The sequence below is a fragment of the Clostridia bacterium genome (assembly GCA_016887505.1).
In the GTDB taxonomy this organism is placed as follows: domain Bacteria; phylum Bacillota; class TC1; order TC1; family UBA5767; genus UBA5767.
This window is the reverse complement of sequence record CP069393.1, coordinates 576,714-692,056: the sequence shown is the minus strand read 5'-3', so window position 1 is coordinate 692,056 and position 115,343 is coordinate 576,714. Positions and strand designations below refer to the sequence as shown.

Annotated in this window: 114 protein-coding genes, 2 tRNA genes and 1 riboswitch (2 of these 117 cut by a window edge); of the genes, 13 read left to right on the top strand and 103 right to left on the bottom strand. The window is 38.7% G+C overall.

The window, feature by feature from the left end; translation table 11 throughout:
• The 4 genes from JR334_03405 to JR334_03390 all read right to left on the bottom strand — a co-directional run.
• A protein-coding gene (locus JR334_03405) for an ABC transporter ATP-binding protein (protein QRN86282.1) crosses the window boundary here: on the bottom strand, positions 1-427 show its 5' portion. The gene continues 329 nt to the left of window position 1, outside the view; 427 of the gene's 756 nt are visible here — the first part of the coding sequence; it begins with the start codon at positions 425-427; its stop codon lies beyond the left edge, outside the window.
• Between the two features lie 2 nt (positions 428-429).
• Positions 430-1,650 (bottom strand): ABC transporter permease, encoded by a 1,221-nt coding sequence (locus JR334_03400; protein ID QRN86281.1) that lies wholly within the window; start codon positions 1,648-1,650, stop codon positions 430-432.
• Positions 1,651-1,665: 15 nt separating this feature from the next.
• The gene (locus tag JR334_03395) at positions 1,666-2,838 is read right to left on the bottom strand and encodes an efflux RND transporter periplasmic adaptor subunit (protein QRN86280.1); all 1,173 of its coding nucleotides are present in this window, start codon (positions 2,836-2,838) and stop codon (positions 1,666-1,668) included.
• 79 nt (positions 2,839-2,917) lie between these two features.
• The gene (locus JR334_03390; GenBank protein QRN86279.1) at positions 2,918-3,283 is read right to left on the bottom strand and encodes a LysM peptidoglycan-binding domain-containing protein; all 366 of its coding nucleotides are present in this window, start codon (positions 3,281-3,283) and stop codon (positions 2,918-2,920) included.
• A gap of 136 nt (positions 3,284-3,419) precedes the next feature.
• Here JR334_03390 and lexA point away from each other — a divergent pair, with 136 nt between their 5' ends.
• A complete protein-coding gene (gene lexA / locus JR334_03385) occupies positions 3,420-4,055 on the top strand; it encodes a transcriptional repressor LexA (protein QRN86846.1) in 636 nt (211 codons plus the stop codon).
• Positions 4,056-4,163: 108 nt separating this feature from the next.
• Here the strand turns inward: lexA and JR334_03380 are convergent, their stop codons facing one another.
• The 5 genes from JR334_03380 to JR334_03360 are packed head-to-tail and all read right to left on the bottom strand — an operon-like array spanning position 4,164 to position 8,448.
• Positions 4,164-5,402 (bottom strand): methionine gamma-lyase family protein, encoded by a 1,239-nt coding sequence (locus JR334_03380; GenBank protein QRN86845.1) that lies wholly within the window; start codon positions 5,400-5,402, stop codon positions 4,164-4,166.
• A 5-nt stretch (positions 5,403-5,407) separates the two neighbouring features.
• Entirely contained in the window at positions 5,408-6,382 is a 975-nt protein-coding gene (locus tag JR334_03375; GenBank protein QRN86278.1) for a D-alanine--D-alanine ligase, read from the bottom strand.
• Positions 6,379-6,927, bottom strand: a complete 549-nt coding sequence (locus JR334_03370; protein QRN86277.1) for a Fe-S-containing hydro-lyase — start codon at positions 6,925-6,927, stop codon at positions 6,379-6,381. Before JR334_03370 ends, JR334_03375 begins: the two co-directional genes overlap by 4 nt.
• A gap of 16 nt (positions 6,928-6,943) precedes the next feature.
• Entirely contained in the window at positions 6,944-7,591 is a 648-nt protein-coding gene (locus tag JR334_03365; protein ID QRN86276.1) for a PrsW family intramembrane metalloprotease, read from the bottom strand.
• A 14-nt stretch (positions 7,592-7,605) separates the two neighbouring features.
• Positions 7,606-8,448 carry a fumarate hydratase gene (locus JR334_03360; GenBank protein QRN86275.1) on the bottom strand — a complete coding sequence of 281 codons (843 nt, stop codon included), beginning with the start codon at positions 8,446-8,448 and terminating at the stop codon, positions 7,606-7,608.
• Between the two features lie 58 nt (positions 8,449-8,506).
• Here JR334_03360 and JR334_03355 point away from each other — a divergent pair.
• Positions 8,507-8,582 (top strand) — tRNA-Arg (locus JR334_03355).
• Between the two features lie 83 nt (positions 8,583-8,665).
• On the opposite strand, the gene JR334_03350 is transcribed toward JR334_03355, so the two are convergent.
• The 35 genes from JR334_03350 to JR334_03180 form a co-directional block, all read right to left on the bottom strand.
• Positions 8,666-10,735: a bifunctional 4-hydroxy-3-methylbut-2-enyl diphosphate reductase/30S ribosomal protein S1 gene (locus tag JR334_03350; GenBank protein QRN86274.1), complete on the bottom strand. Its 2,070-nt coding sequence runs from the start codon at positions 10,733-10,735 to the stop codon at positions 8,666-8,668.
• Between the two features lie 52 nt (positions 10,736-10,787).
• The gene (locus tag JR334_03345; GenBank protein ID QRN86273.1) at positions 10,788-11,468 is read right to left on the bottom strand and encodes a (d)CMP kinase; all 681 of its coding nucleotides are present in this window, start codon (positions 11,466-11,468) and stop codon (positions 10,788-10,790) included.
• A complete protein-coding gene (locus tag JR334_03340) occupies positions 11,465-12,712 on the bottom strand; it encodes an NAD(P)/FAD-dependent oxidoreductase (protein ID QRN86272.1) in 1,248 nt (415 codons plus the stop codon). The genes JR334_03345 and JR334_03340 overlap by 4 nt, the downstream gene beginning before the upstream one ends.
• Before the next feature lie 53 nt (positions 12,713-12,765).
• Positions 12,766-13,770, bottom strand: a complete 1,005-nt coding sequence (ilvC, locus tag JR334_03335) for a ketol-acid reductoisomerase (GenBank protein QRN86271.1) — start codon at positions 13,768-13,770, stop codon at positions 12,766-12,768.
• A 50-nt stretch (positions 13,771-13,820) separates the two neighbouring features.
• Positions 13,821-14,951, bottom strand: a complete 1,131-nt coding sequence (locus JR334_03330; GenBank protein ID QRN86270.1) for a CapA family protein — start codon at positions 14,949-14,951, stop codon at positions 13,821-13,823.
• A gap of 32 nt (positions 14,952-14,983) precedes the next feature.
• Positions 14,984-15,478: a YajQ family cyclic di-GMP-binding protein gene (locus JR334_03325; GenBank protein ID QRN86269.1), complete on the bottom strand. Its 495-nt coding sequence runs from the start codon at positions 15,476-15,478 to the stop codon at positions 14,984-14,986.
• Entirely contained in the window at positions 15,465-16,223 is a 759-nt protein-coding gene (locus tag JR334_03320) for an rRNA pseudouridine synthase (protein QRN86268.1), read from the bottom strand. Before JR334_03320 ends, JR334_03325 begins: the two co-directional genes overlap by 14 nt.
• The gene (locus JR334_03315; GenBank protein ID QRN86267.1) at positions 16,216-16,974 is read right to left on the bottom strand and encodes a ribonuclease HII; all 759 of its coding nucleotides are present in this window, start codon (positions 16,972-16,974) and stop codon (positions 16,216-16,218) included. Before JR334_03315 ends, JR334_03320 begins: the two co-directional genes overlap by 8 nt.
• A 1-nt stretch (position 16,975) precedes the next feature.
• Positions 16,976-17,833: a ribosome biogenesis GTPase YlqF gene (gene ylqF / locus JR334_03310; GenBank protein QRN86266.1), complete on the bottom strand. Its 858-nt coding sequence runs from the start codon at positions 17,831-17,833 to the stop codon at positions 16,976-16,978.
• 150 nt (positions 17,834-17,983) lie between these two features.
• Entirely contained in the window at positions 17,984-18,541 is a 558-nt protein-coding gene (lepB, locus tag JR334_03305; GenBank protein QRN86265.1) for a signal peptidase I, read from the bottom strand.
• A gap of 93 nt (positions 18,542-18,634) precedes the next feature.
• Positions 18,635-18,976 carry a 50S ribosomal protein L19 gene (gene rplS, locus JR334_03300; GenBank protein ID QRN86264.1) on the bottom strand — a complete coding sequence of 114 codons (342 nt, stop codon included), beginning with the start codon at positions 18,974-18,976 and terminating at the stop codon, positions 18,635-18,637.
• A 14-nt stretch (positions 18,977-18,990) separates the two neighbouring features.
• Positions 18,991-19,686 carry a tRNA (guanosine(37)-N1)-methyltransferase TrmD gene (gene trmD / locus JR334_03295; protein QRN86263.1) on the bottom strand — a complete coding sequence of 232 codons (696 nt, stop codon included), beginning with the start codon at positions 19,684-19,686 and terminating at the stop codon, positions 18,991-18,993.
• A gap of 8 nt (positions 19,687-19,694) precedes the next feature.
• Positions 19,695-20,195: a 16S rRNA processing protein RimM gene (rimM, locus tag JR334_03290; GenBank protein ID QRN86262.1), complete on the bottom strand. Its 501-nt coding sequence runs from the start codon at positions 20,193-20,195 to the stop codon at positions 19,695-19,697.
• 1 nt (position 20,196) lies between these two features.
• Complete coding sequence (locus tag JR334_03285) at positions 20,197-20,430, bottom strand: KH domain-containing protein (protein QRN86261.1); 234 nt, start codon at positions 20,428-20,430, stop codon at positions 20,197-20,199.
• A 17-nt stretch (positions 20,431-20,447) separates the two neighbouring features.
• Complete coding sequence (gene rpsP, locus JR334_03280; protein QRN86260.1) at positions 20,448-20,705, bottom strand: 30S ribosomal protein S16; 258 nt, start codon at positions 20,703-20,705, stop codon at positions 20,448-20,450.
• 26 nt (positions 20,706-20,731) lie between these two features.
• The gene (gene ffh / locus JR334_03275; GenBank protein ID QRN86259.1) at positions 20,732-22,063 is read right to left on the bottom strand and encodes a signal recognition particle protein; all 1,332 of its coding nucleotides are present in this window, start codon (positions 22,061-22,063) and stop codon (positions 20,732-20,734) included.
• Positions 22,064-22,074: 11 nt separating this feature from the next.
• On the bottom strand, positions 22,075-22,410 hold the full coding sequence (locus JR334_03270) for a DNA-binding protein (protein QRN86258.1): 336 nt from the start codon (positions 22,408-22,410) through the stop codon (positions 22,075-22,077).
• A gap of 197 nt (positions 22,411-22,607) precedes the next feature.
• Positions 22,608-23,519 (bottom strand): signal recognition particle-docking protein FtsY, encoded by a 912-nt coding sequence (gene ftsY / locus JR334_03265; GenBank protein QRN86257.1) that lies wholly within the window; start codon positions 23,517-23,519, stop codon positions 22,608-22,610.
• Entirely contained in the window at positions 23,516-27,115 is a 3,600-nt protein-coding gene (smc, locus tag JR334_03260; GenBank protein ID QRN86256.1) for a chromosome segregation protein SMC, read from the bottom strand. Before smc ends, ftsY begins: the two co-directional genes overlap by 4 nt.
• A gap of 9 nt (positions 27,116-27,124) precedes the next feature.
• Positions 27,125-27,826, bottom strand: a complete 702-nt coding sequence (gene rnc, locus JR334_03255) for a ribonuclease III (protein ID QRN86255.1) — start codon at positions 27,824-27,826, stop codon at positions 27,125-27,127.
• 46 nt (positions 27,827-27,872) lie between these two features.
• Complete coding sequence (locus JR334_03250; protein QRN86254.1) at positions 27,873-28,106, bottom strand: acyl carrier protein; 234 nt, start codon at positions 28,104-28,106, stop codon at positions 27,873-27,875.
• A gap of 10 nt (positions 28,107-28,116) precedes the next feature.
• Positions 28,117-29,100, bottom strand: coding sequence for a phosphate acyltransferase PlsX (gene plsX / locus JR334_03245; protein ID QRN86844.1), 984 nt, complete (start codon positions 29,098-29,100; stop codon positions 28,117-28,119).
• 96 nt (positions 29,101-29,196) lie between these two features.
• Positions 29,197-29,388, bottom strand: coding sequence for a 50S ribosomal protein L32 (gene rpmF, locus JR334_03240; protein QRN86253.1), 192 nt, complete (start codon positions 29,386-29,388; stop codon positions 29,197-29,199).
• 15 nt (positions 29,389-29,403) lie between these two features.
• Positions 29,404-29,904 (bottom strand): DUF177 domain-containing protein, encoded by a 501-nt coding sequence (locus JR334_03235; protein QRN86252.1) that lies wholly within the window; start codon positions 29,902-29,904, stop codon positions 29,404-29,406.
• 64 nt (positions 29,905-29,968) lie between these two features.
• The gene (locus tag JR334_03230; protein QRN86251.1) at positions 29,969-31,159 is read right to left on the bottom strand and encodes an acetate kinase; all 1,191 of its coding nucleotides are present in this window, start codon (positions 31,157-31,159) and stop codon (positions 29,969-29,971) included.
• 51 nt (positions 31,160-31,210) lie between these two features.
• Positions 31,211-31,660: a hypothetical protein gene (locus JR334_03225; protein QRN86250.1), complete on the bottom strand. Its 450-nt coding sequence runs from the start codon at positions 31,658-31,660 to the stop codon at positions 31,211-31,213.
• A gap of 66 nt (positions 31,661-31,726) precedes the next feature.
• The gene (rsmD, locus tag JR334_03220) at positions 31,727-32,281 is read right to left on the bottom strand and encodes a 16S rRNA (guanine(966)-N(2))-methyltransferase RsmD (protein ID QRN86249.1); all 555 of its coding nucleotides are present in this window, start codon (positions 32,279-32,281) and stop codon (positions 31,727-31,729) included.
• 58 nt (positions 32,282-32,339) lie between these two features.
• Complete coding sequence (cobC, locus tag JR334_03215) at positions 32,340-32,966, bottom strand: alpha-ribazole phosphatase (protein QRN86248.1); 627 nt, start codon at positions 32,964-32,966, stop codon at positions 32,340-32,342.
• A gap of 93 nt (positions 32,967-33,059) precedes the next feature.
• A complete protein-coding gene (locus JR334_03210; protein QRN86247.1) occupies positions 33,060-33,599 on the bottom strand; it encodes an ECF transporter S component in 540 nt (179 codons plus the stop codon).
• Positions 33,600-33,656: 57 nt separating this feature from the next.
• A riboswitch (FMN riboswitch) is annotated at positions 33,657-33,772 on the bottom strand.
• Positions 33,773-33,805: 33 nt separating this feature from the next.
• Positions 33,806-34,471 carry a ribulose-phosphate 3-epimerase gene (locus JR334_03205; protein ID QRN86246.1) on the bottom strand — a complete coding sequence of 222 codons (666 nt, stop codon included), beginning with the start codon at positions 34,469-34,471 and terminating at the stop codon, positions 33,806-33,808.
• Positions 34,464-35,342 (bottom strand): ribosome small subunit-dependent GTPase A, encoded by an 879-nt coding sequence (gene rsgA, locus JR334_03200; protein QRN86245.1) that lies wholly within the window; start codon positions 35,340-35,342, stop codon positions 34,464-34,466. Before rsgA ends, JR334_03205 begins: the two co-directional genes overlap by 8 nt.
• A gap of 12 nt (positions 35,343-35,354) precedes the next feature.
• A complete protein-coding gene (locus JR334_03195; GenBank protein ID QRN86244.1) occupies positions 35,355-37,142 on the bottom strand; it encodes a protein kinase in 1,788 nt (595 codons plus the stop codon).
• 8 nt (positions 37,143-37,150) lie between these two features.
• A complete protein-coding gene (locus tag JR334_03190) occupies positions 37,151-37,858 on the bottom strand; it encodes a Stp1/IreP family PP2C-type Ser/Thr phosphatase (GenBank protein QRN86243.1) in 708 nt (235 codons plus the stop codon).
• Positions 37,859-38,914, bottom strand: coding sequence for a 23S rRNA (adenine(2503)-C(2))-methyltransferase RlmN (rlmN, locus tag JR334_03185; protein ID QRN86242.1), 1,056 nt, complete (start codon positions 38,912-38,914; stop codon positions 37,859-37,861).
• A gap of 4 nt (positions 38,915-38,918) precedes the next feature.
• Positions 38,919-40,274 carry a Trk family potassium uptake protein gene (locus tag JR334_03180; GenBank protein QRN86241.1) on the bottom strand — a complete coding sequence of 452 codons (1,356 nt, stop codon included), beginning with the start codon at positions 40,272-40,274 and terminating at the stop codon, positions 38,919-38,921.
• Between the two features lie 108 nt (positions 40,275-40,382).
• Here JR334_03180 and JR334_03175 point away from each other — a divergent pair, with 108 nt between their 5' ends.
• Positions 40,383-41,183 (top strand): undecaprenyl-diphosphate phosphatase, encoded by an 801-nt coding sequence (locus tag JR334_03175; GenBank protein ID QRN86240.1) that lies wholly within the window; start codon positions 40,383-40,385, stop codon positions 41,181-41,183.
• 54 nt (positions 41,184-41,237) lie between these two features.
• Here JR334_03175 and rsmB read toward each other — a convergent pair whose 3' ends face one another.
• From rsmB to priA, 5 genes are read right to left on the bottom strand one after another with little or no spacing between them, the layout of a single operon-like run.
• Positions 41,238-42,569, bottom strand: a complete 1,332-nt coding sequence (gene rsmB, locus JR334_03170) for a 16S rRNA (cytosine(967)-C(5))-methyltransferase RsmB (protein ID QRN86239.1) — start codon at positions 42,567-42,569, stop codon at positions 41,238-41,240.
• Positions 42,570-42,579: 10 nt separating this feature from the next.
• Positions 42,580-43,257, bottom strand: a complete 678-nt coding sequence (locus JR334_03165; GenBank protein ID QRN86238.1) for a zinc metallopeptidase — start codon at positions 43,255-43,257, stop codon at positions 42,580-42,582.
• Positions 43,254-44,255: a methionyl-tRNA formyltransferase gene (locus JR334_03160; GenBank protein ID QRN86237.1), complete on the bottom strand. Its 1,002-nt coding sequence runs from the start codon at positions 44,253-44,255 to the stop codon at positions 43,254-43,256. The genes JR334_03165 and JR334_03160 overlap by 4 nt, the downstream gene beginning before the upstream one ends.
• Positions 44,245-44,685 carry a peptide deformylase gene (gene def / locus JR334_03155; protein QRN86236.1) on the bottom strand — a complete coding sequence of 147 codons (441 nt, stop codon included), beginning with the start codon at positions 44,683-44,685 and terminating at the stop codon, positions 44,245-44,247. The genes JR334_03160 and def overlap by 11 nt, the downstream gene beginning before the upstream one ends.
• A gap of 14 nt (positions 44,686-44,699) precedes the next feature.
• Positions 44,700-46,859, bottom strand: a complete 2,160-nt coding sequence (gene priA, locus JR334_03150; GenBank protein ID QRN86235.1) for a primosomal protein N' — start codon at positions 46,857-46,859, stop codon at positions 44,700-44,702.
• Positions 46,860-46,966: 107 nt separating this feature from the next.
• Here priA and JR334_03145 point away from each other — a divergent pair, with 107 nt between their 5' ends.
• From JR334_03145 to deoC, 3 genes are read left to right on the top strand one after another with little or no spacing between them, the layout of a single operon-like run.
• Positions 46,967-47,530: a hypothetical protein gene (locus JR334_03145; protein QRN86234.1), complete on the top strand. Its 564-nt coding sequence runs from the start codon at positions 46,967-46,969 to the stop codon at positions 47,528-47,530.
• A gap of 3 nt (positions 47,531-47,533) precedes the next feature.
• Positions 47,534-48,241 (top strand): hypothetical protein, encoded by a 708-nt coding sequence (locus tag JR334_03140; GenBank protein QRN86233.1) that lies wholly within the window; start codon positions 47,534-47,536, stop codon positions 48,239-48,241.
• Positions 48,235-48,909 (top strand): deoxyribose-phosphate aldolase, encoded by a 675-nt coding sequence (deoC, locus tag JR334_03135; protein QRN86232.1) that lies wholly within the window; start codon positions 48,235-48,237, stop codon positions 48,907-48,909. Before JR334_03140 ends, deoC begins: the two co-directional genes overlap by 7 nt.
• Here the strand turns inward: deoC and JR334_03130 are convergent.
• On the bottom strand, positions 48,906-49,475 hold the full coding sequence (locus JR334_03130) for a hypothetical protein (protein QRN86231.1): 570 nt from the start codon (positions 49,473-49,475) through the stop codon (positions 48,906-48,908). The genes deoC and JR334_03130 overlap by 4 nt on opposite strands.
• Positions 49,476-49,571: 96 nt before the next feature.
• Positions 49,572-50,186, bottom strand: a complete 615-nt coding sequence (locus JR334_03125; protein ID QRN86230.1) for a flavodoxin family protein — start codon at positions 50,184-50,186, stop codon at positions 49,572-49,574.
• A gap of 192 nt (positions 50,187-50,378) precedes the next feature.
• On the opposite strand from JR334_03125, the gene JR334_03120 reads away from it, so the two are divergent.
• Entirely contained in the window at positions 50,379-51,389 is a 1,011-nt protein-coding gene (locus JR334_03120) for a LacI family DNA-binding transcriptional regulator (protein ID QRN86229.1), read from the top strand.
• Between the two features lie 29 nt (positions 51,390-51,418).
• Here the strand turns inward: JR334_03120 and JR334_03115 are convergent, their stop codons facing one another.
• The 9 genes from JR334_03115 to amrB all read right to left on the bottom strand — a co-directional run bounded on the left by JR334_03115 (position 51,419) and on the right by amrB (position 61,382).
• On the bottom strand, positions 51,419-52,744 hold the full coding sequence (locus JR334_03115) for a BMP family ABC transporter substrate-binding protein (GenBank protein ID QRN86228.1): 1,326 nt from the start codon (positions 52,742-52,744) through the stop codon (positions 51,419-51,421).
• Positions 52,745-52,888: 144 nt separating this feature from the next.
• Positions 52,889-53,899 (bottom strand): BMP family protein, encoded by a 1,011-nt coding sequence (locus JR334_03110; GenBank protein QRN86227.1) that lies wholly within the window; start codon positions 53,897-53,899, stop codon positions 52,889-52,891.
• Between the two features lie 49 nt (positions 53,900-53,948).
• Positions 53,949-54,884 carry an ABC transporter permease gene (locus JR334_03105; protein QRN86226.1) on the bottom strand — a complete coding sequence of 312 codons (936 nt, stop codon included), beginning with the start codon at positions 54,882-54,884 and terminating at the stop codon, positions 53,949-53,951.
• A gap of 2 nt (positions 54,885-54,886) precedes the next feature.
• Positions 54,887-55,954, bottom strand: coding sequence for an ABC transporter permease (locus tag JR334_03100; GenBank protein QRN86225.1), 1,068 nt, complete (start codon positions 55,952-55,954; stop codon positions 54,887-54,889).
• Positions 55,954-57,477: an ABC transporter ATP-binding protein gene (locus tag JR334_03095; protein ID QRN86224.1), complete on the bottom strand. Its 1,524-nt coding sequence runs from the start codon at positions 57,475-57,477 to the stop codon at positions 55,954-55,956. The genes JR334_03100 and JR334_03095 overlap by 1 nt, the downstream gene beginning before the upstream one ends.
• A gap of 332 nt (positions 57,478-57,809) precedes the next feature.
• The gene (locus JR334_03090) at positions 57,810-58,967 is read right to left on the bottom strand and encodes a hypothetical protein (protein ID QRN86223.1); all 1,158 of its coding nucleotides are present in this window, start codon (positions 58,965-58,967) and stop codon (positions 57,810-57,812) included.
• A gap of 172 nt (positions 58,968-59,139) precedes the next feature.
• A complete protein-coding gene (amrS, locus tag JR334_03085) occupies positions 59,140-60,018 on the bottom strand; it encodes an AmmeMemoRadiSam system radical SAM enzyme (protein QRN86843.1) in 879 nt (292 codons plus the stop codon).
• Positions 59,996-60,547: an AmmeMemoRadiSam system protein A gene (amrA, locus tag JR334_03080; protein ID QRN86222.1), complete on the bottom strand. Its 552-nt coding sequence runs from the start codon at positions 60,545-60,547 to the stop codon at positions 59,996-59,998. Before amrA ends, amrS begins: the two co-directional genes overlap by 23 nt.
• Entirely contained in the window at positions 60,540-61,382 is an 843-nt protein-coding gene (amrB, locus tag JR334_03075; GenBank protein ID QRN86221.1) for an AmmeMemoRadiSam system protein B, read from the bottom strand. The genes amrA and amrB overlap by 8 nt, the downstream gene beginning before the upstream one ends.
• 243 nt (positions 61,383-61,625) lie before the next feature.
• On the opposite strand from amrB, the gene JR334_03070 reads away from it, so the two are divergent.
• From JR334_03070 to JR334_03060, 3 genes are all read left to right on the top strand, one after another.
• On the top strand, positions 61,626-62,789 hold the full coding sequence (locus tag JR334_03070) for an IS110 family transposase (protein ID QRN86220.1): 1,164 nt from the start codon (positions 61,626-61,628) through the stop codon (positions 62,787-62,789).
• Positions 62,790-63,032: 243 nt separating this feature from the next.
• Positions 63,033-64,274, top strand: a complete 1,242-nt coding sequence (locus JR334_03065; GenBank protein QRN86219.1) for a DNA polymerase IV — start codon at positions 63,033-63,035, stop codon at positions 64,272-64,274.
• A 23-nt stretch (positions 64,275-64,297) separates the two neighbouring features.
• Entirely contained in the window at positions 64,298-64,561 is a 264-nt protein-coding gene (locus JR334_03060) for a hypothetical protein (GenBank protein QRN86218.1), read from the top strand.
• Here JR334_03060 and JR334_03055 read toward each other — a convergent pair.
• The 7 genes from JR334_03055 to JR334_03025 form a co-directional block, all read right to left on the bottom strand.
• Entirely contained in the window at positions 64,558-65,217 is a 660-nt protein-coding gene (locus JR334_03055; protein ID QRN86217.1) for an ABC-2 transporter permease, read from the bottom strand. The two genes, JR334_03060 and JR334_03055, sit on opposite strands and share 4 nt — an antisense overlap.
• Positions 65,198-66,088 (bottom strand): ABC transporter ATP-binding protein, encoded by an 891-nt coding sequence (locus JR334_03050; protein ID QRN86216.1) that lies wholly within the window; start codon positions 66,086-66,088, stop codon positions 65,198-65,200. Before JR334_03050 ends, JR334_03055 begins: the two co-directional genes overlap by 20 nt.
• Before the next feature lie 2 nt (positions 66,089-66,090).
• Positions 66,091-66,474 (bottom strand): GntR family transcriptional regulator, encoded by a 384-nt coding sequence (locus tag JR334_03045; GenBank protein ID QRN86215.1) that lies wholly within the window; start codon positions 66,472-66,474, stop codon positions 66,091-66,093.
• 100 nt (positions 66,475-66,574) lie between these two features.
• Complete coding sequence (locus JR334_03040; GenBank protein QRN86214.1) at positions 66,575-67,372, bottom strand: N-formylglutamate amidohydrolase; 798 nt, start codon at positions 67,370-67,372, stop codon at positions 66,575-66,577.
• A gap of 5 nt (positions 67,373-67,377) precedes the next feature.
• Complete coding sequence (locus tag JR334_03035) at positions 67,378-68,532, bottom strand: glycerate kinase (GenBank protein QRN86213.1); 1,155 nt, start codon at positions 68,530-68,532, stop codon at positions 67,378-67,380.
• 8 nt (positions 68,533-68,540) lie between these two features.
• A complete protein-coding gene (locus tag JR334_03030; protein QRN86212.1) occupies positions 68,541-69,311 on the bottom strand; it encodes an NYN domain-containing protein in 771 nt (256 codons plus the stop codon).
• Between the two features lie 369 nt (positions 69,312-69,680).
• Positions 69,681-70,895, bottom strand: coding sequence for an IS256 family transposase (locus JR334_03025; protein QRN86211.1), 1,215 nt, complete (start codon positions 70,893-70,895; stop codon positions 69,681-69,683).
• Positions 70,896-71,048: 153 nt separating this feature from the next.
• Here JR334_03025 and JR334_03020 point away from each other — a divergent pair, with 153 nt between their 5' ends.
• A complete protein-coding gene (locus JR334_03020) occupies positions 71,049-72,263 on the top strand; it encodes an ammonium transporter (protein QRN86210.1) in 1,215 nt (404 codons plus the stop codon).
• 196 nt (positions 72,264-72,459) lie between these two features.
• Here JR334_03020 and JR334_03015 read toward each other — a convergent pair whose 3' ends face one another.
• The 8 genes from JR334_03015 to JR334_02980 all read right to left on the bottom strand — a co-directional run bounded on the left by JR334_03015 (position 72,460) and on the right by JR334_02980 (position 81,214).
• Complete coding sequence (locus JR334_03015) at positions 72,460-73,236, bottom strand: ADP-ribosylglycohydrolase family protein (GenBank protein QRN86209.1); 777 nt, start codon at positions 73,234-73,236, stop codon at positions 72,460-72,462.
• Positions 73,236-73,964 carry an HAD-IB family hydrolase gene (locus JR334_03010; GenBank protein QRN86208.1) on the bottom strand — a complete coding sequence of 243 codons (729 nt, stop codon included), beginning with the start codon at positions 73,962-73,964 and terminating at the stop codon, positions 73,236-73,238. The genes JR334_03015 and JR334_03010 overlap by 1 nt, the downstream gene beginning before the upstream one ends.
• A gap of 13 nt (positions 73,965-73,977) precedes the next feature.
• Entirely contained in the window at positions 73,978-74,529 is a 552-nt protein-coding gene (locus JR334_03005; GenBank protein ID QRN86207.1) for a hypothetical protein, read from the bottom strand.
• Positions 74,530-74,646: 117 nt separating this feature from the next.
• Positions 74,647-76,455, bottom strand: a complete 1,809-nt coding sequence (gene ftsH, locus JR334_03000) for an ATP-dependent zinc metalloprotease FtsH (GenBank protein ID QRN86206.1) — start codon at positions 76,453-76,455, stop codon at positions 74,647-74,649.
• On the bottom strand, positions 76,433-76,927 hold the full coding sequence (locus JR334_02995) for a winged helix-turn-helix transcriptional regulator (GenBank protein ID QRN86205.1): 495 nt from the start codon (positions 76,925-76,927) through the stop codon (positions 76,433-76,435). The genes ftsH and JR334_02995 overlap by 23 nt, the downstream gene beginning before the upstream one ends.
• Before the next feature lie 213 nt (positions 76,928-77,140).
• Entirely contained in the window at positions 77,141-78,070 is a 930-nt protein-coding gene (locus JR334_02990; protein ID QRN86204.1) for a CapA family protein, read from the bottom strand.
• Positions 78,070-80,301 (bottom strand): DUF3160 domain-containing protein, encoded by a 2,232-nt coding sequence (locus tag JR334_02985; protein QRN86203.1) that lies wholly within the window; start codon positions 80,299-80,301, stop codon positions 78,070-78,072. The genes JR334_02990 and JR334_02985 overlap by 1 nt, the downstream gene beginning before the upstream one ends.
• Positions 80,282-81,214: a hypothetical protein gene (locus JR334_02980; GenBank protein ID QRN86202.1), complete on the bottom strand. Its 933-nt coding sequence runs from the start codon at positions 81,212-81,214 to the stop codon at positions 80,282-80,284. The genes JR334_02985 and JR334_02980 overlap by 20 nt, the downstream gene beginning before the upstream one ends.
• Positions 81,215-81,462: 248 nt before the next feature.
• On the opposite strand from JR334_02980, the gene JR334_02975 reads away from it, so the two are divergent.
• Positions 81,463-81,550: transfer RNA gene (locus JR334_02975), tRNA-Leu, on the top strand.
• A gap of 68 nt (positions 81,551-81,618) precedes the next feature.
• Here the strand turns inward: JR334_02975 and cls are convergent.
• From cls to JR334_02880, 19 genes are all read right to left on the bottom strand, one after another.
• A complete protein-coding gene (cls, locus tag JR334_02970; protein ID QRN86201.1) occupies positions 81,619-83,154 on the bottom strand; it encodes a cardiolipin synthase in 1,536 nt (511 codons plus the stop codon).
• Between the two features lie 141 nt (positions 83,155-83,295).
• On the bottom strand, positions 83,296-83,832 hold the full coding sequence (locus tag JR334_02965; GenBank protein QRN86200.1) for an inorganic diphosphatase: 537 nt from the start codon (positions 83,830-83,832) through the stop codon (positions 83,296-83,298).
• 49 nt (positions 83,833-83,881) lie between these two features.
• Positions 83,882-84,928 (bottom strand): NADPH dehydrogenase NamA, encoded by a 1,047-nt coding sequence (namA, locus tag JR334_02960; GenBank protein ID QRN86199.1) that lies wholly within the window; start codon positions 84,926-84,928, stop codon positions 83,882-83,884.
• 127 nt (positions 84,929-85,055) lie between these two features.
• Complete coding sequence (gene mutY, locus JR334_02955) at positions 85,056-86,126, bottom strand: A/G-specific adenine glycosylase (GenBank protein QRN86198.1); 1,071 nt, start codon at positions 86,124-86,126, stop codon at positions 85,056-85,058.
• A gap of 22 nt (positions 86,127-86,148) precedes the next feature.
• On the bottom strand, positions 86,149-87,192 hold the full coding sequence (locus JR334_02950; protein ID QRN86197.1) for an ADP-ribosylglycohydrolase family protein: 1,044 nt from the start codon (positions 87,190-87,192) through the stop codon (positions 86,149-86,151).
• Between the two features lie 158 nt (positions 87,193-87,350).
• Positions 87,351-88,550, bottom strand: coding sequence for a hypothetical protein (locus tag JR334_02945; protein QRN86196.1), 1,200 nt, complete (start codon positions 88,548-88,550; stop codon positions 87,351-87,353).
• 98 nt (positions 88,551-88,648) lie between these two features.
• On the bottom strand, positions 88,649-91,417 hold the full coding sequence (locus JR334_02940) for an SMC family ATPase (protein ID QRN86195.1): 2,769 nt from the start codon (positions 91,415-91,417) through the stop codon (positions 88,649-88,651).
• Between the two features lie 2 nt (positions 91,418-91,419).
• Positions 91,420-92,553 (bottom strand): exonuclease SbcCD subunit D, encoded by a 1,134-nt coding sequence (locus JR334_02935; GenBank protein ID QRN86194.1) that lies wholly within the window; start codon positions 92,551-92,553, stop codon positions 91,420-91,422.
• A gap of 224 nt (positions 92,554-92,777) precedes the next feature.
• Positions 92,778-93,767, bottom strand: coding sequence for a BMP family protein (locus JR334_02930; protein ID QRN86842.1), 990 nt, complete (start codon positions 93,765-93,767; stop codon positions 92,778-92,780).
• A gap of 230 nt (positions 93,768-93,997) precedes the next feature.
• Positions 93,998-95,446: a diguanylate cyclase gene (locus JR334_02925; protein ID QRN86193.1), complete on the bottom strand. Its 1,449-nt coding sequence runs from the start codon at positions 95,444-95,446 to the stop codon at positions 93,998-94,000.
• A gap of 193 nt (positions 95,447-95,639) precedes the next feature.
• Positions 95,640-96,701: a sigma factor regulator N-terminal domain-containing protein gene (locus JR334_02920; protein QRN86192.1), complete on the bottom strand. Its 1,062-nt coding sequence runs from the start codon at positions 96,699-96,701 to the stop codon at positions 95,640-95,642.
• Complete coding sequence (locus JR334_02915) at positions 96,673-97,206, bottom strand: RNA polymerase sigma factor (protein QRN86191.1); 534 nt, start codon at positions 97,204-97,206, stop codon at positions 96,673-96,675. The genes JR334_02920 and JR334_02915 overlap by 29 nt, the downstream gene beginning before the upstream one ends.
• Positions 97,207-97,455: 249 nt before the next feature.
• On the bottom strand, positions 97,456-97,845 hold the full coding sequence (locus tag JR334_02910) for a hypothetical protein (GenBank protein QRN86190.1): 390 nt from the start codon (positions 97,843-97,845) through the stop codon (positions 97,456-97,458).
• A 56-nt stretch (positions 97,846-97,901) separates the two neighbouring features.
• Positions 97,902-99,746, bottom strand: a complete 1,845-nt coding sequence (locus JR334_02905) for a CDGSH iron-sulfur domain-containing protein (protein ID QRN86189.1) — start codon at positions 99,744-99,746, stop codon at positions 97,902-97,904.
• Between the two features lie 280 nt (positions 99,747-100,026).
• Complete coding sequence (locus JR334_02900) at positions 100,027-101,241, bottom strand: serpin family protein (protein QRN86188.1); 1,215 nt, start codon at positions 101,239-101,241, stop codon at positions 100,027-100,029.
• 72 nt (positions 101,242-101,313) lie between these two features.
• Positions 101,314-102,216: a sensor domain-containing diguanylate cyclase gene (locus JR334_02895; protein QRN86187.1), complete on the bottom strand. Its 903-nt coding sequence runs from the start codon at positions 102,214-102,216 to the stop codon at positions 101,314-101,316.
• 14 nt (positions 102,217-102,230) lie between these two features.
• Complete coding sequence (locus JR334_02890; GenBank protein QRN86841.1) at positions 102,231-103,208, bottom strand: aromatic ring-hydroxylating dioxygenase subunit alpha; 978 nt, start codon at positions 103,206-103,208, stop codon at positions 102,231-102,233.
• 152 nt (positions 103,209-103,360) lie between these two features.
• Complete coding sequence (locus JR334_02885) at positions 103,361-103,849, bottom strand: hypothetical protein (GenBank protein QRN86186.1); 489 nt, start codon at positions 103,847-103,849, stop codon at positions 103,361-103,363.
• 225 nt (positions 103,850-104,074) lie between these two features.
• Positions 104,075-104,455 (bottom strand): hypothetical protein, encoded by a 381-nt coding sequence (locus tag JR334_02880; GenBank protein QRN86185.1) that lies wholly within the window; start codon positions 104,453-104,455, stop codon positions 104,075-104,077.
• Positions 104,456-104,693: 238 nt separating this feature from the next.
• On the opposite strand from JR334_02880, the gene JR334_02875 reads away from it, so the two are divergent.
• On the top strand, positions 104,694-105,047 hold the full coding sequence (locus JR334_02875) for a 4Fe-4S dicluster domain-containing protein (GenBank protein ID QRN86184.1): 354 nt from the start codon (positions 104,694-104,696) through the stop codon (positions 105,045-105,047).
• A gap of 11 nt (positions 105,048-105,058) precedes the next feature.
• Here JR334_02875 and JR334_02870 read toward each other — a convergent pair whose 3' ends face one another.
• The 9 genes from JR334_02870 to JR334_02830 form a co-directional block, all read right to left on the bottom strand.
• Positions 105,059-105,907, bottom strand: coding sequence for an S-adenosyl-l-methionine hydroxide adenosyltransferase family protein (locus JR334_02870; protein ID QRN86183.1), 849 nt, complete (start codon positions 105,905-105,907; stop codon positions 105,059-105,061).
• A 58-nt stretch (positions 105,908-105,965) separates the two neighbouring features.
• Positions 105,966-106,823 (bottom strand): SAM-dependent chlorinase/fluorinase, encoded by an 858-nt coding sequence (locus JR334_02865; protein QRN86182.1) that lies wholly within the window; start codon positions 106,821-106,823, stop codon positions 105,966-105,968.
• Between the two features lie 8 nt (positions 106,824-106,831).
• A complete protein-coding gene (locus JR334_02860) occupies positions 106,832-107,665 on the bottom strand; it encodes an energy-coupling factor transporter transmembrane protein EcfT (protein QRN86181.1) in 834 nt (277 codons plus the stop codon).
• A complete protein-coding gene (locus JR334_02855; GenBank protein ID QRN86180.1) occupies positions 107,646-109,370 on the bottom strand; it encodes an ABC transporter ATP-binding protein in 1,725 nt (574 codons plus the stop codon). Before JR334_02855 ends, JR334_02860 begins: the two co-directional genes overlap by 20 nt.
• 19 nt (positions 109,371-109,389) lie before the next feature.
• Positions 109,390-109,947, bottom strand: coding sequence for an ECF-type riboflavin transporter substrate-binding protein (locus tag JR334_02850; protein QRN86179.1), 558 nt, complete (start codon positions 109,945-109,947; stop codon positions 109,390-109,392).
• Positions 109,948-110,132: 185 nt separating this feature from the next.
• Complete coding sequence (locus JR334_02845; protein QRN86178.1) at positions 110,133-111,056, bottom strand: pseudouridine-5'-phosphate glycosidase; 924 nt, start codon at positions 111,054-111,056, stop codon at positions 110,133-110,135.
• Positions 111,049-112,161 carry a winged helix-turn-helix transcriptional regulator gene (locus JR334_02840; protein ID QRN86177.1) on the bottom strand — a complete coding sequence of 371 codons (1,113 nt, stop codon included), beginning with the start codon at positions 112,159-112,161 and terminating at the stop codon, positions 111,049-111,051. Before JR334_02840 ends, JR334_02845 begins: the two co-directional genes overlap by 8 nt.
• 78 nt (positions 112,162-112,239) lie before the next feature.
• Entirely contained in the window at positions 112,240-114,219 is a 1,980-nt protein-coding gene (locus tag JR334_02835; GenBank protein ID QRN86176.1) for a diguanylate cyclase, read from the bottom strand.
• 256 nt (positions 114,220-114,475) lie between these two features.
• On the bottom strand, positions 114,476-115,343 hold the 3' portion of the coding sequence (locus JR334_02830; protein QRN86175.1) for a methenyltetrahydromethanopterin cyclohydrolase. Its footprint extends 101 nt past the window's final position; 868 of the gene's 969 nt are visible here — the last part of the coding sequence; the start codon falls outside the window, past its right edge; it ends in the stop codon at positions 114,476-114,478.

The following is a 115,343-nucleotide window of genomic DNA, read 5'->3' as shown; positions in this document are numbered from 1 at the left end:
CATTGTTGTTAATCCTATCTTTCAAGCCCACTTGCTCCAACAACTCTATGGCCCGTTCTTTTTTGGTATTATCTGCTACCCCACTTCTAATCCAAGTCGGTATAAGAACATTTTCAAGAACAGAGAAATCGGGAAGAAGATGGTGAAATTGAAAAACAAAACCTATATTAGAGTTTCGAAAATAAGCCAATTCTTTTTCATCCATCGTGGCTAAAGACTGTTTTTTGAAAAAGACCTCTCCTTCAGTAGGCTTATCCAATGCACCCAAAATATTAAGGAAAGTCGTTTTCCCGCTGCCAGAATAACCTATCAGACTGGCAAATTCTCCTGTTTCAAGTGAAAAATCTATTCCTTTTAATACTTCTGTCTTAATTAAAGAACCATATATTTTTTTTATACCACAAGTTTTTAGTAAACATTCAGACATAACTAACCTTTCATAACATCAACAGGATCAAGCCTGGACGATTTATTTGCAGGAATAATGGCCGAAATCAAGCTGGCTATGGTAGTAATACTTAGAATGATCATGGTCTGGCCAAAACGAATAGTGAGCGGAAATAGCGGTTCACCAGTTGCAAAAGCTGTCCCATAGAGAAATCCTTGTATAAGAAGATAACCCATCAAAGCTCCTAGAGCAGAACCTATTAGGCCTAGGATTAGACCTTGCAATATAAATATATTCCGAGCACTTTTAGCGGATGCTCCCATAGCCTTAAGGATACCTATTTGCCGTTGCTTTTGAACCACGCTGACGGAAAGCACACTCGCTATTCCTAGGGTTATAGCGAGTAAGACAAAGAATTGTATGGTATAAGATGAGCTGCTTTGGCTTTGCAAGGCGCTAAGCAGGCTTTTATTCTCCACTTTCCAATTAGACAATTCTACATCAATCATTTGCTGATCGAGTTCTGAGGCAATGGTATCTGCTTCAAAAACGTCGAAAACTTGAATTTCAATGGAACTAATATAGCCAGTATCATCTACAAGCTTTTGAGCTCTAGCCAAATCCACAAACATCCAAGATTCATCGATTGCTTTTTGACCCAAACTGAAAATGCCTTCAACAATGAAATTCTCATTTCTGCCATTTGCAACAGTAAGGGTAAAACTATCTCCAGTAGAAAGAGCATATTTTTCTGCTAAGCCATCACCAATAAGAGCTTTGTTGGATTCTAGGCTATAGTCTCCCTGCTTCATGCTCGATTCAAAGTCATAAATCATATTTGCCCGTTCACTTTTAATTCCTCGAACAACTAATGGTGATCGTAAATTCCCTTTAATTATTGAACCATTTGCATTTAGCACTGGAGATACAGCACTCAATTTGTCTTTCTTATCTAAGTAATCGACTATTCGTTCCCATTCAAAAAGGTTTTCGTCAGTCTTTTCAAAACTAATCTCTGAGCGGTAATCATTATCATTCCGATCCAATAAATCATACTCAGATTGTTGGCTACTCTCATTTGTAATAGTAATATGTGGTGAGTTTCCCACCGTAGCGTCAATCAAATTTTCTTGAAGACCTGTAATTAAGGTACCAAGAAATATTTGCACTGAAACGCCGATTGCGATGCCCATCAATATGAACACAGTCTGTCCTTTACTGGCTTGTAAAAATCGTGTTGCCATTTTTAATTCGAAACGCATATAACGCTCCTCTCACTAATTAAGTCGATTGCTTTCATTGGGCAATACAATTTCGTCACCCAATTCTAATCCTTCTAAGACCAAATAGTTGGTTAAATCAACCTGTTCGATACGAATTGTACGAACAACAGTTTGGTCCCCCTCTACTACCAGTACACTACTAGGATTATCGTCATATAGAAATTCAGCAGGCAAAATAATTGCTTCTTCTAAACTTTTTACTAAAATTTCTGCTCTTACTGTTAGATCTTGGATGAAAGCATTATCTGATTGATCTAGTTTAAGCCTAACATCAACCGTTCCAGTATCATCGTCCACCTTAGAACCGATATTATCAACTACAGCAGGAACAAGTTTATTGGGGTTTCCTTCTGGCCAAACGGAGGCAGTTTGACCAAGCTCAATCTTTCCTATGCTCTTTTCATCTACTTTTAATAATACGTAGGAGTTGGGTTCATCAGCAATAGTTAGGATGGTTGTACCAGCCTGTACCACTTCGCCTTCTTCTTTGACAATATTTGTTAGAAGTCCACTTGTAGGGCTAACTAGACAATATTTATCTAAAGTTGTAGTAGCAGAAAGTAAATCTTTTTTCGCTTGTTCTATCTGTAGTTTTGCAGATTTATTTAGAGCACCGCCACCTTGAAAAGATCTGTAATTGGCTAATGCACTATTGTATTGAGATGAGAGTGCTTTGTATCTTGCTATGGCATTTTCCAAGGTATTTTGGTCCAAAGCACCATTCGAATAGAGATATTCATAATCTGCAACTAATTCTTCTTGACTGTTTAATGCAATTTTTGCTTGATTTAATGTTTCTCCAGCCATAGATAAGCTTGATGTTTCTAACTCTTTTAGTGAGCTTTGTGCAATTTCAACTCGAAGTTCTGCCGCTTCCAATGCATTTAAGGCATCCGTATTATCCAATTCAACCAAAATATCGCCTTCTTCAATTAGTTGTCCCTCGCTTACAGGTATGCTTTTTATAATTCCAGATATTTGCGATTGAATATCGATAGTTTTGTGAGGAACAATTTTCCCTGAAGCACTAAATATTTGTCGTAGTGGCTCTTGCGCAACAACCTTACTAGTAATACTTTGTGGCTTATCACCAGTCACTACCCAAAATACCGCTGCGATTAATACAAGGATAACGACCGTTAAACCAATTTTATATCTGCGTTTCATAATACCTCCCATTAAAAAATGCTACAAGATTACTTGTAGCATAAGTATATTACTATTTAGTTCATGTTAGCAAATATAATCACTCAATTGGGATATTTAAAGTCTGCCCAGGATATATGGTAGAATCAATGCCGTTAGACTCTTTTACAAAATAAATTATTTCGCGTATATCCTTGGTACCAGAATAGTTTTCCTCAACAAGATCCCATAGCGTATCGCCTTTTTGGACTAGTATTGTACTATAGGAAGTAGCTTCTATAGAAGCTAGCTCATTATTGGATAGTATCTTATCAGTCTTGGCCACTCGATTAATTGCATACGCTGTTGGTATCAAAATCAGCTGTAAAGCAATTATCATGCTCAAAACACGAACTACAAAAGCTGCCTTGCTTATCCGAATTACAATTCTTCTTCTCTTTGCTTTCTTTCTCTTATTCCAAAACATGACATCGCCTCCTATGCGAACATTCGTTCTCTATAGCTATAATAACAGAACATTAGTTCGTTGTAAAGAAATAAACAGAACATATGTTTGTAACAACAATCTACCTATGATATAATCCATTTAAGGAGGATATATGATGACTGATTTAACCAAGCGCCAAGAACAAATTTATCATATGATCAAAAGATACGTTTCAGAAAAAGGGTATCCGCCCACTGTACGCGAAATTGCTAAAGCAGTTGGACTACATTCCATTTCCACTGTACATACACATTTAAAAAATATGGAGGCTTTGGGTTATATCAGACGCAATCATGCTATGTCAAGAGCGATTGAGCTTGTAGAAATGGATGATTCCATTTCTGTTGCTCCTGAACTATTAGCAGATGTTCAAATGGTCAATGTTCCTCTTTTAGGTAGAGTAACCGCTGGTATTCCCATTGAAGCCATCGAGAATATCCAGGAAACGTATCCCCTTCCTCTATCTTTGATTGGCAGCAGAGATGCTTACATCTTGGAAGTTGTTGGGGAATCCATGATTGAAGCAGGAATTAATGATGGTGATTTAGCAATTATTGAAAAGAAAAACACGGCCAATAATGGTGAAATCGTGGTTGCCATGCTACCAGACAATGAAGCAACTATTAAAAGATTTTACCGAGAAAATAAACGTTTCAGATTGCAACCAGAAAACCACACTATGGAACCCATATTTGCGGATAAGGTGGATATACTCGGTAAAGTGATTGGGATTTACCGAAATATTTCCTAACCTCTAATCTAATGATAATGCTATATGTGTAAATATAAGGGCACGTTCAAAAAAATGAACGTGCCCTTTACTGTACTTGTTCAATTGTTATTTCAAATGCTTTCGTACTTAGGAATTTCGGTTGCTAACAATCATTCTTACTGCCTCATTAATTGCCAATCTACTATATTCAAAACTTAATCCACCCTGCACGTAAAGTGTGTACGGCGTGCGAATGGGTGCATCTGCACTTAATTCACTAGTAGCCCCACTAATGAAGGTTCCGGCTGCCATGATAACTGCATCATCATAGCCCGGCATATCCCATGGCAACGGTACTACATGAGAATCTATGGGGGAGTTTTTTTGAATAGCCTGACAGAAATCGATAAGTTCATCTTCTTTATTAAAGCGAACAGCTTGCACAATTCCTGAACGTACATCCTGTAAGCCAGGAGACACGTCATACCCCAGCTGCGAAAAAATGGAGGCGGTATAAACTGCTGATTTCAGGGCTTCTCCTACCGTATGAGGAGCCAAATAAAATCCTTGATAGAGCATCCGATTTGTACTGCCATCGACAGCCCCTACCTCCCGACCGATTCCTGGAGAGGTTAGCCGATAACTTACATCTTGAATCAAGTCTTTGCGCCCTGCTATATACCCTCCAATCGGTGCAAGACCGCCACCAGGATTTTTAATTAAAGATCCTGCGATGATATCTGCTCCTGCAGCAAGAGGTTCTCTTTCTTCGGTAAATTCGCCATAACAATTATCTACCATTATCGTAACATCCGGTCTTTTTAACCTTATGGCTCGGCACATATCTTGAATTTGATTAATGCTGTAGGAGGCCCGCCAGGCATATCCCCTAGAGCGTTGAATTAACACAACTTTGGTATCTTTTGGAAGTTGCTCTACTTTTTCTTGTAGAGGAAGATTTTCCGGAAGTTCAGAATAATGTATTCCAAATTCCATCAGGCTTCCCTTTTGATTCCCTGTCAGTCCAATGACTTCTAATAAGGTATCGTATGGTGTACCACAAAACGATACCAGGCGTTCAGACGGTCGCAAAAGACCAAATAGACATACAGCTAGGGTATGTGTTCCTGAGACCAACTGCGTGCGTACAAGCGCGTCTTCAGCTTCAAATACATGGGCAAAGATGTTATCCAAAAGATCACGGCCATAATCGCTATAACCATATCCTGTGCTACCAGAGAAGCATTCCTGCGTCACCTTGAATTCTTGGAACGCTTTAATCATTTTTGCATGATTTGATTCGTAAATTGGTTGATAGCTCAGCCACCATTGATTAACAGCTTCATTGGCCTGATCATAATATTTTTTGAGTTGATTTAAATCAATACTATTTACCACTTCGTTATGTCCTTATACTTCTCGGGAAAATCATTTCCCAATGCCATTTCGCATATCAGTTCCACCAGCGTTACAAAATCTATTCCAAGGTATCGTGCTGCGTCCGGTATCAGACTTGTCTCAGTCATGCCAGGGATGGTGTTCGCTTCTAGAATATAAGGATTATTGTCCTTATCCAGCATTAAGTCAACCCTACCAAAGCCACGTAACCCTAAAGCCTTATACGCCTCGCGGGAAACTTGACGGCAATGTAGTCTAACCGACTCTGGAAGTCTAGCTGGAATAATATGTTGACTCATACCAGGTGTATACTTTGTCTCATAGTCGTAGCATCCAGTAGTTGTTGTAATTTCCAATGTATTCATAGGAAACGGATTTTCATTGCCGACAACAGATACCGTAATCTCCATTCCCTCTATCAAAGACTCCACCAACAATTGGTCTTCTAATTGGAAGGCAGCTTCTAACCCTTGTATTAGTTCTTCATCGTTCTCAACAAAATATATTCCAATCGAAGAGCCCTGGGAAGGCGCTTTAACGACCATCGGATACCCAATAGCTTCCTTTAGGGATTGAATAGAGTGTTGAGTCCCTTGCTTTTTATATGCTTCTATATCGATCACAAAATATTGAGGTATTGGTAGCCCCGCTTTTGACAGGATATGCTGTGAGGTTATTTTATTCATAGCAACAGCACTTCCCAAGACATTTGTTCCAGTATGGACATAGCCTTTGGTTTCAAGGTAGCCTTGCATAGTACCATCTTCGCCACCTTTGCCATGTAGTGCAATAAAAACTACATCAGGGCCAAAACTATCTAGCTTAGTAAACCAAGATGTCTCAGATGTATCTAGTGAAAGTACGTCATATCCCTTGCTTAGCAAAGCCTCCGCAACAGCCTTTCCTGATTTGAGAGAGATTTTACTTTCAGTGGATGTACCGCCCATCAGTACTGCAATTTTTTTCATTTGATCCCTCCATATAGTTCGTATGCATCGTGTCCCTTGGTGTCATTTACAACCATTACCGGAAAGTCTTTAACCTCCAGTTTATATACCGCCTCTGGCCCTAATTCTTCATAGGCAATACAGGTAGCTGCGATAATTCGACTGGCAAGCAAGGCACCTGCACCGCCCCAGGCAGCGCAATAAATGGCTTGATGTTTAACAATTGCATCTTTCACTTCTTTGTTTCGCAAACCCTTACCGATCATAATCTTCAGACCATGTTCAATTAATCTAGGTGCATATGCATCCATGCGATAGCTAGTCGTAGGTCCAATTGAGCCGATTGGTTTTCCCGGCGGAGCAGGTGCAGGTCCTGCATAATATATTACTGATCCAGCAAGTTCAAAAGGTAGTTTTTCATTTTTATCGAGGCTGGCCACAATTCTTTTATGAGCTGTATCTCTAGCTGTAAATATAGTTCCACTCAACAGAATACGGTCGCCTGCCCGAAGCTCAGAAATATCCTCTGTTTTGATCGGTGTCGTAAGATGTATTTCTTTAGGCATTTAGGATCTTCCTCCTCTATTTTCCAGATAGCATTTTGATATTTTTTAATCCTAGTCTGTAGTAAGAAATAACCAAAAGAGGAAATACTATGGTTGACATGACCGGATTATTCAAAAATAGTATAAAGTTATATAAACCATGTAACAGGATCGGATAAATAAACGCTTTCACTAAATTGACTGATGCGTGATTTAAAAACTTAGCACGGCTCAAATAGCTTCCACTTATTACAGCGCAAACAGCATGTAGAGGTATTGCGGTTATAGCCCTGATTATACCTGTTGATGTACCAAAAGTCGTTACATAAAAAATATTTTCAATTGTCGCAAATCCAAGAGAGATAAATATGGCATATACTATCCCATCGAAAAACTCATCAAACTCTTTTTCGCCTTTCCAAATAAAAACAATAAATACTAGATATTTTAGTCCTTCTTCTATCAAAGCCACATTGAAAAAAGATAACATAAAATAATCAATAACATCAGTACCTGTTGGATTTATATACCAAGAATTTTCCAAGATGCTGGCAGGAATTACCAAAAAAGCGCCCCAAATAAACAACTTCAATAATGTGCCTGGAGGTTCCTTTGCTAGGATATCCTTTTGATAGATGTAATACAAGACCAATATAGCCGGGGCAATGGCAATCATTAAATTCATAAAATCTCCACTAGTTAAAGAGTAAACGAGATGTGTCGTGCGACATGACAGTTCAAGTTTACTGCTGCGGGCATACAGGCAATATGGCAAGGTAAAAAGGAAAGATGCACATCAAAAGCAGTGGTATCACCGCCAAATCCTTGGGGGCCAATATTCAGCTTGTTAACCTCCGCCAATAATTCCATCTCATAGGATGCTATTTCCGGGTCGCTATGTCGTTCACCAATAGGTCTAAGCAATGTTCTCTTAGCTTCCAAGGCACAACTTTCAAAATTGCCCCCAAGACAAGCACCGACAATTATCGGAGGACATGGATTGGGACCAGCTTCTTTTACAGTCGTAAGTAAAAAGTCTTTAAATCCCTCCCATCCATCTGAAGGAGTGAGCATTTTTAATCTAGACATGTTTTCACTTCCACCACCTTTCGGTGCTACTGTAATCTGAAAGGTATCACCAGGTACTATTTCTGTGTGAACTATGGCTGGAGTGTTGTCGCCAGTGTTTATGCGTTTTAAGGGATCGGAAACGATAGATTTTCTTAGGTACCCCTCACGATACCCTTTGCGTACCCCTTCATTAATAGCATCCATCAAATAGCCGCCTTCTATTTGAATATCTTGACCTAATTCTAAAAACACTACGGCACTACCCGTATCCTGACAAATTGGCATATTATTTTTTTTGGCTATTTCGGCATTCAAAAAAAGGTCCTGCAGCACTTCCGTAGCAATATCTTGAGTATCATGTTTAATTGCATTTTGGTAGGCGCAGAGCAAATCCTCTGATGCCAGAATGTTGGCATCTATGCAAGCTTTGGATAAAGTTTGCACGATTTGATTGTACTGTATGCTTCTCATATTTTATGTATTCCTCACTTTACATCTGGCATAGAATTCAGTATACTACTAGTTGTTCGCGTTTGTAGCTCAGTGGATAGAGCGCTAGCCTCCGGAGCTAGAAGTCGCAGGTTCGAATCCTGTCAAGCGCACCACTTTGTTTATTTTAACATATTTAAAACTTCTTTTTTCAAAAGAAAGAATAAAAAAAGCGATGGCCAAGGCCATCGCTTTTATATTACTCTTTTGTGCTATCCAGCAAATCGCCGAATACATCTCCCAATGTCAATGGAACATCGTCTTCTGTAGAGTATTGGAACTCTTTTTTCTCTACTTTAGGAGCAACTTTTTTCTTAGGTCTAGGTCTTGCAGGTGCTGCAGGTTTTTCAAGTGTAGCTTTGATAGACAATCCAATTTTTTTCTCATCAGGATTAATCTTGATGATCTTCACATCTACGATGTCACCAGGTTTAACGACATCTTCAACCTTTTCAACACGTTCGTAAGCTAGTTCGGAGATATGTAGCAAGCCTTCAAAACCAGGTTCGATTTCAACGAATGCACCGAAATCAGTGGTTCTTAATACCTTACCTTTAACAACGCTACCTTCAGGATACTTAGTAGAAGCTACTACCCAAGGATCTTCCTGGAGGGCTTTCAAGCTAAGTGCAATTTTCTCTTTATCGCGGTCGATAGAAAGAACTTTCACTTCGATTTTATCGCCAATGTTTACAGCGTCTTCCGGTTTATCTACCTTATTCCATCCCATTTCAGAAATGTGGAGCAAACCATCAATGCCACCAAGGTCAACGAAGGCACCAAATTTTGCAGTACGGCAAACCGTACCTTCTACTACAGCACCCTCTTCAAGTTTAGCCCAAGTTTCTACTTTTAGTGATTCACGTTCTTCAGCTAAAATATCCTTTTGAGATAAAACGATTCTATTTTTCTTTTTATCAAGTTCAATAATGCGAACACGAAGTTTTTCACCTACATACTTGCTCAGGTCGTTAACAAACCCAATCTCTAAATGAGAAGCAGGTACAAATCCTCTAAGGCCATCTAAATCGACGACTACGCCACCTTTAACTTCTTCGGTAACGGTAACTTCGAATTCAGTTTTTTCTTCAAAGCTTGCACTAAGTCCGTCGAACTTTTTAGCCATCTCGCGTTTTTGTTGTCTTTTTTCATTCTCATATTTTCTTCTGGCAATCGCTTTTTTAGAAAGCACAGGTGCGCCTTCTCTGTTGCTTTTCTTAACCAACATCAACTCAAGCTCATCACCAGCTTTAAGTTCTTCAAAATTCTCCAGTTCTCTAGCTGCAACTACGCCTTCGCGTTTTGCGCCGATGTCCACGAGAACCTCGTCTTGCCCCACTTGCACGACTACTGCATTTAAAATATCGCCGACTTTATAAGTCTCATCGCTGCTGGGGGTGAAAATATCGGCCATAGTTAATTCCGTATTTTCCTCCATTGTTTCGTTCTTAATCTCTTCCATTGCTACAACAACCTCCTCAATGATCCAGTCTGGCGTTGATGCGCCAGCTGTTACCCCAACTGTATCCGTACTTGCGAACCATTTATTTTTTAGCTCACAAGCTTCTTCAATGTGATACACCGGAGTTTTTGTTTCTCTAATTATAGAGAATAATTTATTGGTATTGGCGCTATGTTTACCGCCAATTACAATCATTACATCAGATATTTCTGCCAGTTCTATGGCTTCCTTCTGTCTACTTGATGTTGCAAGACAGATGGTGTTATATACTTTCAAATCGGCTACCCTCTCGGTTAGCCATTTCTCGATTTCCTTGAACAGCCGTTCATCCTGTGTGGTCTGTGACAGCAAAGCAACTTTGCATCCTAGAATAGATTCTGGAATCTCAGCAACAGAAGTTACAGCAATTGCATTCTTTCCACCCCACTCTAGTAAGCCCAGCACTTCAGGATGGTCTTTATCACCCACGATGATACAATGATAATCTTCTTTTTCGAGCCGGGAACAAAGTCGTTGGGCCTTTGACACATTTGGACAGGTTGCATCAATCAAATTATTGCTATCCTGCAAGCTTTCTCTAGTATCCTTTCCAATTCCATGTGAACGAATGACCAGATAGTCGGCAGAAGATGCATCCTTGATTTCCATAATGCCTTGACTTTTTAATCGCTCTACTTCCTGGGCGTTATGTATGAGTGGACCATAGGTATAAATGAACCCATGTTCATCCCTAGCCTTTTGTGCGATATCAATCGCACGTCGCACTCCATAACAAAATCCAGCTGTTTTTGCTACTCTGATTATCAATTTTAACTCCTAATTCTCTAATACCTACGGAAATAATTATATAAGGTATTTATCAAGAAGTAAATTCTTTTTTTCCATTCTTATTGATTATTATGAGCATATCATCTAAAATCTCTTCCACACTTTTTGTGGTGGTATCAATTAGAATGGCGTTTTCTGCTTTTCTAAGGGGACTTATCTTTCTTCCTTCGTCTATTTCATCCCGTTTTCTGATACTTTCTTTAATTTGTTCGAAACTAATATTCTCTTTTAAAGCTTCGAAATCTTTTTTTCGACGTCGCGCTCTTTCTTCAAGGCTTGCCGTTAAAAAGAACTTAAAGTCTGCTTCTGGCAAAACTTTGGTTCCAATGTCTCGCCCATCCATCACGACAGAATGTTCGCATGCAATCTTTTGCTGCTTATCTACCATGATTTTCCGAATAGCTCCAATTTTAGCAATCTCTGAAACTAGTGAAGATACTTCATCTTTACGAATTTCATCGGTTACATCAATACCATCAACGAATACCTTTTGTTCAGAAGGTCCCCCTTTAAGATCAATTGTGAGATTTGACACCAATTTTACGATACGGTCTTCATCTGTAGGAAGTAAACCGGCCTTTAAGACGCTGTAAGTAGCACTTCGGTACATCGCACCTGTATCTATGTATAGAAACCCTAGTTGAGATGCTAGTTGCTTCGCTATGGTACTTTTCCCCGATCCTGCAGGACCATCAATGGCTATAGATATCATACGGTTTTCTCCTTATCGTAAGCCGCTGCATGAACACCAGCGACATAACCGGTTGAAAATGCAATCTGCAGATTGTAACCACCAGTATAAGCGTCGAGATCTAACATTTCCCCCGCCATATATAGCCCTTCCATTTTTTTCGAGGCCATTGTTTTGGGATTTACCTCTCGTACGTTGATGCCACCTTGTGTTACGATGGCTTCCTTATATCCAGCATGTCCGGTAACCGTCAATCTAAGGTGTTTTAAGGCACTAATTAAACCTTGTCTGTCTTGTTTGTTCACCGCATGACATTTCATATGTGGTTCCAATTCACTTATTTTCAAAATGACGGGAATAAGTGCACTGGGTAGTAAAGATTTCATAACATTCACTAGGTCTTTTTTTGCATTTTCTGAAAACTCTCTAATAAGACGTTGATCCAATATATCTTCAGTTAGTGCAGGCTTGAAATCTAAAAATACTTCTACGCTGTCTTTTTCATTCAATTGTTTCACAATATGTCTAGACAATGTTAAGACGATGGGACCAGAAATACCCTGATGAGTAAAAAGCATCTCACCAAAAGCTTCCCTCTTCTTTTTACCTTGCCCAACACATAAATTCACATTTCGAAGGCTTAATCCAGCTAGTTGTTCAATCCACTCGTCTTTGCAGTATAGGCCAACAAGGGATGGAAATAATTTAGTCGTCGTATGACCAAAATCTCTCGCAAAGCGATATCCACTTCCATCAGATCCGGTAAGAGGATAACTTTTGCCGCCGGTAGCTATAATTACTGTTCCTAGTAATGTTTCACCATTCGATAAAATTACCCCTTGTATGCACCCATTTTCTTGGAAAACCTTCGTTACCTCAACATTGGTTCGGACTTCAACTGTTTGTACTTGCAGTTGTTTCGTTAAAACTTGTACAATATCTTTCGCTGAGTCGGATTTTGGGAAAACTCGTCCACCGCGCTCTTCTTTAAGAGGACAGCCATGATTCTCGAAGAAGTCTCTTAAATCCTGAGAAGAAAATTGGTTCAGGCTACTATATAAAAAACGGGAATTATCAGGAACTTGGGACAAAAAGTCATCTTGGCTTGCTATGTTTGTCAAATTGCAACGACCTTTTCCTGTTATGCTGAGTTTTATACCCAATTTTTGTTTATGTTCTAGGAGGACTACTTTGGCACCCTTTTGGGCTGCAGCTATAGCAGCCATCATACCGGATACGCCTCCACCGATTACAATTACAGACATGTTTACCTCAAATAGACAGGGTGAAAGAAAACTTTCACCCTGTTAAGTCTCATCTATTTTGCTTTCTTATCGCCTAACCATGGCATCATTTTTCTGAGTCTATGGCCAGTAGTTTCAATCAAGTGCTCTTCACCCATTCTGTGCAGAGCATTAAATTTAGGTCTTCCTGCTTGATTCTCTGCAATGTATTCTCTTGCAAATTCTCCAGATTGAATTTCATAAAGAATTTTTTTCATTTCTTTTTTGGTTTCTTCTGTTACAATACGAGGACCTCTAGTCAAATCGCCATACTCAGCAGTGTCGCTTACTGAATAGCGCATATTGCTTATACCAGCCTCATAAATAAGGTCTACAATCAGTTTAAGTTCATGTAAACACTCAAAATAAGCAATTTCAGGCTTGTATCCAGCTTCCACTAAAGTTTCAAATCCAGCTTGGATTAATCTAGCAGTACCGCCACAAAGAACAGCTTGTTCTCCGAATAAATCCGTTTCGGTTTCTTCTTTGAAGGTAGTTTCAAGAACGCCAGCTCTTGTATTTCCAATACCTTTAGCATAGGACAATGCCAAATCCAATGCTTTGCCTGATGGATTTTGTTCTACAGCTACCAAAGCTGGAACACCAGCACCTTCCGTGTACATTCTTCTAACAAGATGTCCAGGTGATTTTGGTGCAATCATGAATACATCAACATCTTTCGGTGGTTTAATTCTGCCGAAATGAATATTAAATCCATGCGCAAAGGCCAAGGCTTTGCCTGCAGTAAGATGTGGTAAAATCTGTGTATCGTACACTTCTTTTTGTGATTCATCTGGTAAAAGAACCATAATAACATCAGCCCATTCGCAGGCTTCGTCAACTGTACATACAGTTAAACCATCATTTTCCGCTTCTGCCCAACGTTTGCTTTCTTTTCTTAGTGCGACTTTTACATCAACACCACTATCATGCAAGCTCAATGAATGAGCGTGTCCTTGACTACCATAGCCCAATACTGCAACTTTTTTTGACTTGATGATGTTTAGATCAGCATCATTGTCGTAAAACATTTTAACCATAATTCTTCCTCCGTCTGTATATTAAATATTTTAGCCGTTCATCTAAACGATTACTGAGCAGCATTATCAGCAAATAGATTGGTTTGTTCCAGATATGAAAGACCTTCCTCGACCAAGGCAAAATCACTTTTCTGAAAGTGCGTCTCGGAGTTTTCTTCTAGATTATCCGACAAAGGCCCAAGATAGTAAGGTCGTTTACCATCAGCGGCTCTGTAGGTGAAAACCGGAAAATATTCCGTATTCTTGAGTCTAACATTACCGTCAGTTAGATTTTTCTCCAAATTTAAAGAATAAATCATGCCGGTACGTCTTTTTGCCCCTCTTTGAGCTGATATGAAGTTCCCTAGTGAATATACTACTATATTATTATCAATAAATCCATCAGTTTGTATAACATGAGGGTGTGAGCCAATAATTGCATCCGCACCAGCATCTACTAAGGTTTCTGCTAGCGCAATTTGTGCCCTATTGGGGTGTTCCTCATATTCAGTTCCAAAATGCAGAAAACAAATGACATAGTCTGCTTTTTGGGTTGCTTTCTTAATATCTTCCACTAATCTTACAGGGTCTAAAACATTAAGCATATATTTCTTATCTGTAGGAAGCGTAAGACCGTTGGTTCCATAAGTACCAGTGATGAGTGCAAAATCAGTATTTTGTACAGAAAAATAAACCACGGTGTCAGCATCTTGGGTCAATCTAGTACCAGCACTCATCATGCCTGCACCTTCAATGGTCTTTTTGGTTCGTACGAGTCCATTGAATCCGGTATCCAAAACATGATTATTGCAATGCACCAAAAGATCAATTCCGATATCCGCTAAATTGGTAGCCAATTCATCTGGCGCATTGAATCTAGGATATCCAGAATAACCAGCTTTTGCACCCGCAAAAGTAGTTTCCAAATTGGCTATAACAAAATCAGACTCTTGTATATATGGTTTAACATAAGCAAATGATTCAGAAAAATCATATACCCCCTCACCTTGATAAGCACCCGTAATCTGAGTATCATGCATCATAATATCCCCGATAAAGCTTATCCGTAGGTCTTCTGTAAGAACCATATGGCTTAAAGAAGCTGGCGTATATATTTTTTTTGTTTGCATTAATGGCGCATCTATCGGGCTGGGATAAATTCCCAACATCAAGAAGCCCAGTAACAAATAAATTGTTATCAAAAGCCCTTCTCGTGCCACTCTCATCTTACTCACTAACCTCTAAAATTAATAAATTGAAGTGGTTGGTCCCAATCAGTCTCTTTTAAAGAAGTAATTACTTCTTGTAAATCATCTCGATTCTTTCCACTAACACGAACGTGTTCTTCCTGTATTTGAGATTGAACTTTCAGTTTCAATTTTTTAATATGAGAAACGATATCTTTGGCCTTTTCCTTGCTAATACCTGATTGAACAATAAGCTCTTGCTTATATCGCTTACCTGCTGGTTCAATCTTGCCAGGCTGCAAAACTCGGATATCAATTCCGCGTTTAACTAATTTCGATTGCAAAATGTCCAAGATTGCGCCAACTTGGTACTCATTGGCTGCATTAAAGGTGATTTTTTCCTTACGATCAAACTCAACCGTTGCATCTGCTCCTTTGAAATCATAGCGCTGGGTAATTTCCTTTTTCGTTTGGTTGATTGCATTATCTACTTCTTGCAAATCAATCTCAGAAACTATATCGAATGAACTATCTTTTGCCATGTTTTCCTCCTCTTTCTTTTCTACTATTTTGACCTTTTAAGGCTAATACCTCAGATTTTTTTAGATGACGGTATTTACCCCTAGGGATTCCTTTTTTTGTAATATTGCCAATCTGGGTTCTTACTAGGCGTTTAACATCGTAACCCAATGCTTCAAACATTCGTCTTACCTGGCGATATTTACCTTCATGAATAATTATCTCTACAACACTACCATCTGACTTTTCTTCTAAGATATAGACTTCGGCTGGTGCGGTCACATAATCTCCAATATCAACACCTTTACGCAATTTAGCTACATCTTCAATGCTTAAAATACCATCTATGGTTGCATGGTAGGTTTTTTTCAATTCTTTGCTAGGATGAGTCATTGAGTAAGTCAATTCACCATCGTTGGTCATAATCAACAATCCTTCAGTATTGTAATCTAAACGTCCCACAGGATAGATTCGTTGATTTACATCTTTGACAAGATCCAAGACTGTTTTCCGGTCCTTTGGATCTGAAGTGGTACTAAGATAACCTTTTGGTTTATTAAGCACCAAGTAAACATACTCAATACGACCACCGATTGGTTTCCCATCAACAATAATCTTATCGACACCTGGAGTAATCTTACTTCCAAGTTCTTTAATAACCTTATTGTTTACACGAACCCGACCCTCTAGGATAATCTCCTCACTTTTTCTTCGAGAAGCTACTCCTTGGTCGGCCATATATTTTTGCAATCTTATTTCTTTAATCATGGAAACTCCATTTTCTCAAAAAGCTCATTCTATGCACTAAAGATGGTCCGAATTTATCCAATGCCTGATAATGTTCCTTGGTACCATATCCTTTGTGTTTGTCAAAGCCATACTCAGGGTACAGTTCATGTAAAGACAACATGATCTCATCCCTTCTTTCCTTAGCAATAATTGAAGCAGCCGCAATGGAGGCTGACAGATTGTCACCACCTATTACTGGCTTTATGATTACATTCTCGATACCAGGGTTGCCGTTCCCGTCGACCAAGACATATTCTCCACGTACAGAAAGCTTATGATAGGCTCGTTTCATGGCTAGATACGTAGCTTGAAGGATATTGTCATTATCAATTTCCTCTACACTAGCATATCCCCACCCAATACTAATCGCTTTTTGTTCAATTTCGTGTCGAATATCTGCTCTTTCATCGTGCTTGATTTTTTTACTATCTCGCAATCCTTTAATATACAAACCCATTGGAAGAATGACAGCGGCAGCATACACTGGTCCGGCCAGCGGTCCGCGACCGGCTTCATCAATACCGACACTTAAGCCAAACTCCAAACCTTCTTTTTCTAGTTGATACATATTCATCAGACGCAATCGTTCTTCTTGTTCCTTTACCATTCCTCTGGATCTTTTTTTCAGTGCTTCTTGTATGTTTTTTCTCGAGTCATTTTCTATACTGTCCATCAAAGATGGGCTAATGCTCTTGCTTGCCAATATTTGCTGAATAGTCTTGACCTTCATCTTAGTTCCCTACCTCTTCAGGTTTATCTAAGGTGTACGTTCCTAGTTTTCCTTCTTGAAAATCATGAAGCAAACGTAATGCAGTGCGTTCCGTTTGAACTTCTCCTTTTTTATCAAGAAAGCAACGTTTAATACCGATGTCGTTCATTAAGATATAGTTCTTATCGTCTTCATTTTCCAATCCATAAAAGGAAGACAGCGTTCCAGGATACTCATCCCTGAGCATACAAATCAACTGTAGTGATGCTTCCTCTACATCAAATATTTTTTCACTGATTGCACCTGTGAAAGCTAAATATTCTCCAGTTTGCTCATTCTCAAAACGTGGCCACAGAATACCTGGTGTATCAAGTAGTTCAATATCTTTTAAAATACGTACCCATTGATTTCCCCTGGTGACGCCAGGTTTATTTCCGGTTTTGGCGGAGCCTCGTTTCACCATAGCATTAATAAAAGAGGATTTACCCACGTTAGGAATACCAATTACCATCGCTCTGACGGCTCTAGGCAGAAGTCCCTTTTGGGTCCGTTTTTTTTGCATTTCTTTTGAAGCTTCTTGGCATTTTGCAATTACTGTTTTGATGCCTTTCCTTTGCAAACTATCTGCTTTAACTACGGCAAAAGCATCTTGGCGTAGTATTTTTTCCCAAGCGTTCAAGCGATTTAGATCAGCCAAATCAGATTTATTCAGCACTACAATCCTAGGCTTGTCTCCAATCAGTTCTATCAAATCCTGATTGGTTGATGAAATAGGGATTCTAGCATCCCGTATTTCAATAACTATATCTACTGCCTTTATTTGTTCTTTTAATAATCTCTTGGCTTTGGCCATATGACCTGGATACCATTGTATATGCATATCTTTCCTTAATCGATCTGTCCCTCAAGGGGTCAGTATACGAAATGCCTTTCCTACGTAATTTTCATATGAGATAAAGCGAACCGTTTACTGCTTCCCCATTAACTTACTTTGTATTTAATCCACTACAATTTTAATTTAGGGTATGGTTTATTCAATTTGTCCCATCTCAGAAAATGGCCAATAAATCAAAAAGGCTTTTCCAATGAAGTTTTCTTCAGGAACAAATCCCCAAATTCTTGAATCTGCACTATGGTCTCTATTGTCGCCCATGGCAAAATATGAGTTTTCCGGCACCAAGACAGGACCCATCGGTTCATACTTGTAGTCATGGACCAAATATGGTTCTTCAATCTGTTCGCCATCAATATAGATACCGTCTTCCTTGATTTCTAAACTTTCTCCAGGAAGTGCAATCATACGTTTAACATAGATATCATTGGGATCCAGTGGATAATGGAAAACCATTACATCCCCTCTTTGCACCTCGCCATAACGTGTGAAAAGCTCATTGACTAGGATTCGGTCGTTCACCTTTAGTGTTGGCACCATCGAGGTCGTTGGAACCCAAAATGGCTGGAATATAAATGTGCGAATCACAAAGGTAATTACCAAGGCAATTACCAAGGCCTGGATTAATTCCAAAAAAGGTTTAAACGATTTATTTTGTTGCTCTTTTTTTTCAACATTTTTATCAATTTCTGTCATTGCAAGCCTTCCTACCCTTCCTTATATTGCCTTTAAAATATAACACTTCTTTCTAGCAATAACAAGGCAAGGACCGGAAACCCGGTCCTTGAATTACTTTTTATCTCTGATTCTTGCGGCTTTGCCTGTTCTATTACGCAGATAGTAGATTTTAGCTCTTCTTACTCTACCTTTTCTGAGCACTTTTATGCCTGCAATTCTTGGAGAATGCAGTGGGAATACTCTTTCCACTCCTACACCATAAGAGATTCTTCTAACAGTGAAGTTCTCTTGGATGCCTCCGCCATTCATGGCAATTACGATACCAGTGAAGTCCTGGATTCTTTCTTTCGTTCCCTCAACAACTTTTACACTTACTGTAATCGTGTCTCCTGGATTGAACTTAGGTATATCGTCTCTTTTTTGTTCATTTTCAATAGCTTGAATAATATCCATATTCGTCCTCCTTCCTATTGCTTCTTGATTTTCAAAAGAAGATCTGGTCTTCTTTCTTTGGTTTTTTCTAGCGATTTTTCTTTTTTCCATTGTGCGATAGCTTTGTGGTTACCACTTAGCAATACTTCGGGAACCTTAAGTCCACAATATTCTCTAGGCTTTGTGTATTGAGGATACTCCAGCAAACCATTGCTAAAGCTTTCACTCAACAGACTTTCATTATTGCCTAAAACACCTTCTAATTGTCGACTGATTGCTTCGATAAGCACCATAGCTGGTAGCTCACCACCGAAGAGTACATAATCACCAATTGATATTTCTTCATCTACTAGTTTATCAATTACTCTTTGGTCCACGCCCTCATATCTGCCACAAAGAATCACCAGATGGTCATAGTTTGTTAACTCAATAACTTTTTGATGATTCAGCGTTGTACCGCTAGGAGACATGTAAATAGTTCGTGTCTTTGACGCTTCTGTTTTCTGCATTAAATCCGCATGAGCCATGAAAATTGGTTCAGGCTTTAAAAGCATACCAGAACCGCCGCCAAAAGGGTAATCGTCTACTGTATTATGCCTATCGTACGTATAATCACGAAAGTTTGTTGTTCTGATTTCTAGGATTCCATTTTCTATTGCCTTTTGTATCAGACTTTCATTTCTGAAATTATCAAAAAGGCTAGGGAATAATGTCAATACATCAAAAATCATATCTACTCCTAATCCCGCAAACCGGGCATCAGATGAACAACCATCCGTTGACTCTCAAGATCTATGTTCAGCACTACATCTTCTATGTTAGGCAATAGAATTTCTTTATTCTCTTCATCCAACACTGAAAAAACATTTCTTGAACCAGTCTCTAATATCGAATCTATTTTTCCAAGGTACTCATCCTCATCTGTATAGACTGAAATCCCTTCCAAATCATGCAGATAATAGGATCCTTTTTTTAAAGCAGGCAACTCACTCTTGGGAATGGTGAGATATTTTCCTTTAAAAGATTCTGCTTTGTCCATGGTGTCTATCTCTTTAAATTCGATAAGAAGCATCTGTTTGTGAAGTCTAGCGCGTAGCACATGAAGCTCGCCACTTTCATTTTCTAGATAGAACCGGTCATAGTGTAACACCATTTCCGGAGAGTCCATCAGCGGAAGAACTTTGACCTCACCTTTCACACCATGTGTATTCACAATTTGGGCTATGACTGCTTTATCCATACTAATCCTCAATAATGTCTACGTTGACCTTAAGATTCTTTTTGATGGCCGCAGCTTTAACAACCGAGCGAATCGCTTTCGCAATTCGGCCTTGTTTACCAATGACTTTTCCCATGTCATCGTCAGCTACTCTAAGTTCAATTATGGTTAGGTCGTCTTTTTGAACCGTATTCACATGGACTTCTTCTGGTTGATTCACCAATGATTTTGCAATGGTTTCAACGAGTTTTTCCATAATCTTCCTCCTAAGTACTACTTCTTATATTGCTTCCAAACGCCGGATTTTTTGAGAAGAGATTTAACAGTTTCAGATGGCTGTGCGCCAGTGGATAACCATTTCAAAGCTTTTTCCTCATCAATCTTCAGTTCATTGGGTTCACTAATCGGGTTGAAATATCCAATTTCCTCGATGAAGCGTCCGTCTCTTGGAGCTCTAGAGTCAGCGACCACGATTCTATAGAATGGTGTTTTTTTCGCGCCTAATCTTTTCAGTCTAATTTTAGTTGCCATGTTTTCACCTCCTTATATGGTTTTATTTAGAACAGACCAGGGATTTTGGGCATTTTGCCCTTTCCCATTTGTCCGATTCTTTTCATCATTTTTTGTGTTTCTTTAAACTGTTTCAGCAATACATTTACCTGTTGTACACTCGTACCGCTTCCTCTGGCAATCCTTTTTCGCCTACTTGCATTAATCATTTGAGGATCATTTCTTTCTTCCTTAGTCATAGACTGGATGATTGCCTTGTTTCGAACCATTTGTCTTTCGTCAACCTGGACATTTTTCATTTGTTTATTCATTCCAGGAATCATACCCATGATGTCTTCCATGGAGCCCATGTTTTTCATGCTTTCCATTTGCTCTAAAAAGTCATCTAAAGTAAAGGTTGAATTGCGAATCTTTTCTTCCAATTCAAGCGCTTTTTTTTCATCAAAATTTTCTTGGGCCTTTTCAATAAGCGTAAGCACATCACCCATGCCTAAGATACGAGAGGCCATTCGTTCTGGGTGAAAAACTTCTAAGTCTGTGATTTTCTCCCCAGTCCCCATGAACTTTATCGGTTTGCCAGTGACCGCTTTAGCCGATATTGCTGCACCGCCTCTAGCGTCACCATCCATTTTAGTCATCAATATGCCGTTGATACCCAATTCCTTATCGAAGGTCTCGGCGACATTCAGTGCATCTTGACCTGTCATAGCATCTACTGCTAATAATATCTCATGTGGGTGTACTGCTTTTTTTATTTCAACAAGCTCATTCATCATTTCCACATCTAAATGGAGTCTACCAGCTGTATCGATAATAACGATGTCTAAAGCTGATTTTTTTGCTTTTTCAACAGCACCTTTTGCAATGTCAACTGGATTGGTGTTTTCACCCAATGTAAATACTGGTATTTCCAAAGATTCTCCAAGTACTTGGAGCTGTTTTATAGCAGCTGGACGGTAAATGTCACAGGCTGCAAGTAGGACCTTCCTATTTTGGCTTTTAAAATGATTAGCCAGTTTCGCACAGGTCGTTGATTTACCAGCCCCTTGTAATCCACACATCATGATAACAGTTGGAGCCGTTGAAGCCAAAGTAATGGATGACTTTTCTCCACCCATCAATTTTGTCAATTCTTCATTCACCAATTTGATTACTTGCTGAGCTGGTGTAAGGCTTTCTAGTATGTCCTTACCGATGGACTTTTCTCTAAGATCCTTGATGAATTGTTTCACCACTTTGTAGTTTACATCCGCTTCAAGAAGTGCAATTTGAACTTCTTTTAAGGCAGCTTTTACATCGTCTTCACTTAGCTTCCCTTTTTTTCGCAAGCCTGCAAAGGCGTGTTGTAGTTTTTCTGTTAAATTTGAAAATATAGCCATAGTACCTCTATCTAAAAATCATCTCTTATTTTTTTTAGCATCAGCATTGCATATTCCACCTGTTTGGGCAACCCTGTTTCTAAGTTGTCAATAACGTTGGATAAATGCTTTTTGGTTGTTTCTTGTTTCTTCACTACACCCAACTTTTTTTCGTACTCAATTAAAGCCTTGGTAGTTCTCTTGATTACATCATGTACAGCTTGTCGACTAATCTGCATATTATCTGATATTTCACCTAAAGATAAGTCCTGAAGATAGTACAAGCCCATGGTCTCTTTTTGGTGCTCTGTGAGCAACGGGTTATATGCATCGAGATAGTTAATTATTTTCATTCTTTCTTCAAGCATATTATCTCTCCTGTAAAGTTTTCTTTCTTTACACCACAAGCATTGTACGTCAAGGTACAATGCTTGTCAATAGAATCGCAGTATTTAATTATCCTGTTAGATAAAAGAGCGCTTTCGCTTTTAACTAACATCCGTTCAGGTGTTACTATTCTCAGCTAATCGTTGCTATACTGCATACCATTTATTCGAAAGCACTTCTATTTTGAAAATAAGGTGTCAGCATAATCCTTTGGTGAAAACTGTCGAAGATCATCCTTACCCTCGCCCACCCCTATCAGTTTAACGGGTATTTCCAGCCTATCTGCAATCGGAATCACAATACCACCCTTTGCACTTCCGTCCAGTTTTGTAAGTACAATACCGGTGATTCCAGTAGCCTTGTTAAACAGTTTTGCCTGTTCTATTGCATTTTGTCCGGTAGTTGCATCAACTACTAATAAGGTTTCATGGGGTGCGCCTGGGTATTCTCTTTCTAAGACTCGTTTGATTTTTTTAATTTCTTCCATAAGGTTGACTTTCGTATGCAAACGACCAGCAGTATCTACAAGTAGTACATCTGCATTCTTGGCTTTGGCAGACTGCAAGGCATCATAGGCCACTGAAGCTGGATCAGCTCCTTCATTTTGTTTTATGATACTGGCCCCAACATCCTCGGCCCAACGCTCCAGTTGTTCTGTGGCAGCGGCCCTAAACGTATCTCCTGCCGCCAGCACCACTTTTTTACCCTGCTGTCTTAAGGTATAGGCTATTTTACCTATCGAAGTCGTTTTACCTGCCCCATTTACACCCACGACCAAAATTACAGTTAGGCCATTTTCTTGAAGATTTAGATGTGGGCTGTCGTGTCCCATAATACGTTCAATCTGCTTTTTCAGTAAAGTGATGGCTTCACTACTGTCATCGATCTTTTGTTCATGAGCTTCCTTCTTTAACCTTTCAACTAATTCCATGCTGGTTACAGCACCAATATCTGCTTGGATTAGTATCTCCTCTAATTCATCAAAAAAATCATCATCTAGTTTTTTGTATCCAGTTACCAATTCTTCAATTTTTCCAACAAAGCCTTCTCTTGTCTTAGAAAGCCCTTTCTTAAGATAATCTAATATCATTGTAACTCCTTTGCTTCGCTTTTTACTTCTTCTGCTTCAGCCAATCTAACAGATACCATTTTGGTAATTCCTGATTTCTTATCCATCGTAACCCCAAATAAGGAATCTGAATTTTCAATGGTTCCCTGTCTATGGGAGATAACCACAAACTGAGTTTCACCAGAAAACTCTCTCAAATAATTTGAAAAATTATTTACATTCACTTCATCTAATGCAGCATCAATCTCGTCAAGAACACAGAAGGGAGAGGGTTTTATCTTCAAAAATGCAAACAAAAGTGATATTGCCGTTAAGGCCTTTTCTCCACCTGACAAAAGGTTCATGTTTTTCAGCCCCTTACCAGGAGGTCTGGCTTCAATATCTACCCCTGTGTTCAATAAATCATCTGGATCAGTCAAAAATAGTGATGCATCTCCTCCACCAAATAGGCTGTGGAAGGATTCTTTAAAGGATATCGCAATTTTATCAAAACTATCCTTAAAGCGTTCTACCATAACACCATCTATTTCAGAAATTACTTTGCCCAATTTTTCAATAGAATCACGCAAATCAGATTCTTGCTTACTTAAAAAATCATACCGTTCTTTGACACGAGTATACTCATCTATGGAGGCCAAATTAACAGTTCCTAGGAAAGCCATCTCCCGTTTTAACTCTTTCAATCTTTTTTCAGCACTCTTTAAATCTTCAATATCTCGTTTCTTTTGCAAAGCTTCTTCATATGAAACTTCATGCCGTTCCTCTAAACGCTTCAGTTTATTCTCTAAATCACTTTCCCGTTTTGCCATTTTAACATTGTCTGCATTCAGTATTTTATTTTTCTCTGCTAAAATCTTGCGTAGTTCTTTACTACCAGTCGCCTTACTTTTTATAGAATCCGCTAGTGCATCTTTTTCCTTGTTTTTATCCTGCATTTCAAAAGTTAGGTCTTCTATGGTACTGCCTAGATGCTCAATATTTTCATTGAATTGAACCAACTTTTCTTCATGCTCTTGCATGCTAACGATAAGACTGTTTTTTTCTTCTACTAACTGTTCTAGTCGACCATTTATTTCTTCTGTTTGTCCATAGTAGACGGATAAGGCATCCTTCATGCCAGATTCTTTTTCTTGTAAAGATGCAAATTCGATATTTGCCTTATTTTGCTCATCTTTAGCTACTTCAATCTGTTCTAAGCATTGCTTGTATTCATTTTGCAGCTTGCTCAATTCAGCATCAAACTCTTCAGTGCGAGATGTACAAATACGAATTTTCTCTTCTAATTCCTCTTCACTCCGCAGTAGCTCTTGCTTTTGACTAGACAAGTCCTGACCGTCTAAGGAATAGAGCTCCAACGATTCCTTTTTGGCTTTAAGATTACGATTTAAAAAATCCAATTCCTGACGTTTTTGAAAGAGCAGTTCCTCTCGTTCACGTCTTTTTGCGCTAATCGTTTCAACAGAGCTATCTAATTCTCCAATTGTATTGGCGAGCTTTTCAAAAGCAATGTTGCCCTTACCAATCTCGCGCTGTATTTTTTCAATTGATTTTTTGAGTTCTTGTATTTCAATGTTTCGGCTCAAAATACTAGAACGCTTATTATCTTGCTGTCCACCACTCATAGAGCCACCAGGATGAATTACATCACCGTCTAAGGTTACAATCTTAAGTGATTGATTGGCTAATCTTGAAGCTTTTGCAGCCACATCAAGGTCTTTCGCTACTAAGACAGATCCTAATAGATAGTCAATTGCAGTACGAATCTTAGGATCATGTTCCACTAACTCATTGGCTGTACCTAAAATACCGTCTAACTCCAAAACATTCCTGTTTTTATCTCGCAGTGTTCTTGGCACAATGGTATCCAAAGGCAAAAATGTAGCCCGACCGCCCTTGCTCTTTTTGAGATAACTTATTGTTTGTTTTGCTGCTTCTTGACTTTCTACAATCAAGTCTTGAATCGAATTTCCTAATGCTGTCTCAATGGCTCTAAGATAGCTCTTATCAATCTTAATCAGATCAGCAACTACCCCATGTATAAGATTAAAGCCTTTTTCACCAGCCTGCTTTGCCCTTAGCACAGATTTGACTCCAAAATAATAGCCTTCATGTTCTTTTTGGATATCCTCTAAGACTTTTTTCTTAGATTCAACTTCATGTAGTTCTCGCTGTTTTTGTCCTAACAAGAGTCCCATCTGTTCTGACTTTTTACGATATGTGTCAGCATCAAGCTTTTGCTTGCCTAAGTCTGTGCTCAAACTACGATACTCTGTATCCAGTTGATTCACAACATTAGATAGGTCATTGCTTTGTGTTTCCAATTGCTCTATCTGTTTTTTAATCTTTTTGGCTTCCTCTTTATTTTTATCTTCTCGTGTTAAAGTAGCCTGTTTATCGTAAACAACTTTATTGTATTCATTTCGCAAACTTGCCAAATATTGTATTTCGTCTAGTGATTTCCCGTTTAGGGAATCAATCGATTCTTCCTTTTCTTTCTTTTTATCAAATAAAAACTGTACGCGATTCTGCAACAGATGCTGTTCATTAGATTTTTCTTCCAATAATGCCTTAAGCTTATTGTGTACTTCTATCTTTTCTTGGTGAATGCTGTTAAGATTCTCTATCTTTTTGCTTTGCCAGCTTTCTTCTTCTTCCAGTTTTTCTTTTCGATTACGCAAATTGTCCAGCATGGTTTCACTTAATTCCAACTGACCACTCAGTTGGGTAGAGGTACTTTTAAGTTCATATAGTTGTGCTTGTTTTTTAGATAGTTCTTCATTAATCGCGTCGAGAGAAAGCCTTTCTGTTTCAAAAGTAGCTTCTTCTTGGGCAATATTGGCTTCTAGTGCCGCAGTTTCTTCTTCCATGCGAGCAATTCGTGCCGAAAGATCATCCTTATCTTTTTGACCATTTTCAATATCTCGAACCAATAGATTAATATCTAAATCATCTAGTTCATCCTTTATGTCCAGAAAAGTTTGCGCTTTTTGCGCTTCATCACTTAGTGGCTCCAAATTTACGCTCAGCTCAGAAATAATGTCCATAACACGTACTAAATTCGATTCGGTATTGGCTATTTTTCGTAAAGCTTCATTTTTTCGATTTCGATATTTTACGATACCAGCCAATTCTTCAATCATTGCACGGCGATCCTCTGGTTTCGCCATGATAATTTCATTGACACGACCTTGACCAATCATGGCAAAAGAATCCCTTCCAATTCCCGTATCATTGAATAGAGTTTGGATGTCCTTCAGACGGCATGGTGTCTTGTTGATGTAGAATTCACTTTCCCCTGAGCGAAAGGCTTTTCTAGTTACCGTAACTTCTTCATAGGGTAGCGGCAGTACACCCTCTTCGTTATTCATCGTAATTGATACAGCTGCCATACCCAAAGGTTTACGGGTATCGCTACCAGAAAAAATTATATCCTCTACCTTCGCACCACGAAGAGATTTCATTCTTTGTTCGCCCATAACCCAAAGGATTGCATCACTGATATTACTTTTCCCACTACCATTTGGTCCGACAATCGTCGAGATACCATCTTTGAAATCCAGATCTGTCTTATCGGCAAAAGATTTAAAACCGTGTAACTCGAATTTTTTTAAAAACATATCTTTCTCCTACACTTGACTATTGAAATACTCGATGGCCACCATAGCTGCCTGCCTCTGTGCTTCTTTTTTGCTTTTTCCTCTACCCAGGGCAATAATTTCTTCATCCCATACGACACCGCAGGTAAACTCTTTATCATGGTCCGGTCCACGTTCATCCAAAAGCCGATACGATATGTTTTTCTTGTACTTGCTTTGGACTATTTCTTGCAAAGTTGTTTTGGGGTCTTTATAACCAGTAGTGATAATTTCTTCTAGAACCGGTTGCATGAGGGGTGAAAGAAAATCTTTTGCTGATGCAAATCCAGCCGATACATATATGCCTCCAAGAAAGGCTTCAAAGGCATCTGCTAGCGTCGACGATCTGTATCGTCCACCTGAACGTTCTTCACCTTTACCTAGAAGCATAAGCTCTGGAAAGGATAGCTGACGTGCGAGATTCGACAGTGTTGCCTCAGATACTGCCACACTGCGAATACTAGATAGCTCGCCTTCTTTCATTTCTGGATGGTCTCTATAAAGCATTTCTCCTACAATGAGACCTAAAACAGCATCTCCGAGAAACTCAAGTCGTTGATTGTCATGCCTGATATCGCCTGTTTCTAGCGCATATGTGGGATGCACAAATGCTTGACTGATTTCTACACTTGGTTCAGATAGTCCAATTTGCTGCATCAGTTCAGCCCATATCTTTTCTTTTACGTCTTTCATTTTCCCCCCATAATAATGAACCCGTAGCCGAGACTACGGGTCGACCTTATTCTTTGATTTTGCCTTCTACTAGATTGATAGCAGCTTCTAAACTGGTTATCTCTTCTATTTCCTCATCAGAAATCTCAATTTCAAACTCCTGCTCAATTGCCATAATTAATTCCACTAAATCTAGTGAATCCACATCCAATGATGTGAGGTCAGTATCTAATGGCATTTCTGAAAAGTCAACTTCCAACTGTTCCGTTGCAATAGAAATAATTTTTTCGCTAGTTTTCATAACTCCTCCATTAATTCTTAAACTGTTCTTTCATCTCGTCTACATACCCAGCCTCTACAGCTGCGTGTGTTGCATTGATAGCGCTCACAATTGCTTTGGCATTTGAAGAGCCGTGGCATATAATGCTGACTCCATCTACTCCAAGCAAAGGTGCTCCACCGTATTCTGTTGAATCTAAGCTCTTCTTAATATTTACTAGGCCACCTTTAATAAGCATGGCACCAATTTTCCGATACCACTTAGAAAGTAGACTTTCTTTAATCAAAGAAAACAGGGTCTTCGATAGACCTTCAGACAGCTTAAGGACAATATTGCCGGTAAAGCCATCGCAAACCATAACGTCAACTTCGCCCAACGGTATATCTTTACCTTCTATGTTTCCAATAAAATTTAAGTTCTCATTGGTTTTCATTCTCTCAAAAGCTTCTTTTGTAGTGTCGGTACCTTTTTTATCTTCAGTTCCATTGTTGATCAAGGCAACACTAGGATTATCAACGTGTAAAACCTTTTTGGCATAAATAGATCCCATGACTGCGAACTGCTCAATTTGTTCAGCATTTGCCATTGGATTCGCGCCCGCGTCTGTAATTAATTTCATCCCTTTTCGTGTGGGATAGTTAATACAGATGGCTGGTCGCTTAACGCCTTTAATTCTCCCGATATAGAATATCGATGCTGCTAGCTGTGCTCCAGTACTTCCTGCAGATACAAGTGCATCTGCCTTCTTGTCGCCTACTAATTTGGCGGCAACCACGATGGAAGAATCTCTTTTTTGTCTTACTGCTTTGGCAGGTTCCTCTTCCATAGATATGTTTTGTGAAGCATGCACAATTTCTATGTAAGGGTTTGCTTCGTAACTAGAAAGTTCTTTCTTCAGCTTGGTTTCATCACCTACCAAATAGATAAATGTATTCTGGTTAGCAGCTAACACGGCTCCTTTAACAATCTCAGACGGAGCAAAATCGCCACCAAATGCGTCTAACGCTATCTTCATCATTCATCCTCCTCATGTCTATAATGAGTTTATCGTAAGAAATAGTATCTTTCAAGAAAAAAGAACCGCAAATAGCGGTTCTTATGTTTAACGTCCCTAGTTTTTCTTTGTCTCAACTTCTACAACTTTTTTTCCATTATAATATCCACAAGATGGACATGCTCTGTGCGGTTTTCTTAGCTCGTGGCACTGTGGACATTCCGACAGGTTTGGCGCCGTCAGTTGAGCCCAGATTGAACGCCTCTTATTTTTTCTTGCTTTAGAATGTCTTCTCTTTTGTACTCCCATCACCATGCCTCCTCTCTATTCCTCTGAAACGAGGTTTTTTAGTATTTCCATCCTTGGGTCAATCGTATCCTTTTCACAGGAACATGGACCCTCATTTAAATCCTTTCCACACGTAGGACATATACCTTTACAGTCCTCTTTGCAGATTGAATTCATGTTTGTATTCAACAAAACGCAATCTTGTATGCTTCTGTCCAATACCAACTGATTTCCATTATACGTCTTTAAGAAATCAATGTCATCAATTATTTTGTTCTCCGGGCAGAAGTTTTCTTCAATTCGGATTGTTAGAGACTGTTTGTAAGCGCATAGACAACGGTCACACACACGTTCTATTAGAATATCCGCCTCACCGTCCAAATACAATGTGCCGTCTAAATTCCGAATTTTGCCCTTGAAATGAACTGGTTGCAGAAAATGAATCTTTTTTTCTGCAATGTCTTCCACCGGTTGAATAAAATCGATGGATTTTTCACTCCCGGATTTACTCCTGATTTTCGAAATATCCAATTCCATGATTTACCCTACCATTTCAGCTTGCCTCAAACATTATAGCGAAGCTCACGACATTTGACAAGTCCTATTCTACGATTCGTAGTGTTTCACGTGCAATAACCAATTCCTCATTGGTAGGAATGACCATAACTTTCACTTTAGAATCATCTGCAGAAATAATTTTTTCTTCTCCACGCGTCTTGTTTTTCTCTGGATCAATTTTGATACCTAAGAAATCCAAATCCTTTAAGGCTTCCGAACGAGTATGTACTGAGTTTTCACCAATTCCAGCTGTAAATACGATTGCATCAACACCATTCATGGCAGCAACATACTTTCCAATATAGCCTTTAATTCTGTAATGGAAAATATCCAATGTCATTTTCGCACGCTGATTTCCTTCGCTAGAGGCTTCTTCCAAGTCCCGGAAATCGCTAGAAATGCCAGATAAGCCTAATGCACCGCTTTCTTTATTAAGTATGGAATCCAATTCTTGACAATCGATGTTTTCCTTATTGCTTAGATAAAAAATGATGGCTGGATCAATATCGCCACATCTAGTACCCATTACCAAACCAGGTAGGGGTGTGAAACCCATGGAAGTATCTATGGATACACCATTTTTCACAGCTGCTAAACTAGCGCCATTGCCCAAATGACAGGTAATGATTTTCAGATCTTTTATATCTTTTCCCAACATTTCTGCAGCTCTTTTAGAAACATACTGGTGAGAATGTCCATGGAAGCCATAGCGGCGAATGCCAAAGTCCGTGTAGTATTTATACGGTATGGCATACATATAAGCCTCTGGAGGCATACTGCTGTGGAAAGCCGTATCGAAAACGCTCACGTTTGGAACATTAGGCAACACTTCTTGGATTGCTTTGATGCCTTTGATTTGAGGTGGATTGTGTAATGGTGCCAATTCACTAAGTTCATCTAGAGAATGTAAGACAGCATCGTCAACCTTAACGGACTCGCTGAATTTTTCACCACCATGAGTAGTTCTGTGTCCTACCGCCTTGATTTCTTCAATTGTGGTGATGACACCCATATCCTTGTCGGTTAAAGCCTTAAGAATCAATTGAATACCAGTTACATGTTCTGCAATTGGTTGCTCAATTACATATTTTTCCTTATTTGCTTTGTGGGTTAATTTGGAACCATCCAAACCAATTCGTTCCACCAAGCCCTTGGCAATTGCTTTCTCGTTATCCATGTCCAGCAATTGATACTTGATAGACGAGCTACCACAGTTTAATACTAATATTTTCATTACTTTCCTCCCAGTGAATATATTATTTCTTTAGTAAAAGAATTATCTATCCTATTCATCATGCTCACGCAATTGAGTTCGGCCTCGTTCTACCGTCTCCAAAGTCTGTTTTAGATGTCCTTGAAGGTTAGCCAATACACCATCTGCGTAATCTTTGGCACCAGAACTGATTTTTTCCGCTTTTTCCGTTGCTTCCGCCAGTACTCGTTCAGCCTCTTTATTTGCTTCATCAACAATTTTATTCTCATCAATCAAAGTACTGATATTTTCTTCAACCTCTTCCATAATGGATGAGGCCTCTTGTTGAGCTTCACTTAAAATATTGTCCTTATCTTGAATGATTTTTTTTGCTTGCCGTACTTCTTCAATCAACGCTTGTCGCAAATCTTCAATCAGACCTTGCATTTCTAGACTGTTTATCTTGATAGCAGTCCCAGAAAAACTACGATTTGCGTTATTGATGATGTCCTCAATTTGTTCTAACAAAGCCAATGCATCCATGCTTTTCCTCCTAAAGGTATTTTCTTTATTCGATCCTTATTTAAGAAGGCCATTAAAAGCCCTTTGTTAAATCTTTTCTAAAATTGTTATGCAGGTATTGCCATAGCGTACACTTTTTCTAATTCCTAGTCCTAGTCTAGACAATTCATTTTCTGAAAACAACTCTTCACCCTGATTCGTTTCTAGCACAATGAGTCCACCAGCTATGAGGAGTTCTCGTTGAATAAGAATTTCAGTAGCACGTACAGCCAAGCCTTTTTTATACGGTGGATCCAAAAAAACCAAATCAAACTGCTTTTTACAATCGTTTAAAAAGGAAAATGAGTCCTTTTGTATTGCGTCTAGACAACACAAATCTTCGACTTTATGCAAATTTTCACATAATTGGACGAATGTTTGGCGGTCTCTCTCAACAAAGACAGCGTTTTCTGCACCTCGACTCATAGCCTCTATACCCAAGGCTCCTGTACCTGCAAACAGGTCCAAAACCTTTTTTCCACTGACTTCATTCTGTAGGATATTAAACAAGTTCTCCTTGACCCGATCCGTTGTAGGTCGCGTGTTCATCCCCTTCGGTGCTTGGAGTTTTAAACCCCTTTTTTTTCCTGCAATAATTCTCATCGTTACCTCGCCATACTAAATAATTATAACCACTCAGCTACCAAATTTAAACCCCTTATTACAAATGTGCACAATCATTTATGCAGTGTAAGTGAAAGTTATTGTTTTCCCAGCGCATTACACTGATGGATGTGTTGCCTATATCAATTTTCCAACACATTTCAATCGGCATTTTCAAACAGCTGATTAGCATATAGCGGATAGGTCCTCCATGGCTAAATACAGCAACCCGCTCTTTTGGATGTACTCTTAAAATGTGCTGTATGGCACCCTCTACTCGGTTTAGGACTTCTTCTGCTCTTTCTCCCCCAGGTACCATCTTTAGTGAGGAATCATCGTGCCATTTTTTGAAATTCTGTTCTCCACCCATTACTTCGGAAAATTTTTTACCTTCCCACTCACCAAATTTTATTTCTTTAACTTCTTTTAAAATATGTACAGGCATCCCTCTATCTTGGGCTACGATGTTAGCCGTTTTGTTTGCACGGATTAAATCGCTTGAATAGAAAGCATCAAAATGCACATCACGTAATCTTTCCTTTAAGCGGTTTGCTTGTGCAATTCCTTCTTTATCTAACTCAATATCTGTATGACCTTGAAAACGACGTTCATTGTTCCAAGTAGTTTGCCCATGTCTTATTAAGTATATTTCTGTCATATTATGTTTACCCTCTTTATTTTTCAATTGCTTGCAACCATAGTAAAGCTATCACAAAATATCTTTAAGAAAAAGGCTTTTCAAGAAAAAACGACTTTCCTTTAGGAAAGCCGCTTTCTTTTATCCCAAAATTTTATGAATCCTCTTATACAACATAAAGGTTATGATTGATGTAATTAAGCCTTTGATTAAGTTAAAAGGAAGAATAACAGTTTTCACGAGACCGTTTATACCCTGCTGTGGTATTCCCCATAAAGGTAAAAATATATATTTATTCCCTATGGCCATGGCAACCGTCATTACCAACGTTCCGATAATCAGGGCAAGCAAGGCTCCCTTTCTAGTTTTTTTGAACTTATAGACTAGGCCTGCAGCCATGGTGAAGGATGCGCCTGCTACAAGTGCAGCCGATACTCCTACGATTCCAGAAGTTGATTTTCCTGATATGAAAAACAAAAAGGATTTTATGACTTCAGCAATCAAGCCGGCCATGGGCCCGAAGGCAAAGGATGCAATTAAAGTTGGTACTTGGCTCGGATCGTATTTAAGGTAAGGAGCTGCTGCCAACAAAGGAAATTCTACAAAGTAGACCAATAGGAAAGATATAACCGCTAACATTGTGATTTGAATCATTTTTCGTGTTTTACTAGTACTGTTCATATTTCCTCCTTTTTTTTCGGGTGAGAAAAAAAAGAACCCTGCAAGGCAGGGAATCATTCAATTTTTCTATCATCCAGACTATAACTGTCGGCTTCGGAATCAAACCGAATCAACCAAGAAGGCTCGCGGGCTATACCGCCGGTAAGGAATTACACCTATCCCCGAAATATTTAATTTCTCTTAGTATATCACAACATCATCATAAATCAATCAATAGCACGTTCTGCCGAAGAGCGAATATCTGAAATTGCTTTTTGTACATCATCCTGCTTATATATTGCGGATCCAGCAACCAAATAGGTTGCCCCTGCTTCAGCTACTAAGCTGGCTGTTTCAATATTGACCCCACCATCCACTTGTATTTTGGCCTTTGAGCCGCTTTGATCAATCAATTGCTTCAACTTTTTAATTTTTTCCACAGACCTAGGTATAAATTTTTGTCCGCCAAATCCGGGATTGACACTCATAATGAGTACTAAGTCTAAATCATTGATGATTTCTTCCAGTACAGATACTGGTGTGGCTGGATTTAGCGCGACTCCGGCATCTAGTCCCATTTCCTTGATGCACTGGATTGTGCGGTGTAAATGCACACACGCTTCTTGATGGACCGTAATAAGGTTTGCTCCAGCATCCTTGAAATTTTGTAGATATAAATCTGGGTTTTCAATCATAAGGTGAACATCAAAATAAAGCGCTGAGTCCTGGCGGAGTTGTTTAACTACATCGGGACCATAGCTAATATTGGGAACAAAATGCCCATCCATAATATCGAGATGCAAATAATCTGCTTTTCCTAGTTCCACACGTCTAATATCTTCAGCTAGCTTACGAAAATCCGCAGCCAATAAAGAAGGTCCAATCTTAATCATTATATCGTTTCTCCTTATTTTTGATTTCTTCTAAAAATTGAAGATAATTTTGATATCTTCTTGTGCTTATGTCTCTTTCATTCACATGATCTTTTACGCAACAATCGGGTTCTTTGTAATGCAGGCATGTGGCAAATCTGCATCGATTCAAATATGGACTAAATTCCGGAAAACAATGTGGCAATTGGCTTTCTTCCATCTCAGGAACATAAAGTCGATTAAAACCGGGTGTGTCTACTAAATATCCACCTTTATAGTCAAACAGTTCAATATGTCTCGTTGTATGTTTTCCTCGTTTACTCTTATCACCAAGTGTACCCGTTTTTAGATGCATTTCGGGTAATAATAGGTTCATTAAACTGGTTTTACCTGCACCGGATTGACCAGCAAACACGGTAGTCTCGCCGACCAATTCATTCATCAATTCATCCATACCGACCAGGTCTGTGATGCTAGTTGCGATGAAGGTATACCCAGTAGAACGGTAATCAGCCATAATTTCTTCAGCTCTGGCTTGGTTTGCAATATCTAACTTACTTAGCACAATTAGCGGACGTATTCCAGCATGCTCAGCAAGAACCAGAAGACGGTCTAATAAGGTAAGTTCTGCCTCAGGGTAACTTAGTGACATCACGATTACCAAAAGACTTACATTGGCTACTGGCGGCCTTAAAAGAAGCGTTTTTCGAGGCTCTGCTTTTTCAATAACACCTTGTTTCTCATTTTCTATACTTATCCAAACTACGTCCCCAGGATAAAAGCTCTTTGTTTTCTTCTTTGTGCGACCGCGTAAAGAGCATTCCATCACCCGGTCCTCAAGCTTCACGTAATAGAAACCACTATAACCTCGTAATATGACACCTTGTTGCAAATCTGTTTCCTCCTATGGCAGGTCCACCGTCATAATAAGCTGGTCGTCCTGGTAAACACTTGCGCTTCCTTCACCCCAATGCTTTATGGTCAACTGTAAAGGTTCACCACCATTATGATTGTCACGATATTCTTCATGCGTACCGCTTAAATCGGTTACAACAATCGTAACCTCACTCATTTTGATTCCTGGTAGTGTGAAGGATATTTCCTTTTCCTGCACTTCTATGCCAGGACCTCTAGAAATGACAATATTTACTGTCGTACCGGATGGAATCTCAGTTTTTGCAACGACACTTTGATCCATGACTGTTCCAAGAAAATATAACGGTGAACTCTCGTAGCTTATTTCACCCATCTTCAGGTTATTTGTTTTCAAGTAATCTTCTGCTTCCGCAAAAGTTTTGCCTTTTAAATCCTCCATGGTTATCAGTCCTGGTTTTATCCCATCACTGATGGTTAGTACTATTTCTGAATCTTCTAATAATTTTGAGCCTGCCTGCGGTTCCTGCTTAATGACAGCCCCTACGGGTATGGTTATATCTGAAGAATAGTCGTGTACAATAACAGTTTTCAATCTTGCATTTTCTATTGCAACAGTAGCAATCCGTTCCATTTTTCCGACAACATCTGGAACAATGAACAGTTCCGGTTGCTCACTCAGGGTTAAAAGAATCGTTCTAGATGTTTTTACTTTTTGGTCGGCTTTGGGGTCCTGATGCATAACGATATCGGCTTCAAAATCAGTGGTAACTATAGTACGATCGATTTTAAAAGCAAATCCTGCATCGGTAAGAATGCTTTCTGCTTCAGTACGCGGTTTCCCTACGACATCGGGTACAGCAACTGGAGCAAAATAATTGGCTACAGCCATAGATATTGGAATTAGAATTGCAAATAACCCGGCTAGCACACCTAGCCATTTCCATTTTCCAATTTTTATTCGTTCTTTTCGAACTTTAGCTTTTCCACTTTCAATGAGCATTTTTGCTTGTGTTAGTGCCCTAGCCATTTCCATAGCTGAAGAATAACGGTCTTTCGGATTTTTCATCATAGCTGTTTCGACGATTTCTTCAAGGCACTCTGGGACCTTTTTATTAAAATCGCTCATAGGTCTTGCCTGCTTTTCAACATGTGATAAAGCAATACTAACTGGATTACTTCCAGTAAATGGAACCTTTCCCGTAAGCATCTCGTAAAGCATAGCACCAGTAGAATAGATGTCTGTTGCGAAGGTAGTTCTTTCCCCCTTGGCTTGTTCTGGAGAAATATAGTAAACGGAGCCTACCATCTGTCCTGAATAAGTAACGGTAGATGCTCCCGCATTTCTCGCTATTCCAAAATCTGTCACTTTAACTTTATGTGCTTTGTCCAGCATTATGTTATGTGGTTTGATGTCACGATGAATAATCCCCTTCTTATGGGAATGCTCCAGAGCCTTAAGTATGCTTCGGATAAGGTTGATGGCCTCAATAGGATTCATCGGAGCTTTATCTTGTATTACTTCTTTGAGGGTTTCTCCTTCAAGATATTCCATCACAATAAAATAGTATTGATCTTCCTTACCAATATCATATATCTTCACGATGTTGGGATGGGAAAGAGCCGCAATGGATCTAGCTTCATTTTGGAAGAAACGGATGTTCCGATCATCATCAGCATATTGGTCACGTAAAATTTTTACCGCAACAGACCGATTTAGCAAAATGTCTTCCGCTAGATAGACGATAGACATACCGCCTGCTCCTATGCGTTTCTTTACCTCATATCTTTTTGAAAAAACTTTTCCAATTAAATTCATCTTATCACCTAATTTAGTCCGACCATAAGTAGTGTATAATTATCCTTTGCTCCACCCTCACAGATAATTTCATCAATTCTTTTTTCTACTTGGAGTAGTGGCTCCTCTTTTAAAAGTGCAGCCATCATATCTTCCTCAATATATTCATAGACACCATCTGTCATCATAACGATGATGTTTCCCATTGCAACCTCTGCACATCCAGTATCCACTTCTACTTCCTTTTGTGTTCCTAAGGCTTTTACGAGCACATTTTTTTTCGGATGATTCTTTGCTTGCTCACTAGAAATGGTTCCAATTTCTACCAACTCTTCTACCATGGTATGGTCCTTCGTTAGTTGAGTCAATTTATCATCGTGGAATAAATATATTCTACTGTCTCCCACATGGCCCCAATACAGCTTATTAGCAACAAAATGGACCACGGTCAAGGTCGTGCCCATGCCTTTGTGGTCCGGATGTGTTATCGCATGTGCATATACTGCCTGATTAGCGGTAAGCATCGATTCTTCAATTGCTTCTATGATCTCTTTTGGATCTTTACTGGTGAGCTCTTGCATTACGGTTTTAACCGCCATCGAGGAGGCGATTTCTCCCTTTTTATGCCCACCCATACCATCTGCAATTACAAAAATTTTCTTTTCCTTATCATATGCGTAGCTATCTTCATTGTGTAGGCGTACAGAACCCGTCTTGCTGAATACCTGAATATTCATTCATTTTCCTCCGTTGCCTTTTAATTGACCACAGGCTGCGTCTATACCTAGACCCATTTCTTCCCTGATAAATGCTTCTAGATTCATGTCATTTAAGCGTTTTGCAAAATGCTGAGCGAAATGAGACCTTTTGTAGTCGGCATGACTTACTACATTTAGAGGAATGACATTGATATTACAATGTAAGTTCCTTAGTAGGCTTTTCAAATTCCTTGCATCTTGTTCACTGTCGTTTTCTCCTTCAATAAGAGTATATTCAAAGGTAAGTTTTCGCTTAGTTGTCTCATAATATCTCTCACAAGTCTTTAAAAGCACTTCTAATGGGTACTTTTTGTTCACAGGAACCAATATGTCTCGTTTCGCATTTGTTGTCGCATGCAATGAAACAGCCAAGGTAACTTGCATGCCTTCCTCTGCTAGTCTTAAAATTTGTGGCACTAGTCCACAAGTTGAAACAGTGATTCTACGCATCCCGATATTAAGACCTTGGTCTTCATTTAATAAACGGATGGAACGGACCACTTGTTCATAATTGTTGAGTGGCTCACCCATACCCATATATACTACATTTGTAACGTTCTCTTCTGCTTCTAATTCTTGTAGCAATTTGTTCATAAGTGCAATTTGCCCTACGATTTCCGCAGTACTCAGATTCCTCTTAAATCCAGCATTTCCAGTAGCACAAAATGGACACCCCATAGCACAGCCTGCTTGAGAGCTCACACATACTGTATTTCTATTACGCGCACTACTTCTGTGGTAACGCATAAGTACTGTTTCAATCTGTTGCCCATCCTCTAATTCAAGCAAGCATTTAATGGTCATCTGGTCATCAGAGATGCTTTTTTGTAGTACAGTTGGCAATGTACAAGAATAACCTGCATCCTCCAACCTAGTAGCAATTGTTTTGGGAATATTCGTCATTTCTGTAAAACTGGAAGCATGGTTTATTTGTATCCAATTGAATATCTGCTTGGCTCGAAAACGTGGCAGATTTTCTCTTTTCATTAAACTTGTCAATTCTTCAATACTATATCCATATAGATTATTGTCCATATTCCTACCCTAAAATAATTTTTTCTTCAGGGAAACCAATATCTGTCTTTTTGCGATCCCTAGCAATAGCAAAAGCCACGGTAGCTGGTCCTAATCTGCCAATAAACATCGTCACAATAATAATGGCACGTCCCATGCTTGATAAGTGTGTCGTGATGCCCATAGAAAGCCCTACCGTTCCAAACGCTGAAACGACTTCAAAGAATATCTCTAAAAATTCCGCTTGTTCGCTAATACAAAGAAGAAATGTATTAAACAAGATCACACCAAGAGATATCACCAAAATCAAAAACACCTTACTAATCTGCGCTTCAGGTATCTTACGGTTATATAGAACAACATCTTTTCTTTGGCTTAGCATGGTAGTTGCTCCAGCCAAAATAGTTGCAAAAGTAGTCGTTTTTATACCACCACCAGTCGAACCCGGTGAAGCCCCAATAAACATCAGTATGATGATGATGAATTGTGAGGCCATGGTCATTGACGAAATTGGAATACTGTTAAATCCAGCCGTTCTAGGTGTCACAGCTTGGAAGAAGGCATTCATTATCCCCGTTGAGATGCTCATGCTCCCTAAAGTTTGGGCATTGTGAATCTCAAGCAAATAAATCAGTACCGTACCTACTAGTATGAGAAGTGCTGTCGTATACAATACTAATTTAGTATGTAATACAAGATCTCTGAAACGATGCTTTTTGACGACATCAATCATGACCGTAAATCCAATACCACCTACAATGAATAGCAAGGCAAGTGTTAGAACGACTATTGGATCACTCATATACGATGTAATACTACTGAAAGGCCCATTGATTGACCCGAAAATATCAAAACCTGCATTATTAAAAGCGGAAACAGCATGAAAGAAAGAAACCCATAAGCCCTGTTTCCAACCTAAATCAGGCACAAATTTCAAAGCCAGCAGAAAGGTTGCAGACAATTCAATGGCCAAGGTTATCATCAGTACCCTGGTTGCCAACTTAACGACCCCTTGCAAGGTAAACTCGCTCAAGGCTTCTTGTAATAAGAGCCTAGAACGAAGTCCTATTTTACGCCCAAGCAAGATCGCAAATAGTACACCAAAGGTCATGAATCCTAAACCGCCGATATGAATCAGCAAAAGAATCAATGCTTGACCAAAGCCACTCCAGTGAGTTCCTGTGTCATATACCACCAATCCAGTTACACAAACAGCTGAGGTGGATGTGAATAAAGTATCTAGATAGGAAGTAGATTCTCCCGAAGCAGTCGCTATAGGTAGAGACAACAAAGCAGAACCGACCAATATCAGTATGAGGAAACCGAATACAAGCGCTTGCTCCGGTTTCAATTTCTTATTCCTTGAAAACCATTGTGCCATACAAATTTTGCTCCTTTTTCTCAATTGACTAAATTATAACGTAATTAGCCCCTTCTTTCCATATAACTCTTTTGATATAATGTTAAAGACGAAATCAAGGAGGCATCTATGGAACTATTGAAAGTTATCCTACTGGGGGTCATTCAAGGCCTTACAGAATTCCTGCCGGTATCCAGTTCTGGCCATCTCATCATTTTTCAGCAGTGGTTCGGCATCAATGAAGCAGCACTGTCGTTGGACGTTGTCTTACACTTGGGTACCCTTTTTTCGGTTCTTTTTTATTACCAAAAAAGAATTCGCACCATGTTGAAAAAGCCCTTTTCCCGCTATAACATGTTGATTCTTCTTACAGCTGTTCCAGCCGGTATCGTCGGAGTGCTTTTTTCAGATTTCTTTAAAAGTGTGTATGCATCTGCAAATCTTTTAGGACCTGCATTTCTCTTTACTGCTGTAGTCTTATATCTAAGTAGCTTGGCTGAGTCCAAAAATACCATTGGATATATGGGGAAAACCCGTGACAATGTTGGAGTACTAGACATATTGTTTATTGGTTTGATGCAGTGTTTAGCCATCTTTCCTGGTATTTCGAGGTCTGGTTCAACAATTTCAGCCGGATTATTTCGGAATGTAAACAAAGAAATAGCAGCCGAAATATCTTTTCTGAATTCCATTATTTTAATCCTGGGTGCCAATGTATTGGAAGTTCCCGCACTGTTGTCAGGAAATATTAATATTTCCATTGTCCAACTCTTCGCAGGCTTCTTGGCTTCTGCACTTAGTGGGTATCTGGCAATATCTTTTATGATCAAACTTCTACAGAAGCATTCACTTAGACCCTTTGCCTACTATGTAGCTGCGCTCGGACTATTTATCCTCTTAGATGGTTCCGTACTACACCTCATATTTTAACGTAACAATATGAGCTTAGCCAAACAAACTAAAAATCCGAATTATTTCGGATTTTTAGTTTGTATCTTTTCTGAGCAAGGTTAGATAGAAGCCTTCCATATCGTGCATGAATGGTGTAATCTCCAATTCACCTCTTTCAAGAGCCTTCTTGTCAGAAGCAAATGCCTCAGAAATATATGGCAACGGTTCCGGTTTAAATTCCGTAAAGTTCTCAAGAATCCATGCCCTCTGTGCCTGATTTTCTTCATACGTTAACGTACATGTGGCATACATTAGTAAACCACCTGGTTTTACGGCCAAAACTGCATTGTTCAATATTTTGCGTTGCAGTTGCACTAGAGCTTCAATATCGCTCGCTTTCTTTCTCCATCTAGAGTCAGGTCTTTTTCCAAGCACACCTAGTCCGCTGCAGGGTGCATCCACCAATACGCGGTCATATCTCTGATCAAAAGCAGGATTCCACTCTTCCCAGTCTTGGCATTTTGCTTCAGCATTTTGGATACCCAAAAACTGAAAGCCCTTCTGCATCAGTTCTATCTTGTGAGGATGGATGTCGGTCGATAGAATTTCTCCTAGATTATCCATCTGCTGTGCTAGAACAAAACTCTTTCCACCTGGTGCTGCACAAGTATCCAGCACACTTTCACCAGCTCTAGCATCCAACATCAGGGCTGCTGCCACACTAGATGGCGACTGAATCATAAAAAGACCCTTTCGGTATGCATTACTAGACAAAATCTTACCTTGCCCTTTCAAACGAATGGTATTCGGAATTTTGTACGGTTCTGCTTCAATACCTTCCTTTTCCAGAAGTTCAATCAGATCGGCTATGCTAGTCTTGATGATGTTTACTCTTGCAATATTTCTAGATGGTTTATTGTTGTAATCTAACAATTCGGCAGCTTTTTCAATACCATATTTTTCGATGTAGCGTGCAACAATCCAAGATGGATGTGAATACGTAAGTGCCATCCTTTTGGTCTTATCTGTGACTTTTTCGTAAAAGTCCTTGTCTTTACTGCGCTCAATGTTTCGAAGCACCGCATTAACAAAGCCCTTTTGACTCTCAAGATGGAACTCAGATACGAGCTTGACCGATTCATTTACTGCGGCCGAGGGTGGAACTCGCATGTAACGCAACTGGTATACACCCATGCGTAGAATACAGCGAATTTCATCTCGTTGCGTTTTCTTTTGTAAAAAACTGTTGATAATAAAATCTAGTGTGTTCCGTCTGCGAATCGTTCCATAAACCAATTCTGTGACAAAAGCTTTATCGAGAGAACTCAAGTCATTTTTTAGCAAGGCTTCTTTTAGGGCAATATGGCTATATGCGCCCTCTTCCACACGGAGTAAAATACTTATTGCAATTCTTCTTGGATTCATTTTCGTCACCTTAATCATCTCTAGTAAGCGCCATCAGTCTAAACAATTGTGCTATAGCTACCAACAGCGAAGCAATATAGGTCAGAGCCGCGGCATCCAAGACACGTTTAGCGCCAACCAATTCTGTCTCATCTAAATATCCGCCGTTTTGGAGCATCAACAAGGCCCGTCTAGAAGCATCTTTTTCAACAGGCACCGTAATCAATTGAAAAAACACCACCAAACCGAAGAGTATGACACCAAATTTGGCCAGTCCGATAAAGCCGATGAAATATCCAGCTAGCACCAAAGGGATAGCCATACTGCTACCAATTTGGGCTATGGGAGCGAATCGATTTCTAAAAGCAAGTAAGAAATTTCGCTGGTTATGTTGCACTGCGTGTCCAATTTCATGTGCAGCCACACCAATGGCTGCTATGGACTGTCCCTGCGCTACGCCAGTAGAAAGCCTAAGTACCTTGTTTCTAGGATCATAATGATCTGTTAGATTGCCTTTGGTTCTTTCTATAGATACATCTGTTATGCCATTATCTGTTAAGAGGTTTCGAGCAACCATCTCACCAGAGATACCACGCCTAGCGGGTACTTGGGAATACTGTTTATAGGTTCGACTAATTTTTCTTTGTGCATATCCAGCAAAAATCATGACTGGTATCATAAGAAAAAAACTTATTTGCCAAAATGTCATAATGTTTCCTCACTTTCAAATTTGCTATGCAAATTTATTTTTGCACCATTCAAATAGGCTTTGGCTTCCATTTCTTTTTTACCAGGTGCCTTTAGACGAAGTATTTCTATCCAACCATCCTTACAACGAACAAATAATCCATGCTTAGGTGAAATGCCTACAATTACGCCAGGCTCCAATATAGTAGAGTCCAATTTCCCAACAGGCTCCTCTAAATGGAATTTAGCCTCACAAATGATATAGTCTTCTGCTTGGTATTTGGTAATTGCTCGAGGGGCTGGATACAAGCCACGTATTTTATTAAGAATGCATAACCCTGCTTGGTTCCAATCAATATATCGGTCTTTTTTGAATATCATAGGAGCATAGGTGGATATACGATCATCCTGTGGTATACGAGGTGCTACGCCAGCTTCAATATCTTTTAGGGTTTTTACGAGTAGATTCGCACCCATTTCTTGTAAGCGATCATACAGCTCTCCTGTCGTTTCCTCTGGATCTATATCGGTCCTGTCGCAGTAGATGATATCTCCCGCATCAAGTGTTTTGGCCATGTGCATGGTGCAGACACCCGTCTCCTTTTCACCGTGAATCACAGCCCAGTGTATGGGGGCTGCACCGCGGTATTTGGGAAGCAAACTGCCGTGCACGTTGATACAGGCTAGCTTGGGAAGATCAAGTACCTTCTGACTTAGAATTTGTCCATAAGCCACCACAACTAAAAAATCAGGTTTCAATTTTTTGATAAATTCGATTGATTCCTCGTCTTTAACACTATTAGGCTGATAGATTGGCATTTCCAGTTCTAAGGCGGCCTGTTTGAATGCGGTATAACGAACCTTATGACCCCGTCCCACTGCTTTATCTGGCTGTGTTACAACCAAGGGTACCTCTATGTCATTTTCTTGAGCCAACGCTTGCAAGCAAGGAATAGCAAAAGGCGCTGTTCCCATGAATACAATCCTCATTACATCACCTACTGCCTTTCTAGTTATCAATTTTATCGACAAATAGGATTCCATTCAAATGGTCAACTTCATGAAGAAAGGCCCTCGCCAATAAATCTTCTCCATCAATTATAAATTCTTTACCCGTTCTGTCTTGGGCTTTTACCTTAGCATATTTGGAGCGTCTTACTTCTGCATATTTTCCAGGAACACTTAGGCAACCTTCTTGCCCAATCTGTTCTCCCTTGGTTTCAATAATCTCTGGGTTGATGAGTTCTATTAAGCCATCACCAACATCGATCACAACGACACGCTTGGGAATCCCTATTTGGGGCGCGGCCAGACCGACTCCATCGTATTCGGCCATTGTTTCAACCATATTATCAATCAATTTGGATAAGTTTTTATTGAAGTTCTTTACAGTAATTGCTTTCTCTCTCAAGATTGGATCACCTATTGTTACTACTTTTAATACTGACATCTTTTCCTCCTTATTTACAACATAGAGCCCGGATTCACTTCGATAGTGAAGTATATATTGCTCGAATTTTCCTTATCATAAAACTCCCTAAGTGCATATTGTACCGTATTTTTCATTTTTTCCAAGTCATCTCCAAGAATAATGATATGCCATCGATACAGTCCTTTGATTCTGCTGTAGTTAGCAGGAACAGGACCGAGTACTTTAAACGGTGCCTTGGGTATGTAATTCGAAAAAATAACGGCCCTTTTGGCTAATATTTCCTCTTGTTCTGCAGATATTAGGATACGGATGGTTTGTGAATATGGCGGATAATTCATCCGGTAGCGTTCTTGCATTTCGAGTTCAACAAAGGCCAAGTAGTTTTCCTCCTTAGCATACTGAACGGCAAGGTTATCTGGTTGGTAGGTTTGTATCAAGCATAGTCCCATCCCATCTTCCCTTCCAGAACGTCCTGCAACCTGTACCAACTGTTGGCAGGCTTTTTCGCGAGCCCTAAAATCGGGTACATTCAAGGCTAAATCAGCCGCAAGAACTGCTACCAGTCCAACCTTTGGAAAGTCAATTCCTTTGGTGATAATCTGGGTACCGATAAGGATGTCTGTTCTTCCTTCTTTTAGGTCCTCAATCAAACGTTCCCTAGCACCATTCTTATTATCCGTATCTCCATCGATTCTAGCTACACGGGCATTTGGAAATACATTTTTAACTTCCTGTTCCACCTTTTGAGTGCCAACCCCGAAACTCCGTATTCTTTTCGATTTACATTCAGGACAAACTGTGATGGCCTTCTTTTCATAACCACAGTAATGACATTTCAAGATGTCTCCTTGCTTATGGTAAGTAAGAGGAATATCACAATTCTCACACATCATCGTATGCCCACAATCCCTACAGACAAAACTCCCCGAATATCCTCTCCGATTCAGAAACAGTAGAACACCTTTCTTTTCCTCTAAGGATCTTTCTATTTCTTGCTTGAGAAGTCTACTGAAGATGCTGTAATTGTCGGCCTTTAGTTCTTCCCGCATATCTACCGTCGTAATTTGTGGTAAATTTGCACCTCGATGTCGCTTCAGCAGTGAATATAGCTTTACCTCTTCGGTTTTCACTCTGTAGAGCACATCTACGGACGGTGTTGCTGACCCCATAACTAGCGGTGCATCCACCTGCGTTGCGCGGTAGCGTGCGACCTTTCTGCCATCATAGCACGGTGTTGAGCTTTGCAAATAACTTGCATCATGTTCTTCATCAACAATAATCAGGCCTAGGTTCTTCATCCCAACCAGCGAAGCAGACCTAGGGCCAATCAAGATATCTGCTTTTTGTTGCATCAAGTCATCCCAGATTCCTTTTTTCTGATATGGCGTTAGTTGGCTATGCCATGGTCTTACCCTATTTCCAAAGGCACGTTTGAAGCGGCCAACCATTTCCTGGGTAAGTGCAATCTCTGGAAATAATACCATCGCCTGTTTTCCCTCTTCTAGACATCGCTTTATCAAATGAAAATAAATTTCCGTTTTACCACTTCCAGTTACCCCATGAATTAAGAATTCCTTTTCGTTGTTCATCAAATCATTCTCAATTGAAACCATCAATTTCTTTTGTTCATTATTTAGTTTATTAATGCAAATAGGGTCCTTACTAATTTCTGCTTCTTTGAATTCTATCCATTCTTCTTTGCATAATCTTCGAAATATTTCTTGAGAAATATTGAGTGCAGAAAACTGAAGTCCTGGATTTTCCGATAAATTTATCAAGGCCGTCTTGGATTTGGAGGCACGTAAATCACCAATCGCTTTGCGTCCTTTTTCAGTCAAAAACAGTGGCATCCGTTTTCTATCCTTGCGACCAATTCCTACTGATGGAAATATTGTTGCAAATGCCTTTGCCAATGAAATAAAACTTTCATCCGCCAGCCAATAGGCCAAGTCGATTTGATTTTCAGATAGCACTAAATCATCTCGCACTACGTCTCGTATATCTAAAATCGTTCCTGTGTACTCTGTTTCTTCCGATAAGGCTATAACAAACCCTTGAAGAATACGACCTGAAAAAACTATTTCAACCTTGCTTCCCTTCTTTACGCTGTTTTTAAGTTTTTCCGGAACCCGGTAGGTAAAGAATCGGTCAAGCTTTCTGTTATTTACATTCGTTAAAATTTGAGCGTACATATTTCCTCTTATCTGTTCATATTCTGTAAATATTATAACACAAGACAGGACTGTCATTCCTCTCAAGATAAGGTATAATAATATGAGATTAATAGGAGGCAGATAATATGAAATCATTTTCTTACAAAAAGCTCTGGAGATTTTACCCAAGTTACTTAGAATTAATTCCGATTCTTGCGATTGTGTTTACCTTCGCCTATGCATTGTTACAATACCCCGCTCTTCCTGATAGCATTGCAGCGGGTACAGCAATCGATGGTTCGATTACAGCCTATATGGATAAAACCTTAATGCAAGTACTGTATTCTCCAATTTCTGGTCTTATACTATATTTGGTTCTTACTTATTTTTCCTATAGCCGTATGTCAAAGCTTGAAGGACCTGATGGTGAACTGAATATGACTAAAAAGATGCGCAAAAAACTCTCACCACAGTTTTTAGAATCTTATCGTGCATTTTCTGTACGTATGATTTTTGCCTCTATTGCAGGACTAGTTCTTGCAACATCGCTTTCTTCATTCATACAGATTCAAGCTTCTTTAGGAAAAGCCATTGCTTATATTGGAATTCTTCCTTGGCTGTTCTACATTATTGCCTTTGTTTGTGCAATTTTACAGTTTATTCGTACCAGATCTACACGCAAAACTGTGCAAGAAGCAATTGGGAAGTAAGCTATGTTCCCACTAACACATCTTTACGTAAATCAAATAATATTGGGTTCCATGAATCCTGCACGGGCAATAGGAAGTGTACTTCCAGATTTATTAGTATACAACGGCATTGATTGGGAAGATGCACATAGTATAAAGAAGAAATTCATGCTACCAAGAGATGTCTTTCTTGCTGATGCATTACATGGCGTAGCACTTCCTGGTCTCGATTATTATACGGATAAATCCTATCGCAATGGAAATGGTTTTGCCTTCTACAAGGCTGGTCATATTAAAGAAGATTTATCTTCCTTGGGTGTACCAGAACGTGACTGCTTGTGGCGAGGTCATAACGTCATCGAAATGGCTGTTGAAGTAAATATTAAACGGTTTACCCGAATGACCTTTGAACCTATGCGACACGCAATTGAACAAACGGATTTGTTACATACCCTAGAACAATCACTAAGCGATAGCATTGGCCATGATATTGACCTAACTACCCCGCTATCCCTCTTTGTTTCATTAGATGGAGACCAAAATATTCTTTCTAAACACTATAGTCAAAAACTAAATGCATTTTATGAAACAGAAATTTCCGGCCCCATTGTCTCAAGGCTGATTGACAAAGCACAGACTCATATTGAAAAAGACTACACTGATTTTCTCGAATATTGTGTGACCCGGATGGAAAAAGATCTTCGGGTGTTAGAAAGGGGTATATCATGTTAAAGATTGAGTCTTTAAATCGTTATTTTGATCACACAGCTCTTAAACCACAGACTACGGAAGCACAGATTCGTGAATTGTGCGCCCAGGCACTGGAGTATAATTTTATTTCCGTGTGTATTAACCCATGTCACATCCCCCTGGCAAAAGATATTCTAGCTGGAAGTGATACAGCTGTATGCACAGTAATCGGCTTTCCCTTAGGCTCTATGAGCACGAAAGCAAAAGTCTTTGAAGCCAAAGATGCAGTCACAATGGGGGCTGAGGAAGTAGATATGGTCATCAATGTATCGTATGCATTGGATGGCAAATGGGATAAATTAAAGCAAGAAATATTAGAAGTGAAAAAAGCTTGTGGCCAAAAAATCACACTAAAGGTTATTTTAGAAACCTGTCTGCTAACAGATGAACAAATTATTAAGGCTTGCCAGATGTCCATGCAGGCTGGAGCTGATTTTGTTAAAACTTCAACAGGATTTTCTAGTGCCGGTGCGACTACGCATCATGTTAAGCTGATGCGCGATACGGTAGGGCCGAATCTTGGTGTTAAAGCATCTGGAGGTATTCGTACTCTAGGCGATACCCTTGCCATGATTGAAGCTGGAGCTACTCGGATTGGCGCTAGTGCAAGTGTTGCAATTATAAAAGAAAGCAAGAAAGAAGTTAACTAACTTCTTTCTTGCTTTTCCATCTCTTCGATTCTCTTTTCAAACTCCAACCAACTGTAAACTCGGTCTACATCCTTTACATATCGATTGAGTACCCAATCATACATGATGGCCTTGCCATATCCCCTGTTATTAAAATGCATAACATTTTCTGGCTTATCGTCTAAGAGTACATCCAGCATAAGCATTTCCTTAAACTTTCCAATAAAAATCTTTCTATGTTCCATAAAAGAAAATTTTTCTTTTGGGAAGATTCTAAACAGTTCATTCATTCGTGTATCCAAACAATGATAATGTGTATCTGTCACAATGTATACATCATGCTTTTTATCCAAACGATAAAGTACCTCGATTGCATTTTCGTTAATGGGTAGGTCTATGAATGTTTTGGGATCACAAAAATAGTCATAGACACTAGCATCCCCCTCCATCCATTCATGAGTATTCCAATCCTTAATTTGGTCAGATACGTATTCTGTTCCCTTATCCTCGTTGTATCTTTCAAGTACTTTGTCTAGGGTGCGAAACACCACACCATCTAAATCAATACCAATCTTAAGTTTTTTCATTTTCATTCCAACCTTTCCGCATAATTCATTCTATTCAATCTTTTACAAATTATAACATCTAATGGCAAAAATAAAAGGAGCCGAAGCTCCTTCATCTTATTTATGCATTTGCAAAACTGTTCTTGCAACCTTACCACCTAATTTACGAGCATTTTCAATGCCAATAGGATCAATGCTATCATCAAACTTAGTATTGTCTTGAGACCATACTGCTGCGCCAGCATAAACGCCCAAGGCACCACCGGTAACTACGTAGCCATGCGTATGGAAAAAGTTATGCATACAAGCTATGGTCATTTCTTGACCACCATTTCTGGTTCCACCTACCGCTATAGCTGCCCCTACATGTTTACCATATACTTCAGGGTCATTTCTTAAATCAAGGTAGCATGAGCGAAATCTTGACATGAAAGCACTAAGTTGTGGACTAATTCCCATTTCAAATACTGGCGAGGCAAAAATTATACCATCTGCTTCTAAGCATTTGTGAAACAGTTCATTCATATCATCATCTTTGTAAATTGAGCAACCTAGAAACTCATCCTTGATGCATTTATCGCAGTGAATGCAAGGGCTTATTTTTTTACCACGGATCGATATCATTTCCGTTTCAATACCATCTACTTTTTCAGCTTCCTTCAGAGCTTCTACTAGTGCATACTCTGTTGCATTCTTTCTTGTACTACCACATACTCCAATTATTTTTGCCATCATAACCTCCATAATTTTTTTGATGTAACTAATTACATTAATAATACTCTGAAACAAGGTTCTTTTCCAGTCTAATCTAATAAATTCTATTGACCGATTTCTTCATTTGGAAAATGTAACCCTTTACATAAATAATGGTTCTTTTATATCTATTCTGTTACAATATTAGTAATAACGAATCAAAGGATAATTATGAATATAAAAGACATCGCCAAGCAGGCAGGCGTTTCCACCGCCACTGTCTCACGGGCTCTGAACAACCCTGAAAAAGTAAAAAAAGATACCTTGGAACGGGTTATGCGCATTATTGATGATAACCAATACAGTTTAAATCCATTCGCTCGCAATTTGGCCTCTCCTGGACGCACCAACAATATTGTAATGATCATTCCAAACCTGGTGAATCCGTTTTTCTTTGAGTTAGTCAAGGGAGCCGAATCTGTGTTTACTGAATATGGTTATTATTTGCATGCCCATAATGTGAATCAGCATCTAAACGACCCTGATCAGCTTTTCAAAGTTATCGATGACCTTGGTAATGAAGGCTTTTTTGATGGAATGATTGTAGCGGGTACTCTATTTATGAACTCACATTTTATACCAGGTATCCCAAATTTAACCAAACCAATGGTATGTATCAACCCCAATCCTGATATTAAGGAATTAGACAGCGTCTTGGTTGATGAACGTACTGGTATTTGGCTTACATTTGAACATCTTAAAAAAAGAGGTTACACCGATATCGGTATTATCCATGGAGGACATCATATAGAAATTACAAGGCATAAGTTAAAATATATAAGAGAACTTCTATCTGACTTTGATTTAAACTTAAAAGATGAATGGATCTATGAAAGTTCATTCGATACTATTGATGAGTCCTATCGGTTGATGACGAACCTTTTGCAATCTGGTCAAAAACTACCGCGAGTCTTTTTGTGTATCAACGACTTAATTGCCATTGGTATCAGCAGAGCGATACTAGATAAGGGTTATCGGATTCCCAAAGACTTTGCCATCATAGGCAGTGATGATATTTCTTTTTCTAAATATTTTAGCCCATCCCTTACCAGTATAAAAGTACCTACTGAAGACTTAGGTAAAACGGCAGCTCGAATTCTTTTGAATAAAATTTCTAACCCCAATCTGCCACCCCAAAGAATCTACCTTCCACCAACCCTTATTGTAAGAGAATCCTGTTAAAAAAAGCCGCATTAGCGACTTTTTTTATTTTACATATCCTTTTCACCAGGGATTTCTAAATTACCAGTAATAAACTCTTCCTTTATGGCCTGCTCTATAGCCAATACACTTTCTGGTAAATTTTGTTTTACATTATTATTCCAAAGTAGCTTGACGTATTCATCCTCAAAACCCACTACAATTCGTTCCCCATTATCAAACCTATTTTCTGAAATACTCCTTGCCACCATCATATATGTATTGGGCGTATCCTGAAACATGGAAGCTACTAGATAATCTGGCGAATAGGCTGATTGGTCGGAATCCTGACCAAATACGTAGACTTGATTTTCATCAGCAGCCTGAATCACGCCTAAACCTGTAGCATTTGCATTTCCATACAAAACATCAGCTCCAGTTCGAATCATTCTTAGTGCTTCTTCATATCCTGCTCTTGGATCATTCCAACTTCCAATATAGCTGATACTTACCTGTATATCTGGATTAATGCTTTTGGCGCCCAGCTTAAATCCAAGGAAGGTCTTGGATACGGAAGGTATATTCTCTCCACCGATGCAACCTAAAATATTGGTGTTTGTTAGCTTAGCAGCTACAGCTCCTGCAATATAGCTAACTTTTTCCAATTCGAATTCTATGGCTGTCAAATTATTGTTGATGTACTTTCCGCCATTGGTAATATAAATACTATCTTTGTATTTAGGAGAAATATCCTTAAAGGGTTCAGAATATTGGTATCCATGACCAATAATCAAATCATAGTTTTCTTGCCCATATTGATTGGCCTTCTCAATAATTTCTTCTTTGCTGACCACTTCCGTATAAATAACTTGGGCATTCAATTCCCTTTCAATCTGTAAGAGCCCTTGATATGCTGATTCTGACCATCCACCATCGGTAATAGTACTGGGAACGAGAAGGGCTACTTTAAAGACTCCATCATCACCTGCTAAAATTGTGCTAGGGTCTTCTTGTTCGGTTTCTTTATCAATGCCATTCACTGCAATAAAGGATAATACCAACACCATACTTATCATTACAAAGGCAATTATGCTTTTCAAATGTTGGGGGCTCTTGCGTCTTCTAATTTTTGGTATTTCTGTTTCTTGATTCTTTAATCTTCCGTATACATCATCATATATTGCATCATATTCTTTTTTCTTTTTGGAATCAATTAGGATAGTATACGCTTTATCAATCAGTTCTTTTCTCTGATCTGCATCCGTGGCTTCTGGCAAAATATCCTTCATCTTATAACGAAAGGCTAGCAATTTGTAAGATTCTTCAATTTCCTGTTTTGAAGCATTTCGTTCTACACTCAGGACTTTGTAGTAGTCTATGAAATGATAACGGTCCATATGCGGTTCCTTTCCTCTTTCTTCTTATCGATTATACCATTTTATAAGTCCACTATGAAAGATTTCCACAGAATAAAGTTATATACAATAAAGGACCCGAACATTGTTCGGGTCCCCTGTTTTACTTATGGTGTTTATCTAGAATCACCAGCCTTCGGTTTCACTTGGTACATAGATTTCTCCACTTTGAATCTTAGGAAGCAATTCATCATACAATCCAACTACATCTTCCGGAAGAGTATCTTTTACAGCGTCATTCCAAGCCCAGTATAAGCTCTCATCGTCTACTCCGGCTCTGATCTTGATGGTTTCTCCGTTTAGAGAATCATTAAGGTATCTTTCGCCAATTGCAATAGCAAAACCATTAAAGTCTTGTACTACAGAAGCAATTACCAAGTCAGGAGCTTCCGCTTTTTGGTCTTGAACCATTCCGAAAACATAAACGCCACGTTCTTTGGCTGCTTGAATTGAACCCAAAGAAGATTGGTTGGCATTGGTCCAAATGATATCTGCGCCGGCATCAATCTGAGCCATTGCAATTTCATACGCTTCGTTCATATCACTTGAGTCTTGGGTTGCAGCATACAATATTTCAATATCAGGATCAGTTGCTTTAGCGCCTAGTTCAAAACCTCTAGACGTTTTGGTGTAGGAAGGATATTCTCCACCCACAGTAAGGCCAACAACACCAGTTTCTGAAATGTTTGCTGCCATTGCACCCATGATGTAGGTTAATTCTTCAACCATGAATTCTACAGGCATTTGGTTTTCCGTTACAATATCTCCACCAGCGGTAAAGAAATATGTGTTGGGATAGTCAGCAGAAATTTCTGCAAACGGAGCTGCATACTGACCACCATGACCAATGATAATATTGAAACCTTCTTCAGCTAAAGAAACAGCTTCCGATTTCATAAGATCCGCGGTTCCAGCTTCTACGATAACAGCTTCACAGCCAAAATATTCTTTTGCTGCGTTGATGGCATTAGCACCAGTTTGTCCCCAACCACCGTCAGTCGGTGAAGATGGAAGCAATGTAGCCATTTTCAAATCTTCCGGTTCTGTAACCCTAACTGCACCTTCATCGCCACCGGCACAACCTACAACAGAGGCAAGCATCATCACTACCAATAGTACTGCAAATACTTTCTTCATTCAATTTCCTCCTAAATTTTATTATAAAGACAACCTTCGTTGTTCTCTATCAGGATTTTTCGTACGGTACACCCAAGGCACTCGGCGCCCCTACTTTGTTCTGACTCACTGCCAACACCGCTATTACTGTTGCAATATAGGGTATCATCATGATTACATTTCTTGGTATTTCCACACCAGTAATTTGAAACATGAGTTGCAAAGCAGTCGCTGCTCCGAAGAAAAGCGCACCGAACATGGATCCGATTGGGCTCCATTTTCCTAAAATAACGACAGCCATGGCGATAAAGCCACGTCCTGAGGTCATATCCTCACCAAATGATGAAGCTTGTGCAATTGATAGATATGCACCGGCGACACCCATCATGACACCTGAAAATAAGGTTGCCAAATATCTGACGTGAATTACATTTATGCCCAAGCTTTCCGCCGCTTTAGGATGTTCACCTGCTGCAATTACTTTGAGTCCTATCGAAGTCTTGTTGATTACAATCCATAAGACAATCACCATTATGTATGAGAAATAGACCAATAAGTTATGGTTGAAAAATACTGGTCCCAATATGGGTATTTTTGACAGTACCGGTATACTAACATTCGGAAAGCTTGCTGCGGCAATACCTTCATCAAAACGTCCCGTATTGTAGAATATTAACCGATACAAGAAACTACTGAGCCCTGCGCAAAACATGTTCAGTGCTGCACCAATGATGACCTGCTGTGACTTATACTTAATTGTGGTGACGGCAAATATTGATATAATGACCATTGAAACCAAAATGGCGACAATCAATCCATACCAATAGCCTCCTGCTAGCTTAGAACCAGCATATCCAGCAAAAGCAGCCATAAGCATGATACCTTCTACACCAATATTAATCAATCCTGATCGTTCTGAAATTACTAGCCCTAGAGAAGCCAATAATAGTGGCGTGGCCATGCGTACAGAAGAAGCAAGAAAATTTATAAATTGCAATTCTGACATGTTTACTCCACCTCCCTAGTTTTTGTCGTATCCTGGCTTAGCGTTTTCTTTATTTTTTTAGTAAGTTTTGTTTTATTCACGCTAGCCAAGGCAATAGCAATAATCATAATACCTTGGAAAATTTGTACAAATGAAGCAGATACACCAGCAGATCGTTGCATGGAAGTAGCTCCTGCATTTAAAAAACCAAACAAGAATGAACTGAATATTACCCCAATTGGGTTGGAATTTGCCAAAACCGCGATTGCAATACCAGTAAAGCCATATCCTGGAGAAATTCCTTCTAATAAGTAGTGAATATTGGCCAATTCTATCGCTCCGCCCAAACCAGCCAATGCGCCAGATATAAGCATGGTACCAACGATGGTTTTTTGAACATTAATACCTGCGACCTTTGCCGCACTCTTGTTAAGGCCAACTGCCCTTACTTCATACCCAATATAGGTTTTAAATAGAAGATAGAACAAACCAATAGCCAAGATAATACCTAATAAATACCCTAAATGTAATGGCGTACCAGGAATTAATGAGGGAAGAAATCCTTGTTTGGCAATCGCAACAGTCTGTGGTTCTGCTTGGCTAGTATCTCGAATAGGTCCACGGACCAAATACCCAATGAAATTGAGTGCAATATAGTTAAACATAATGGTGGTTATAACTTCACTTACATCATATTTAGCTTTCAGATAGCCAGGAATAAAGGCCCACAATGCACCGCCTACACAACCCGCTAGCAGCATCAAGGCGATCAATAAAAAGCCAGGAAGAAATTGTAAATAAAGTCCCACGAAGGTTGCAAATACGGCTCCCATGAGAAGCTGACCTTCCGCTCCAATATTGAATACATTGCCTCTAAAGGATATCGCCACAGCCAAACCTACATACAACAATGGTGAAGATTTATTGAATGTAGTCGTTATGGTTCTCAAATTTCTGAATGACGCATTCCAAATAGCTAGGAATGCTTTGCCCACATCATAACCTGCTACTAAAAGAATTAAAGCACCAATGGCTAAGGATATTGCGATAGCAATCGCAGGGTGAATCAGAAGTTTCAATCTATCTTTCATTATGCCACCCCTCCTTTTGCTTTCTTATCCTTGATACCACCCATAAGAAGACCAATTTCTTCAACAGGGGTATCCGGAGATACAATGCCGATTATTTCACCTTTATACATAATGGCAATACGATCACTTAAAGTAAGAATTTCATCTAAATCCGTAGAAACCAAAAGGATTGCTTTATTATTCTTTCTTTCTTCGATAATTTTTCCTCGTACAAATTCAATCGCACCAATATCTAAACCTCGGGTCGGTTGCAACGCAATCAGTACCTCTGGGTTTCTAGATACTTCCCTTGCCAAGATAACTTTTTGCTGGTTGCCACCTGAAAGCATTCCACCCGTTAATTCAATATTACGAGGACGAACGTCGAATTCTTCCACTAGACGTTCTGCTTCATCTTTTACCGTACCATAGTTCATCATCATTCCACTTCGATACTTTTTATCTCTTTGAGAACCCAGTATTAGGTTTTCCTTAATCGAAAAGTCTAGCACCAATCCCTTTTTATGCCGGTCATCCGGTATGTGTGCCATACCTAAATCCATCATGGTTCTCGGTACAGCATTGGTGGTATCTTGATTGAGTAGGCTCATACTGCCATGTTCAATCTTTCTAAGCCCTACGATAGCCTCACCCAATTCCAACTGGCCATTCCCATCGACACCGGCTATTCCTAAGATTTCACCTCTTGCTACTTCCAAGCTAAGGTTATTTACAGCCGGTAATTTTTTATCATTTAAAACGGTTATTTCATTTAGCTTCAGGAGAACTTCTCCTGGCTCTTGGTCTTCTATGATGCGATCAAGACAAACATCACGTCCTACCATGGCTTTCGCCAGAATATCTTGATCTGCTTCAGATACGTTTATTGTATCGACAACCTTACCTTCACGCATGATGGTTACACGGTCGCAATAATCTAATACTTCTTCCATCTTGTGCGTAATTAGAATGATTGAATAACCGCTATCTGTTAATTTCTTAATTGACGCAAACAGTTCTTCTACTTCATTTGGTGTTAAAACAGCAGTCGGTTCATCCAGAATAAGAATTTTTGCATCTCGCATTAGAGCTTTCAAAATTTCCACCTTCTGTTGCACCCCTACTGGCAGTTGCCATATAAAAGCAGATGGATCAACATTGAAGCCAAAACTTTCATTCAAGTCCGATACTCTCTTTTTAAGCTCATCCATCTTAAGAAACAATCCTGTTTCTTTCATACCCAAAAATATGTTTTGGGTAACACTGAGTTGTGGTACCAACATAAAGTGTTGGTGAACCATACCTACTCCGTGCGCAATTGCTTTGCTAGGATTTTCAACATCGACCAATTCACCATTGATCATGATATTCCCAGAATCACAACTATATAAGCCATACAGGATGTTCATAAGTGTGCTCTTTCCTGCTCCGTTCTCACCAAGCAAGGCGTGGATTTCTCCTTTTTTAAGATTGAAACAAACATTGTGGTTTGCTTTGTTGCTACCGAAAGCTTTACAAATATTGTTCAGCTCGATTACGTTCAATCTACTCCCCCCTTTTTATGCTCACTTAATTCTTTTGTAAACGTTTACATTTATATTTACTATTTTGCTATATTTAGAGGAAACTTTCCACCTTTTTTTTTGATATTCAGGAAATTTCTTTTGTTTCAGTCATTTATTTCTTTCAAATAACAGATATATACGTTTATCTTCTTTTATGTCCCTCTTTTTCATGTAACACCTGTTGCATAGTTAAAAAGAATGCTATCCTTTTATACCCAATACCCTGTTCATTCAAATTCAAAAAAATAAGTGTAGATTTAAAGACCATAACGGTTTTTAAATCTACACTCTACATTTATCTAGCAAGTCACTTATGGTAATTCATGTCGTAGTCGTGCGGCTACCCCATCTTTGCCTGGAATTCGTTCACTTGCAAGTATGACTACCCTCCCTTTTCGTTTTAATACTGCTGTTGCCAAATCATTCAGTACATCTGATTCTTCTAAATGATTCAACTCATTTTGCAAAATTTCTCCCGTTTCTTCATCCCATATTCCGAGGAAATTTGCTTTTTCCTCTAAAAACAAAATATCGACATTTCCTTCTAAAGTAGCTTGGGCTATATCGACCAAATTGTCTGTTGCTAATTCTTTCTTTTGTGCTTTGAAATAATCATCAAGCATCATATCTAGACGCTTTTGGTAAGCAGGGTACATTGCCTTCCAAGCTAAATCCTTTATTTGTTCTATTGAAAGATCCTGGTAGTGCCCTCTTATCCCCTCAGAAATTAATAGATTATTAGTGCTAATTTTTCTAAAGGCACCACTTTGTTCCTTATGGGATAAAAGTATAAGTGGCAATCCAGACTCGCGACTATATTTTTCTTTAATCAGGGCATCTATATAACGGAAATACCGCTCGATATCCTGATCCTTATCATCTTTTTTTGCCCCGTGCCCATGGAACATAGCAGATTCGCCACCACCCCCATAGGAGCCATGTGCAAGGTAACTCTCAGTATGTTCTTCTCCTAATACTTGATCCATAGTTACAGGAATATCCTCATCCAAGGGCAACTCACTAATTTGGTACCGATTTCCTTCAAAGATAGCAAATCCATCCAATCCAATACCCAAGATTTGAAAACGGTCTGCTGTTTGGAAATAGCGGATTAGAGGTCTTAGGTTAAGACTTTTAGCAACGTCTATTCTTGCAGCCATGCTATCAGCCAACTTGTAAACATAGCATTTTTCAGAAGAAGAAAGCACTGCTAATCCATCTAATGTCGTATTCCAAAATTCTCTGTCTTCTAGCAACTGTCGGAATGGTCTCAGACGCTTCTCTAACTCTTCTGAGCTGATTTTCTTTTTTAGGATTGATTCAATATCACGAAGCAAATTGCCAAACATGACCAAATCTCCCCTATTTTCCGGCGCGTGTCTGTGCGTAGGTTGATAAAGTGATATCATGATATCATTCTGCTCTAGCAATGTCGGTTCTGGAAATTCGTGCATTACTTGATACAACATATCCATAACACCTGCCTTTTCTATTGTATATCATACCACCCACACGGGTGTTGATATTTTTATCCTATATTAGTAATTATTCGTGAAGATAGGTTGGAATCCTTCTTTGCTCGATATTCCCCTTTTTCTAGCCATACAACTGGTTAGCAAGCCTCAGGGTCTTTCTAATTTCTTATTTCAGATTGCCGCTGTATACATATTTAAGTTTCTTTTTGGCTCTTCTCATTGCTGCATAGATGGCATCCGTATCCGTTGCCGGAATATGATTCATCTTATAGCGTGGGAAGAATCGTGATATATGCAACGGAAGATTTCGTGATATACCTGCTAGATAACTGAGTGTTTCATCAAATTCTCCCTCACTATCATTGAGTCCTGGTACCATTAGCGTAGTAATTTCCACATGGGTGGATTGAACAGCCAGTTCGATGGTACGCTTCGTTGCACATATATCCCCTTTTAGTGTTTTTCGGTACGTAGTTGGATTGATGGATTTTAAATCTATATTCATCGCATCAACATAGGGGAGCAGTTCTCGTAACGGTTCTTCTTCAATACATCCATTGGTAACCAACACCACAAGGAGATTATTTTCCTTAGCCAATTTAGCAGCTTCCAACACATATTCGTACCAGACGGTAGGCTCGTTGTAGGTAAATGCCAGACCGATGTTGCCCTTGCTTTTTTCTTGCCTTGCTATATTCACCAATTTACTGGCGCTAATATGGTTAGTTCGCAGCTTTCCCGGTTTAGCTCGAGAGAGCTCATAATTCTGGCAGTATGGACAGAACATATTACAACCATACGTTCCTGCGGAAAGAATGGTACTGCCTGGATGAAAACGTCGAAGAGGTTTTTTTTCGATTGGATCTAATGCTAGGGAAGCAACTTCTTCATAGTTTAAGGCCAACAACCTTCCTTCTTTGTTTTCCCGAGTATTACACAGCCCCATTTCTCCTACTTTGATATGACATTGGTGCGGACAAAGCAAGCAATGGGTACTATTGTCTTTCAGTTTCTGATAATATCTAGCTTCCTTCACATAAATCATCTTCTTCCACAGAGCAGCGTGTAACTTCAAACCGTTCCATTTCATATTTTTCATTCGGTTTTATTCCCGCCTTTTTCAAGGCAATTTCAATTTGCGTTTGCACACTGTCTACACCTTCTAGACAAGGCAGGAGTACACCACGTCGCCAAGCACTGCTCACAATCACCCCATAGCGCTTAACATCTAATTCTTCCACGCTAGCAACTGGTTCCGTCTCTGACAAGATGTCTACCGAATATGTTAAATTTTCCAATTCTTCTGCCTGTACTTTGGGAAACCGGGGATCATGGCTAGAAGCTTCTACAGCCATTTCTATGACTTCTTGGGCCAAAGAAGAACATGTTGGTTCCAAGGTTCCGATGCATCCTCTGAGCAAATGTTCTTTCTTTAGGCTGACAAAAACTGCTGCTTTTTTTTGAGATAATTGTTTTGGCAACCACTCGGGGATATCAATTTTTCCGTTTCCTCTAGCATAAGATTCCACGGCTTCCTTGGCTAAGCGCAAAATAGCTTTTTTTTCACTATTCATGCTTTTTCTCCTTACTTTGCTGGATGGCAGCAACCAAATAACCTACACCTAGTGTCCCTTCATAGGAGTAAATTTCACTTTCCAACTTGCACTCATGCATTGAACCCCATAGGGTAGCAAATGAGCGTGTCCCACATTCCGCCGCATCTTGCATTTCCTCAATTGTAATATTCATAAAAGTCTCTTCATCTAACCGTTCCACGATATCATAAAGTTTCTTGTCATAGCGTTTTCCAGCCTCATTATAGCCTGCTGGTGCCGATTCATTTAAGCAGTGTGATAAATCTCCACTGGCAAGGAATACTACTCGCTCTGAAGATTCCCGTACTGTCTGCCCCAAAATTTCACCAAAGCGCACCATCTGTTTGATGTCCTGGTACGGTGTCGGCAAATAGAGAATGGATATATTTTCAATCCTTTGCTGAACAAAGTACAAGGGGACCAATGCTCCATGGTCCAATCGTTCCTCTATAGAAAATCGTTTTTTTTCTTCTTTGTTTAAAAAACCAGCAAAGAACCCTTCTTTTTCACAAGCCTTGCATAAAGCACCCATCAGAACCATATTATGTCGGAAAATGAAACTAGGTTCTTTGGCCCCAAATGCAGAAAAGTCTCCTCCCAATATATCTCCATCTGGCAAGTAAAAAAAGTCTCTAAAGCTCTGAGCATGAGGTGTCGTGACGATGATGGTATCGGGTCGAAGTTCTGCAACCTCTTTTGCCATACGCTCCATCGCCTTTATGGTTTTCTGCACTCGTTTTCGCGTGATTCCACCAACTTCTGGAATAATGATGGGTGGATGGGGAACTAAATATCCCCGAATAATTTTTCCCATACTCTCTCCTTGTATTATGAACTTATAGCAAGCTATAGTTCAAAAGTATTTTGATATAATTTACATAGTGCTGTGGATTAGTGCTTTCTCCTATAGCTTTGACTATTTCGTAAAGGCTCTAACCACATCTCTATGTTTTTTTGTTAATGAGTTAGATAACACGTAGATGTTTTATCTCGGGCAAGGTTACATGACATAGATGCTTGTGGAGCGCAGCAACTTTTTAGTAAAGGATGTGTCACTATGATCTATGTTGGTATCGATGTCGCCAAGAATAAACATGACTGCTTTATTGTTGATTCGGAGGGTGAAATCATCCATAACGTATTCACCTTCAAAAACTCTCGCCAGGGTTTCAACCTATTACTGCAAACCATTCCTGACGTGAGTCACTCGCAAATACTAATAGGACTTGAAGCCACTGGACATTACAGCAATAATCTCATCAACTTCCTGACAGAAAACAATCTTCCCGTGATTATTCTCAATCCTCTGCAAACCAGTCTTTTCAGAAAAGCTCAAACGCTTAGAAAGACCAAAACAGATTCGGTTGATGCAAAAACCATTACTATGATGCTCAGAACAGGTGACTTCAAATCCCACTCACCTGTATCTTACCACCATAGAGAGCTCAAGTCACTTTCTAGACACCGATCGCGTCTTGTCAAAACCAGAGCTTCTTACAAAATGTCCATCACTAGATTGTTAGATATCGTTTTCCCGGAGCTCCCAGCCTTGGTCTGGTCTATCCATCAGGCTTCTGTCTATCAGCTCCTACTGGCTTTTCCTAACACTCGAGAAATTGCCGATGCTCACCTAACCAAGCTTACTCATGTCCTTAGTAAAGCTTCCCATGGACGTTATGGAAAAGAAGAAGCTGTAGCTATTCGTGATTCTGCCAGAACATCTATTGGCACATGTTCACCATCTTTATCCTATGAACTTAAGCAAACCATTCACTTGATACAAAACCTGCAGAACGAGATTAAAGAGCTGGATCAAATAATTGAACAGCTTGTTGGTGAACTGAATTCTCCCTTGCTCAGCATACCTGGCATTTCCCATCGGTTGGCAGCTGTCATCCTCTCGGAAATCGGAGACATCACCAGGTTTGAATCTCCCGCTAAGCTGCTTGCCTTCGCAGGGTTGGATCCATCCACACATCAGTCTGGCAAGTTCACAGCGACTCAAACCAGAATGGTCAAGCGAGGATCCCCTTACTTGCGCTGGGCCCTCTTGCAAGCCGCCAGGTTGATTGTGATGCGAGATGCGACCTTCAAAGAGTACTATAAGAAGAAACGTTCTGAAGGCAAACATCACTATGTCGCTCTGTCTCATACAACTAAAAAGCTGATCCGGGTCATCTTTAAACTATTGTCTAGCAACCAGAACTACGTCGAGCAGTAGTAACTAGTTGAAATTGTTTGCCACATGTAGCAAAATTGCTACGTCTTTTTATGATGCGAAAATCCCCATTATAGTTCTCTTGAACAATTAAATGTTTTGCTTGACTTCATATAGTTAGTCTTTCTGACTTTTATGCTAGAAGATTATATATATTTCTTACTTCTCTCTTGCTTGCTGTTCCCCTTCTTTTTTAGTTGAATAGAACATTTGTTCGTGTTAAAATGCAGACATAAGGAGTTTATTATGTTTATTTTTCACGTTGATGCTAACAGTGCCTTTTTAAGCTGGTCTGCAGCCTATGCACTGGAACAAGGGCATCCTATAGATTTTAGAGATATTCCTTCTGTCGTCGGTGGTGACCAACAGAAACGTCGGGGTATTGTGCTGGCAAAATCTATTCCAGCCAAGCACTATGGTATTCGTACTGGCGACACACTAGTAGAGGCGAGAAGCCTCTGCCCTGAGCTTGTGGTCGTAAGCCCAAACTACCAGCTATATGTATCTTGTAGTGATGCACTTTACCATTTGCTGTCTGAATATTCTCCCATTGTGCAACGATATTCTGTCGACGAATGTTTTCTAGAATACAAGCAAGGCCGCTTCACCACAGACCCTTTTCAAGTGGGATTAGAAATAAAAAATCGCGTTCGTGAGGAACTCGGCTTCACCGTTAATGTTGGCCTTTCTAGCAACAAGCTATTGGCTAAAATGGGTTCGGAATTAAAGAAGCCTGACCATTTTCATACCCTTTTTCCGAATGAAGTGGAAGAAAAGATGTGGCCTCTACCAGTCGAAGAACTTTTTATGGTGGGTAGGGCCACCAAGCGTAAGCTCTATAAGTTGAATATTCGCACCATAGGTGAACTGGCCAATACACCACAATCACTGCTTATAGACGTATTCAAAAGTCACGGCGCTCTCATTCATCAATATGCCAATGGCATCGACAATTCTCGAGTGGTTTCAGGTAGTACATTACTACAAAAAAATGTGGGGAATTCCACTACGATTGCCTTCGATGCATGTGACATTCAAGAAGCTCATTTGGTACTTTTATCCTTATGTGAACGAGTTGCTATGCGACTTAGACGTATGGGTGGAATGGCTCAAGTAATAGCTGTTACAGTAAAGACTGCAGAATTCGTCCACTACCAACTACAACGCAAATTACCTACCCCGGTGGATGAGACACGTGAACTATTTCAAGCAGCCAAAAACCTCTTTGATGAGGTATGGAAGAAAGAGCCGATCCGCCATATTGGCATCCATTTGTCTGAGCTGGTTCCCAATGACTTTTATCAGCTCACATTTTTAGATCCAAAAAACCGTGAAAAAGAACAGCAATTGGACAAAACCGTGGATGCGTTACGTAACCGGTTTGGAGAAAAGTCATTGGTGCGTAGCTGCTTTTTAGACAGTGGCATTAAGCCACTCCAAGGTGGTGTCAACGAAGGTGATTATCCTATGATGTCAAGCCATCTCTAGTTGTACCTTTTAGAGGAAAAAATATGAAAATCGTTTCAAGCCCTATCGAAACCATCGTCTGGTTCAAAGAAAAAGACCATCCTCGTCCCGTAAGATTTCGCATAAAGGAAGAAGATGGTAGTTATACTTTAATTAACGTGGACCGGATTCTGGAAGTCCACCCTCAAAAAATAGCCGGTATTGCAAGCTTAATTTATCGTTGTCAGAGTCTGATTGATGAAACCGAACGGCGCTACGAATTAAAATACTTGATTCAGGAGTGCCGTTGGATACTCTATAAAATTTAAAAGTCGCGCCGCTTGTAAAAATACAATGAAAATCCAAAAGAAATAAGAAGTAATATTGCAGCCATAGCCAAAAGTATTCCTGCTAGTAGAATATCGGGTTTTTGGTTTATAAATTGTTCAAGTTTGCTTAATGTACCCACGCTAGTACTTTTCTGCATTTTTAACGACAGTAAAGAAAAACCAGAAAAAACACCAAAGAACAATATAAAATTGAATATTTTAGCCCTGTGATATCCTATTTTAAATAGAATTGGAAAATAAATAGAATTAATTAAACTTACAGCTACTACCGCCCCTATTAGGTTTTCGATTGTGATACTCCCCATTTGAATTGGTAGTCCCAACAAATAAAGCAGCTGATAGAGCACTCCATAGCAAACTGTTCCAAACAGAAAAAATAGCATCAAGGATACATACTTGGCTCCTACCAGATTTGCACGGGTTACCGGCAGACTATTTAGGAAGGTATCTGCCTCAGCTTGATCATCCAAAGCAAATCCTCCCATAGCCAAAATATAGGTAGTAGCTACCACCGTTGCGGAATACATCATGTTTGGCTGTGATTGAAAAATTGCTACGAAAAAAAGTATATATCCCAAAACAATAAGAAATGATTTTTTCTGGATAGCGATATCCTTATATACGAGTTGAAACATCTTCTTCTCCTTTCTTATGATAAATCAAAATTTCTTCCAAGGTAGGATTCGCATAATGTATACTGTTTTGATAACGCGACCGTATACTTTGAGGATTCTTCACCAATGCCTTAAATCCAAAAGCATTGCGGTTAAATCCAACAATGTCTGACGCCTGCTTTCGTAAAAGTTCTTTACTTAAAACTTCTTCCGGCCCCTGAATCATTGCATACGTATCATACAAAGATTCTTTGCTCTCACTCAGCACAATCTTCCCTCGATTAATATATGTCACATAATCTACTAGTCGATCAATATCGGAAGTAATATGCGTTGAATACAGTATCGTCTTTTCTTCGGTTCTAGTAAGTTCATTTAAAATTTCTACCACTTCATGACGTACCACAGGATCCAGTCCATCTGTAGGTTCATCCATAATTAACAATTCTGCATTATGGCTCAAGGCTAGACTTAGTGTAAATTTCATGGTCATACCTTTGGATAATGCTTTAATCTTTTTTTTAGGATTGAGTTCAAATCGCTTTAAGTATTCTTGAAACATCATCTCATTCCAATCTTCATAGAAGGGGGCCACAATATTTTTCATATTTTCCAACGATATTTCCTTATAGAAATGGCTTCGATCAAGTACGAATCCAATTCTATTTTTGATTTCTCTTTCAAATTTTTTACTGTCTTTTCCAAAAAATTCAATATTTCCCTCATCTATTCTTATGAGATTCAAGATAGCTTTGATTGTGGTACTCTTTCCTGCTCCATTTGGCCCAATGAAACCCATTATGCTTCCCTTTTGTAACGATAAATTAATATTGTCCAAAGTAAAGTCCTTATAACGTTTGGTAATGCCATTTATTTCCAAAATATTTTCCATAGCTACTCCTCTCTTTCATCTGTAAAAGATTTTTTCAACATTTTTTCTAACTCACCATATTCCATTTGGGTTCTCTTAGCCATTTGAACAGCTTCTTGTATTTTTCCCTGTATGATTTTCCTTCTTGCATCTAGCAATTTAGCTTTATTTACACCCCGGATAAAGGAGCCTTTCTTTCGAATTGTTACAATATATCCCATCTTTTCTAGTTCTTCGTAGGCTCGTTTACTGGTAATAGCACTAATGCCCAGTTCCTTAGCCAAACTTCGTATCGAAGGCATCGCTTCTCCTTCTTTCAATTCTTCGGAGAGTACGGCATCCTTGATTGCATCAACTATTTGTTGATATATTGGTATGTCTGAATCCTGCGATATTGGAATGTACATCTCTTCCTCCCTGCTATTCTGTATATATACAATATACACAGATGCCATTACTTTGTCAATCACGGAATTGCAGCATAAAAAATCCCCCCACCTGGAGGGATTATGCACAGATTGTTTTTTCCATAACCAGTAGCAACTTATCACGTATGATTTTGATACGTTCTTTTTCTGCCGTACTTTCTGTAAGGCTAATTGCTTGTTCTGGTGGTAAATAAAGGGCTCGATTAATCTCTATTTGAATAAAAGGAACCTTGGGATCCGTTCCGTGGTAGGCCGTAATATATCCACCGCGAAAAGGGTCATTTATTTTCACAATATCTTCTGTATCAAATAATAGCATGTCCGAAAATTCATCTTCTAAATTTTTCTTCAGTTTTTTCATTAATGAAAAAGGAGCTGTAATATTATTTTCAGGAAATCTAGGATCATTGGAGCCTCTGTTGCTGATACAGAATAAGGGTCTTTTGATTCTACCTTCCTGCTTTCCTGCTCTCTTTTGAGGAATCATGGCATGGGCATCTATGGCCAATTCGATATTGGAGGATGAAAGAATATTGCTTATATTCAAGTGGTAGGGATGGTAATAATTGCAAAGCAACTTCTCCCGTTCAAAACTACTTAATCCAGTATTCTTCCAAATTCTCTTATTGTTATGGGATAAATCCTTAAAAACACTTTTTGAATCCGCTTTATAGGCACGATTTACATCTACTACGCAACGAGCAATGTCTATATCAACGTAACCCTCTACTAAATCGCTGAATCCAAATACTTCCTTGGTTCTTGTATCGCTATCGATTAGTAATTCTAATGGTGTCAAATTAATACGGTCTACCAAAAAGTGTGGTACCTTTACACCTCCATGGGGAATCGATAACAAAATTGGTAGTTTCTTCATCAGTATTACTCTCCCTGCATTACTCCCAAAGCATTCACAGTGCGGATAATCTGTCTTGTAGTCAGTGTTACAGTTTCAGCTGTCTTCATGATAGCCAGCTGCTCATCAATCAGTTCGTGGTTGATGCTAAACACAGATGTAATACCTTCTTGGTTTAATATGCTTAAATCTCCTTTATATTGACCGCATAGGGCGATTGTCGGAATTCCTCTTTTCTTCGTGTACCTGCCTACACCTAATAGTACTTTTCCTTCCAAAGTCTGCGCATCAATACTTCCTTCTCCTGTAATAACCAAGTCTACACCAGCAAGTTTATTATCAAAGTCAAGAAGTTCGAAAACTATTTCTATACCCGGTCTTAGGGTAGCGTTTGTAAAAGCCAGCAAGCCCGCACCTAAACCGCCAGCAGCTCCAGCCCCCTCTTTGTTTGCACAATCTAGACCTAAGGATTTTTGTAGAGCTCTGTGGTAATTTCGAAGCCCTTTATCCAGTCTTCGAATCATCTCACTATTTGCTCCTTTTTGAGCAGCATACACATAGGCAGCACCATTCTCGCCATAAAGTGGATTCGTTACATCACAGGCCACTACAATTTCGATATCACTTATTCTTTTGTCATAAAAAGATAAATCTATGGATTCAATGCTAGATAGTCCCGATCCAGAAAGTTCTACACCCTTGCCATGAGAATCTAGAAACCGCGCGCCTAATGCTGCGGCCATCCCAATCCCACCATCATTGGTTGCACTGCCTCCAATACCTAGAATAATCTTTTTAGCACCTTGTTTTATGGCATCACGTATCATTTCACCAGTGCCATAGGTAGTGGTACTAGAAGGATCGTGCCATTTGCTTAGAATAATACCGGAGGCTTGAGCCATTTCCATGACTGCAGTCTGTTTATCTAGAAAACCATAGGTAGCTACAACTGGCTCAAAATCCGGCCCTGTAACTTCAATACTACGGAAACTACCTCCCAATGCATTTATTGTATTTTTCACTAACCCTTCTCCACCATCTGATAAGGGAATTTTATCCACAACTGCATTTGGTAGCACATCGTGGACACCTTTTTCTATGGCTACGGCAGCCTCATGAGCGCTCAGGCTACCTTTGAAACTATCCGGAGCCACTACTACATGAAGTTGTCTATCTATCATAAGTACTCCTATTTTATCTTAATAAACTTGAGCTTTATATTCGGATTGCTAGAGGGTCTTGAGCTTATGTTGAATTTATTCAAAGAAGCGACAAGTGGTGTAAGCTTAGCATGTCCATAATTCCTAGTATCAAAGTCAGGATAACGTTTGTTTAGAATGTTGCCCACTTCAGATAAGTTTGCCCATCCATCTTCATCTGAAATCTCAGTCACAATATTTTTTACAACCTGGATCAGGCGGCGCCTGCTCATGATATTTGGTTCACTACTACCATTCGTCTTACTAGTTGAGCTCTTTTTGCTCCCCTTTGCATTGCTTTCAGAAACTTCTTTTTCCTCGTCCTTGTCCATACCTGCTAATACTTCGAGATATTTAAACTTCTCACAAGAGGCAATAAAGGGCTTTGGCGTCTTTTTCTCTCCCATACCAATAACCAGCATTCCTGATTCACGAAGTCTTGCTGCTAATTTTGTGAAATCACTATCACTGGACACGATGCAGAATCCTTCAATATTACCGGAATATAAAATATCCATCGCATCAATGATGAGGGCTGCATCCGTGGCATTTTTTCCCGTAGTATAGCTGTATTGCTGGATTGGGGTGATGGAGTTATCCAAAAGTTGTTTTTTCCATGATCCCAAATGAGGGTTTGTCCAGTCCCCGTAGATTCTTTTATACGTCGGTGTACCATGGTTGGATATCTCGTCAAAAATATACTTTAGATACTTTTCCGAAACATTGTCTGCGTCAATCAATACCGCAATTCTCTTATCCATTCTTTTCTCCTTATAATCTTACTATTATATAATTTTCTGAACTTGTTAGTCATAGATAGTATATCATATCACACGTCAAACTTAGTAAAGATTCTGGATGCCTTGTATGCCTTAATCTTTATTGACTTAAGATAATTCGAATTTTTTGAATAAATTTTTATAAAATAATCCGAATGAACAAACTTATGTCATATTTGTGTAGAGAAATTGTTCACGAGGTGTATAATCGAATTGTATTGTTCACAGTTGAAGTTATTATATTTATAGATTTCAGCAAAATAATAGATTTATTAGAAAACTGAATTAGAGTCTGTCAAGAAATTGGTGTAAACTTCCTTAAAGATTTTTCTTAACTCAATTCGTGGAAGGTCAAATACGTCCCTCGAAGTGAATTGCTAGCTGATTAATAATTTTACCCCAGTCCCGAGTCCTCATAGTCCATTTCTTGGTTATATCAATCATTGCCAGATACAGCATTTTCAACAGGGCATCATCGGTTGGAAACACACTCTTGGATTTCGTGACTTTGCGTAGCTGGCGGTTAAAGCTTTCGATGGCGTTTGTTGTGTATATCATCCTTCTGATTTCAGCCGGATACTCGAACATTGTTGCTACTTCATCCCAGTTGTCTTTCCAAGGTTTTACCGCGATATAATACTTCTCGCCCCACTTGTCTTCTAAATCTTGTAGAGCGTTCAAAGCGGAATCTTCGTTGATTGCTTTGTAGATTGGTTTAAGATCATTGACGAATGCTTTACGGTCCTTCCAGGACAGGTATTTCGTTGAATTGCGAATCATATGAACGATGCACCGCTGAATTCTGGTGTCTGGATAAACAGCCTGTATTGCTTCTTTAAAGCCATTCAGTCCATCGATAGACACTATCAGCACATCCTTAACACCACGATGCTGCAAATCAGTTAACACTTTAAGCCAAAATTTACTGGTCTCATTTTCTCCGACCCACATACCTACAACGTCCTTTTTACCGTCCAAATCAATACCTAGTATGATGTAGACTGCTTTGTTGACTATCTTTCCATCCTGACGGACTTTGTAGTGGATGGCATCCATGATTAGGTGGGCATAAACCTCTTGTAGTGGGCGTTGCTGCCATTCCTTTATTACAGGTAATATTTTCTCAGTAATCTGTGAAATCATGGTTGGTGATACATCAATTCCGTAAAGGTTATGTAGATGATCCTGAATGTCTCTGACAGTCATCCCTTTGGCATACATGCTTATGACCTGGTCATCAATACTTGAAACATCACGTTGGTTTTTCTTAATGATTACAGGTTCAAAATCCCCATTACGGTCTCTAGGTATGTCAATTTCCATTTCTCCATAATCGGAACGAACCTTTTTAGAACGAATGCCGTTACGGCTGTTTGTAGTATCCTTGTTCTTATAGTCATACTTGCTATATCCGAGTTCATGATCCAGTTCAGCTTCCAGCATTTCTTGCATGATGTCTTTGAACTGTGCTTTTAGTAGGGACTGGATGTCTTTGACATCCTTAAGCTCGCCTTCTTTCATGAGTTCGCGGATCAGTTGTTTGTCGATGAGTTTTTTCTGGGCCATTATAGTGTTCCTCCTTGAAGATAGATTTAGTTTATACAATCTCAGGAGTTTACACCAATTATTTTACACCCTCCTGAATTAAGAAAAATCTATATCTGTTTAACCTCTACTTTACTTAATATTTCACATAATAAATTAAAAGGAGTGATTTGTATGGCTTTTGATACTGGCAGCACGGGATTTATGTTATTGGCTACAAGTTTAGTAATGCTGATGACACCGGGGTTAGCCTTTTTTTATGGAGGTCTTGTAGGTCGAAAAAGTGTTCTAGCAATTATGTTACAAAGTTTTGTGTCTTTAGGAATTACTACAATAATTTGGGTTACCTTTGGATATTCACTATGTTTTAGCGGAGATGTCTATGGAATTATTGGTAATCTAGATATGGCATTCTTAAAAGGAATTGGTTTAAATGATGCACTCTCGCCTACTAATAACATACCACTATTGGTATTTGTGGCATATCAGATGATGTTTGCGGTTATCACCCCTGCTCTGATTACAGGTGCTTTCACTGAACGTATAAGATTTAAAGCCTATCTATTCTTTCAAGTGATGTGGTTGTTTATTGTATATTTTCCTCTTACACATATGGTATGGGGTGGTGGTATTTTAGCACAATTAGGTGTCCTTGATTTTGCAGGAGGAATTGTCGTACATACCACTGCAGGTATGGCTGCTTTAGCCTCAGTCTTCTATGTAGGCCAACGCCATGTTAAAGCTAATAATCCACACAGTATCCCTCTGATAGCGATTGGTACAGCACTTTTGTGGTTTGGCTGGTACGGTTTCAACGCAGGCTCTGAGCTGAGGGTAGATAGCACTACCGCACTCGCTTTTTTAAACACAGATATCGCTGCATCTTTTGCGGCAATTACTTGGCTGATTATTGAATGGAAAAAAGTGGGAAAGCCCAAATTTGTTGGTCTTCTTACAGGTGCTGTAGCAGGACTTGCAACCATAACGCCAGCAGCTGGATTTGTTAGTCCTACTATCGCTATATTCATTGGTATCTCAGCTGGCATAGTATGCTTTGCTGCCGTATCCTTGAAAAACAAAATGAACTGGGACGATTCTTTGGACGTCTGGGGTGTCCATGGTGTGGGTGGTATGCTTGGTGTAATAATGTTATCCTTGTTTGCAAATACAGCAGTAAATCCCGCTGGAGCTAATGGCCTATTTTATGGCGGTGTACATTTTTTCCAAGTAGAAGTGCTAGCTGTATTAGGTACAGCAATCTATGCCTTCATTATCAGCTATTCACTATTATGGATTATTAACAAAATCACACCAGTAAAAGTATCTGCGGAAGATCAGGTTCTTGGTCTAGATGAATCAACACTTGGTGAAAATGCTTATATGTTCTAATATTCATTATAAAAAACTATTTTTACTATTCAATATCGTTTGGCCATATCCGATGAATCTGAGCTTTATGGTTTGGATTCATACTGGATGGACCAAACACCCATTACCCCACTTCGTTGTTGGGGTAATTTTATGCTCATTATCATAGGTGCAATCCATTTCTTTTACGTTTTATCTCATTATCCAGTTTTTATAATTAAAGTCTTCTTGCTAATGACTTATTATAGAATTTCTTAACTGTATTTTGATATTCTTTTGGCAAGCGACTCAGTATGGTGTTTGCAAGTGCTCTTTTTATTCCATAGGCCGCCTCACCAAGGGCCCCTGCCATACCAGCAATTGTATCCATATCTCCACCTAAGTAAACAGCATTGCCAATGGCTTGCATTAAATTTTCACTTTCTAAAAAGCACTTTATGGCCTGAGGGACAGAACCGCTGGCACTTGCATCAAAAGTATAGCTTTTTCGTATTTCGATGATTCGAAAATCTAAGTCATAGTGAAAACGCCTCTCTACTTCTTTTTTTAGATAGCGTTTATCCTTACCTTCTTTTAACCAAAAAATACAAAAGGCAATGGCTTGGGCACCAGTCAGAGCCGCTGGATGATTGTGGCTAACTGTAGCACTTTGATAAACTTCTTTTTCAAGCCAGCATTCATTTTCTGCCATAAACGCAATAGGGCTGATACGCATCGCTGCCCCATTGCCGTAGCTACCATAGGCTGGCATCTTTTCATCCCTTGCCCACTCAATGAAACGTCTACCATAGTCCCGTTCTTGATTGTTCATAAAATAATTACGATAGGATTTTGCATAATCCTCATTATTTAATAGGGCCTCCATCGTTGCCACAGTAAGAACGGTATCATCTGAATAGTCATGCCACTTCATCTTCATACTAGGCAGGCGCTCTACCTCAGGGTGAATCTCATAGTATGAGCCGATCATGTCGCCAAGTATAGCTCCAAGCATTATGACAATACCTCGATATGCTCTGGTACCAAGCGGTAAATCATATCTTTTCTTTCTACAATTACATTAATCCTTTTCCGTAAATCTTCATCGCTTGTAATCCGCTGATAAACTTCCTTCGTAGCATTGATAATTGTAGGATTTCCTACCATCTTAAGCATAGAAAAATCACCCATCGTATCTCCATAAGCATAACTAGTTTCCAAATCAATATCATACTCATTGACCAGTTTATAAATTGCTTCTTCCTTACTTTTAGAATCCCACATGGGGACAACTTCACCAGTATAAATATCATTCTTCCGTTTGTATATTGACCCTATATGCCTATCAAACCCATACTTGTTAGCCATTTCTTGAACCAATTCAATCGGACTTCCAGAAACAACAATCAGCAGGTGCCTGTTATCTTTATGAAAATTGATTCGGTCTCGGGTGTATGTATAAACACGTCCACCTTTTTGCTCCACCACTTTTTTTGCAATAAAACTGACTTGAGATTGATGCAGTCCCTTTATGGCTTCTGTATATATAGAAGCCATCCCTAAGAGATAGGAGTCGTATGTTCCTACTCGCTGGTCCCACCGGTCATAATCCAGTTTTACCTCCTTATACCATCGTTCAGCATCAATAATTTCATAACGGATCAGTTTTTTGAATACCTCCGTTATCAATCCTTCTCTATATAAGGTTCCATCAATATCAAAAAAGGCTGCTGTCCTTTTCATGTTATCCTCCTTTTTATTGTGCTATGCCTTCCAATATATGTTCTTCTGGTTCTTGGTCGTCTTTCGTTTCTAGAGTAATAACCACTTCCAGGTATTCAGATCGGTCTTGTTCTTCCGTATAAAATAGTTTGAAGTTTCCGTCTTCCATATCTTCAAGAGTCAACATCCCTGTTGAAAAGAAATCAAGCGGTCCACGTTTTACCAACCACCCTTCATAGAAGGTTCCTTCTTCAAGAGGAGGCAGGGTCGCAACAACAGCATGTGTCAAAATGCCATCAACATTTCTGACATAGCCAAGTCCCTTAGCGGAACCCCCACTAACATCCGTCATATCAGCTATTAAGGTTTTATCATCTTGTTTTAGTAGTTCAAATAGGTCCGGTTCTGGCACGGCTTCAGATTCTTTTGGTTCTTCAAGAACCAAAGATTCCTCAAAAGAAGCGGGCTCTTCCTTCTCAATTGGCATCTCACTAGCATCTGGTTCCACGTTCGGAACTACTTGACAACCAGCAATCAATAGCACCATGAGCAAGCTAAAACACAATATGTATGCCGTTCTTTTCATAGTTTAACCTCCTTTTATCTATTATACTACCCATGAATCTAACCACAAACTTAATCATCCATATTGTTCTTCAAAGCTAAAGAAACAGCCTACTGTTTTAGGCTGTTTCTTACTTTGTTATTCACCAAGCACGTCCATAAATTCTTCTCCCGTAATGGTTTCCTTCTCAAATAAAAATTTAGTCAAATCATGCATTTTATCCTTATTCTCTTCTAAGATTTGTTTCGCCTTTGCATAACATTTTTTGATAATTTCCAAAACCTCACTATCAATTTCTGAGGCGGTCTCATTCGAAACCAATAGAGTGCTATCTCCTCCAAGATACGGATTGTTGTTGGTTTCTAGAGCCATCATGCCAAAGCGCTCACTCATACCATACTTGGTAACCATTGCACGTGCAATTTTGGTTGCCTGCTCAATATCATTGGATGCTCCTGTTGTAATTCGGTCAAAAACTACATCCTCTGCTGCTCTACCGCCCATGTATGTCGTGATTCTTTCTAAAGCTTGTTCCTTGCTCATCAAGACGGTTTCGTTTTCTTCCACCTGCATAGTATAGCCCAAAGCGCCAGAAGTCCTTGGAATGATCGTAATTTTGTGAACAGGTGCAGCACCTTCTTGTTTTGCTGCCACCAAAGCATGACCAATTTCATGATAGGCAATCGTTAGTTTATCTTTATTGCTTAGTACAGAATTCTTTCTTTGATAACCTGCAATAACTACTTCTATGGCTTCATCTAAATCCTCTTGAGCCACTTTTTTTCGTCCCTCTTTAACTGCTCGAATAGCTCCTTCATTGATGATGTTCGCTAAATCTGCCCCAGATGCACCTGGGGTCGCTCGTGCAATAGCCTTAAAGTCAATTCCTGGTCCTAATTGCACCTTTTTAGCATGAACGTTAAGAATCGCCTCTCTACCAACTTGGTTGGGTAGTTCCACCGGTACTCGTCTATCAAATCTTCCCGGTCTAAGTAGTGCTTTATCTAATACCTCTGGACTATTGGTAGCGGCTAAAATGATGACGCCTGAATCTGCATCAAATCCATCCATTTGAGTTAAAAGCTGGTTGAGTGTCTGTTCCCGTTCATCATTTCCACCCATACCAGAAGCAGTATTTCTACTTTTGCCAATAGCATCTATCTCATCGATAAATACGATACAAGGCGCTTTTTCTTTAGCCTGTTTAAATAAATCCCTTACTCTTGCTGCTCCCATACCCACAAACATCTCAACAAATTCTGAACCAGAGATGGAAAAAAATGGTACATTCGATTCTCCCGCTACAGCTTTTGCTAGAAGTGTTTTACCTGTTCCAGGCGGTCCTACCAGTAGTGCTCCTTTAGGGACGGTAGCACCAATTTCTGCATACTTATTCTTATCTCCTAAAAAAGCTACTATTTCCTGCAAAGCTTCCTTTGCTTCATCTTGTCCTGCTACATCAGCAAAGGTTATTCCTGTTTGGGCCTGGACATAGACTTTCGCATTGCTCTTGCCAAAGGACATGGCATTTCCAACGCCTCCCCCCTGCATCTTTTTCATAAGGAACTGTTGCAACGCGATGAATAGACCAATCGGAATAATCCATGTTAGCAAAAAGCTAACCAGTGGTGACATTTCTTGAGGAAATACTTCTGAAAATTCATCAACATTCGCTTCAAGAAGCCTATCTGCTAGTTGCGGGTCGTCCATTCTACCAGTGATATAAATTGTTTCATTCTCTGTTGTAAAACCTATTTCTTCTTCGCGTACCTCAACTTTGGTTACTTCTCCGTCCTCAACCATTCTTAAGAAGGTACCATAATCTACTTCATTAACTTCTTGATTCATGAAAATTGGAAATATAACCGCATTTAAGAATAATACAATCACCATCGCGATGAGATAGTAGAAAATGAATGGCTTTTTAAAGTCGTTCTTTAAGTTCATCTTTATCCTCTTTCCTTCCCACTTGTTCTTCAGAGTCAATTATTCTTTCAATCAACATCGTAAATTTGTCAAATCCTTTTACGATATCGTCATAAAATAAATCGTCCTCTCCTTGGGCAATACAATCTATTTTCCTTAAAATGTTATTTTCAATCTCTTTCCCTATTCTACTTCCCTTCGCTGTAAGTTTAACAACAACAACTCTTTCATCCATTTGATCTCTCGTACGTTCAACAAGCCCCGCTTTTTCCATTTTTTTACACATTGTAGACATATTCGTCGTGGCCATCAGCATACTGTTAGCCAAGCTTCCAATTGTATGGGTTCCATTTTGGTATAGTTCCATCACGATCTTTAGTTGCAAAACAGTAAGCCCTAATTCACTACAAACGGGTCCATAGGTTCCGTTCAATGCTTCCGTGATTCTCTTACCGTACCCCGTCATGATTTGCTTGAAATTCTTTACATCCATTTTTTTCTCCCACTATTTATGTTTAATGTATATACGTTATTATTAATAATATATATTGTCAATGACAATATTGTTACTAGAATGTGAAGCTTCTGTGTCAAAATAGATTCGATCCAGAATAATTTTTTCACATTATCAGCGATACAAAAATAACCAGAACCACAAAATATGCTTACACATCTTCTGTGGTTCTGGTTTTCATAATCTATATTCCTATACTTCGTCTTTGAATGGCTGGCTATTTTTAATCTTTAAGGGTATGGAATTCATTTCAACAATTTTTTTATTCCTTATGATGATCTCGACAATAACAGATTCATCTGTCCCGCTAGGGATTTGTCTATCAAAAATAAAGTTGCCTAGACTATAGAAAATATATCCATTTAAATAGTTTTCATTGCTCTGAACTACGTGAGGATGGTGGCCTAGGACGAGGTCTGCTCCAGCTTCTACAACTTGATGTCCTATCTCCTTTTGTTGTTCACTTGGGTAATAGCTGAATTCCTTGCCCCAATGAAATGAAACGACAAGCAAATCACACTCTTTCTTTACCCTTCGTATTTCTTCTATAGAACCAACTTTGTTGTATCGTGCCACATCTGCTTTACCTTTGAGACTTACATAGCCTTCTGGAGGAAATACTGAATAGGCCAAGAATCCTATTGTACAACCATTTTTTGCGATAAATACTGGTTTTTGGAAGGTATCTCCAGAAAATACAGCGCCGATACTATTTATACCCTGCTTTTGCAAATTAGATATTGTATTCAGAAATCCCTGTTCGTCATAATCCATAGTATGATTGTTGGCTAAGCTAAGAACTTGAAAACCAGCTTTTTTTAACGCCTCAGCATTCCTAGGATCACCTCTAAAGACAATCGAAGGTTCTTTCAATACCGGATTACCTTCTTCGGTAAGAGGGCATTCTAGGTTTCCTATCACTATATCTGCATTCGCTAATTCTTTCAATACGTTTTGGTATGGATAATCATAGTCCCTGTCCATATCGCGTCTAACACCTCGGTCAAGTAGAATATCTCCTACTGCCTTTAACGTTACTTGTCCTTTTGTACTTACGTTGTTACTCGTGGCAAGAATCACAACCATACTGATTAGCAGAAACAGCTTAATAGGCCTATTCATTAGCATCCTGTGGTATATGGACTTACGGGCTCTGGTACTTCTTCTTTATTGCCAACAATGAAACTTCTTGTCCAGTCTGCTTGCTTAGGTGCCAACTCATCTTTGAGCATCTGCTGCCAACTTTCGTCCGTTAGACGTTCCGTACTAGTAAATTCATAGTAACTGAAGGTAGCCCCTCTCGTTAAATAGAGTGAACCACCAATCGGTACTACTACAAAAATTTCATGAGCTGGACCAACGCCTACTTCAAAATAGCCACCCGGGCTCAAACTATTGGGAGCAATCGTATGGATATCTGCTATTACTGCCATATTTTTATCCGTATCCGAGGTAATTTCAAACCATCTAGTTCCATCACCAGCAAAGGAGCTCGTTAAATATTCCAATAGACCTCCATAGGTCAGTAATTGGTCATAGTCCTCACTTGAAAGTTCCTCATTGTTTAGCTCTTTCTCAGAACATTCTAAAAGAAAAGTCAAAAGTTCTTCAAATCGTTCCATCTTGCTTTCAAGTTCTGGAATCATGAGATCTCGTTTGCTCAGATTGGCTCTAGAATATTTTGTAAGCCATAGCAACCGATTATATACTTCCATACTAGGTTCTATGTATCCTTTCACTGTTGGTGGTTCTTCTCCACCCCCGCACTCAGCACCACTTTGTTTGCCATAAAGTACGGTATCGTGTTTTAGTTCAGACCAGCTTGCTAACGCAGTCGATAGCGACTTATCACTCCAAGCTTGGTTGGTCATAAAGGATGGATATCCAGCGTCATATTCTTCCAATAGTCCTTTCAGAGTCCACATCCAACCGTAATACATATTGGATTGCCATGTATCTAATGGTAACGATCCAAACTCATCCTTTAACTGTTCATGCTTTTCTTGGTACTGAGGATACTCTTCCAACACCTTATATTGTTCAACCATAATTTGATAGGCTCGTTCTGAACCGATACAGCCCATCACATCTAAACCAGATGGTATGGGTCTCGTGATTGGCTCAACTAGATTTTGAATTATATCTGCATCTGGTGTATATCTTTGTCCCATAAAACGAAACTGTTTACCAACTGGTGTCGTGACTTCAGAATATTTTGCTTGAATCTTTGGCTCAGGAAGTTTATCTGCTTCTTTATAAAAAAGATCCATATTCTGTTTATCACTTAAGTCATTAAAATCAAGCTCATTTCCAAACACAGTTTGCATGATTTTTCGATATTCAAGAACGGACAAATCATCCGATGAGCCGACATAAAAGACAGTGGGGCTATATATTTTATCCCATAGTTCGATATCTTTTGTCCCTTCATCCTGCATCGATATCATGCAGCTAATCAGCATGGCCTGCACTGTTCCTTCAAGATTTCGTACTTTTTCATCCTCAACGACACGATAAAGAGGAAATGGTGCTTGTCCGTACCACATCATCGTTTTAAAATATCGTTTAAAATCATCATTCCTTGTATAATGCCCACGTGGTTTATACTGGCTGTAATCTAGTTCAAAAGGAAACAAACTAGAAGATTCAAATCCTTGCATGTCTACAATCTTTTGAAACTCTGATTCGATTAAATCTATCGTATCCTGGGATAAACCTTCTGGAAGGTCTTTGTCTAAGCATTTTAACGCTACTCCAAAATAGGCTACATTGTTCTTTTGAGCTTCTTTGACATCCGGATTGTCTAATAATTCATAGACCTCCATAGACTTCACCATCATGTGCTCGGTTAATTCTTCTAGATAGCCAAGCAATTTTTCTTGTTCTAGAAGACGCAATGAATAGTCATAGAATATATGGTATACCTGAAGTACCGAATCGGTGGTAACAAAGCTAGGCAACTTCAAATATTCATTTTTTTCGTAGATGTAGAAAAGTTGTTCTTCCTTACTCGGCGTAACTACAAAGCCATTTTCTACAAGCTTCTTTTGTTGGTCTGGAGAAAAATAACCAAATTGTTCCAAATTTACAATATTGGAAAGATTATTAGATACTTGATAGGAGGGCACCGTGGCTACGATATTCGATTCCACATAGTCCACATCAATATTTCTGATATTCTCACTATCTGAGAAATCAAAAACGAAGGTCGCGTTAGTCTCTAATTCTGGTTCAACTTGAACTGGTTCTTCAGCCACTTCTTTATTTACTTGGCATCCAGGTACAATCAACATCAATAATAAACCCAAACATACAAATAAGATTGCTCTAGCATTACCTTTTGCATATTGCATTTTCTTTCCACACTCCTTTAATATATTCCAGACAAAAATCTTCTTGTTCCATACCATTTCTTATCGTTACACCCACTTTTCCATCTGCTGCTCGCCATATTGTTTCAATCTCACGTTTCGAATCAGAACAGATCATGGCTTCAAAACCAAATCCCTTCCAACGATAGGCTTGAACCATCTGCGATGCATCCGCAAGAAATTCAAGTGCAACAATTTCATCTTTGCCATCTGAATCAATATCTTGGAAAATATAGTCTTTAAATGGATGAGCAAGCCTTGAGCCTCGCCATTTGGGAACTAATTCTGTACCATCCCAATCATAGATATACGGTCTTTTGTCCATCACTGGATGGAATAGAGTCTTCTTATAGACACCCAAAGATATTTCCTTTTTTCCGTCCCCATCCACATCCGAGGTCTGTACCTTCCACGGCTTTAGATTGGGGTATTCTCCCTGGTACAATATCTTAATTCCCTTGTCTAGCTCTAGAATAAAGAAATGTTCACCCGTTAAAAACAACCATTCTTCTGTTCCGTTACCATCTAAATCACAAACGCAATGGCTCTGAATTATTTTTTCACCGGATGGCAATTTGAATTTCATTTCGCCTCTTATGCTTCCAACTGGTAAAAAAATCACTTCATTTTTTTGTAAGACGAGTAAATACTTGTTTTCTTCTCCCTGCAATTCATCCAATACTTGCAGCGCTTGGTCCTCTAATAGAGCCTTTACTCCATTTGGACCTACATAGTATAAAATATATTTACCAAAGATCTCTTGCTGGTAGTATCTCCCATTCCCTCTTACTTGTGAAACAGCATCTATAGTCATGCAAAATATCACGATGCATATCAGGCAAAAAAAAAGCAATAAGAGCGGAATCCATCTATTTCTATTTTTTATGCTATTCATTTTGTATTCCTACCCCAATATATTGAAATTTCAATCTTCTCCATTTATAGTGTACTCTGATATTTAGTTTCCATCAAGTAGCTTTTACTTCTTGTAGTACCATTGCCAAGTATAATTATTTTTTTCGCGTTTTTTACCTGTGCCTAACAGTTCCGATCGAACACTTTCTTGCAATGGCTTCTTCTTAAAAAAATGTTGCATCCCGAACTGAACTATGCTAATATACATGAGGTAAGCCAACTGAATATGCGGCCGTGGCGGAATTGGCAGACGCGCTAGATTCAGGTTCTAGTGGTCATTATGATCGTGGAGGTTCAAGTCCTCTCGGCCGCACCAAAAAGTAGTTGTCCTAGGACAACTACTTTTTTATTGTCTATTCTATTGTAGCTGAACATTTTAGAAAACTACATCAGCGGAGCAAAGGCTTTTAGAATCATCCTGATAAAAGCATGGATGATTCCCAGCTTACTAAGGGTTTCTTCTGATACTTCCGTACACCTTTCCTGTGTTTTTAAAAAGTCATTCTTTAATTCTAACTCTAATCCTGTTCTACAGGTCCACACACCACATTCAAAATGCAAATATAGACTACGATAATCCATATTAATAGTACCTACTATACCGTAAATATCATCTACAACGAAGCTCTTACAGTGGATGAAACCCGGTGTATATTCATATATCTTAACACCGCTTTGCACCAGTTTGGGATAATAACTTTTTGTAACCTCATGAACATATTTTTTATCTGGTATATGTGGTGTCATGATGCGGACATCAACCCCTGATTTAGCAGCATTTGTTAAGTTATTCATCATGCCATCATCGATTACCAGATAGGGTGTAGTAATGTAAATATAGTCTTGAGCCTTGCTAATTAGATTTAGATATACATTTTGTCCTACCGGCTCATTATCGAGAGGGCTATCAGAAAATGGTTGAATAACTCCATTTGAGTCCTTTAAGGAAGTGGGCTTTGCATTTAGTTTAAAGGAATCATAGTCAGTTTTAGTACCTGCCAAATAATCCCACATAGAAAGAAACATAACCGTAAAGTGCCATACTGCTTCTCCGCATATTTTAATGCCTCCGTCCTTCCAATGGCCAAATCTTTCTCTTGCATTGATATACTCATCCGCAAGATTTATCCCACCGGTAAAAGCTGACGCATTGTCTATCACAGCTATCTTCCTATGATCTCGTGTATTAAATCGAAAAGAAAATAGTGGTACTAGTTTATTGAAGACCATACATTGAATGCCCATACTTTCCAATTCCATCTTGTAATCGACTGGTAAGGTCAACATACATCCGAAATCATCATAAATAATTCGTACATCCACGCCCTCTTTCACTTTTTGAACAAGTATCTGTAATATTTGATTCCACATCGTTCCATTTTCTATGATGAAATATTCTAGAAATATAAAATGTCTTGCCTTTTTCAGCTCTATTTTCAACTCTTCAAAATACTCTTCTCCAATAGAAAGATATTCTACTGCTGAATCAGTTGCTGCTGCATAACCACCAAAGTTCTGTATATACCTAGACTGAAGGGCAGCCGGTTTATCAATCTTCATTAGATTGTTGATGATATCGTCATTTTTAGGCAGCTGTTGAAGAGTAGCCTCATCAATCCGGCACATACTTTTTCTTTCTCTTTTGCTCATCCGGTTATTTCCAAATTCTAGATAGAAGATGCCACCAAAAACAGGCGCGAGCATAATAAGTATAATCCAAGCCATCTTATAAGAAGGATTGCTATCATTATTTATTATCCATAAAACCACAAAGACGCTTATGGCTATACTAAAGCCATAAAACCAGTTTGAATAATCATTAAAAGCACTTAGCATGCTAAAATAAATAAGCAACTGAATAATGACACCTACTCCTGTAATTACTATTCGATTGATGTTTCTGACTCCGAATGCCCTCATATAATACCTGCTTCTTTCCCAATAAATGCATCATTCTATTCTAGGTACACTATAACATAATTAAGAATAACAAAAAAAGGTACCTGTAAGAAATGGAAGAGAGGGTCGTTGGTTGCCCTCCCTTCTAATTCTCGATATCAATCACCGGCGATTATACTCCTTCATTTCATAAGCCCTCATACTTTTCTCAATTACTTTCATGGCTTCTAATCTGTCCAATACTTCATGTACAATCGTTTCCTTGTTTTCTAACATCTTGTATACAGTATAAAAATGCTTTAACTCCTCAAATAAATGTGCTGGGAGTTCAGATACATCTTGATACGAATTATAATATGGATCATGTAGAGAAACAGCAATAATTTTTTCATCTACCTCTCCTGAATCATCCATGGTTAAAACTCCGATAGGCTTACACTCCACCAATGTCATGGGATAAATACTTTCAGAACATAGTACCATTACATCTAAGGGGTCATGGTCTCCGGCATAAGTCCTCGGGATAAAACCATAGTTGGCTGGATACTGAGTAGAAGTGGATAGCACCCGGTCCAATTTTAACATTCCTGTTGTCTTATCTAGTTCATACTTATTCTTGCTTCCTTTGGAAATCTCAATTACTACTGTAAAACGCTCTGGTTTCACCCGTTCAGGCTCAATATCGTGTAATATATTCATCGCTCTCACTTTTTCCCTTTCTTACCCGTTTTCCATTCAATAATTGAACCTATCTTAGTTTATCTAAGAAAGCTTCATGATAAATAGACGGATACTCATATTCTTGCTCCTTTTGGAAGGCCTGCTGCATAACCCAATATGGATTTCTACAAAGCCCACGGCCTATAGCGACTAAATCCGCCCTAGCATTTCCTAAAATTTCTTCAACACTATCTAGTTCGGTAATCAGCCCAACAGCAATAGTCGGTACTTGACACTCTTTTTTAATCTGTTCCGATAATTTCACTTGATAGCCCGGATAAAGCCTAATTTTAGCCGGTACTACTCCACCTGAACTAATATGAAACACATCTACCTGATCCTTTACTAAGTTAACAATTTTTACCATTTCCGCTACAGTCATTCCACCTTCAATATGGTCCGTGGCAGATAATCTCAAAAATATTGGTTTTTCTGCAGGCCATACCTCTCTAACTGCGCTAAGAACCTCCATTAAAAACCTCGTCCGGTTTTCGGTGCTACCACCATATTCATCTTCTCTTAGATTCGTAAGCGGTGATAGGAATTCACTGATTAAGTAACCATGAGCTCCATGTATTTCGATGATGTCAAAGCCTGCTCTTTCAGCCCTTGTTGCAGCTTCCTTAAAGCTTTCCACAACTTCTCTTATCTCAGTTATATCCACTTGTCTAGGAGTCCGATAGGTTTCATCAAAGGCAAGAGGGCTTGGGCCAATGGTATACTCGCTATCTTTGGAATTCGCCGTACATTTTCTGCCAGCATGATTTATTTGTATGCCAGCTGCACCACCGTGCCGATGCATCCCCTCTACTACCCGAGATAAGCCTTCAATCTGCTGATCACTCCAAATACCCAAACAATTATCTGATATTCTTCCATTTGGCATAACCGCCGTGGCCTCCATAATGACCAAGCCGGTGCCACCCACCGCACGACTGACATAGTGCAGATAATGGTCATCCGTTACCAATCCGTTTTCCTTAGCACAATAAAGATCCATTGGTGGAAATACAATACGGTTTTTTAGTATTAAATCTTTCACTTGAAATGGTTCAAACATGTTTAGTTTTTTCATAATTTTCCCCTTTTCCAATTTAAACTGTATACCAAATCTTTGCTCACCCAGATGAACCTATCTTGCGCTAGCAAAGTGTCTATTCTAGTAATTCAGTCCGAGATATTCCTCTCATCTAATAGCATAGCTACTTGCTATGTTTTAATTGTCGCTGCTTGTAGTTCCTTTCAAGCCATACGAAAGCTGTAGGAATTGCTAAACTCTTTCTTTCGCGCTCACTATAAAAGTGGTAGCCATCCTTCTCTTTATCAAGCATTTCACCCGTCACTTCGAAATTATACCCTACCATATCCCATATTAAATGAGTAAATACATGCCTGTATCCCTTTAAAACACAAGTTTTTTTAGGTTTCAGGCCCATAGTCATAAGCTCATCAGCACATTCTTTTTCGCTACAATGCCCATCAAGTAAAACATATTGATACATCCCATATAGCAGTCGCTCCTTACGTTTCTTCAACAATACGTTTCCTGCCATATCATGGACCAATAAAAGTGTTTTCCTTTCTGTAGTTTTCCTCGCTGCCGCTTGCTTTATGGGTAATTCTTCTTGTCTGTGCTCTTTTTTAGCCTTACAAACATCTGCTAGAGGGCAAATAAGGCAGTTCGGATTTCTAGGTATACAAACCAAAGCACCAAGTTCCATCAATGACTGTGTGAGAATGGATGGATCAGCATGAGGCATCAGTTTTGAAACAAAGATTGTAGCGTGTTGTTTCATATCCTTTGATGCTACTTCTGATTGATCCAACATCAGTCTCGCATAAACCCGTTTCACATTACCATCCACTGCTGGACTCGGTTTTCCAAAAGAAATACTAGCAATTGCTCCTGCTGTATATTCTCCAATACCTGGTAGTGAACGTATCGCTTTAATATCTTGCGGAAACACTCCCTTGTATTCTTCAACCAGTTTTATTGCCGCTTTATGTAGATTATGTGCCCTGCTATAGTATCCCAATCCCGCCCACAAGGCTAAGACCTCGTCTATCTCTGCCCTAGCTAAGATCTGAACTTGTGGAAATTGTGCAATAAAACGTTCGTAATATGGAATCAAAGCCGCGATTCTTGTCTGCTGAGCCATGATTTCGGATATCCAAATCAAGTAAGGATCTTTTGTTTTTCTCCATGGCAGATTTCTTTGATTCAATTTGTACCACTTAGTCAAGGATATAGCAATCTTCTCATAATACGCCATATTTTCACCATCTATGCTTCCACTAGAAGCGATACAGTTTATCCGCCATATCGAGTATTAGTTCCCTACATTCTAAGGCCGTAAGCCAATCTTTTTCAAGAACCTCCATGCCCCAACGAGCTCCCATTAAATACCCACAAATGGCGCCCGTTGAATCGCTGTCTCCACCATGGTTTACTGAAAGGCAAATACCATGTTTGAAATTCTCGGCAACTCGTGCCGCATACCATGCCATGGACAGGGCTTCTTCTGCTATCCATCCTTTACCCAATGATTCAATACTTGCATTATTTAGTTCACTAAGTTGAGAATGCGCCAAGGATTCCGCTTTCTGGAGTGCATCCACAGTCTCTTGTCCTTCTGGATAGAGTTTTAAATGGGCCATTGTAGTTGTTAGGGATTCTTCCATGCTATGATGACCAACAAGCAGGGCAACAAGCATAGCAAGTGCACCAGCAGCTAAAAAGCCTGTAGGATGGCCATGGGTGATAGCAGCGGCTTCACAAGCTACATAGAATGCCTGCAAGGGGTCCTTATATAGGAATAAACCAATCGGTGCTACGCGCATTACTCCTCCGCAACCCTTGGATTGGTTTAGTGGCTCGTCCATACTACCCATATTCCCTGAAGCCAAGGCACTTAAACATGTATTTCCCGGAGATCTCTTCGCAAATAATTTTGCTTCATCCATCAAACTACCATGTCTCTCAAAGGATTGTGTTTCTAAGATTCTTTTATCAGTCCCCTCCGGCAATTGTTTTGTCTGAGTATAATACCATCGCATATAGGAAGGATATATTCCCTTCTTCGCATAACTTTCTACACCTTTATAGCTACCACGATAATAGGCCCACAGTAATCCATCTGCTGTAAATAAACTCATTTGTGTATCATCTGATATGAGTGCTAGGCCGCTTGTAGGATCAAGTTCGAATCCACATAGTCCTTTTGGACCATAGATTTCTCTGATATTTTCAATACTTGAAAATTCTATTGGATATCCTAGTGCATCTCCTATGGCTCCCCCCAACAGGGTTGCCTTAAATTTCGATTCTATCTCATCCATTATTCTGACCCCTTCCTGTCTATGTCTTGCATTTATTATCCAATATATACTCTAGGAAATCAAACGGACCATCCTTCTATGGATGGTCCCCTCATCAAGCTGATATATCGAGTATAACTATCTTTCATTCATAGTACACTTCATTATAACAACAGTTCCTATAGTGGAATTCGCTCTTGTTCTAAGCGAAACTTATTTTCCACAAGCACATCTATGGAATCTTCAATTGCCCTAGCCCAGGGGCTCTTTTTGAGTTCCTCTGCTTTTTTAATTTGTTCATTTGTAAGAACTTGATCCAAGCTGTGATATTTAAGATATGTCTCACGGTCCATCTTTACCGGCAGTACTTGTCGGTTCAGAATTTCACAAAGCTTGATAAAAAATCTAAGACCACCTGGATCCACATCACCCCAATGGTAGAGCGGGGTGTCAGCAGAAATAATTTTTCTAAATTTATTTAAAAAATCCCGGGTCGTCTTCCCATAATAGCCACCTAAATAAATGACCAGTTCACCCTCTTTAGCATTCTTGATATACTCATAATAGGTCGTTTTGGTCTCGATGGTTAAAATTCGATCACAGGATATAGATAAGGGTTCCATAATCTGAACTGCATGGGCATTGATTGATGTGCCAAAAGTATGTATCGCTGTATCAATGATGATATCTTTTTCAAGTTTATAGCGGAACCCTCCCCTAATTAGTATTTCAGTAGGATGGTCTTGAATGCCCAAAAAATCCATCACCCGCTTTTTATCTAAATCTAAATCAAGATACTTTTTAGCTACTGTGACCAGTTTTGATAAATGATATCTCTCCAGTGTCTTACTGTCCCCATAGAGCGCCGTACTTAAATACCGGCTACTAGTTTCAACTCCATCTTCCACAGCTTTTAGCAGCTGATAAAACTCTTTACGAATCTTCTCATCACCTGATAAGGAGCCACTCAATTTCCCCTCATTTTCCAACTTATCAATACAGTCTATAATAAAGTTCCGAATCCAGTCTGAATGAAAGCGACCAAGTACGCCCTTCAGTTCCTTTAAATACTCCTCATTTTTAGTACCTTTTGGTAATCTTCCCAAATAGCCGTAACTCTTCTGAATCATATCTTTACTTAAAACGATACAGCTCAACGACTTAAACTTTTTGTTTGGGTTCCATTCTAATTCTATATATCCTTGTTTCTCCAAATCGTAAACAGCCTTATGAAAGACTTCTTTATCTACTAGGTAGTCTAGTCCGTATTCAACATACTGATCCGGTTTCAGCATAACACGTCTGGTCGATCCCTTTTTCCTTCTTTCGAATCTATCTAGTAACGCGTTCAGAATAATCTTTTCAATGTTAGATGGCATGTATGGACTCCTCTTTCCGAATACTAACTATAGCTGGCATCTTGCTCCTTGACCATGTAAACATTGTACTTCAACAGGCTTAGAAAATCATCCCCAAATTATTGCTCAATCCGGATGGTACTACCCTGTAGCCCCTTTTGTATTATAATTTTTTTGTCTATTCGCTCTCTTAATTCTGATACATGAGAAATAATACCTACTATGCGATTACTATCTGTCAATTGAATCAATGTATTCACAGCTTGATTCAGTGATTCTTGATCAAGTGAACCAAAACCTTCATCGACGAACATTGCTTCCACCTGTACTCCACCAGCATATTGTTGAATAACATCAGACATTCCCAATGCCATGGCTAAGGAAGCTTTAAATGATTCGCCACCAGATAAAGTTTTTACACTTCTGACTTTATTAGTATGTCTATCCAATACATCGATATCTAGACCTGATTTACTTCTAAGATTTGATGCTTCAATTTTTCTTCTTAGCTCGTATCTACCAGAAGTCATTTGGCTTAATCTTTGATTGGCCAATAAAAGAATGCGTTCCAAATATACTGACTGAACATACTGCTCAAATGCAATCTTTCGTCTCTCACTTAGATTTCCATTGGCTGTTTCTGATAAGTTTATATATAGCAATGCATTTGTCTCAGTTTCTACTATGGAGTCTTTTTGAGAATATAGTTGCTTACGCACATCTTTATTTCGGCTCAAACGTTCCCCTACCTCTGCCTGCTTGGCCAAGAGAAGATCTCTTTCTTCTTTTTTCTTATTCCGGTTTACAGTTAAGTTTTCTAGATTATCCGATTTTTCTTCAGCAATCTGTTCTCGCAACGTTTCCAATCTAGCATTTTGGGTATCAATTTTTTGTTCTAGCTGTCGAAAGCTTTCTTCTGCTTTTGTAAAATCATTCTGCAGTTTTGAATATGTATCCTCATTTTTCTGAATGATACTCATAAGCATTTCAATACTTTCATACCGCAACGATTCCTGAACTGTCGCCACCTGACCCGATAATAGGCTATTTTGTTGTTTTAATTCATTTTTTTGACTGGTCAAAGATGCTAATTTATCTTGATTTTCTTGAATTCGTTTCCCCAGTTCTTCAAGTTGCTTTCGTAAATCTTTTCTTCTAACCTGTCTTGCTTCTAATCCTTGTATTATTTCATCTAAATTATTCAAACTGTCTCTTGTTTCTTTTACAGTATTCGGAAGTTGCTCTTCTATTTGCTCCAAATCTTGGATACCCAATACTTGTTTGGTGCGTTTCACCAATTGATCCTTTAATACTTCCATTTCTTTTCTTGAAGCAGCAGTTTTTTCACTGTGTTGTTGTAAATCCCTTAGCGCTTTTTGAGCCTCTTTCTGCATTTGGTCAATTTGTTCTTTTGTTCGTATTTCTTTGGCTTTATGGGCTAAATTTGGATGTTCTGTCGCACCACAAACAGGACACGGTTCTCCTTCAAGTAGGTTTTCCGCCAAGGTACCAGCCATATTGGCCAAATAGTCATGATAAGCCTTTTGATACTTCTGGTTTACACTCTTTTCAATTGCCTCAACCTGCCTGTACTGCTCCTGTTGAACTTTCAGTTTTAAATCCACCTTTTGGCAATCTTTATGAAGTACTCCAATTTGCTCTAGTTCATCTAGCGTTCTTTGTAAGGCCTTTTTGCTAGCCATGTTATGCTCGATTGCTTCACCGACTTCACCAATATTCTCTATCTCGTTACGAATCTCCACTACCGATTTTTCGTAGGATTTCAAATGGGTATCCAATATTTCAATATTCTTTTCGACTTCAAATAAGGAACGTTCAATAGTTTTCTGTTCAGCTTGTTTACTAGCAAGACGAGTATACTCCGGTTCATGATTTTTAAGGGTTGTAATTTCTGTCCTCAAGGATTCCAATTCTGGTATTCTTGTCTTTGCTTGTTCATAGGTTTCCTTTGCACCATTTCTTTGTTCAACCAGAGTTCGTAAATATATTGTCGTTTCTTCAATTTCCTTTTGGACTCTTTCCTCTTCCGCTAGTCGTCCTATCTTTTCATCTAACAATCTAATCTGGGAGTCCAGCGTCTGTACATCTAGTCTGATATTCTCCATAGCTACACTATCTCGAGTATCCAAATTAGCAAGTATTGCAAGCATATTGTCTAAATTATGGATCGTTCCCTCTTGCAAGATTGCTTCAATTTGAGTAAATTCAGGCAATTCTTCTGTTATGGAAACCTGATTCATGGTTTGAAGAATTCTAGACTTCAATTCTTGGTATTTATTCTCCCATGCAGCGGCTTCATTTTTAAGACTATCTTGAAAATTTTTGAAACTCTCCGTATTAAAAATCTTACGAAATATTTCTCCCTTATCCTTAGTATTAGCATGTAGTAATTTCAAAAAATCGCCTTGAGCAATCATCACAATCTGACTAAACTGGTTGCGGTCTAAACCCAATAATTCAGATACTTCACTAGTCACGTTACCACTGCCGGTTATGGTCTTGCCATTTGGATAAATGAGCGTTGCATCGGCATTTTCTGTCGTCATTCCAGAACCATTTTTCTTTGGACGAATATATCGTGGATTGCGAATAACTTTAAATTCTTCTCCCCTGAAAAGGAATTCTAGTTCGACAAATGTCTTCTTATCTGGTTTCGCAAAATCACTGCGAAACATTTCACTTTCTCTCGTGTCACCACTTGCCTCACCATACAAGGCGAAAGCAATCGCATCAAAGATGGTCGTCTTACCGGCACCTGTATCACCAGTAATCAGATAAAGCCCACTTTCGCCGAGCTGTGATAGGGGTACTTCAATTGTTCCCGCATAAGGCCCGAATGCACTCATTGTCAGATGAATTGGTTTCATGGCTAAACCTCCTCACTCAGAAGCTTAACAATAATATCTCTTTTTGTTTGATCCATTTTTGTACCATTTTGCCTCTCATAAAATTCTTCAAATATCTCTAATGTATTGGATAATTCAATCTTCTCCATTGCCACGCTCTTCCTTGAATCTTCTACACTACTGCTTTCAAATTCAAGCCTCATAATATTTGGATATACCATGCGAAGTTTACCTATGGCATCCATCACAGCTTCATCTGTTAGGGTAATATGATAATAATCGTTTGTATTGATTGATTCATAAAAATCACTTGAAAGAAGTTCTGTGATAGATCCCTTGAGCTTTTTCATATCCCGTATTGGGGTCAGTGCTACCTCTTTCAGCAAAACAGTTCCTTTTTCCCTTAATTCCACGATCGTAACTGATTTATTATGATTCACCTCTGAAAATGAATATTTAAGAGGTGAGCCAGAATAGCGGATTGTAGGTCTTCCCACGTTTTGTGGTCGGTGAATATGTCCCAAAGCCACATAGTCAAAGTCCTTAAAAACGGATGAATCAATATTATCCAATCCGCCAACAGAAATCACTTCTGAGTCGCTTCGTTCGGGTTGAACACCATTGTGCGTTACAAATTGATGAGCAAGTAGCAAATTTCGACTCTCAGGATTAATGTTTGCACTTCGCAAAACCGACTTTACAGCATCTTCATAGCTTCCAATTTCAATATTCTCATCAAACCTACGAACATTGGCTGGTTTAATAAATGGCATTAGGTAAATATTCAATGGACCAAATTTATCCATCACTTCAATACACTGCAATTTACCATTATACGGTTTGCATAAATGGATGCCTTGGTGGCACATGATTTCAGCACAATAGCCAACCCTTTCCGCACTGTCGTGATTTCCGCTTATTCCAAAGACCTGGATTTTCTTTTCTGCCAAATTTGTCAAAAACTGGTCAAACAATTCAATGGCTTCTGCAGAAGGCAAGGATTTATCATATATATCACCCGCTATAATAACTGCCGACACTTCTTCATCTTCAGCAATAGCCAATATTTGTTCTATGATATGCTTTTGGTCTTCCATCATGGGAAATTCATTCACTCGTTTTCCAAGGTGCAGATCACTTATATGTATTACTCTCATTGCGCCTCCTAATATTGAATTGTAAACAGTTCATTTTCCAAAACTACTAGTTAAATTATACACCACAAGCTAGGTGAATAATATATAATAAGCATTTGAATTTTATCTTCTCCAGCCTATCGATACTCCATACCCAAAGAAAAAACCCACGAATGGGTTCTCTCTTTGGGTATGTATGTTTGACAATTAAGTCAAATGTTTATCATTAAAAAAATCGATGGCATCTAATAACTAATATCCCCATAATCAATTTCATCGTTTCCTAGGGCTGTTATAACCTTCTCTAGTTCATCTTTCACTTCTTGTGGCACAAAATCTTCGAATTCATGGAAAGAGGAATAGTAAACAGCATGTTCTTTTACACCTACTCGATAATTCTTTTGTTCTAATGTACCATCCATATATTTTTCATAAGCAAAAATGAAAGGTACCGGAACATCCTTGATAACACTAACCAAAACTGTATCTGGGGCTGCACTGCTTTGGTCACCGCCGGCTCCACCGATGGCATATATTCCACAGTCTTGACAACCTTCTATTGAACCCATTCCCGCTGCTCCCGCGATTGCACCAACATAATCTGCACCAGCATCAATAAATGCAAGCGTTGTTTCTTTTGCTTTAGCTGCATCATCAAAGCTTCCCGTCATAGTTGAAAGAACTTCTACTTCTGGGTTTACATATTTCACTCCAGCCTTGAAACCTTTTACCGCATTTGTTATTGGTGGGATTTCCAGGCCTCCCATAACCCCGACAGTTCCAGTTTTTGTCATTAAACCAGCAATAGCCCCCATCAAAAATCCTTGATGATCATCTGCAATCTGCATACAGGCAACGTTGGGCTCCACTGCTGCCGATCCGTTAATGATAATGAATTGTGTTTCCGGGAATTCCCTTGCTACAATCAGGCAAGCATCCGTGAATTGAGAACCATGTCCATAAATGATATCAAAACCAGCAGTTGCATAGCTACGATATACCTCTTCCATATCAGATTGGCTAACACTTTCGGCAAAAGATATTTCTGCACCATATTTTTCTTTAATCATTTCTAAAGCGCTGTAGGCAGAAGCATTCCATCCCATATCACTAATTGGTCCATTTAAGAGCAAGGCAGCAGAAGGTGTATCTGTACCATCCGTTTCAGCAATTCCTCCATCGAGCTCATTTCCTATATCTACTGAATTAGAACAAGCTATTGAAAAAACAATCATCACAAAACATAGTGATAAAGCAAGAGCAATTTTGATCTTCCTCATAATTATTCCTCCTAAATCGTATTTACTCCCTTGTCCTTTTTAATATTTCGATAAAAATGGGAATAAAACATTTGCTGTTCAGAACAAAATTTGTACAAAAAAAAAGAATCCAAAGATTCTTTTTTATCAATTTGGCTACTAGTATCAAATGTTATCAGAGCTTTTATGAAACAAAGCCCCTGTTACTAAGCAATCACCTTGTTACGACCAGCCTTTTTCGCTTCATAAAGCTTCTCATCTGCCTTTACGATGGCTACTTCAGTATATCCTGCCCGATAGGATGAAATACCAGCAGAAAAAGTAATGCCCTTTAGTATCGGGTTATTTTCTTGTTTTGTCTGGCAATGTTGTAACATCTCCTGTAATTCTTCTAGCTCTAAGTCTTCCGCAAAGATGGCAAACTCCTCACCACCATACCGGCAAACTGGATAATTTTTGAAATAATCTTGGAGCAGTTTAGAGAAAGCAATTAAGGTGTTATCTCCTGTCTTATGTCCATAGGTATCGTTAATATTTTTAAAATGATCAATATCCAAAATTGCGACTACCCCATCCTTCATAGAACATTCGAATAGTTCCATAAAATACCGTCTATTGTACAAGGATGTTAATACATCACGATTGGCCAACCATTTTAATTTATAATAAGCATTTTCCCGATTAGTATTATCCTTTATCACCAGAATCCTAAAACGGTCTTTTTGACCATTTCGAATTTTAGAACCGAATATACGCCCGTTGTAATGTATATTGGTTTCAGCTTGCTCCAAGTCAAACTCCTTGAAAGGTTCAAAGCTCTTTAACTTATCTCCTTGTTTACTAAGCTGTAACATATTGAAATTTTTGCTCGCTGCTGCATTATAATCCAGGATACAATCTTTATCATCTAAAACGATTACTGCTTCATCTATGGCATTCAAAATATCCTTTTGGGTTAACGGCAAGAGGTATAAAATATCATGCTCGTATAAACCATAGGCTATTAGAATCCCAATTAATACATATGAAAATATTGTAATATCGATATTTTTAGGTCCTATGCCAAACAAATAGGCTAAGGATACCACCATCGGCATCGAAATAGCATAAAAAACAAATCTAGTTTTTCTACGATAAATTCCTGTTGCACCATGTATATTCTGAAACAAACGATACGTTCCATAGATGGCTACCATGTAAAAGACAAATACATGCACATAGTACCAAATCCCTCTATTCAGTACCAAGACATTAAAACCCCAGGTCTGGCTCAAATTATAAGAAGAATAGTAAAGGAAATGATATGAATTGGTCCAAACCAAAATCAAGGTTAAGATATTTTGAGCTAGCAAAAATAGCATAACGTAGCTACTGGCAAAACGCTTTTCATCCAAATATTCTCTTATAAAATACATAATTAAGACAGGGAAAAATGATATGCCAATATATTCAATTTTAACCCATAGCAACATCGTCCCAACGCTACTACTCATAATTTCAAATGCATAACCTATGGTCTGTATGCTCATAGCAAGCATCAATAAACATAGAGCTTTGGCTCCGGGTATGTGCCTTCGTTTATATCCATAATAGGATAGATTTAATAATATAGCCGCAGTAAACAATAGTACTGCGGAAAATTCTGTATTTAACATATTCCACTTTCACATTAACTTTTTCCTGATTATAACATAAAGAATTCAAAATATAACTGCAAAAAATCGTATTAAAAAACAATATCCCAGAATGATTTTTATACAATGCATCTTTCTAGGATATTGCCATTTATTTAATTCTAAAGGAACATTTTTTTGCAACCTGTTCCTTTCTTGAAAAAAAAGGCTATTGCTAATACTTCCTTGTTGTAACCCCTAGTGTACTAGCTACAACATGAGGATGATCTAATAACGGTAGTAATTCATCTACGCTTCCACTTACAACCAGTCCTCCAAAACATTCATAATCATCGGAAGATGCCTGTCCTAAGCCTGTATTTTGATATACTCTTTTAAATTCACTCGTAAATCTTGTGTCCTGTTTCATACCCATTTCTAGATTTCTTCTAAAACTATTCAATGGCTCTTCATACGGTTCCCCATTTTCTGAATATGCTTTTACACCATATGCTGTCTCTTCGGATCGTACTCGATTGGGTATCTGATGTTCAATATTACCTTCTTCTGTTTCTTGAATATACAAGTGTGCTCTAGCTTGTTCTTCTTCCGCTTCATCCAAATCAAGTACCCAATACCATGCAATCAATTGCGTAGGAAACATTTCTTGGATATCCGCTATCGAATAATCTCCATCTAGAGATAAGGCGACTTCAATTAGCATATCCTGATCCATGTCTTTCAATAGTTCCAAATCATTGCGATAGGAATCATACTTGATGAATGGATAATAAAACAACATTTCTCGTTGTCCCAACTCATTGTAGTGCACATTCTCCGCATCATCCTCGGTATAGCTTCTGGACAAAATCGCAGGAGAAAAACTACCAGTCCAATCCCCTCTATAATCTTGCGTAAGTCCATAACTGTATTTCAATAATTCAGTTGGGACTACTTTTCCGCCTATTATCTTGTAAGTTGATACTTCCGTATATCCTCTGAAGAACTCTTCAAATCGACTACTACTACCCAAATATTTATTGGGTGCAGAAATCATATTAAAGGCTTCAGTCGCCAATTCTTGTTCTTGTCGCATTTCATCAATTAACCAATTATTGACATGATTTCCAACCAAAAACAACAATAAAAAAACCAACAGGCTTATACCTAGGTTTCGAAATATGGATTTTGTCTTGGCTTTCTTTAATATTTTTTTCCATTTCTCCTCTTGCTCTAAGTCATCAACTTCATACATATCATCCATCAGTTTATACTCTTTTTTCGTATGATTTTCCATCTTCTTTCTCCCATCTGTTTTTTAATTCCAATCTAGCTCGGTAAAGATAAGTACGTACTGTTTCAATTGGCATATCTAAATATTCGCCAATTTCCTTATAGCTAAGTTCCATTTGTACGCGTAACAGCAATACTTCTTGCATGCTCTTGTTTAAACTTCGAATCGTTTCGGCAATTAGCTTATGATTTTCACTTTGTATTAGTTTCTTTTCTAGTGATTCAGACTGTTCTTTCAATAAATACTGGCTGAATCGATCTAAATCTACTGTTCCATATAAGGTCTGTCTTTTATTCTTTTTTAAAAGATCATAATAACCATTTAGGGCTACTCTAAAAAGCCAAGACTTGAGGTTTTCAGGCTCAATACCATCAAAGTAAAGGATTGATTTGTAGATAGCTTCCCCCACTATATCTTCTGCAATTTGATACTCAACACCTATACTTAGCAAGTAGCGAAATACTATGTTGGCTTTTTCAATAATCAATTGTGCTTCAATATTGTCCATTACCATTTGCCTTTCAATGAATTGAGATCTCATATATATAACGTATGACATCAAAAAAAGTATACAAAATAAACCATTAATATGATTTATATTTCAATTGAATTACGATACCTAGACATAATAATACAAGATAGCCCACGGCAGTGCATGGCTATCTTGTGTCAAAGTATAATTTCAAACCATTCGTTCTATAACAAGTCTAGATAATCAGGTATAACATATTTTGAAATACTTGATCTATTACATTCACTATCCAATTATCGGTCCTGAATAAAAATAATGATACAGTAGAACTACTATTAGCAAAAAGGCATATTGAACATGTAACTTTCTTAGCTTTTCATTATCTGTATTTTCGTTTATCATACCCACCACTGTCGTAGTGAGTACAATTATCCATAACAAAAACCCGCTATGGTTAATGATCAATTGATTGCCTTGTGCTAAATATCCATGTACCAATCCAAGCATCAGCAAAGCCATCGCTGCAATTTTATGAAAACGACTGATTTTGATGGTAATCAATTTCATGCTTGTGGTGATATTTCTACCCTTCCAACTAATGTATCGCTTGATTAGGAATAGCGAAACAAGGTAAAGGATTAAAACAATATTCAACCAACCTAAAAACGTTGCCACGTTTTTTCCACCTTTCACATTTACAGTACAAAACCCAACATTTCATACTCGTTTACTTAGGACGTAATCCCTATAGCGCTAGCAATTGTTTCGCTAGTTGACATCAAATCTTCTGTTCCCATTTTATGGATATCCCGTTTACCACTCACTCGGCAAAATACACGTAATTCTTCTGCTAATGTATTATATAAATTTACCAAGCCATTCACTGATTTCTCATGTTTTAGCAAAGTCCTTAGTTTCTCATCCTGAGTAGCAATTCCTACTGGACATTTTCCCGTATGACAAACTCTTGCTTGAATGCAGCCTATGCCGATCAAGGATGCTGTTGCAAGCGCTATAGCATCAGCACCTAACGCTAACCCCTTAGCAATATCTGCACTCGTACGGAAGCTTCCAGTCGCCACAAGGGATACTTCGGCTCCTTCTTTTGCCATAACAGATTTGGCCCTTGGAATTGCATAAATGGCTGGAACACCCACATTATCCTTTAGGAATCCTGGAGAAGACCCCGTTGCTCCTCCACGGCAATCTATGGTAATGAAGTCAGGTTTTGCCTTCAAGGCAAAACGAATATCCTCTTCTATTTGACCAGTTGCAATCTTAATGCCTACAGGAATATCAGGATTGATTTCACGAATCCAATTCACCACTTTGATTAAATCGTCTATGGTATCTATACCAGAGAACCGCCCAGGCGATACAGAATCTTGTCCTGGCTTTAAATGGCGGATTTTTGCTATTTCCTCTGTTACTTTTTCCGCTGGCAAATGACCACCAACCCCAGGTTTAACACCTTGTCCGATTTTAATTTCTACAGCATCTGCCTTTGCTATAGCCTTTTCGTCATGAGAAAATTCAGCGGTCCCCAGTTCATAGATATAGTGCTTTGCATTTTCGCGTTCAAGGGCCAAATATCCACCCTCACCAGAACAAATTGCTGTATCCACGATTGATGATCCTACTGCTAAAGCCTTTTTGGCTTCCTTTGAAATAGCCCCATAGCTCATATGAGAAATATAAAATGGGAGGGAAAGCCTTAGTGGTTTCCTACAATTTTTTCCGATCACAGTTGCAAGTTTTACCGGAACATCCTCATTTAACGGCATGCGATTCAGTTGTGCAGCTTTAAAAAGCACTGTATCTAATCCATCATACGGTTGTAGTGTACTCATAGCCGTATTTTCACTTACACCTTGTTGGACCATGTTGTGTACTATTTCATTTGCTTCTAAAAGCATTGGTTTTTTATGCATACGGTTTGCCGGGGTTCTAATCAATCCGGTATCATCATAACCTATATACCAATGTTCCCCACTACAAAATGGCTTATTTTTAGAGCTACCACAGCGACACACCGCATAATGCTCTTTCGATGCCAGTTCATCCTCGTGGTCAAATTCCACAGAGCCCGATACATAATACGGTCCCCTAGCCACAGTTTTAATGCTGGGCTGTTCTGAATATTCATCAAACAGTGTGCCATCAATTGAATAACTTAGAGCTCCTGACGGACATTTACGGATTGTTTCAATTATTTTTTCAACACATTCAGCATCCGGATCGATCCATGGTTCTTCATGCATTCTGAATACTTTTGGTAGTTCATCTGTGCAAAAACCTGCATGAGAACAAATGCCCCGATCATCATGTATCGTAATTCCATGTCCGATGTAACTAGACTTTTTTCTTTCTATTCTATTTGGAGCTTTTTCATCATTGAAGTTAATTTTAGCATGATTGCCATCACAAAATGGACTATTCTCTGAGCCACCGCAACGGCACAATGCAACTGGAGTATCAATAGAAACCTCCCGCCCTGTATCTGCATGAATACTTTCTAAATCTTGAATGACCAAGGGTCCCTTATTCACAGTCAAAATTTTCGGTTTCTTATTCATATATTCCTCCCCTAACAAATCTGCAATCGTTTTCTTACTATTCTTAGTACTTACAGTAGAAATATAATTCTCCTATGCTAGTCTCATTTATATTATACATTTTAAATATCTGAAAATCCAAGTTCAAAGGCCTGAAAATCTAGACTAGTCATAATATAATTTTCAAAGACAGAATTATACATCACATATCTTCAAGCTCCATACATTTTAGGAAGAATTATAATAAAAAAGAGGAGTGATGACATACTCATTTCATCACTCCTCTTTTTGTCTCTTAATCTTATTCGCTATACTTCCCTAAGAATAAGATACTATTTGAATCCTCATCATAAATTAAAAATAGAAATGGTCGATCTGCTCTAAATTTTTTTGGACTCTCCATAGCAGTTTCTTTCAGGTCAACTACAGTTGCAGCTGCTGCCTCACTTCCCTGCTCATTTACTTCAATAAAGGCCTTATGCAACACATTTGAAATATACAATCCATCCCTCATGCCGGAAAAATCAGCATCAGAGGTAAAAGCTATATTCATGCCCAAGTTTTTAAGAGACTGATTCAAATTTTTAGTTCCATATTCCATCTCAAACTTAGGTATTTGCAGTATCATATCATCGACTTCATAAAAACTTTCTAGAATTGTTGAAAATATCTTTTCATCTAATCGGTTGATCAAATTATCGATATAATCTGTTTCCTTTGGAAGCAGAATAATCATACTTCGATTTTCATCTACATATGGAATACGAACTGCTTCCATATTTTCATTTTCCATATACCATACCGTTCTCTTGTCATTCATCATTTTAACGGTACTAGTTTGACCATTTTGCTTATAGAATTCTGCATCAAAGGTACTATCCTTATCAAACTGTTCAGCCCAATCTCCTTTAAAATAAATTGCGTTTATTAGATAGGCTACTGCATCTGAAGGTAAGGGTGGCGCTATCATATCGCTAATTTTTCCCTTTGTAGCTTCTTCAATCCAGTTATTGATAGCAGTTGCTGAATCTGGATCATTGAAATCCAGATAGTCTAATCTTGCGAGATATTGTTTGGCTATAACATCCAAATAGTCAGTCTTTATTTCTTCGCCTTCCCGAATCCATATGGAATTTTTCAAATATAACTCCGTATCTCCTTTATGATTATCTAAATAATTTTGGTAGTCGGCATAGGACTGATTGATAGAGTTCATATCTAATTCCTGATAAGACAGCATTTCTACCATTTCATCACGCGTCTCGCCTTGTGAACCATTTAAGGCCATACTAAGAGCTATTGAAATACTTAAGGGAGAAAATAACACGTTGCCATCTTCCTCTTCTTTGTTGAGCATCCTTAGCATATCAAAGGAAAAAGAAGTGTTGGCTAAAGAAAGTTCCTCATTTACAGTTACCTCACTTGGTTCAATGGCTTCTTCACAGCCTGTGAATCCTAATAGCATGACAAGAATAAGTACGATGTTGACTATTTTCGTATTTATCTTCAAAAACATAAAACATCCCTCCTTACTCTTCTAGACGGTAGCACTACAATAATGTTTCATTTACGCGCCAATTTTTGTCCATTATTCCACAGCTACACAATTTCTGCCATCAGATTTACACTGATACAACATCTTATCCGCTCTGTTCATTAATTCTGTTGGGTTCTCTCCTTTTCGAGATATTGCAGCACCGATTGAAATGGTTATTTCAATGGTTTCTCCTTTATAATAAACAACCGAGTTTTCAATCATAACTCTCATCTTTTCTACAATCTTCTTAAGATAGTCTTGCGAAACACCAGGAAATATCCCTGCATATTCTTCCCCACCCCATCTACCGATTAGATCACTCTTTCGTCCAATGCTAGATAGCACCTTACCTGTCATCTTAATTACTTCGTCTCCAGCATCATGGCCATAACAATCATTGACTCTTTTAAAATTATCAATATCAGCTAAAATTGCACCAAAAGGAATATCTAAGTCATTTTGGTTCAATTGGTTTTGTTGCAAAAAGTCACCAATTTTTCTTCGATTCGCTAAACCAGTCAATGCATCATAATGAGCTAATATTGTCAATTCTTCTATACTTTCCAACAAACTGAAGGGTTCTTCTTGATCCGTAAAAATCTCAATAGCACCTACAATTTCCTGATCGTCGTATATGGGTAAAGTCTTGATACTGACCGGAACACGATAGCCCTTCTTATGCCGGAGATAAACTGGAGCTTGTCTGTCCTTACCATCTTCCATTGTCTTTACCAGGGGACATGCGACCTGGCAAAGGCCTATGCCTTCTTTATCAATATGATTCAAAATATTATCATAGCATTTGCTTCCTACCACCTCGTCACTCATATAACCCGTGATTCTTTCTGCTGCTTTATTCCAGAAGCTTATGGTGCGATCGGTCGTTACAAAATAAATTCCGTCATCAATCTTGTTTAATAGCTTTTGGTACAAATCTCTTTCCTTAAGCGCCATCCCTTAGTCCCCCGTTAGGCTTTATGTAAGCCTTTTAATTGTTCCCTTTTTTTCCTAAATTCAATAATTGGTAAATCTGCTTGAATTAAATTTTCATGCATATTAAGCTCACTTTTTATCGGCTTTTGATAAACAACTACTCTTCGGTCTTGGTGTAGAACCACCCTATTCCCCACCTGCATGATTTGAGTCAACAGTTTACCTAGTAATGGAATACTTACTTTCTTTTGATATGTTCGTAAATATATTCGAGTATGGTTTTCATCAACGGGTACAAACGCTGCCAATATTTTTAACGAATCAGATATTCTGTTCTGCCAGATATTGGGAACTTGATACTGCAATGAAAACAATTGTTTGTATGGTCTTATCTCATCCGGTTTCAAAGGAGTAACAAGTCCATCATCCTTCTCATTTTTCACATAGAATGTCATTTTCTCTTTTTCCCAAATAACCACTGGGCCATGTACCAGTGTTTTCTTAGTCCTACCTATCGTTGTATCGTGTACAAAAGGCAAATGAGCTACATCTAGTTGATTTTCTATCGCTCTCGTATAGTGGACTGGCCAAACCTCCGAAAACTCACCATAAATGTAACCTGATTCTAGTTCTTCAAAAAAGGGTATATCAGATGGTGCTTCTTCTTCCTTGCCATAGAATACCCATAGAAATCCATATCGTATTTGAGTTTTAAAATGATTTATATGGAATCGCTCATTAACTACAGAATGCTTACCCAAGGCTGGTATTATTCTCACGATTCCTTTTTCATCATAAGCAAACCCATGAAATGGACAATGAAGCAAATCACCTTTTACTTTTCCCCTTGATAGGCTCGCCCCACGGTGGCAACACTGATCCGTTAGACATACGTAGGAACCATCCTTACGTCGCCACAAAGCAAGGTCTATGCCAAAACACCTGATTGAAAGTAAACTCTTATTCTTCAATTCTTTTTCTGAAAGCACTGCATACCATCGATTGGGTATCATAACTGTCCTTTCCATACTAACCTAGCAATAGTAAGTATAGTGAAAATTCAGAATATACTTATTATAGCATTTACAGCTAAATATCATACTCATACTTCTATACCATCCTTATACGAATTAGGGGAGCCTGTCGGCTCCCCTAACAATTATTCCTATTCAACAAATCCTCCATCGTGCAAGAATTCAGCAAACTCTACAGCGTCGGCTTCTTCTTTGAATAATTTCATGTATGAGATATCATTGCTTGCGCAAAAATCTGCTACCACATTCATCATTTCCGTTGCTCTTTTACCCTTAATACTCTCTTTATCTAAATCAGACATAAAGCCCAATTTCATTAGATCAATAAAACTATATTTTCCAAGTTTGTCTTTGCTGAATACCCTTACCTTGTCTCCTGCTCTTGATTCTAAACGGCAAAGACCTCCAGCGAAAAGTTTTTTATCTAACAATTCTTCAGAAGGAAACCAATTGTCATCTTTAAGTGCAGCTTTTGCTTCTTCTTCATTCGTAGGTAGAGTGACCTCAGTTGATATTCTGCAATCCTTATTATTCCCATCTGCATCCAACATACAACATTCTATACCATATCTTGTCTGATAAAACCTGTAATTATTTTCTCCATTTTGGAATTTAAACATCTTTTTCCTCCTCAATTTTTTTGAATACGTTTTCGTAACTCTGGCTAATATACCAATTCTATTTTTCGTCGCCATTACCTTCTTTTATCAATCATATCATTCGTAAAGTAACACTCTATGCTACACAAGGTAACATAAATAATTTCGAACCAGAGTTTTTTTGTTAATTCATCATTTCTGGTATTTAAAAAAACGTATTCCAACAGGAATACGTTTTCTATATTTTTAAATTAGTACTGGATTTAGACTAGATAGATCTTTTAAGCTATCTAAGTGAACCTCTTCAATCTTTCTAAGAGGATGTTTACCATTTACATCATGACTACTAAGATAAAACCAAAGCATCGGCTTGATAATCTTTAAGTCTCTGGAAATTAAAAAATAATAACAATTAACCCGGTTCCCATGTTCTTTCATCAAATCACAATCACAGGTTTCAGTTCGAACAGTTCGCAGAGTCTCTTTAATTGTTCTTTTCTTCATATAAGGGAATACTTTATTCTCAGCTATTTCTTTGGGACATTCAACCCAAAACAAGTCATTATGTTCAGAAATTACCGAATCATTAAATTTATCACAATTCGGCCATACCATGGTTACTCTCATAGACACCTCACATCGTCTCTATTACTCTTCAATACCCTACTAGCATTGATACTGTTTCCACTTTAAGCCCCCTAATCTGTATTTTTGAACATATATCCTTCATTAGAATACTCCAAAGGAATCGTTTTGTCCACGTTCTTTAGTTTGATGTGCAAGATATTATATTGCCATATAAAAATTTGACACTTATACCCCCCGGATGTATTATAGTAACAATATTACAGGGAGAGGTAGAATCATGTCTAAGAATGCCAATGATAATTCGAAAAATAAACGTCCGATAATTCAGTTTATCAAATGTCCAGAATGCGGCTATAGCACTAGCACCGTATCCTTTGGAGAAACGCCACAAAAGAGCTGTCCCAATTGTAAGACCATGATGGAGCCAATACCTATGCCCAACGTAAACAGAGGACCAGTCCCTAGAATTGACCCTCTTCTATGCATGGGATGTAGTAAATGCCAAGATGTCTGCCCTATGGGTGCCATTGACCTGACTGATAAAATTGCAGTTATTGTGGATGAGCGATGCATTGGGTGTAAGAGGTGTGTATCTGTCTGTCCTTTTTCAGCTATTTCTATCCCAAAGTGATTTGAGCGTAATCACTTATCCTCTATCTTTCTAAATTCTATAGTCCAGTGTATTCCGGTTCCTATATTATAGGCACGTGCAAAATTTCCTTGATTGATGGCTACAGCCACACGGTACAGTGAATTAATATAGATAATTGGTTCACTTGCATAAACGTCTGCAAAAGATTTACCAAATGTTATTCGGTTATTATAGACCATGGTTGGGCCATTCTTTATGATAACTTCTATCTTATCTTGGTATTTGAAACCCATCTCATTGAAATCTTCCCATAAAATATTTGTCCACAAAGATCCAAAACGCACATCCAATATATCAATGCTCCCTTGGATGCCATCCTCTGTTTTAATTACTTCTCCAAGTACTACCTCCACAATTTCTGTTACTGAAAGCTCACGTCCAACTTCTTCAAAGCTTATAGCCTCAGAAGCTAGCTTGGCACCAGTGTAGGCATAGACATCTCGCCCATGAAAAGTATGGGAATGTTCTGAGTCCTTACGTCTGTGTTTTGACTCTTCAATTTCCCTCACTTCTGTAATTCCAACAAACTTTTTCAAATGTGTCAAAGTACCGTTATCTGGTGTTACAATTAGCTGACCTTTAGAAGTCTTTGCAACAACACTTTTCCTAGAAGAACCTACACCAGGATCTACAACAGATACAAAAACAGTGTCCGTTGGCCAGTATTCAAGAGCTTGAAACAGTCTGTAACTTGCTTCCCAAATATTGAATGGTTTAATATCGTGTGTCAAATCATATGTTTTTAATTCTCGATCTACCTCATGAGCTACTCCATACATTGCAGCCACCGCACCGTCAACCAAACCAAAGTCGCTTTGGAAAACCAACAGTTTATTCATTTCAAATTCCTCCTACCCCGTGAATCATTTTCGTTTAAACTATTCTTGGCAACAGCTTTCAAGCAACATTTTCTGCTTTTCCTAATTCCAATGTCCATCCTGTGCCCGATTCAATGCCAAACTGTTTTTCAAAGCTTCCTTGGCTCACAGCCAAAGCAATGCGCATCAGTTCGTTATTGTAAATAATGGGTTGTCCCTTATCTGTAAAGCCAAAAGATTTTTCAAAAAGAAGTACATCATTAAATCGTTCTTTGCCTTCAAAGAATATCTTTAAATGCAGATAATCCCCATATTCAAATCCCGCTTCATTCATTAATTCTAATGGAATATTTGTCCAAAGATTCCCAAAATTTGGGTCTCCAATCTCAATATGGCCAAGCAGCACACCATCTTTTATTGTTGGAACATTTATTTCATGTTCTACTATTTCAGCTACAGGATAGCTTGGACCAACCTCATCAAAACGAATGATCCCACTCGCCAGTTTAGCTGCACAGTACCCGAAAAGGTCTCTACCATGGAATATTGCTACACCCTCTGTATTCTTCCCCTTTAGTCGATTGACTGACTCATCTATCTCTCGTATCTCCTCTATTCCCACCCATTTCTTCAAATGTGTCAGGGAACCATTATCTGGTGTCACCACATAGTACCCGTCTGTGGTTTTTGCCACGGCTGCTTTTCTGGTGGTGCCAACACCTGGGTCCACTACTGAAACAAAGACGGTACCTTTCGGCCAAAATTTCATAGATTGAAACAATCTGTACGATGCACTCCACGTATCGTATTGGGGTATCTCGTGGGTTCCATCCATAATTTCTAGCTCTCGATCAACGCTCTTTACGACACCATACATGGCGCAAACAGCACCTTCCTTATAGGTAAAATCGGTTTGAAATACTAAAATCGGTTTCATATTCCCTCCTAAACGAATGGATTAAAAAATCTACTTTGATTTACAAATACTGATACGGCAATGGTTAATAAAAAGATGGCGGTTGAAATTGAAATAGCAAGGAAATCTTCTCTTGTCATCCTGCGTTGATTATACCAAGTCCTCTTATTATGTTTTCCAAATCCACGAAGATCCATGGCATTGGAGATCATTTCAATACGATCTAACGTTGAAAAAATCAAGGGTATTATAATTTGTAGAGAATTTTTAAATCTTGTACCTAGTTTTGTCTTAGAGGATAAATTTAATCCTCGTGCCTGTTGGGCTTGACTGATATCGTGATATTCTCGCTGAACATCAGGAAAATAACGCAAGGTCAATTCTACTGCATAGGCTGCCTTGTAGTGGACACCCACTCCATTCAAGGAGGAAGCAAACTCACTAGGATTGGTGGTCAATAAGAAGATGATACCGAGCGGTATGACGGATGCATATTTGATCAGTTTGGTTACTTGATAGAATAATTGCTCTAACGTTATAGAATATCGTCCAATAAGATGCACAAGTTCATGACGAGTTCCATAAATTTCGACACCATATTCAGGAGCAAATAAATAAGTTATTATTGCATTTGTAATGACAAATATGGCTACATAGATTACCATAAGGCGAATCTGCCGATATTTTATTAAAGATATCTTTAAAATAGCCAAAGAGAAAAACATAACAAAAAGAATGACTCGTATATCATAGGAAAACATTACTGCAAACGTGAGCAATAGAAAGCAAATTAGCTTGGTCATACCTGATAAACGGTGGACAAAGGTATCTACAAGGTTGTAGCTAAAAAGTTTCATTTTCATGATTACGCAGCCTCCTTTCCGCATCAATAAAGGACTGAACAAAGGCTGTCTCATCGGCAATTCCTACCATTTGAGCTAGGTTAAACAAAGAGGTTTCTTTCAAATTTGCTTGATTGATGATGTCCATATCAGTAAGAACAGACGAAGCACTCGTATCAGCAATAATTTCACCACCAGCTAGCACAATGGCTCTAGGTGTATATTCAAGCATCAGATGCATATCATGGGTAATCATAATTACGGTCACCCCTGTCTGATTGATTTTTACCAAAAATTCCATTATTTCACTGTAGTGCTTGTAATCTTGACCAGCAGTTGGTTCATCCAGTATTAATATATCTGGGTTCATCACCAATATGGATGCAATCGTCACCCTTTTCTTTTGTCCATAACTTAGTGCTGAAATTGGCCACTTAATAAAAGGAGCCAGTCCACAAACCGTAAGAACTTCCTGAACTCTAGACTCAATTACGTCCTCTGCTACTCCTCTCAAGCGCAAGCCTAAAGCAACCTCATCATAAATCATTGGTTTCGAAATCATCTGATTGGGATTTTGCATTACCAATCCAATCGTTTCTGCTCTTTCCTTGATGCTTAGGTTACGAATATCTTTGCCTTTTATGAATACCCTTCCCTCGTCTTCAGCCTCAAAGCCACAGAGTATTTTGGATATGGTTGACTTGCCAGCACCATTTTTTCCTACAATGGATACCATTTCTCCTACCTTAATATCAAAACAAATATTCTTAAGAATAGGGGTTACCCCATCATATGAAAAGGATATATTATCCATAGTTAGAAGGGATTCACCCTGTTTTTCAGGTGTCATTTTAACTTGTCTATTAAACCAATTCTTAACATCCTCTGCAACGCGTTCTGTCTTGATACTCGTAATTTGACCCGGCAACATCTCCGGTGTTACAGATACACCTGCCAATTTCAAGGCAGTGACATATAAGGGCTCGCGAATACCAGTATTCGTTAGTGTGGAAGAAGATACCAAACGATGAGCATTCTCATCAGCAATGATTCTTCCTTCATTTACAACGAGAATTCTGTCAACATGGCGATGTAATACATCTTCGAGGCGGTGTTCTATAATTATAACTGTCTTACCGGAACGTTTTTGAATATCATCAATGATTTCAATGGCTACTTTACCTGTCAAGGGGTCAAGGTTAGCCAGCGGTTCATCAAACAGCAGTATATCAACATCATCAATCATGACACCTGCCAAAGAAGTCCTTTGCTTCTGACCACCTGAAAGTTCAAAGGGAGAACTGGTCAGTAAATTATCCATATCTACCATTTCTGATACTTTCTTAACTCTTTCGTGCATTGTTTCATTATCAACGCAGTCATTTTCCATGGCAAAGGCAATATCCTCTCCCACTGTCAAACCAACAAACTGACCGTCTGCATCTTGGAGCACCGTACCGATCATTTTCGATAGCGTAAATATATCCAACTCGTTTGTTTCTTGATTCTTGATTGTCAAAGAGCCCGTGCTATTGCCTTTATATGAGAAGGGAATCAAGCCATTTAAACAATGACCCAGTGTACTTTTGCCGCTTCCACTGGGTCCAACTATCAATATTTTCTCACCTGGGTAAATATCCAGATTTATATCATAGAGGGTCGGTTCTGCCTGACTATAATACTGGAAGGTGAAATTTTTAAAGGAAATGATTGGTTTATTCGTCATAAAATACTCCTGCCTTTTCCTATTCCTTGGTCAAGCTACCTTCTTTTGTTCTAGTTTGTGCATAAGCAATCAGTAACAACGTTCCTATAACTCCTGCACTAATCGAGTTCATGACTGCGGCAATGATGCCTTGCGTAAACACAAGATTCACAGGTTCTGCATAAATCAAGATATCCAGCACAGGGGCAACGATAACCCAAGCAATTAAGTTGCCAATAATTTGAATTGCATTAAATCTTATGATGTCCTTCGTTCCAAATATACCTTCTTCGACAGAAGTTTTCTTAAATGCAAAACCAAAGATAAAGCCAGCAACACCAGATGCGATAACCCAACTCCACCACGGTGATCCATACTGAACAGCATCACTAAGAGCATGTCCAATAAAAGCAATCAAGGCACCCGCAATGGGTCCAAATAAGGTAGCAAAAAAAGCCCCTAGACCATAAGCTGTCTGAAAACTAGTCTCAGGCACGGGAGAAGGCACTTTAACATACATAAATAAAAGCATAAAAATGGCAGCTCCCAAACCCGTAGCAACAATGGTTTTGGTTGAAACTTTAAACATATCTTTCATAGCTCCTCCTTGAACAAACTATTTTGATTATCTGTTATTCCTTTTTCGTCCTAAAAGATGAAACCGTCATAACGGATAAACCAATCCATACTGCATTCTTTTAGATATCACAGATAAATTTCAAGATTTTAGAGGATTATCCTTCCAAATTTGCAAAATAGATCTGCTAACAATGGTAAAACATCTTAATCTTCTTGACTGGAGCAATATATTTTTGCAACTTGCGCCGCTAATCTTGCATTGTTATAAACCAATTGTATGTTGGTATTTAAGCTCTCTCCGTTGGTAAGGTCTTTAACTCGTTTAAGAAGAAAGGGTGTCGCGTCCTTACCCTTGATGTCACTGCTTTTCAATTCTTCAAGTGCCATATTAATAGCACCTTCTACCCTACCCTTCTGTTCTTCATATTCTTTGGGTACTGGATTGCCAATCAGCATGCCACCTTTTAGTCCCATATTCCATTTTGCATGCACCATTTGGGCTAACTCCTCAGGTGTATCTACTCTAGCATCTACTGCAAATCCGCTATCACGAAGATAGAACGCCGGTAAATGATCGCATTGATAGCTAACAACTGTAACGCCCTGCGTTTCCAAGACCTCGAGCGTTGCCCGGATATCTAGTATTGACTTAATCCCAGCACTGATTACTACAACCTCAGTCTCTGCTAGTTCCATCAAGTCAGCAGATATGTCAAAACTTATATTTGCACCCCGGTGCACGCCACCGACTCCTCCTGTAGCAAAAAATTGAATGCCTGCCATCTTGGCAATAATCATGGTTGTAGCGACAGTAGTCGCACCGTCTTGCTTTCTGGATACAACCACTGGAAGATCCCTTCTGCTGACTTTAACTACTTGGTTAGCATTTTTACCCAAATACTCAATTTCATTTTCAGATAGTCCAGCTGTCAGTTTACCCTTGATAATTCCTATTGTTGCCGGAGTGGCGCCTTCCTTTCGGATAATTTCCTCGACGCGTAATGCTGTTTCAACATTCTGAGGATAGGGCATACCATGAGATATGATGGTCGATTCTAGAGCCACTACTGGTTTATTGCTAAGCAAAGCTTCTTTAACCTCATTTGATACTTTTAGATAATTAGACAACTTGAGTTCTCCTCTCCATTTCCTCTACACGTTCTAAGCTTATTTCTGGATTTATTGTTTCTTCACTCATACTTGTTAAGGCTGCACCTGAAAGAGCAAAGTCTAACATTCTTTTGGTATCGTAGCCCTCATGGAGGGCAAATACCAATGACGCTAGAAACGCATCTCCAGACCCATTCGTATTGACAACCTTATCTACCCTCGGTTTCAAAAAATAGCTATGAACTTCATCAGCATAATAGATACCGTCTTTCCCTAAGGTAATGATAATTTTTTCGACTCCTCTTTCTAAGAATTCATCTCCAGCTTCAATGATTTCTGTTTTGGTTTTTATTTGATGGCCCAATATTACTTCTGCTTCTAGTAGGTTTGGTTTGAGTAAATATATATTTGCAAGCACCGGTATTAGTTTCCTCGCCTTGGTTGTTGAAACAGTATCTGCTACAATTTTTGTTTTTCTTAAATTTTTACAAAGATAGGAAATACTGTCTTGTGGAAGGTTGGCTTCTATGACTGTGATCTTAGAATTATCAATTTTGGGCAACCTGTTTTTGAAAAAATTAACATCCAAGTTGTTCAGAATCTCCATATCCGAAACTGCCACTAATAAATCTCCATCCAAATCATTTACATAACTATATATGGACGTACTTCCTGTCTTGCTTTGAATAATATCCTTTATATTGATATTACGCACTAACGCATTGCGTATGATTCGCTCACCAAACGCATCCTCTCCAACTGCACTAACTAAACGTACATCCATACCCAAGAGTGCCAAATTTTCACTTATATTCCTTGCTACCCCACCCAAAGCCATCGAGATATTGCCTGGATTAGAATCGTGCATAACCATACTACTTTTTGGCATGGCATGGATATCCATATTCGCACCTCCAATTACTGTAATCGGATGACTTTCGCTTACGATATACCCCTTTCCAAGCAAGTATCCTTTTTTGGTCAAATTACTGATATGAACACCGACAGAGGCTCTCGTAATATCCAATCTTCTAGCAAGTTCATTTTGAGATACCACAGGGTTTTCTCGAATCATTTCCAGTATTTGTTTTTCTCTAGGTGTCATTTTGCCCTTTCTAAACATATATTTATACTAATTTGATATGTTTATTGTAACATGGTTACTAGGTAAAAAAAAGAGCCTCACCTGAGGCTCTTTTTTCTATTCATCTTTTAGTACTTCATCCAAAAACACTCTCGTAATTGTAGGATCAAACTGTGTTCCCATCTGCTTTTTAAGCTCTTCTTTTGCTACTTCTTTTGTTAGGGCTGATCTATATGGCTTATCGGTTATCATAGCCTCATAGGCATCACAGACAGATATAATTCGAGACATCTCTGGGATTTTCTCACCATACAGTCCCTGTGGGTAACCTGATCCATCATACCACTCATGATGAGATAATATTACATTGGCTACATCACCCAAGGTCGAAACATTCTGCAGAATTCGGTAGCCGACTTCTGGATGTTTGCGCAATTCATGCCAATCTTCTTTCGTCAATTCTTTTGTTTTATCCAGAATATCTTGTCCTACTGCAATTTTTCCTATGTCGTGAAGTCGTCCAGCAACTTCTGCGTCTTTTTGGAATCGAGCATCATGACCGAGTGCCATACTTAAACGTTTGGCATAATTTGCCACGCCTTTCGAATGTTCTTCTTCTCTTGGACACGCATTGTACAATGAATTGATAATAGTCCGCAGCGTAATATTCTTAGCACTTGGACTGTCGTGCATTTTCTGGCGATACATGGCATCTTCTGCTTTGCGGAAAATATCCTCAAAATCCTCGTCTTGACTTTTTTTCACAGCCAGCCCAAAAGAAATCGATAAAATTCCTGTTTCCGTTACCACTTCAGACATATTATTTTGGATTCGGTCAATGATATTCAGTGTGTCCTTGTAACCGGTATTTGGTAGCAAAATAATGAATTCATCTCCACCCCATCTAGCCATAATATCTTCTTTTCGAAGAGATTTCTGCATAGCCTCCGAAGCTTTCTTTATGAGCTCATCGCCAGAAAGGTGGCCAAAGCCATCATTGGTAATCTTCAGTCCATTTACATCCCCAATTACAATACCCAAAGGCATTTTTCTCGCTACATTTAATCTCTTACATTCTTCTTCAAAAAATCTTCGATTATAGACTCCGGTTAGACTATCATGATAGTTTAAGAACTCAATTTTTTTGCGTAGCAATTCTTCCGATGTTATATCATCAAGATACCCTAAAATCTTCTGTTCTTTGATTAAGACCGTTTTTAATCTGAAAATTCGTTTCGAACTGTCCGGTTCAATATACTCAATCGTTAAATCCGTTTCATCATCCTCAAATCTTGTTTTTAAAAAATGTTCATGAATCAGATTGCCTTGCTTATCATCAAATAAATCCGTAATTCTTCTGCCCAACATATCGTTTCTCTCAGCCTTAAATAACTCTGTGATCTTAGGATTGATTTCCGTAATACTCTCATTAAAGTCAATCACAAAAATTCCATATGGTGAAGCACTAAGGTAGAGTTTGCAAGTTTCCTCACTATCTTTCAATTCCATTTTGATTCGCGCATTTTCCTGCAGTTTTTTAATTACTTGAGAAATCAGCGTTAATACCAACGGGTACAAAAGAATGACTGGAAAAGCAACCTTCTTGGCAATATTAAAACCATGCACCGGCAAAAGTAATAAGGAACTAACCATCAATACATGAACAATTAGCCCTAGAAGATAAAAATCTAAAATTGAGCATTTTTTAGTCATGATTTTTTGATAGCGAATTTTTCTAAATATAAGGCCACAGACTGAGGCCAAAATAATGGTCAGTGAACCGATATAGGCTCCTACTCCACCTAGCGTCAATCTGAAGATAACGGTTATGATGCTTGCCACTAGTGTGGGTACTAAACCAAAGAAGAATCCAGTCACAGTCAAGAGAATTGTCCTAGTGTCAAAAAATACACCAGGTAAAAGGAACATTGGATTGAGCATAAGCGAAATGCCGACGATACCAATAAATAATCCTGCACCTATCATTTTGACTATTCGATAAGGTTCATCCTTTTTTAGTGTTATATTTGCAAAGAAAAAGCTTAATGTTATAAGTAAGCTGGCATTATAGAAAATACCAACAAAAAAATCACTCATAGATATACCCCAATCTCTTAGATAGTGCGTCAATTATTTTCACGATTTATATATTATCATAAATACATGAAAAATAACCAATTTAATCGACAAAAAATTGAATTCGTCTTAATTCAGGAGTCAATTAAGTGGATTTCGTTCTTAGCTGCACCAGGCTGCAATTCAATATGGTTTAGAAAAATGACTATATCAACATTAGAATCCGCAATTATCAATAAAAATTGGCAGCTAGATTTAATCCATCTGCCAATTTCTTTTATTGATTACAATTATTGAATAGACTCTTTATCATCAAATCTTTGCGTATTTTTCCTGCGTGGAAAACATTCCCTGTATTCATGTTGTAGATAGTAACTTCTGCAGGAGAATGAATATCTAAATCCATTTTATAAAAATCACGTTCAGCCGCTAAGAATAGTTTTTTAAACAACGTACCATAATCTTTGCTGTGTTCGGTAACCAATTGTGGAAGAATTTTCTCAATTTTTTCATCTTCCCAACGTACCCAAAACTCAGATTTTCCACCATATAACAAGCAGTCATTGATTTTTCCCATCGCATCATCATCATCAAAGACAACTGGTGCAACGACACATAATCCTCTAGAAAACTGTATCGTATTCAAATCAAAACCTTTGGCAATCATCTTGTTAATTGTCTGTTCCATAATTCGTGCTGATACTTGCACACTAGCTACAATACAGGTAGTATTGTGCGCCAAAAGATAAACATTTTCTGGTTTTACCTTACAATCTGCAGCAACCTTTTCAGCCATGGCTTCATCTGGTAATTCATTTGCTTGAACACCGATTACAACCTCATGATGATGGTCACGGTAATCTGTATACTCAAAACAATGATCCTCTTTCAGTGCTGCCTGTGCTCTGGCTGGTCCTGAACCAATTGCAGCAAAATCTCCCGAACCTAAAGGATAACCTGCGATTTGCGAAGCCAAACATCCCAATAATGGATTGTCGCAATAGACTTCAACAGCCGGCACACTGTATGTCTCACTAAGTTGGTAGTCATGATAATTACATGTTCCTAGACAAGCCATATTGATTTCTGTAAAGATACGTGCTGCTTCCCATCCACCAGGTACATTGATTCCCATGTCCACAACA

Coding starts and splice junctions, on each gene's coding strand:
- JR334_03400 (QRN86281.1), bottom strand. CDS start 1,650: ATGCGTTTCGAATTAAAAATGGCAACACGATTTTTACAAGCCAGTAAA.
- JR334_03395 (QRN86280.1), bottom strand. CDS start 2,838: ATGAAACGCAGATATAAAATTGGTTTAACGGTCGTTATCCTTGTATTA.
- JR334_03390 (QRN86279.1), bottom strand. CDS start 3,283: ATGTTTTGGAATAAGAGAAAGAAAGCAAAGAGAAGAAGAATTGTAATT.
- lexA (QRN86846.1), top strand. CDS start 3,420: ATGACTGATTTAACCAAGCGCCAAGAACAAATTTATCATATGATCAAA.
- JR334_03375 (QRN86278.1), bottom strand. CDS start 6,382: ATGAAAAAAATTGCAGTACTGATGGGCGGTACATCCACTGAAAGTAAA.
- JR334_03370 (QRN86277.1), bottom strand. CDS start 6,927: ATGCCTAAAGAAATACATCTTACGACACCGATCAAAACAGAGGATATT.
- JR334_03365 (QRN86276.1), bottom strand. CDS start 7,591: ATGAATTTAATGATTGCCATTGCCCCGGCTATATTGGTCTTGTATTAC.
- JR334_03360 (QRN86275.1), bottom strand. CDS start 8,448: ATGAGAAGCATACAGTACAATCAAATCGTGCAAACTTTATCCAAAGCT.
- JR334_03345 (QRN86273.1), bottom strand. CDS start 11,468: ATGATATCTATAGCCATTGATGGTCCTGCAGGATCGGGGAAAAGTACC.
- JR334_03340 (QRN86272.1), bottom strand. CDS start 12,712: ATGTCTGTAATTGTAATCGGTGGAGGCGTATCCGGTATGATGGCTGCT.
- ilvC (QRN86271.1), bottom strand. CDS start 13,770: ATGGTTAAAATGTTTTACGACAATGATGCTGATCTAAACATCATCAAG.
- JR334_03325 (QRN86269.1), bottom strand. CDS start 15,478: ATGGCAAAAGATAGTTCATTCGATATAGTTTCTGAGATTGATTTGCAA.
- JR334_03320 (QRN86268.1), bottom strand. CDS start 16,223: ATGATTAAAGAAATAAGATTGCAAAAATATATGGCCGACCAAGGAGTA.
- JR334_03315 (QRN86267.1), bottom strand. CDS start 16,974: ATGAAGGTCAAGACTATTCAGCAAATATTGGCAAGCAAGAGCATTAGC.
- ylqF (QRN86266.1), bottom strand. CDS start 17,833: ATGCATATACAATGGTATCCAGGTCATATGGCCAAAGCCAAGAGATTA.
- lepB (QRN86265.1), bottom strand. CDS start 18,541: ATGACAGAAATTGATAAAAATGTTGAAAAAAAAGAGCAACAAAATAAA.
- rplS (QRN86264.1), bottom strand. CDS start 18,976: ATGGATATTATTCAAGCTATTGAAAATGAACAAAAAAGAGACGATATA.
- trmD (QRN86263.1), bottom strand. CDS start 19,686: ATGATTTTTGATGTATTGACATTATTCCCTAGCCTTTTTGATAATTTC.
- rimM (QRN86262.1), bottom strand. CDS start 20,195: ATGGATAAAGCAGTCATAGCCCAAATTGTGAATACACATGGTGTGAAA.
- JR334_03285 (QRN86261.1), bottom strand. CDS start 20,430: ATGGAAAAACTCGTTGAAACCATTGCAAAATCATTGGTGAATCAACCA.
- rpsP (QRN86260.1), bottom strand. CDS start 20,705: ATGGCAACTAAAATTAGACTGAAAAGATTAGGCGCGAAAAAAACACCA.
- ffh (QRN86259.1), bottom strand. CDS start 22,063: ATGGCTATATTTTCAAATTTAACAGAAAAACTACAACACGCCTTTGCA.
- JR334_03270 (QRN86258.1), bottom strand. CDS start 22,410: ATGCTTGAAGAAAGAATGAAAATAATTAACTATCTCGATGCATATAAC.
- ftsY (QRN86257.1), bottom strand. CDS start 23,519: ATGATATTAGATTATCTTAAGAAAGGGCTTTCTAAGACAAGAGAAGGC.
- smc (QRN86256.1), bottom strand. CDS start 27,115: ATGTTTTTAAAAAAATTCGAGTTACACGGTTTTAAATCTTTTGCCGAT.
- rnc (QRN86255.1), bottom strand. CDS start 27,826: ATGAAAGACGTAAAAGAAAAGATATGGGCTGAACTGATGCAGCAAATT.
- JR334_03250 (QRN86254.1), bottom strand. CDS start 28,106: ATGAAAACTAGCGAAAAAATTATTTCTATTGCAACGGAACAGTTGGAA.
- plsX (QRN86844.1), bottom strand. CDS start 29,100: ATGAAGATAGCGTTAGACGCATTTGGTGGCGATTTTGCTCCGTCTGAG.
- rpmF (QRN86253.1), bottom strand. CDS start 29,388: ATGGGAGTACAAAAGAGAAGACATTCTAAAGCAAGAAAAAATAAGAGG.
- JR334_03235 (QRN86252.1), bottom strand. CDS start 29,904: ATGGAATTGGATATTTCGAAAATCAGGAGTAAATCCGGGAGTGAAAAA.
- JR334_03230 (QRN86251.1), bottom strand. CDS start 31,159: ATGAAAATATTAGTATTAAACTGTGGTAGCTCGTCTATCAAGTATCAA.
- JR334_03225 (QRN86250.1), bottom strand. CDS start 31,660: ATGGATGCATTGGCTTTGTTAGAACAAATTGAGGACATCATCAATAAC.
- rsmD (QRN86249.1), bottom strand. CDS start 32,281: ATGAGAATTATTGCAGGAAAAAAAAGGGGTTTAAAACTCCAAGCACCG.
- JR334_03210 (QRN86247.1), bottom strand. CDS start 33,599: ATGAACAGTACTAGTAAAACACGAAAAATGATTCAAATCACAATGTTA.
- JR334_03205 (QRN86246.1), bottom strand. CDS start 34,471: ATGATTAAGATTGGACCTTCTTTATTGGCTGCGGATTTTCGTAAGCTA.
- JR334_03195 (QRN86244.1), bottom strand. CDS start 37,142: ATGAATTTAATTGGAAAAGTTTTTTCAAAAAGATATGAGGTAAAGAAA.
- JR334_03190 (QRN86243.1), bottom strand. CDS start 37,858: ATGAATATTCAGGTATTCAGCAAGACGGGTTCTGTACGCCTACACAAT.
- rlmN (QRN86242.1), bottom strand. CDS start 38,914: ATGGACAATAATCTATATGGATATAGTATTGAAGAATTGACAAGTTTA.
- JR334_03180 (QRN86241.1), bottom strand. CDS start 40,274: ATGGCACAATGGTTTTCAAGGAATAAGAAATTGAAACCGGAGCAAGCG.
- JR334_03175 (QRN86240.1), top strand. CDS start 40,383: ATGGAACTATTGAAAGTTATCCTACTGGGGGTCATTCAAGGCCTTACA.
- rsmB (QRN86239.1), bottom strand. CDS start 42,569: ATGAATCCAAGAAGAATTGCAATAAGTATTTTACTCCGTGTGGAAGAG.
- JR334_03165 (QRN86238.1), bottom strand. CDS start 43,257: ATGACATTTTGGCAAATAAGTTTTTTTCTTATGATACCAGTCATGATT.
- def (QRN86236.1), bottom strand. CDS start 44,685: ATGTCAGTATTAAAAGTAGTAACAATAGGTGATCCAATCTTGAGAGAG.
- priA (QRN86235.1), bottom strand. CDS start 46,859: ATGTACGCTCAAATTTTAACGAATGTAAATAACAGAAAGCTTGACCGA.
- JR334_03145 (QRN86234.1), top strand. CDS start 46,967: ATGAAATCATTTTCTTACAAAAAGCTCTGGAGATTTTACCCAAGTTAC.
- JR334_03140 (QRN86233.1), top strand. CDS start 47,534: ATGTTCCCACTAACACATCTTTACGTAAATCAAATAATATTGGGTTCC.
- deoC (QRN86232.1), top strand. CDS start 48,235: ATGTTAAAGATTGAGTCTTTAAATCGTTATTTTGATCACACAGCTCTT.
- JR334_03130 (QRN86231.1), bottom strand. CDS start 49,475: ATGAAAAAACTTAAGATTGGTATTGATTTAGATGGTGTGGTGTTTCGC.
- JR334_03125 (QRN86230.1), bottom strand. CDS start 50,186: ATGGCAAAAATAATTGGAGTATGTGGTAGTACAAGAAAGAATGCAACA.
- JR334_03120 (QRN86229.1), top strand. CDS start 50,379: ATGAATATAAAAGACATCGCCAAGCAGGCAGGCGTTTCCACCGCCACT.
- JR334_03115 (QRN86228.1), bottom strand. CDS start 52,744: ATGGACCGTTATCATTTCATAGACTACTACAAAGTCCTGAGTGTAGAA.
- JR334_03110 (QRN86227.1), bottom strand. CDS start 53,899: ATGAAGAAAGTATTTGCAGTACTATTGGTAGTGATGATGCTTGCCTCT.
- JR334_03105 (QRN86226.1), bottom strand. CDS start 54,884: ATGTCAGAATTGCAATTTATAAATTTTCTTGCTTCTTCTGTACGCATG.
- JR334_03100 (QRN86225.1), bottom strand. CDS start 55,954: ATGAAAGATAGATTGAAACTTCTGATTCACCCTGCGATTGCTATCGCA.
- JR334_03090 (QRN86223.1), bottom strand. CDS start 58,967: ATGTTGTATCAAGTAATGCACGAATTTCCAGAACCGACATTGCTAGAG.
- amrS (QRN86843.1), bottom strand. CDS start 60,018: ATGATTTATGTGAAGGAAGCTAGATATTATCAGAAACTGAAAGACAAT.
- amrA (QRN86222.1), bottom strand. CDS start 60,547: ATGAATAGTGAAAAAAAAGCTATTTTGCGCTTAGCCAAGGAAGCCGTG.
- amrB (QRN86221.1), bottom strand. CDS start 61,382: ATGGGAAAAATTATTCGGGGATATTTAGTTCCCCATCCACCCATCATT.
- JR334_03070 (QRN86220.1), top strand. CDS start 61,626: ATGATCTATGTTGGTATCGATGTCGCCAAGAATAAACATGACTGCTTT.
- JR334_03065 (QRN86219.1), top strand. CDS start 63,033: ATGTTTATTTTTCACGTTGATGCTAACAGTGCCTTTTTAAGCTGGTCT.
- JR334_03060 (QRN86218.1), top strand. CDS start 64,298: ATGAAAATCGTTTCAAGCCCTATCGAAACCATCGTCTGGTTCAAAGAA.
- JR334_03055 (QRN86217.1), bottom strand. CDS start 65,217: ATGTTTCAACTCGTATATAAGGATATCGCTATCCAGAAAAAATCATTT.
- JR334_03050 (QRN86216.1), bottom strand. CDS start 66,088: ATGGAAAATATTTTGGAAATAAATGGCATTACCAAACGTTATAAGGAC.
- JR334_03045 (QRN86215.1), bottom strand. CDS start 66,474: ATGTACATTCCAATATCGCAGGATTCAGACATACCAATATATCAACAA.
- JR334_03040 (QRN86214.1), bottom strand. CDS start 67,372: ATGAAGAAACTACCAATTTTGTTATCGATTCCCCATGGAGGTGTAAAG.
- JR334_03035 (QRN86213.1), bottom strand. CDS start 68,532: ATGATAGATAGACAACTTCATGTAGTAGTGGCTCCGGATAGTTTCAAA.
- JR334_03030 (QRN86212.1), bottom strand. CDS start 69,311: ATGGATAAGAGAATTGCGGTATTGATTGACGCAGACAATGTTTCGGAA.
- JR334_03025 (QRN86211.1), bottom strand. CDS start 70,895: ATGGCCCAGAAAAAACTCATCGACAAACAACTGATCCGCGAACTCATG.
- JR334_03020 (QRN86210.1), top strand. CDS start 71,049: ATGGCTTTTGATACTGGCAGCACGGGATTTATGTTATTGGCTACAAGT.
- JR334_03015 (QRN86209.1), bottom strand. CDS start 73,236: ATGCTTGGAGCTATACTTGGCGACATGATCGGCTCATACTATGAGATT.
- JR334_03010 (QRN86208.1), bottom strand. CDS start 73,964: ATGAAAAGGACAGCAGCCTTTTTTGATATTGATGGAACCTTATATAGA.
- JR334_03005 (QRN86207.1), bottom strand. CDS start 74,529: ATGAAAAGAACGGCATACATATTGTGTTTTAGCTTGCTCATGGTGCTA.
- ftsH (QRN86206.1), bottom strand. CDS start 76,455: ATGAACTTAAAGAACGACTTTAAAAAGCCATTCATTTTCTACTATCTC.
- JR334_02995 (QRN86205.1), bottom strand. CDS start 76,927: ATGGATGTAAAGAATTTCAAGCAAATCATGACGGGGTACGGTAAGAGA.
- JR334_02990 (QRN86204.1), bottom strand. CDS start 78,070: ATGAATAGGCCTATTAAGCTGTTTCTGCTAATCAGTATGGTTGTGATT.
- JR334_02985 (QRN86203.1), bottom strand. CDS start 80,301: ATGCAATATGCAAAAGGTAATGCTAGAGCAATCTTATTTGTATGTTTG.
- JR334_02980 (QRN86202.1), bottom strand. CDS start 81,214: ATGAATAGCATAAAAAATAGAAATAGATGGATTCCGCTCTTATTGCTT.
- cls (QRN86201.1), bottom strand. CDS start 83,154: ATGAGGGCATTCGGAGTCAGAAACATCAATCGAATAGTAATTACAGGA.
- JR334_02965 (QRN86200.1), bottom strand. CDS start 83,832: ATGAATATATTACACGATATTGAGCCTGAACGGGTGAAACCAGAGCGT.
- namA (QRN86199.1), bottom strand. CDS start 84,928: ATGAAAAAACTAAACATGTTTGAACCATTTCAAGTGAAAGATTTAATA.
- mutY (QRN86198.1), bottom strand. CDS start 86,126: ATGGCGTATTATGAGAAGATTGCTATATCCTTGACTAAGTGGTACAAA.
- JR334_02950 (QRN86197.1), bottom strand. CDS start 87,192: ATGGATGAGATAGAATCGAAATTTAAGGCAACCCTGTTGGGGGGAGCC.
- JR334_02945 (QRN86196.1), bottom strand. CDS start 88,550: ATGCCATCTAACATTGAAAAGATTATTCTGAACGCGTTACTAGATAGA.
- JR334_02940 (QRN86195.1), bottom strand. CDS start 91,417: ATGAAACCAATTCATCTGACAATGAGTGCATTCGGGCCTTATGCGGGA.
- JR334_02935 (QRN86194.1), bottom strand. CDS start 92,553: ATGAGAGTAATACATATAAGTGATCTGCACCTTGGAAAACGAGTGAAT.
- JR334_02930 (QRN86842.1), bottom strand. CDS start 93,767: ATGATTGTTTTTTCAATAGCTTGTTCTAATTCAGTAGATATAGGAAAT.
- JR334_02925 (QRN86193.1), bottom strand. CDS start 95,446: ATGTTAAATACAGAATTTTCCGCAGTACTATTGTTTACTGCGGCTATA.
- JR334_02920 (QRN86192.1), bottom strand. CDS start 96,701: ATGGAAAATCATACGAAAAAAGAGTATAAACTGATGGATGATATGTAT.
- JR334_02915 (QRN86191.1), bottom strand. CDS start 97,206: ATGGACAATATTGAAGCACAATTGATTATTGAAAAAGCCAACATAGTA.
- JR334_02905 (QRN86189.1), bottom strand. CDS start 99,746: ATGAATAAGAAACCGAAAATTTTGACTGTGAATAAGGGACCCTTGGTC.
- JR334_02900 (QRN86188.1), bottom strand. CDS start 101,241: ATGTTTTTGAAGATAAATACGAAAATAGTCAACATCGTACTTATTCTT.
- JR334_02895 (QRN86187.1), bottom strand. CDS start 102,216: ATGGCGCTTAAGGAAAGAGATTTGTACCAAAAGCTATTAAACAAGATT.
- JR334_02890 (QRN86841.1), bottom strand. CDS start 103,208: ATGATACCCAATCGATGGTATGCAGTGCTTTCAGAAAAAGAATTGAAG.
- JR334_02885 (QRN86186.1), bottom strand. CDS start 103,849: ATGTTTAAATTCCAAAATGGAGAAAATAATTACAGGTTTTATCAGACA.
- JR334_02880 (QRN86185.1), bottom strand. CDS start 104,455: ATGAGAGTAACCATGGTATGGCCGAATTGTGATAAATTTAATGATTCG.
- JR334_02875 (QRN86184.1), top strand. CDS start 104,694: ATGTCTAAGAATGCCAATGATAATTCGAAAAATAAACGTCCGATAATT.
- JR334_02870 (QRN86183.1), bottom strand. CDS start 105,907: ATGAATAAACTGTTGGTTTTCCAAAGCGACTTTGGTTTGGTTGACGGT.
- JR334_02865 (QRN86182.1), bottom strand. CDS start 106,823: ATGAAACCGATTTTAGTATTTCAAACCGATTTTACCTATAAGGAAGGT.
- JR334_02860 (QRN86181.1), bottom strand. CDS start 107,665: ATGAAAATGAAACTTTTTAGCTACAACCTTGTAGATACCTTTGTCCAC.
- JR334_02855 (QRN86180.1), bottom strand. CDS start 109,370: ATGACGAATAAACCAATCATTTCCTTTAAAAATTTCACCTTCCAGTAT.
- JR334_02850 (QRN86179.1), bottom strand. CDS start 109,947: ATGAAAGATATGTTTAAAGTTTCAACCAAAACCATTGTTGCTACGGGT.
- JR334_02840 (QRN86177.1), bottom strand. CDS start 112,161: ATGTTTAGAAAGGGCAAAATGACACCTAGAGAAAAACAAATACTGGAA.
- JR334_02835 (QRN86176.1), bottom strand. CDS start 114,219: ATGAGTGATTTTTTTGTTGGTATTTTCTATAATGCCAGCTTACTTATA.